Here is a 115,343-nt window from a genome sequence, read left to right on the forward strand (position 1 = left end):
TCGCCAAGGAGATGCCGGAGGCCGAGGAGGTCGCCGAGGTCGGCCGGGACGACGTGCTGGCGCTGCACGCGGCGGCGGTGCTGCCGCGCGGCTCCGTCCTGGTGGTCGTCGGCGACATCGAGCCGGACGCCGCCGTGCGGGCGGTCGAGGGCGCGCTCGGCGGGTGGACCGGCGAGGGCACCGCGGTGTCGCTGTCGCCGCTGCCCGAGGTGCGCGGCGGGGACGTCCTGCTGGTGCACCGGGCCGGTGCGGTCCAGTCGCAGATCCGGCTGGCCGGGCGCGGGCTGGTGCGCACCGACCCGCGGTACCCGGCGTTGCAGGTCGCGAACCTGGTGTTCGGCGGGTTCTTCTCCTCGCGACTGGTGGAGAACATCCGCGAGGACAAGGGCTACACCTACAGCGCGCGGTCGCACCCGGAGTTCACGCCGGAGGGCGCGGCGATCCTGGTCGACGCGGACACGGCGAGCGAGGTGACCGCGGCCGCGCTGCTGGAGACCCGCTACGAGCTGGGCCGGCTGGGCCTGGTGCCGCCGTCGGAGTCCGAGGTGGACACCGCTCGGCGGTACGCGATCGGGTCGCTGCTGACCGCGACCTCGTCGCAGGGCGGGCTGGCGTCGTTCCTGGTGAACCTCGCCGCGCTGGGCCTGGACATCGAGTGGTTCGCCGGGCACCCCGCGCGGTTGGCCGCGGTCACCGTGGAACAGGTCGCGGCGGCGGCGCTGGAGTTCTTCGCGCCGAGCGCGTTCACCGGGGTCCTGGTGGGTGACGCGGAGCTGCTCGCGCCGCAGCTGCGGTCGTTGGGCGGGGTCAGCCTGCCGTGAGCTTCGAGCTGGTGGAGCTGCCGGCGCTGTCACGGTTCACGGTGGACCGGCAGGAGCCGTTGCGCGGTGACGCGGAGCGGCTCCTGCAGATGTGGCCCAAGGCTCGGGTCATCACGGTCGACGCCCACGGGCGGACGCTGGTGGCCGATCGGGCGTCGCGCCTGGTCGACCGGCCCGCCACCGAGTTCGGCGACGAGCCGCCCGAGGGCGCGGTCCTGCTCGGCGAGCAGGACGGCGTCGCGTACTGGGCGGTGCTGCTCGCCGAGGCCGAAGCCGAGGGCGGCCCGGCCGCGCCGGCCGGGCGGGCCTGGTTCGGCGCGGATTTGACCGACGAGCCGCAGTGGCTGGACCTGCGGGCGTGCGGGGCGTTGTTGGACGACACCGGCGCGGGGCTGTTCACGTCGGCGGTGGCGTTGTTCAACTGGCACCGGACGGCGAAGTTCTGCGCGGTGTGCGGTGGCGGCAAGCAGGCTGTCAAGGCCGGGTGGGTGCGGGTGTGCTCGCAGTGCGGGCGCGAGGAGTACCCGCGCACCGATGCCGCGGTGATCTGCCTGGTGCACGACGGCGCCGACCAGGTGCTGCTCGCGCGCGGCGAGGGGTGGCCCGAGGGGCGGTACTCGGTGCTGGCCGGGTTCGTGGAGGCGGGCGAGTCGTTGGAGGCCTGCGTCGCTCGGGAGATCGCCGAGGAGGTGGGCGTCGCGGTGTCCGCCATCGGCTACCTGGGCAGCCAGCCGTGGCCGTTCCCCCGCTCGCTGATGGTCGGGTTCCAGGCGGTCGGGGATCCGGGCGAGCCGTTGCGGTTGGCCGACGGGGAGATCGCGCAGGCGAAGTGGGTCACGCGGGCCGAGGTGCGGCAGGCGCTGGCGGTGCCGGGCAGCGTGCCCGATCTGCTGCTCGCGCCGGGGGCGTCGATCGCGTACCGGATGATCCAGTCCTGGGCGGCGGTCGGCGACTAGCTGTTGCGGGTCATGACGTTGGTGACGGTGGTGTGTGGCGCGGGCCGGCCCTGGTGGGTCGGCCCGCGTCGTCCTTCCGGGGTCAGAGGAGTTCGGACCAGGGCGTGGCGGCGGCGATCTCGGCGTAGGTGTGCCAGGTGATCTCCGGCAGGGCCGCGTGCAGGCGGGGCAGGTCGATGTCGGTGTCGACCTCGGTGAAGTAGCGGAACATCGCCGCCAGGTCGGCCGAGTGGCGTTCCACGATGTCCATCGGCGTGCGGCGGTGGTCGATCCGCCGGCCGATCGCGGCGGTGAGGACCTGCGCCATCCGGTGCGGGGTGATGGCTTCGCCGGCCAGGTCCAGGCGGGTGCCGGTGAAGCGGGTCGGCTGTTCCAGCGCGAGTGCGGCCACCGCGGCGATGTCGCGCACGGCGACCACGTGCAGTTCGCGGTCGCTCGGCATGGGCATGCCGAGCATGCCGCGCCGCAGGCCGGAGAGGGTCCACTCGCCGAACTTGTCATCGATGAACGCGGCCGGGCCGAGGATCGTCCACCGGACGTCGCCGGCGGTCAGGTGGTCCTCGATGCGCTGCTTGCTGTCGAAGTGCGGGATGCCGGTGGAGCGGTCGGCGTTCGACGCCGAGGTGAACACGATGTGGTCCACCTCGTGGGCCGCGTCCAGCAGGGCGATGCCTTGGCGGACCTCGGTTTCGGTGTCGGTGCCGAACGGGGTGGTCACCGCGAACAGGGAGCGGACGCCGGTCAGGGCTTGTTTGAGGGAGGTCGGGTCGTCGAAGTCGCCGGGCGCGATCTCGGCTCCGGCGGCTCGGAGCTGGTGCGCGGCGGGGCTTTCCGGGTTGCGGGTGAGGGCGCGGACGGGGTGGCCGCGGTCGAGGAGGAGGCGGGCGAGCGCGCCGCCTTGGGCTCCGGTCGCGCCGGTCACCAGGATCAGTTCCATGGGCAAAGGTTGACACTGAAAATATTCCTGAGTCAAGCGAGTTGGTAGGGTGGCGGCCGTGAACCGGGACGAGCCGAGCGACGAGATGCTGGCGTGGCTCTACACGCAGCAGGGTGTGGACGCGGTGCGCGTCGCCATGAGCGGGCGGGTCGAGGCGTCGGCCGGGTGCTCGCTGCTGGAGCACGAGGCGCTCTACCGGATCGACATGGGCGGGCGGCTGCCGATGTCCGAGCTGTCCGAACTCCTCGCGGTGAGCCCGAGTGGGGTGACGCGCCTGGTGGAACGGCTCGTCCGGCGCGGCTGGGTGGAGCGGTCGCAGCCGCCGGACAACCGGCGGGTGGTCTACGCGGCGCTCACCGACGAGGGCCGGCACGTCCTCCACGACACCACCGCGCCCACCTACCGCGCCGCCGTTGCCGAGGAGTTCGCCGGGCCGTTGAACGACCGGGACGTCGCCGACCTCAAGCGGATCGGGCGGAAGTTGTTGGAGGCGCACGGGAAGTGGGACGCGCAGCGGTTCGCGACCTGATCAGCGGACATCGGGTAGATGCCGGCGGGTGTCGGGAGTGTCGGCGAGGGTGGTTCGGGTGGTGAACGGAGTGGGCCGATGACGTACGTTCGACGCCTGGTCGGACGGAGGAGTGGGCTGTGCAGCGCAGGCTGACCGTGCGGGACCTGCGAGCCGGCAACCGGGCGCGAGTGTTGCGCACGCTGTACTTCGACCAGCCGCGCAGCCGGCAGGAGTTGGCCGTCGCGACCGGGCTCAGCCAGGCGTCGGTGAGCACCGTCGTCGGCGAGTTGCTCGCCGAGGGGCTCGTGGTCGAGGCCGGGCAGGTCGAGTCCGACGGTGGACGGCCGCGCGTGCTGCTGCGGGTGAACCCCGGGTTCGCCGCGGTGGTCGGGGTGGACGTCGGCGAGACGCACGTGCTGGTCGAGGTGTTCGACCTGACGCTGGAGCGGCTGGCCGAGTCGAGGTCGCCGGTGCCGGCCGGCGGGTGTTCGCCCGACGAGGTCGCGCGGCTCGTGCTCGCCGGGCTGGACCGGTGCCTGGCCGCGTCCGGGGTGACCGACGTGCTCGGGGTCGGCGTCGGGGTGCCGGGGCTGGTCGAGGACGGGCTGGTCTACGCGCAGACCGTCGGCTGGCACGCGGCCCCGCTGGAACGGCTGCTGCGCGCCGGCACCGGGCTGCCGCTGTTCCTGGACAACGGGGCCAACACGCTCGGGCAGGCCGAGTCGTGGTTCGGGGCCGGGCGGGGCGTGCCGGACGTCGTGGTCGCGCTGATCGGCTCCGGGGTGGGTGCGAGCGTGATCCTGGGCGGAGTGCCGTACCGGGGCGCGTCGGGTGGTGCGGGGGAGTGGGGGCACACGACCGTCGCGCTCGACGGGCGGCCGTGCCGCTGCGGAGCCGCCGGGTGTCTGGAGGCGTATCTCGGTGCGGCCGGAATCGTGCAGCGGTACCGGGAACTCGACCCGTCCGTGCCGGACGACGAGGAGGCCGCGTTGCGTGCGCTGGTGGCGGACGATTCGACTGGCGCGGCGGCGATTCTGGCGGCGACCGCGCGGTTCGCCGGGTTGGGGATCGGCAACTTGATCAACCTGGTCAACCCGGCCGCGGTGGTGCTCGGCGGGTGGGCCGGGCTGGTGCTCGGCGAGCGGCTGCTCGGCCCGATCCGGCGGGAAGCGGCGCGGCACGCGTTGCACCGGCCGTTCGAGCAGGTGTCGATCGGGCTGTGCGAACTCGGCCCCGAGTCGGTCGCGCTCGGGGCCGCCACGCTGCCGGTGGCCGCGTTGCTGGAGTCCGGCGGGGTGCGCCGCCGGACCGGGTAGTGCCGCGTCGGGACTCCGGGTTGGTGTGGTCGCGAGCCGGGTAGCGCCGGATCGGGAGTGCGGGTGGGGTGACGACGTGTCGGTGTTACGGGTCGATGCGGTCGAGGGCTGCGCCGTCCCACGTGGTCTGGGTGCACGCGACGCCGCGGCCGTTCTTGGGCCGCAGCACGTCGTAGATGTGCATCCGGGGGATCTTGTCCGACACGCCCCAGCCGCTCGGCCAGGTGATCACCCAGTCCATGTCGAGGTCCACCAGCAGGCCGAGCATCCGGGCGATGGTCGGGTCGTCGAGCCGCTCGAACGCCTCGTCCAGCAGCACCAGCCGCAACGGCGAGAACTCGCCGCTGACCGCGTCGTAGAACGACGCCGCCGCCGCGAACAGCGTCACGTACGAGATGAGCCGCGTCTCGCCGGACGAGAGCTGCCGCAGCCGTCGCTCCCGGGGGTTGCCGTCCGGGCCGGTGTCGGCGACGGTCACGGTGAACTGGTGCCACGTCCGGTAGTCCAGCGCACGGGACAGGATCTCCGCGTAGCTGCCGGAGTGCGAGTCGCGTTCGGCCTCGATGCGCTCGGTGAACACGCGGCGCAGCAACGCGTCCTGCTCCGGGTCGCGGTCCGCGTACGGCAGGCGCACCAGCGCCAGCGCGTCGCGCGTCTCCTCCTCCAGCGCCGCCGACGGCTTCCACGCCAGCTTCACGTGCACGCCCTGGCTGGACCGCGCCCGCCCGAGCACCTCGTTCATCCGCTTGCACAGGTCCTCGGCGACGGCGATCTGGCCGCGCAGCCACTCGGCGAGGTCGCGGATCAGGTAGTCGGCGAAGATGTTCTGGTAGCGCTCGTCGAGGAACCCCCGCTGCTCGGCCAGCTTCGTGGTCACCTGGCGGGTGGCGACGGCGACCGGGCGCGCGCCGTCCTCGCCGGTCACGGTCACGGTCAGCAGGCCCTCGTGCTGCTCGGCGGCGATGTCGTGGCTGCCCGCGAGGGACGTCTGCAACGCCTGGAGCTTGGTGATCACGGTCGCCTCGCCCGCGCCGCGCCGGTCGGCCGCGGCCAGGGCGGCGCGCACCGACTCGACGTCCTCCGGCACGTCCGGCAGGGCCGCGACCAGCACACCGGGTGCCTGGACGGTGGCCTTGAACTGCTCGACCGCCCGCGTCCGCGCGTCCTGCGCCGAAGCCAACTGCTCGCCGGCGGCGTCGAGCTGGGCGGACAGCTTCGCGGCCTGCTCCCGGGCCGTGGCGACGCGTTCCCGGACGCCCTTGAGCTCGTCGCGCATCTCGCGCCGGGACCGTTCGGCGGCGGAGAGCTGGTCGGCGATCTCCCGCGCCTCGCCGCCGATCGCGTCGGTCAGCTCGGCCAACGTGCCCGCCTGGGTCGCGTAGTCCACGCACCGGGCCTCGGCGTCGGCCTCGGCGGCGACCCGGTCGGCCACGGCCGCGTGGTAGCGGTGGGCGGCGTCGGTGAGGTCGGTGACGGTCGACTGGCACTGGCGGCGCAGCACGTCGCCGAGCCGGTCGGCGGTGCGCTGGGCCTCGGCGGCGGCGCTCTGCGCCTGGCGCAGGCCCTCGGTGGTGGCGGGCAGGCCCGCGTCCCCGGCCTGCCGCACGACCTCGCCCTGCGCCGCTTCGCCGCGGGACTGGGCGGTGTCGAGTTCGGCGCGCAGCTCTTCGGCGCGTTTCGCGGCCCGGTCGGCGGATTCCTGCGCGGCTTGCAGCCGGCCGTGCTTGGCGACGAGCTCGCGGTCGGCGGGGAACCGGTCGAGGTGATTTTCCCACTGGTCGACCAGGCCGTGCGCGGCGGCCAGCTCGGTCTCGGCCTCGCCGAGTTCGGTGCGCAGGGCGGCGAGTTCGTCCTCCAGCTCGGCGATCCGCCGGCGACGGGCCGCCTCCCGCGCGCCCGCGCCGATGAACTCGGCCGCGTCCTTGCGCCACGCGCCGGTCAGCACGCCCGCACGCCATCCGCCGTCCGGCGTCACGGCGAACGTGCCTGGTTCGAGGGTGGATGAGGCTGGTGCTGTGGAGGGCGTGCGTTCGGCGAGGGACACCGATGCCAAAAGTGCGGCGACGACGTCGGTGGGGACCGGTGAGCCCGGGTCGACCGCGGGCGTCAGCACGGAGGCGAGGGACGGTCCGGTGACCGGCTCGGCGGCGACCGCGAGCACGTCGGAGGAGGAAGAGGAAGGAGAGGGAGTAGTCGTGCCGGATGCGGTGACCCACGCGTCGAGCAGGCCGGACGCCTCCAGGGCCGCTTCCAGACCGGCCCGGCGGGTGTCGTCCACGTCGGGTTGGAAGTCGACCAGGCGGTAGAACGGCGAGCCGGCCGCCGGTTCGCGGCCGGCGAGGGCGTAGCGGCCCCGTTCGGGCACGCGGGCCGTTCCGGAGCGCAACGCCGCGAGTTCCGCGTCCAGCGCGTCGATCGCCCCGCGCAGGTCGCCTCGCCGCACGGTCACGCCGTGCGCGGCCTCGCGGGCGACGGCGACCAGCGGGCCGACCCACTCGCGGGCGGCGGAGGTCAGCTTCCGCGCGGCCACCGGGTCGACCGACGCGGGCAGTTCCAGCGCGTTCTCCGGCCGGCCCGGCCCGGACTCCTGCCAGGACCGCACGTCGTCCAGCCAGGTCAGCGCGACCTCGGCGAGTTCCTGGGCCTCCTGGTTGCGCAGCGCGGAGGACTCGGTCGCCGCCTGCTGGGCGTCCCGCGCGGTCTGCCGCAGCGCGTCCACCTTGCGCTGCGCGGTCTCCAGCTCCTCGGCCTGCCGGTGCAGCGCCAACGCCAGCGCGCCGCGTTGCCGGGCCAGCGAGGCGATCTCGGTGGTGCGCGCGGCGGCCGGTTCCAGGTCGAGGTCGGACAGCGCGGGCGGCACCCGGCGGTCGATGGGCAGCGGTTCGGCTTCCGGGTCGGGCTTGGCGCGCACGGACTCGGTGCGCACCACCGCGTCGACCACGGCCACCCGCGGCACGTCCGGCGCGAGCGCCTCGGCCAACCCGGCCACCCGCAGGTGGTGGCGCAGCGGCTCGACCAGTTCCTCCGCCGTGCCCAGGTCGTCGGCGAGCCGGCGCAGCAGCCGCAGCACGCCGTCGACCGAGCCGTCCTCCTGCGAGCGCTGCTTGTTCGCCATGTCCAGCGCGGCGATCGCCGACGAGCGCTTCTCCGCGACCAGCTTCTCGCGGGTCTGGAGGTCTTGCAGGTCGCGGAACGCGGGCAGTTCCTTCAACGCGCCGATGGTCTCCTCGGCCTGCTGCTCACCGGCTTCCAACGAGGTCAGCGAGTGCTCGGCGGAGGCGCGCTCGGCCGCCGTCCCGGACAGCGCCGCGGCCAGCTTCGCCGACGAGCGCTCCAGCTTGCGCACCGCGTCCTCGGCCGCGCCGAGCCGGTCCGCCGACGAGCGCAGCCCACCGAACGCGTAGTCCCCGTAGGTCTTGAGGAACGTGCCGAGCGCCGCGTCCGCCGACGACAGCCGGACGATGTTCTCCCGGATCGACTCCAGGTCGTCGAACGAGGTCGCGAGCTGCTCGACCATCGCCTGGTCCAACGGCGGCAGCGCGTCGGACAGGATCTGTTCCAGTTGCCCTTCCAGCACCTTCAGCCCGACGTCCGGGTTGCGCAGGGTGCGCTGGAGGTGCAGGAGGTCGCCGTAGCGCGCGCCCGGCACGCCGTACACGGTCTCGGCGATCTTCGCCCGGAACGCGGCTTCCTCCAGCACGCAGTCCGCGCCGATCAGGTCGCGCAGCTGGGCCGGGCCGAGCGGGGTGCGCTCCGCGCCGATGAGCTGGAGGCCGTGCCCCACGCGCGCGGACGTGACGAACCGCCACGAGTCGGTGATCGCCTGGGACGTCTTGGACGCCTTCACGCCCAGCCCGCACGTCAGGTGCTCGTCACCGCGCACCAGCTCCACCCACGCGTACCCGATGCGGTTGGGGCCGCCGTCGTAGTCGTCCAGCATCAGCCGGCGCAGGCTGACCGTGTCGAAACCCTTCGACCCGACCTGGCGCAGGTCGCCGTCCAAGCACAGCGGCAGCAGCAGTTCCAGCGTGCGCGACTTGCCGGACCCATTGGTGCCCTGGAAGATCGCGCGGCCACCGGAGAAGTCGAACGTCTGCTCGGTGTACTGCCAGATGTTGACGATGCCGCCGCGGTGCAGCCGCCACCTGTTCACACGTTCTCCTCGTCCTGCGGGACACCCGCGCCCGGTCGGCCGTGGCGTGCGGGAACAGCGTCGCGCGCCCCGTCCTCCGGGGTATCGAAAAGCGACCAGCCCGGCACCTCAGGGGTGACCGGCGGTTGCTCCACTTCACGTTCCGGGTCGCCGTCCGGCTCCGGTATCCAGCGGTGCGCGGCGGCGTTGAGCTGCCAGCCGCCGTCGGTGGGCACGGCCAAGCCCATGCGCCGCAACAGTTCCAGCACTTCGTCGGCCAAACGTTCCCGGTCGTCGGTGAACTGCTTGGACCACGCCGCCGGGTAGTCCTCGACCAGCCGTCCGCACAGCTCGACCAGTGCGGCGCGGTCCACGGGGTGCCTGCCCGAGACGGGTTCGCCGGACAGCAGTTCGGGCAGGGCCAACAGCGCGATCCGCGCCACGGTGGACGTGCCGGGGAAGTACAGGTCGGTCAGGTAGTCCTCGGGGTCGGCCGTCAGCACGCCCTCCGCGCGGGACTCGGTGCGCAGCCCGAACGACGTCTCCAGCGAAGCCGACTCCCGGCGCTGGTTGCGCCGCAGCCACTCGGACTGCTCGGCGGGCAGGTCGGCGTGCAGCACCACGGGGTTCTCCACGAGCTTGCGCCGCACCGCGTGCTCCACACCGCGCGGGCCGGGCCGGTTCGCCAGCTCCACCAGCCGTCGCGGCGACGTCGCCTCGGCCACCGGGCCGGTCAGCAACTGCCCGAGCAGGTCGGTGTCCACGGTGATCAGCGCCTCGGTCTGCATGTCGACGGTGCCCTCGGTCTCGTGCAGCACCCCCAACGACACCAGGTGCCGCAGGGCCGCGGTCAACGCGCGCCGGTCGACCACGTCGTCCACGACCTCGATGCCCGCCTCCGCGGCGGCCGCGCGGATGTCGGAGACCAGCCGGGACAGCAGGGTCTGCCGCCCGATCCCGGTCAGCACGGCCATGGTCAGCGCCACGTACGCGTACCCGCGCGGCGACATGCCCAGCACGCCCCGCGAGTCGTCCGCGCCGGGACCGGCCTTGTAGAGGCGGGCGTAGCGGCGTTCCACCACCAGGCGGTAGCCGAGTTGGCGGGCGAACAGGTCCTGGAGCGCGAACCGGTGCCGGTACACCAGGGTCAGCAGCTCGCCGTCCGGCCCGTCGGCGCGCAGCAGCGGCCGGCGCAGCAGGGTGCGGGCGCAGCGCACGACGTTCGCGGCGTCGATGTCGGAGAGGTCGTCGAACATCAGTCGAGCACCAGCGTCGAGTCGTGCAGCGTCAACGTGCCCGCGTGCGAGTGGATCTGCGTGGAATGGCCGGCTTCGTGCGCGACGGTGACGCGCAGGCCGCGCACCGGGTCGGTCGCCGAGCCCGCGTCGGCGGCGGTGTCGCGTTGCGCCATCGCGAGCGTCAACAGCTCGCACAGCACGCCCAACGCCTCGCCGGACAGCGTCGTGGTGGACAGGCACGGCGCGGCGGCGGCGAGTTCGGCGACCGACGCGGCCCGCCGCTCGTCGGCGTCCCGCGCTTCGGCCAGCAGCGACTGCTCGGTCATCGGGTCGTCGAGGATGCGTGACGTCCGGCCGCGCGCGCCCCGGTCGCTGCGGCTGCGGACGCTCACCGACACCTCGTGCACCGGGCCGTCACGCCACGACGTGCGCTCGTTGTCGCTGTCGTGCTCCGGCGCGGGGGAGAGGTGGCGCGCCGAGTACAGCCCGAACGCCGCCGCGTACAGCTCGTGCGCCTGCGACCGGGTGCCGCCGTCGAACCACGCCGCGAGCTTGAGCAGCTCGGCGCGCCGGCCGGGCAGCAGGCCGCCGCCGGACGTGGCCCGCTTCACACTGGCCAGCAACGACCCGATCGCGCGGGCCGTCGCGTCGCGCAACGCCGTCACCTGGCTGGGGCGGCCGGTCCGGTCCACGAACCAGTCGGTCAGCTCCTGCCAGTCCTCCGCCGACCGCCCGCGCGCCCGTTCGACCCGGTCGCCGAGGTCGGCGCGGCCCAGCAGGCGCAGCAGCTCGGTGCGGGCGGCGTTGAGCCCCGCCAGCGCGTCGGCTATCGCGGGGGTGTGCCGCAGCACGTCCTCCACGACCATCTGGATGTACTCGACCAGCAGGTTGCGGAACCCGGAGATCTCCTCGGGCGCGAGGTGGTGGCGGGTCACCACCTGGCCCAGGTAGGCGTAGAAGTCGCGGACCGTCGCGGCCAGCTCGGCGTGCTGGAGGAACAGCGTCGTCACCTGCTCGGCGAGCACCTCGCGCGGGCGCTTCGCCTCGCTGAGCAGCGCCTCGGACAGCGACCGGCCCAGCTGCCCGAGGCCGCGCTCCACGGCGGGCAGCAGCTCGCGCGACACCTCGCGGGCACCCTCCGGGACGCGCAGCAGCTCGTCCACGTCCCGCTGCACCCGGACCGCCAGCTTCGAGACCTGGTAGCGGACGCTGCCGTGCTGGAACTCGGCGATGCTCGACGCCACCACCTCGCGCCGGCCCTGCACCAGGTTGCCCCACTCGACCAGCTGCCGCAGCCGGTTGATCACGTTCTCGATGCGCGACTCGCCCGGTTCCACCCGGCCCTCGCGCTCCGCGCCGGCCAGCGCGCCCGCGACCTCGCCCGCCGACAGGTCGGCCAGCAGGGTCGACGTGAACAGCCGCATGATCGCCAGGTAGGTGCGCTGGTGATCGCGCGCGTCCAGGTACGCGTAGAGCTTCAGGCGGGCCGGTTCCACGGGAGGCACCCTAGTGCGGGCTACCGACAGTCGCGGGATACCGTGCCTGTGTGAGCGTGGGACGCGCGGTCGGGTTGTTGCTGGGCGTGGCCGCCGACGCGGTGTTCGGTGACCCGAGGAAGTATCACCCGGTAGCGGGATTCGGGCGGGTTGCCGCGGCGGTGGAGCGCAAGGTCTACCGCGACCACCGGGCGGCGGGCGCCGTGCACACCGCGACCCTGGTCGGCGGGACCGTGCTGGCCGGGATGGCGGTGGAGCACGTCGGGCGCAAGCACCCGGTGTTCCAGGCGCTGACCACGGCCGCCGCGACGTGGGTCGTGCTCGGCGGGTCGTCGCTGGCCGACGAGGGCACCGCGATGGGCCGTGAACTCGACGGCGGGGACCTGGGCGCCGCGCGGCTGCGGCTGCCGAACCTGTGCGGCCGCGAACCGGCCCGGCTGGACACCATGGGCCTGGCCAAGGCGACCGTCGAGTCGGTGGCGGAGAACACCTCGGACGCGGTCGTCGCGCCGCTGTTCTGGGGCGCGGTCGCCGGCGTGCCGGGCCTGCTGGGCTACCGCGCGGCGAACACCCTGGACGCGATGGTCGGCCACCGCAACGCCCGCTACCAGCGGTTCGGCTGGGCTGCGGCCCGGCTCGACGACCTCGCCAACCTGGTGCCGGCCCGGCTCGCGGCACTGCTCACGGCGGCCGGCGCGCCGGTCGTGGGCGGCTCGTCCGGCGAGGCGTGGAAGACCTGGCGGCGCGACGCGGCGGCCCACCCCAGCCCGAACGCGGGACAGGTGGAGGCGGCGTTCGCGGGCGCGCTGGAGATCCGGCTGGGCGGGCGGACGGTGTACTCGCACGGCGCGGAGGACCGGCCGGTGCTCGGCCACGGCCGCCAGCCCGACGCGGGGCACGTGACCCGCGCGGTGGAGCTGTCCCGGGTGGTCGGCGCGTCGGCCGCGGTGATCACCTCGGTGTTGGCGCTGCTTCATCCTCGGCGAGCATCTCGGCGACCGACTTCCGCTTGACCTTCGGCCCGTCGGTCCGCTCTTCGGCCAGCGCGCCGCCGGGGCGGGCCTCGCGGACGGTGAAGTACAGCCAGCCGGCCAGCGCCATCGCGCCGAACGCGATCCACTGCAACGCGTAGGAGAAGAACGGGCCGGCGTCCAGCTTCGGCAGCGGCAGCGCCTCCTCGACGCCCGGCTGACCCTCGGTGAGCTGGAAGTAGCCGGGCCGGATGTCCAGTCCCGAAGCCCGGCCCACCACCGCCGAGTTGATCGCGTACACCTCGCGGTGGCCGTCGCGCTCGATCGCGTCGCGGTTGTCGTTCTCGCCGGTGCGCACCCACGCGACCAGCGTGACCGTGCCGTCCGGGAGGGGCTTGAGGGTCGGCACCTTCAGGCCGTTCACCGGGCGCACGTAACCCCGGTCGACCAGCACGGTCTGGCCGCTCTCCAGCGCGAACGGGGTCAGCACCTCGGAGGCGGCCTCGCCCTGGACGGTGCGCAGCCGTGCGACGGCCTGGCCCTCGGGCAGGTAGCGGCCCGTCATCGTGACCCGACGCCACTCGTTGTCGGCGTTGGGGCGGTCGAGGATCTGGGTGACCGGGACCGGGCCGGTGCGCACGGAGGTCGTGACGGCGTCGTTCTGCGCGTCGCGTTCGGAGTCGCGGGTGAACTGCCACGGGGCGAGCAGCGCGAAGCACGCGCCCGCGAACACCCAGACCGCCAGCGTCAACGCCAGCCAACCCGGCCGCAACAGGAAGCTCAACCGCACCCCACCACGGTAAGCCCTAGGCCGTTGTGATCTGCACCCGGTCGAACCGGGCGGTGAAACCGGGACCGGTCGGTGCCGCCGCCATCACCCCCACCAGGGCGCTGACCTCGGGCGGGAAATACGCCAGGCGCAGCATCGTGGTCGGCTCGGCGTCGTCCAGGCCGTAGCGGACGGTGACCGTGTCGCCTTCCCTGGTCGCCGAGATCGCGACCCTGGTCAGGTGCGCGACCGGGACCACCGACCAGTCCGAGAAGTCACGGGTGACGACCGTGCTGACCTGGAACTCGTCGTCGACCAGCTCGACGCCGGCCTTGATCCAGTTCCGCTCGTCCACGCGCAGCGCGATGCCGACCTGGTCGTACTGGGCGGCGTAGTCGGCGGCGAAGGTGGTGGAGATGGTGAAGTCGCCGGTCAGCGGGATGCCGAGGACGTGACCGGTGTCGCGGACGAACCCGTAGTGGGTGGTGCGCCAGAAGTCGGTCGAGGGGTCGGTGGTGATGCACAGACCTGCGTCGGCGGACCAGGAGGCCGGTTCGTTGAGCCATTGCCAGTCGTCGCGGTCGAACGCCTTGATCCCCATCGGCTCATCATGGCAGCGGCGGGGCTGGTGGGCGTGCGGTGGCCGGGCGGGGGTGTGGGGCTGGCTTTGGTGGGGGGTGGTTGGGCTGGGTGGGCTTGCGTCAGAGGGAGCGCGCGGCGGACAGGGTCTGGGAGGCGTAGCCCCGGCCGAACAGGACGGTGTGCACGAGGAGCGGGAACAGTTGGTGCAGCGGGAAGCGCTCGCGCCAGCCGTCGGAGAGCGGGGCGACCTCGTGGTAGGCGGCGAGGATCCGGTCGAGGTGGGGGCAGCCGAACAGGGCGAGCATCGCCAGGTCGGACTCGCGGTGGCCGCCGTGCGCTGCCGGGTCGATCAACCACGCCCGACCATCGGCTGCCCAGTGCACGTTGCCGTTCCACAGGTCGCCGTGCAGTCGGGCGGGAGGTTCGGTCGGGGCGTCGACGCGGACGTCCTCGATGATCCGAGCTTCGGACGTGGTGAGAACGCCGATGTCGACGGCCTGGCGGACGTAGTGCGCGATGCGGTGTTCGGCGAACCACTCCGGCCAACTGGGGTGCGGCTCGTTGGGCATGTGGGCCAGGCCGATGAACGCGTCGCGCGGACCGTCGGGCGGGGGCACGCCGAACGCCGGGGCACCGGTGGCGTGCAGCGCGGCCAGTTGACGGCCGAAGTCCTCGGCGGCTCGTGGGGTCGGGCTGCCCGGTTCGATCTGATCCAGGACCAGCCAGCGGTCGTCGTGGGCGCGGACTTGGGGGACTGGCGGGCCCTCGGGTTCGGCCAGCCAGGAGAGGGACGCGGCTTCGGCTTGGACGGCGTTCGGGTGATCGTGGCTCTTGACGACGACCAGGTCGCCGTCGTGCAGGTCGACCTCGAAGACCGCGCTGCCGATTTGGCGGGTTGAGGTGGCTGGGGTGCCGGTCAGCTCGGATGCTGCGGTGGCGGCTGCGGTGGGAGTGGTGGGTGGGTTGGGGTGGGTCATAGCTGGGTGCGTACCCAGGTGAGGAGGCCGGGGATGGAGGCTTCCACCTGGGAGATCACCAGGTCGAAGCCCTGTCGGTCGCCGTAGTACGGGTCGGGGACGTCGTTGCCGTCGGCGTCCGGGGCGAACGAGCGGAGCAGGCGGACCTTGGCCGGGTCGGTCAGCCGGGTGAGCGCGCGGGCGTGGCCGGTGTCCAGCGCGACCACGAGATCGGCGTCCAAGTGCTCGTCCGACACCTGCGCGGCGGTGTGCTCGGTGGGGTAGCCGTGGTCGGCGAGCGACTTGGCGGCCCGTGGGTCCGCGGGGTCTCCGACGTGCCACCCACCGGTGCCCGCGCTGGTCACGGTGACGAGGTCACCCAGGCCGGCCCGGGTCAGGTGGTCGCGGAATATGATCGCTGCCACGGGGGACCGACAGATGTTGCCAGTGCAGATGAAGGTCACGTTCAGAGCCACGGCGGGAGTCTGCCAGGTTGCGCGCTCCGGGTGAGGGCTCTGGACGCGGCGTCCGGCACGTCTGACCATCGAGACGGCCGGGTGTTGGGGGATCGATGTCAAGCGTGGTCGCTGTGGTGCTGCTGCTCGTCGCGGGCTTCGCGGCGTTCGCGGGCATCTCGTGGTGGCAGCGGTCGTCGCCGGAGACGCCCGCCTTCGCCCGGCACCGGCCGTCGGTGCCGAACGCGGAGCTGCTGGTCGACCGGAACGCCGGATTCTTCACCGACCGCGGATTCCTGTTCCGGAAACGCCATTTCTTCGTGGCCACGGGATGCCCGCCGGTGCGTATCGCGGACTATCCGTCACTCGACGTGCGCAGACGGGAACAGCCCGTGCGTATCGCGCGGGTGGGGCTGCGTTCGTGGTGGTGGTTCGAAGAGGGTTTCTACCGCGAATCGGCCGGTTACCGGGACGACGCCGTGCGCCAGTTGGTGCGTGATCAAGAGCGTCGTGAGCAGGCCAAACGGGATCGCGAGCGGTTGATGTCCGATGTGGACGCGAACCTGCGCAAGCGCGATCAGGGGTAACGTTCGGTTGATTCGCCACGACGTTGTTCGTGTAGTGGCACCTCGGGAAGAGGAAACATGAGCGACCCCCTACTACGTGACTTCGCGGCCGGTGACGCGCGGCCTCCTATGCGGTGGCATTGGATCCTTTGCATCGTGGTGGTGTTGCTCGCGGTGGCCGCGTCGGTGCTCTGAGTTGTTTTGCGTGGTGAATGTGTCAGTTGGCGGTGTGTGGTGGAGCGCGGGTTGGTGAAGCGCGGCCTGTGGGTGGGCGGGTTGTGAGAGGCGGGCGCGGGCGTCTCAGCAGGCTCTCAGGAGGGGCGCGCGACGATCTGTGGTGTGTCCACCACGACCATGCCGACCATCCCGGCGCTGGCCAACGCGCTGCCGAGGGTCGAGGACGAGATCCGGCAGTTGGCAACCTCATCGACGCTTCCGATCGTCAACTCGTTCTCCGGTCGGATAACCGCGGCGGGGGGCAAGCGCCTGCGGTCGGTGGTGCTGCTCGCCGGGTCGTTGGCGCTGGCCGGCGAGGTCTCGGAGAAGGCGGTCAAGGCGGCGGCGTGCGTGGAGCTGCTGCACGCCGGGTCGCTCGTGCACGACGACCTGATGGACAACGCGGTCGAGCGGCGTGGCGTGCGGACGGTGAACGCGGAGTGGGGGCCGGGGCCGGCGGTGCTGGTCGGCGACTTCATGCTGGCGCGGGCCAGCCAGGCCGCGCTGGAGTGGATCTCGCCGTTCGCGGCGGGCAAGCTCGCGGCGGCGGTGACGGACCTGGTCGAAGGACAGGTCCTGGAGGTCTTGGACCTGTACGACGTGCACCGGTCGCCGGACGCCGCGTTGCGGTCGATCGCGTTGAAGACCGGGGCGTTGTTCCGGGTGGGGTGCGTGCTGGCGGCGCACTGCGCGTCGGCCTCGGACGAGGTGACGATCCGGCTCTCGGAGTACGGCGCGCACTTCGGGCTGCTGTTCCAGATCCTGGACGACCTGCTGGACCTGACGTCGTCGGTCGAGAGGTTGGGGAAACCGGTCGGGAACGACATCCGGCAGGGCGTCTACACGTTCCCGCTGCTGCGCTCGTTGACGGAGGTGCAGCGGGAGATGCTCGCCGCCCGCGGCCGCGAGTTGGGGGACGACGAGTTGACCGGCCTGCTGACCGAGTTGCGGGGCGGGGGATTGGTGCCGGAGACGATCGCGTATTGCCGGAGTCTGGCTGAGCAGACGGTCCTGGCGTTGCCGGAGGTGCCGGAGTCGGAGGCATTGGAAATCCTGCGGCAGTTGCCGGCGGCGTATTTGGAGTGGGCGGTGTCGCAGATCGGCTGAGGGGGAGGCGGATCGGTATCGCGGCGCATCGTGCTGCTGGTTTCAACGCTTCAGGGCTTCGACGCTGCAACGCTGCAACGCTTCAGGGCGTGGAGCGTGGGGCGTTGAGAGCGGAGAGCGGCGAGCGGAGGGGAAGTGTCGGTGGGGCGTGGGATGATGGTGTTGGGGGCCGGAGGCCACGCTTGTCGCGATGGGCTAGGTGCGTGAGGAAAGAGAAGCGGCCAAGCTGAAAGCGACGCTCGCCGCTGGGCAGGCCGCCGGGGGAGGTGCCGGCGGGGGGATTGTGGTCGCTGGTGTGGCTTTGTGTGTTGTGGTGCACGGGGTGGTCGGTGCGCTGGTGGGGGTCGCTTAGACTTCCGGTGATGACCAGCCAGGATCGGGTGTTGTTGCGGCACCACGGGGATGTCGATGCGGCACCCGGGCTTGTCGATTTCGCCGTCAACGTTCGGATGGCCGCGCCTCCCGGGTGGTTGCGGGAGCGGTTGGCGGGGGTGTTGGGCCGGTTGGGGAGTTACCCGTCGGTGGCTGACGATCTTCGGGCGCGGTCCGTTGTCGCGGCTCGGCACGGGCGGGGCGTGGATGAGGTCTTGATCCTTTCCGGGGCGGCCGAGGGGTTTGCGTTGTTGCCCGCGTTGCGGCCTCGGTCGGCCGCTGTGGTGCATCCCTCGTTCACGGAGCCCGAGGTCGCTCTGGCGGACGCCGGGGTTCCGGTCCGGCGGGTGTTGTTGTCGGCTGACGACGGGTACCGGCTTCGGCCCGGGTTGGTGCCCGAGGACGCGGACCTGGTGGTTCTGGGGAATCCGACCAATCCGACGTCGGTGCTGCACCCGGCCGAGGTGGTGGCCTCGTTGAGCCGGCCCGGTCGGGTTCTGGTGGTCGACGAGGCGTTCGCGGACGCGGTTCCCGGCGAGGTCGAGTCGTTGGCTTCGGCGCGGGTGCCGGGGTTGTTGGTGTTGCGGAGCCTGACCAAGACGTGGGGGCTCGCGGGATTGCGGGCCGGGTATGCGTTGGGGCCTCCTGAGCTTTTGGCGCGGTTGGCGCTTCCTCGCCCGCAGTGGCCGGTGAGCAGCTTCGTGCTGGAGGCCGTTGCCGCCTGTTGTGGACCTGACGCCGTGGCGGAGGCCGAGGCGTCGGCGCTGGAGTGCCGGGAGCACACGGCGTCCGCTGTGCGTTCTTTGGGCGATCTTGTGGTGGTGCCGCCGTCCGCCCCGTTCCTGCTGCTTCGGGTCCCTGATGGGGAACGGGTGCGGCTTTCGTTACGGGACAAGGGGATCGCTGTTCGGCGCGGGGACACGTTCCCCGGGCTGACCGCCGATCACCTCCGGGTGGCCGTCCGGGCGCCCGACGAGTTCGCGTTGCTGGTGGACGCGCTGCGAGTGGTCTTGGAGGAGCGGTGACGTCGGTCGGGGACGTGGTGGCGGTGCTGGAGGCTGCCTATCCGCCTGCCACCGCCGAGTCGTGGGACGCCGTGGGCCTGGTGTGCGGTGATCGCGGCGAGGACGTGTCGCGGGTGTTGTTCTGCGTCGACCCCGATGCGTCCGTTGTGGACGAGGCGGAGTCGGTCGGTGCGCAGCTCGTGGTGGCGCACCACCCGTTGTTGTTGCGCGGTGTGCACGGGGTGCCGGCTGACGATCCCAAGGGTGCGTTGGTGCACCGGTTGATCCGCAGCGGTATCGCGTTGTACACGGCGCACACGAACGCCGATGTGGCGTCGCCCGGAGTGTCGGACGCGCTGGCGTCGGCCTTGGGGTTGACGGTGACCGGGCCGTTGAGCGCCGCTCCGGCTCAGGCGATGGACCTGCTGACGACCTACGTGCCCGTCGAGTCCGCTTCCGGTGTGCTGGCCGCTCTGCACGCCGCCGGGGCCGGGGCGATCGGGGACTACCGGGACGCGGCCTGGGTCGTGGACGGTGTGGGGCAGTTCCGGCCGGTGGCGGGGGCCGAGCCGGTGGTGGGGTCCGTGGGCTCGTTGTCGCGGGTCGCCGAGACGCGGGTCGAGGTCGTGCTGGACCGGGGGCTGCGGGCCTCGGTGGTGGCCGCTCTGCGGGCCGCCCACCCGTACGAGGAAGTGGCGTTCTCGCTGGTGGAGATCGCCGACGTGCCCTCGCGCGCGGGCACCGGGGCCGGGCGGGTGGGCGAGCTCGCCACCGCCGAGCCGTTGCGCGTCTTCGCGCAGCGCGTCGCCGACGCCCTGCCCGCGACGGCGTGGGGTGTGCGGGCGGCCGGCGACCCGGAACGGCCGGTGCGGCGCGTCGCGGTGTGCGGCGGTGCCGGGGACGGCTACCTCGACGCGGCCACGCGGGCCGGGGTCGACGCGTACGTGACCGCCGACCTGCGGCACCACCCGGCGGGCGAGCACCTCGCCCGGGGCGGCCCCGCGTTGGTGGACGTGGCGCACTGGGCCAGCGAATGGCCGTGGTGCGGGCAGGCGGCGGGCATCGTGCGGGACGCTGTCGGCGGTACGGTCGACGTCCTCGTCTCGACTCGCCGGACCGATCCGTGGACCGTTGGCGTGACGACCCGAACTGGAGGCCGCTGAAGTGAAAGCCGATCCCGCCGTGCAGCGCAGGCTGCTCGACCTGGCGCAGGTGGACGCCGAACTGTCGCGCGTCACCCACCGCCGCCGCACGCTGCCGGAGATCGCGGAGATCGCCGAGGCCGAGAAGACCGTGCGGGCCAAGACGGACGCGCTGACGACGATCGAGACGACGCTGGGCGACCTCAACCGGGACGTCAAGCGCCAGGAGACCGAGATCGACCAGGTCCGCGCCCGCGAGGACCGGGACCGCAAGCTCATGCAGTCCGGCTCGGTGGGCGCGAAGCAGCTCACCGACCTGGAGCACGAGATGGCCACGCTCCAGCGCCGCCAGTCCGCGCTGGAGGACGACCTGCTCGAACTGATGGAACGCCGGGAGGCCGTCGAGGCCGACGTCCAGCACGCGCGGGTCGCGCTGGACAAGGCGCAGGAGGCGCTGTCCGACGCCGCGCGCCGGCGGGACAGCGTGCTGGCCGACCTGGAGTCGACCGAGACCAAGCGCACGGCGGACCGCAAGCTCGCCGCCACCCAGTTCCCGGAGCCGCTGCTGGCCCTCTACGACCGGGTGCGCAAGCACAAGGGCATCGGGGCGGCGCTGTTGCGGTCACGGCGGTGCGGCGCGTGCCGGATCGAGCTGGACAGCAACGCGTTCTCCAAGGTGCGGGAGTCCGCCGCGGACGAGGTCGTGCAGTGCGAGGAGTGCGGCGCGATCATGGTGCGCACGGGGGAATCCGGGCTGTGAAGGTCGTCGTCGAGGCGGACGGCGGGTCGAGGGGCAACCCGGGACCCGCCGGGTACGGCGCGGTGGTGCGGGACGCGGCGACCGGCGAGGTGCTGGTCGAGCGGTCCGAGGGCATCGGGGTCGCCACCAACAACGTCGCCGAGTACCGGGGGCTGATCGCGGGCCTGCGGGCGGCGGCGGAGCTGGGTGCCTCGGCGGTGGTGGCGCGGATGGACTCCAAGCTCGTGGTGGAGCAGATGTCCGGGCGCTGGCAGGTCAAGCACCCGTCGATGCAGCCCCTGGCGCGGGAGGCCCGTGAGGTCGCGTCGGGGTTCGCGAGCGTGTCCTACGAGTGGATCCCGCGCGAGCGCAACAAGGCCGCTGATCTGCTGGCCAACGAGGCGATGGACGTCCAGGCGGGTCGTGGGGGCGGGCGCGCGCGGCGGGTGCCGGGGGTGGCTTCCGCGGTGTCGCCGCCCTCGTCGTGGACCGGGGCCGTGGGGGAGCCGACCCGGCTCTACCTGTTGCGGCACGGGCAGACCGAGTTGTCGGTGGCGCGGCGGTACTCCGGGCGGGGGAACCCGCCGTTGACCGACGTCGGGCGGCAGCAGGCGGAGGCGGCCGCGGCGCGGTTGGCGAAGCTCGACGGGGTGGCGGCGGTGGTGTCGTCACCGCTGGGGCGCGCGGTGGAGACGGCGGCGGCGGTCGGGCGTGGGCTCGGGGTCGACGTCGAGGTCCTGGACGGGCTGGTCGAGACGGACTTCGGCGGCTGGGAGGGGCTGACGTTCGCCGAGGCCGCCGAGCGGGACCCGGAGTTGCACGGGCGGTGGCTGGGCGATCCGTCGGTGGCCGCGCCGGGCGGCGAGAGCTTCGACGTGGTGCACCGGCGGGTGCGGCGGGCCCGGGACGAGGTGATCACCCGGTTCGGCGGGCGCGACGTCGTGGTGGTCAGCCACGTGACCCCGATCAAGTCGCTGCTGCGCATGGGGTTGGACGCGGGGCCGTCGTTGTTGTTCCGGCTGCACCTGGACCTGGCGTCGTTGTCGGTGGTCGAGTTCTACCCGGACGGCCACGCGTCGGTCCGGCTGGTCAACGACACCTCGCACCTGGGCTGACGGCCGGGGTCAGACCGCGGGGCGCAGTTGGGGGCGCTTGCGCCGGAACCGGGCTTCTTCCACGGCCAGGGTGAAGCGGTCCACGGCGGCGCGGATCGCTTCGGCGGCGGTGGGCGCGATCACCTCGCCGACGATGTCCGGGTCGAGCACGAATTCGCCGCGCAGCACCTGGTCGGCTCCCTTGCCGGTGAGCAGCGGATTCAACGCGTAGTCCATCGCGACCAGGAATCCCTGGCTGCCGCCGGTCGCCAACGGCAGGATGACCCGGCCGCGCAGCCCCTTCTTCGGCAGCAGGTCGAGCAGCGCTTTCACCAGTCCGCTGTAGGCCGCGCGGTAGACCGGGCTGGCCACCACGATGCCGTCCGCGCGCAGCACGGCGCTGACCGCGTCGGCGATCTCCTGGTCGTGCAGGTCCTCGGTGAGCAGCGACAACGTCGGCAGTTGGCGCACGTGCAAGGTCTGCACGTCGTACCCGGCGTCGCGCAGCAACTCGTCGACGCGCGCCACGACGATGCCGGCGCGGGACGCGGGAGAAGGACTGCCGGAAATAACCAGAATGGAGGACATGGCTCGCTGACACCTTCCCGAAAAGGCTCGGACTACGAGATAAAATCGGTCAGCGTCAACAGATTGCGGCGGCGGTGCGACCGTAGTCCACGTGCCGACGGCGGGTAAGTCCCCCGATTCCTGCCATGTTTTTCAGTAGAGCAGTTCGTTCCACATCACGACAAGGTTTCGGGCTCCTGGTTCCACAGCCTGGGACGCGTCCGGCTATGCTGGCGGCGCGGATGAGTCGGCAGGGCGGCCGCGTCGGCGGACTTCACGTCTGCCGCCGAGGAAAGTCCGGACTCCACAGGGCAGGGTGGTTGTCAACGGCAACCAGGGGCGACCCTCGGGACAGTGCCACAGAGAACAGACCGCCCCGGCGCGAGTCGGGGTAAGGGTGAAACGGTGGTGTAAGAGACCACCAGCGCCCCCGGTGACGGGGGCGGCTCGGTAAACCCCACCCGGAGCAAGGCCAAGAGGGCGCTTCGGCGCCTGCGCAGGCGATCGAGGGCGGCCCGCCCGATGCCTGCGGGTAGGCCGCACGAGCCTGTCGGCGACGGCAGGCCGAGATGGATGGCCGCCCACCGGGACCGCCGCGAGGCGCCCGGGGACAGAATCCGGCTTACATGCCGGCTCATCCGCGCCCCCGGTTCGGCACCCCGCACGGGGGTTGCCGCGCCGAGCACCCGTCGCGCGGCCGAACGTCGGGCCCGCCGGGGCCGACCGCCCTAGCCGGGAATCGGCCGAAAACGGGCGAAGGGCACACTGATCCGCCTATAGATCCCTTGGGCCCCAACGGTGTTACAGAAGTGACGCCGTTCGAGTGGTCATCGGTATCAGGCCGTACGCGGCCTCGTCCTCCAGCCGAACCGCGGGCCCTGCCCCGCGTTCACGAGGAGGAGGAAACCCATGTCAGCCACCAAGCGGGCCGCCACCTGGCTCGCCTTGACCGGACTGGTCGGCGCGGCGGCCGTCACCAGCACGGTCACCGCGTCGGCCGCGTCGGTCGAACTGCCGGTCTACGCGGTCCGCAGTGCCGGGCTCAGCCTGGAGCAGGCGACGGCGTTACAGCGGGCGTTCGGCCTGAAGAGCGTCGAACGCGACCAGGACGGCTCCGTGTCGTTCACCGACGAGGCCACCTACCTGAAGGTCCCGGGCCTGGACAAGGGCGCCGGCAGACCCGACGAGGACGGACTGCCCACCCACGAGACCCAGCTCGACGTCGAGGCGCTCAAGCAGTTGCGGGCCGTCCCGACCGACGTGGCCGTGAAGAAGGTCCAGGAAGCCCTGCGCGGGGCCGGGCTGCTGCCCGCCAACGCCGTGGCCTCCGCCACCAACACCACGTTCGACGTGGTCGGCACGGACGGCAGCGTCGTCGTGTCGGCCCCGCTGGACACCGCGGTGTCGTTCGCGTTCTCCCTCGACGGCATCCCGCTGGAGGGCGGCGGTGCCAAGGTCCGGGTCGCGCTCGACGGCCAGGGCGCGGTCTCCGGGCTCGTCTACAGCACGCGGGACCTGGTCAAGGTCGGCACCGTGAAGTCGCTCGACCTGACCGAGGCCCGCACGCGCTGCGCCAAGGTGTTCGCGGCGGACACCCAGATCACGGGCGTGTCCTACGCCTACGACGCTCCCGCGCTGTCGGAGAAGCCGACCAGGCTGGAGCCGAGCATCCGGTGCGCGGGCACCGACCCGAACGGCGCGACCGTGCAGCCGGTGACGCTGCCCGCCGCGGTGGACGGCAAGCTGCCCGAGCCCGGCCCGACCCAGCCGCCGCGCACCGAGACCGGTGGCGGCGTGTCCGCGCAGTGGATCCCCCGGATCGACGTCGGCAGCGAGGGCACCGGCCGGTGCGCCGGCCTGCCGTGGACCGCGAACGACGTCAACGGGTTCAACAACCAGTTCACCAGCCGGGGCATCCCGGTGCAGTACAGCTGGCTGGACCAGAACGCGTGGGAGCGCGACTTCAAGGACCCGGCCTTCGCCGGCGGCTGGGACCAGCTCTACGCCGACGACGTGGACCTGAGCTACTGGCACGGCCGCGGCTCGCCCACCGGCTTCTCCTTCGCCGGGTGCAGCAGCAACACCGACACGTTCCTGTCCAACCGGGACGCCCGCTGGGGCAACCGGGACCTGGAGTGGATCAGCCTGTTCACCGCCTCGATCCTGCAAACCAGCGCGGGCGGCCAGAACTGGGCGCAGCGCTGGGGCCGGGCGTTCAACGGCCTGCACCAGATCAACAGCTTCGAGACGGTGTCGTACCACCACGCCTCGCACGGTGCCCGGTACGGCAACTACCTGCTGCGCAACCGCCCGGCCCCGATGAAGGTCCGCGACGCGTGGGCGCAGGCGTCCATCGACACCCAGCCCCCGTGGGTGCGGTGGGCGACCATGGGTCCGATCGGCTACTCGTGGATCGCGAACTACAACGACTACTTCTGGAACAAGGGACCGGTCGGCCCGGACACCCTGCCGACGGTCGGCTTCTGGCGGATCTCCGGCTGGAGCTGACGCTCCGCTGACGGGTGGGGCCCTTCCGCCGCACTGGGGGTGGAAGGGCCCCTCCGCTGTCAGAAGCGCCAGCGGGTCTGGCTGTAGGGGTCCTTGCCGAACCCGAACGCGGTGACCGGCTCGACCCGGAACACCAGCGCGACGCCGTGCGGGTTGGCGAAACCGCCCTCGACCACGTCGAGGTGCCAGTCCGGCCCGTACTTGGCCTCCCACGCCGCGGCGAGCGCGGCCAGCGCGCCGGGGTCGGTGACCCGCTCCGCGGTGCCTTCCACGACCAGGTCGAGGCCGCCGTGCAGCGCGTTGTCGCCGGTGGTGACCACGACGTTCGGGTTCTCCGCGACGTTGCGGGCCTTGCGCTCGTCCTGCCCGGTGCACAGGTGCACGGCCTCGTCGTGCCAGACCGCGATCAGCGGCGTGACGTGCGGGCGGCCGTCCGGGCGGACGGTGGACAGCCAGTACACCTCGGCCTCGGCGAACTTCCGGCGGGCCTCGGTCCACGGGGTGGCGGGCGCGTCCGGGTCGCCGTAGCGGGGGTCGGTGTCGGTCGAAGTCACGAAACGTCCTCACATCAGCCACGTCGGGCGGGTCTGCCCGGCGGCATCCGGTGCACCGGGCGGAACGCCTCGCCGCCGTTGAAGCGCCGTTCCAGCTCCGCCACGTACGCCGCGACCGCCGGGTTCACGATGTCGGCGAGGCTGCGCACGCCCGCCACGGGCTCGTACGCGGCCAGGTAGGTCGCCGCCGCGCGAGCGCGCTCCAGCACGTCCTGGTCGAAGTTGACCGTCCGCTGCACCCGCCGCCCCGCGGGCGGCTCCGTGCCGGTAACCTGATCACTGCCCGAGACGGTCACGGAGACGGTGATTTCGTTCACTCCGGAGGCTGGTTCGGGCGCGGCTTCCGGTGGCTGGGCCATCTGCGAGCCTCCTCGGCGTCGTCACTCCGGGATGCGGTCCGTTCGGTGCAACGTCCCGGCCGAACGGGTCAACCGGGCGGCGGGCTGGACAAGGGGGAGTGCGGTCGTGCACACAGTGCGTGACCTCGAAGTTCGCAGTCGGGTGAACTGTCTCAGCAATCGGGAGAATCCAGTGTCGCCGGTTCTCCACCGGCTTCCCCCGACCCATGATGACCGTGGTCAGATTAGACGTAATCGAGGCTCAGGGGAACGGCCAGTGATCTACCCACCGCGAACCGACAGATACACCTCGTGACGAAGACGTGTTCTACTCGTTGGCGCACGAACCGGACGGGCACCCCTCGGCCCGCCCGGCGAAGTCCTGCGTACTCAGGAGTACTGCGATGACCGCCCACACCCTGGTAACACTCGCGCAGCAGACAGAACCCGCCCTGGGCACAGGCGGTGTGCGTCAGTGGATCCTCGACAACCTGGTACCCCTGCTGCTGCTGACCGTCGCGGTCCTGCTGCTGTGGTTGGGCGGCGGCAAGGGCGACAACGCCGGTGTCATGCGCCGACTGGGGGGCGTGATCATCGCGCTCGCCATCATCGGACTGGCGGTGACCACCAACGCCGGGGCGAACATCGGCCAGTGGATCGCCGGCCTGTTCACCGGCGGGTGACCCTTGCGGGTACGCACTGACGACGAGGTCTACCGGGTCGACGCCGTCTGGCTCGGCCCGCCCAAGGCCACCTTCCCGTGGCGTGCGCGCTACGTGGCGTGGGGCGTCGGAATCGTGGTGTTCCTGCTGGTCACAGCGTTGCAGCGGCAGATCGGCTTCGGTTTCGACTTCATCAACACCGGCTGGGGCTTCGTGTTCACGGTCGCCCTGACCCGCTACATCTGCACCCGCATCAGCCACGAGCGCCCGCTCTCGTCGGTGATGACGATGTGGGTGCGCGAGCTCAACTCCCCGCGTGAGACGACCTCGGGCACCGGCGGCGCGGCCAGCGCCGCCCGGATCCGGGTCAACCAGGACCGGCCTCGGAAGCGTCTGTCCGAGAAGGGGGCGAAACGCGCGGCGCGCGCCACCCGATCCCAGCACCGCAGGAAGACAGACCGCCGTAAGAAGGAGGTTCGCGGTGTTCGGACGCCGGCGTGACCACACCCGACGCTCCGCGGCGCAGCACGTGGCCCAGCACGCCGCTGCCGCGCGGGACGACCGGAAGGTCTACTCCAAGCGTGGCCGACGCCTGCCCGGTGAGCAGGCGGTGCCCAGCTACACCCCGTCGATCGCCGCGCGCAGCATCGACGGCCACCTGCTGCGCACCGGCCAGGAGGTGTACGCCTGGTACAAGCTCGCCCCGCAGCGCTGGTCGTTCCGCTCCGACTCGCAGCGCCAGGACCTGATCGCCGCGATCGCCGGCCAGTACGCCGAACTCCAGGGCCGGTGGATGCACCTGCGGGTGACGACCAGGCCCTACCCGATCCGGATGTGGGCCGAGGCGCACGTGCACAACGCGGTGCGCCGGCTGCCGGACACCCCCGGCACGCTGTCGTTCGACGACTACATGGTCGGCGAGCAGCAGCAGCTCATGGGCCGCTCGATGGCGGAGAAAGAGGTCTACCTGGGCATCCAGGTGCAGACCCGGAACATGATGGACCGCGCCGTGGAACGGGCCGCGCCCGTGCTGCGCAAGGTCTTCCCGGACGCGGTGGACGCGGAGCTGACCGCCATCGAGTCCGAGGTCGACCACCTCGACCAGGTGATCGGCTCGGCCGGGCTGGAAGGCCGGCCGGTGACGGCCGAGGAGATGTCCTGGCTGATGCACCGGTCGTGCTCGCTGGGCCTGCCCGCGCCGCGCAACCTGCCGGCCGTGCCCGGCGCCCCGTGGGAACCCGAGGACCTGGCGTCGTTCACCGACGCCGCGGACTTCCACCAGGAGCCGTACTCGCCGACCGTGACCGTGCGCGGCCGCACCGGCTCCAACGCCGGCATCAAGCGGCACGTCGCCGTGCTCACCGTCGGCCTCATGCACGGCCTCCAGATCCCCGAGGTCGACGACCCGTGGGTGCAGCGCTCCGACCGGCTGCCCGCCGCCGTCGAGTGGTCCGCCCGGATCTACGTGCGCCGGCCCGAGGAGGTCTCCGGCGAGCTGACCCGGCAGATGAACAAGGTCCGCTCCCAGGTGCGGCACTACACCGACGAGCACGAGCTGGAACCGCCGCAGTCGCTGGCCCGCCAGGCGTCCCGGGTGCTGGAGATCGACGACGAGATGACGTCGGGCTTCACCGCGCTGGGCACCCGGGTCCGGTCGTGGTGGCGGCTGGCCGTGTCCGGCCCGACCGAGCGCGAGGCGCTGCGGCTGGCCCAGGCCCTGCTCGACCTGTACAAGCCGAAGGTCGCCATCGAGCACCCCGAGGCCCAGTACGCCATCGCCCGCGAGTTCATCCCCGGCGAACCGCTGTCCTCGTCGGCCTACCTGCGACGCGGCTCGGTGCTGTGGGCGGCGTCGTCGGTGCCGACGGCGACCGCGGAGGTCGGCGACCGGCGCGGCATCCTGCTCGGCGAGACGGTGACCGCCACCCGGCGGCCCGTGGCGTGGGACCCGTGGATGGCGCAGGAGCTGCGCGACGCGTCCGGCCTGTCCGCGATGGTCGCGGGGCTGGGCGCGGGCAAGTCGTTCCTCGGCGGCGGCATCGTCTACAAGACGTTGCGCTCCGGCGCGCACTGGACGCTGCTCGACCCGTCCGGGCCGCTGGCCGCCCTGTGCGAGCTGCCCGAGCTCAAGCCCTACGCGCGGCCGATCAACCTGCTCAACGCCCAGCCCGGCATCCTCAACCCGTACCGGGTGGTCGCCGAGCCCCAGCTCGAGCACTTCCTGGACGAGGAGGACCCGGAACGGGCGTGGCGGCGCGAACGCGCGCTGGCCGCGGCGACCCGCCGCCGGCTCGTGCTCGACGTGCTCACCGGCCTGCTCCCGTTCGAGGTGGCCCGGCTCCCGCAGACCCGGATCGTGCTGCTGCGCGCGGTGCGGACGGTCGGCGGCCGCCCCGACGCCCACCCCGGCCAGGTCTTCGAGGCCCTGCGCCGCGACGCGTCCGAGCACCACGAGCACGCCGTCGTGGTCGCCGACTTCCTCGACGAGATGCGCGAGCGGATGTCGCTGCTCATCCCCGAGCAGGACGCCGACCCGTACAACGAGCAGCGCGACGACCGGCTCACCGTGCTCACCATGGCGGGCCTGAACCTGCCCAAGGACGGCGTCGGCCGCGAGCACTGGACCGACGCCGAGGCGCTCGGCGTGGAGATGCTCAACCTGGCCGCGTGGCTGACCCAGCGGTCGATCTACGAACGCCCCAAGGACCTCCGCAAGGGCGTGTGGATCGACGAGGCGTTCTTCCTGTCCGAGGTCCCCACCGGCCGGGTGCTGATGAACCGGTTCGCCCGCGACTCCCGCAAGTGGAACGTCCGGGTGCTGCTGTCCTCCCAGATCCCCGCCGACTTCCTCAAGATCCAGGGCTTCGTCACCCTGCTCGACTCGGTGTTCGTCGGCCGGCTGGACGACGACCAGGCCCAGGCCGACGCGCTGCGCCTGCTCAAGGTCCCGGTCGGCGCGGGCTACGAGCAGGTCGTGGCCTCGCTCGGCCGCCGCCCCGGCGGCGTCCGCAACAGCACCGAGCGCGACCGCGCGCCCCGCCAGTTCATCTTCGGCGACGGCGCGGGCGGCGTCGAGCGCATCCGCATCGACTTCTCCGGCCCGCACCTGGAGCACCTGCGCAACTCGCTGGACACCACCCCCGACGCGATGCGCGAGGGCCCGGACCAGAACGAGGTGGAGCTCTCCTCGCCGCCGCAGGACCCGTTCGCCTACGACGAGGGCCTGACCGACGAGTACGACGACGAGCTCGCGGCCGACCTCGAGGTCGGCCTGGCCGACCCGCAGCTGGTCGACTCGACCCACGGTGAGGGAGGAAACCGGCGTCCGGGCCGGGAAGGTGCGGCATGAGCACCCTCCTGCTGGCGGCGGTCGTGGCCGCCGCGCTCTACGCGCGGCGGCGGTTCAGACGTGATCCCGACCCCGACAGCGGGCCCGAGCGGCCCGCGAGCGGCGGGCGGTGGCGGGCGATGGCCGTCGTGGTCGCCATCGTCGGGCTCCAGGCGGTCGTCGGTGCCGCGCCCGCGTACGCCGCGCCGTGCGGTGAGTCGCCCATCCCGGAACGGCCCGGCTCCGGCATGGTCGGCGCGCTCGACCCGTCGATCGGCAACGGCGTCAAGGACTCCCCCTACCTGACCTACGGCTACGCGGGCATGGTGTGGCACACCTACCAGGAGAAGTGCCTGGTGCCCAACGCCTCCCCGGTGCTCGACACGTGGGCGGGCAACCAGCTGTTCAACGTCGGCAAGAACATCGTCGGCGCGACCAACGCCCTGCACTACACCGTCGTCGGCCAGGGGCTGCTCCAGCCGCTGGACAAGGCGGTGAAGGAGGGCGTGCAGAAGGTCTACGACAACGTCTACCTCCGCTGGTTCGGCCTGGTCGCGCTGGTGCTCGCGGTGCTGATGTTCCGGCAGATCTGGAACGGCGACCTGGCCGCGATCAGCAAGCGCGGCCTGTGGGCGCTGGCCGCGATGTGGCTGGCCACCTCGACCCTGGCGCTGCCCCAGTTCTACGACCTGCTGGACAACACGCTGGTCACCAAGACCTCCGAGATCCAAGCGGGGTTCATCGACGTCGAGGAGGGCAAGGACAGCCTCGACGTCCTGCCGTCCCGGCTGCACGACTCGGTGGTCTACCAGAGCTGGCTGCGCGGCGAGTTCGGCTCGCCCGACGCGCCCCAGGCCGCCGAGTTCGGCCCGAAGGCGCTGGCCGCCCAGGCGTGGACGGTGCAGGAGATCGGCGACCACAAGGACGGCGACCAGAACGCCCTCAACGCCAAGCGCACCGAGTACAAGAACATCTACAACCAGCTCGGCCCCGCGCAGGCGTCGTTCAGCGGCGAGGCCGGCGGCCGCACCGGCGCCGGGTTCCTGTCGCTGCTCCAGGCGGTCGCGTTCTCGCTGTTCCAGCTCTTCGCCAAGGCCGCGGTGCTGCTCGCCCAGCTCCTGCTGCGGGTGCTCACCCTGGCCGGCCCGCTGATCGGCCTGGTCGCGCTGCTGCACCACGACCTGCTGCGCAAGGTCGGCCGCGCGGTCGCCGTCACCGTGTTCAACGTGCTGGTCCTCGCGGTCCTCGCGGGCACCCACGCGCTGCTGCTGCAGGCGATCTTCAACGCCAACGGGCTCTCGCTGCTGACCCGGACGCTGCTCGGGCTGATGCTGACCCTGGTCTGCTTCATGATCGGCAAACCGCTGCGCCGGATGTGGCAGATGGTGGAGATGTCGGTCGGCTCGGCGAGCAACGCCCTGCCGATGCGCGGCGGGCTGCTGTCCCGGCTGCGCCGCAAGAAGGACACCGGGCCCTCGCCGCAGGAGGAGTTCTGGGACACCGTCCGGGACACCGACCCCGACGGCCCCGAGGTGCCGCAGCGCGGGCGCGGCCGGATCCGGCCCGAAGCGGCCAACCCGGTCGTGGCCACCGCGCACCGGCTCGACCGGACCGGCGGCCCGGTCCCGCTCGACGCGGGCGTGACCGGCTCCGGCCGCGCCGCGCTCCCGGCCGGCGGCCACGACAGCCCGGCCGCGCTGACGACCGGCCGGTCCCGGGTCGTGGACGCGCCGCCGGTCGCCGATCGCAACTGGGACCGCCTGGACGACGCCGTGCTGGTGCCGTCCCGGGTGCACAACGGGTTCTCCCGGATGTCCGACGGCCCGGTCGTGCCGGGTCCGCGGCGAGCGGAGACCGAGGTGGTGGCCGGTCGGCAGGTCCACGTGATCTACCGGCCCTCGCGCGGACTCGAAGTCAGGGACAGCTGATGCCGATCAGGACGAACCGGGGGCGCACGGCGGTCTACCGCCGGCTGTGGGGGTGGCCGTTGCGGTCGCCCCGGCACCTGGTCGCCACCGTCGTCGGACTCATCGCGCTGGTCGCCACGACCAGCATCGTCTTCGACCACACCGTGGGGTCGAAGTCCGGCGCCGCACCCGGTGCCACCACCACCTCCGGCAGACCCACGACGATCGGCGGCGGCAACCAGATCGGCGTGCTGCCGCCCGCCGGCACCACCACGGCGTTGCCGACCAAAGCACCCAGTCCCACCGCCGCCGCCTCGTCGGCGCCGGTGACGGCCGACGCGCAACTGGTCGCCGAGAGCTGGATCGACGCGTGGCTCAACCACCCGGCGGGCACCACCAACGCCAAGTGGCTGGGCGGGCTCAAGCCGTGGACGTCGGACGAACTGCTGCCCACGCTGCAGTCGGTCGACCCGGCCAACGTGCCCAAGGAGATCAAGAGCCCGGTCAAGGCCGTCCGGCCGACCACCGATTCGGTCGATTTCGAAGCCGACCTGGAAACCGGCAAGCTCGTGCTGACCGTGGCCAAGCTGCCCGAGGGCTGGCGCGTGCACAAGTACAGCAGGGTGGGTTGAGATGCTGAAGATCGCGCTGGTCGTCGCGGCGGTGGCCGCCGTGGTCGCGGTGACCGTGACCAACGGCGTCTCCACCGTGGTCAACAACACCACACCCGACGAGAGCGTCGGCATCCGCAACGTCGGCTGCAACGCGTCCATCGGCCCGTGGGAGGGCGGCGGCGCGGAGAAGGGCCGCAACGACGCGAGCCGGCTCAACGAGGAGCAGCGCGGCACCGTCGCCAAGATCATCTCCATCGGGCAGGAGCGCAAGCTCCCGCCGCTGGCGTGGCAGATCGCGATCCAGGCGGGCATGACCGAGTCCGGGCTGCGCAGCCTCGACTACGGCGACCGCGACTCGCTGGGCATCTTCCAGATGCGCCCGTCGATGGGCTGGGGCTCACCCGCCCAGGTCACCGACCCGGTGTACGCGATCAACAAGTTCTACGACGTGCTGGTCAACGTCCCCGACTGGGAGGACCGGCGGCCCGGCGAGTCGGCGCAGGCCGTGGAGCGCTCGGCGTTCCCCGACCGGTACCACAACTGGGAGGCGATGGCCGCGTTCCTCATCGGCGACCTCGGCGACGTGGTCGACCCGGCGGGCTGCGGCCAGGCCGTCGGCCAGTTCCTGCTCGCCTCCGGGGCCGCGGCCACCGCGATCGAGTTCACCAAGCAGCAGTTGGGCGAGCCGTACCTGTGGGGCGGCAACGGCCCCGACCAGTGGGACTGCTCGGGCATCCTGGTCAAGGCGTTCGCCGAGGCCGGGGTGAAGATCCCGCGCGTCGCGAACGACCAGTACGTGGCCGGTGGCGCGCACTTGCCCGTGCGCGAGGCCAAAGCAGGTGATTTGATCTTCTGGGCGACCAACCCGGCCAACCCGGTCACGGTGCACCACGTGGCCATGTACCTGGGCAACGACGAGTACATCCACGCCCCCCAGACCGGGGACGTGGTGAAGATCAGCAAGGTCAAGTGGGACTACCACGAGTTGATGCCGCTGGCCGTCCGGCCGGGCGTGTAGATCGTGTGAGGGAGGCACCACCGATGTTCACCCCCGACCCCATCCAGCGCCACGCCGGACCACCCGCGTCCAGCACCCCGCTGCGGGACTACCTGTCGTCCCTGCCGCCCGGCGTGGACGGCACGTACGCCGTGCTGCCGCGGTCGCTGGTCGAGGCGATGCCGCTGCCGTGGCAGCAGCAGATGACCCACCTGATGGCGGAGTTCCACCGCTCGTTCGCCCACCTGGGCTGGCCGGTCTACCGGGTCATCCCGTCCCGCCGGGAGCGCCTGGTCGACCTCGACGAGGAGCAGCTGGCCGAGGTCGGCGCGATCATGGAGATCGACGCGGACGGCGAGCTGGTCTACCGCGACCGCACCGGGACCCGGATCGAGGACCCGGAGAACCGGGTGGTCCTGGTGTCGGTGCTGGACCCGATCCCGGGCGACTACGCCAACGCCAACCAGAACACCCCGGCGCGCGGGTTCCCGGTGCCCCAGCAGCAGCACCCGCACTCCGGCCCCCTGCCGGTGCAGGCGCCGCACCAGCGCTGACCGGGACGGCGGCCCCCGTCGCCCGCGGGGCCGCCCCACCGTTCGGGTGATCTACGCGGGACGACGTGCGGTGACGGCGTTCCCGTCGCTCGGGTGGGCATGGAACCCCACCGCACCACCCGCCTGACGACCTGGCTCCGAACCCTGCGCCCGCGGGCCCTCCAGCCCTGCCGCACGACGGAGTCCTGCCTCGGCGCCCGGCTGTTCCGGCGTCCCGGAACGGGTGATAAGCGGGTTCGGCACTGCGCGTCGCGGGGATGAGGCGCACCCTGGTCGCCATGGCGCACTTCGAGGCTAGTCCGGGTGGCACGCCTGGTCCGACGCAGTCGCTCGCGGCGCTCGGCCAGTCGAAGGGGCTGCGGGTCACGTTCGGCGTGATCACCGTGCTGATCGGGCTGCTGGTGCTGATCTGGCCCGGCCTCACGATCCTCACCGCGGCCGTGCTCTTCGGCGTCCAACTGCTGATCACCGGCGTGTTCTGGCTGGTCAGCACGTTCACGACGGACGGCGCGGGCACCGGTCAACGGGTCCTGTTCGCGGTCGCCGGGCTGCTGTCGCTGCTCGCGGGCATCCTGTGCCTGCGCGCCCCGTTCCAGACCATCGCCGTCCTGGCGCTGCTGCTGGGCGCGATCTGGGTCGTCGGCGGCGTCGCCGAGATCTTCCACGGGTTCGGCACCAGCGGCTGGGCGGTGTTCTCCGGCGTGGTCACGGTCATCGCCGGCATCGTCGTCCTGGTCGCCCCGCTGTCCAGCATGGTCGCGCTCGCCTGGCTGTTCGGCATCACGCTGCTCGTGCTCGGCATCCTGAGCATCGCGGCCGCCGTGTCCGACGGCCGTGCCCCCGCGCCGAAGACGTCCGCGGATCACACCACCGGCCACGCCGCCCCCGCGTAGCACCACGCACGTCGGCCGGGCCTCCGCGCTGGAGGCCCGGCCGACGTGCGTGTCGACGTGCGGGTCTCAGCCCTCGCGCCACCCGCTCGTGATGGGCAGCCGGCGGTCACGGCCGAACGCCTTGAACGTGATCTTCGTGCCCGGCGGGTACTGCCGCCGCTTGTACTCGGCGCGGTCGACCATCCGCAGCACCTTGTCGACCAGCTCCGCCGCGAACCCCGCCGCGATCAGGTCGTGGTAGCCCTTGTCGCCCTCGACGTAGTCGTCCAGCACGGCGTCGAGCAGCTCGTAGTCCGGCAGCGAGTCCGCGTCGACCTGGCCCGGCCGCAGCTCCGCCGACGGCGGCTTGCTGATCGAGTTCTCCGGGATCGGCGGCAGCTCGCCCAACTTCTCCGCCTGCGCGTTGCGCCACCGCGCCAGGTCCCACACCAGCGTCTTCAACACGTCCTTGATCGGCGCGAACCCGCCCACCGCGTCGCCGTAGATCGTCGAGTAGCCGACCGCGAGCTCGGTCTTGTTGCCGGTCGCGAGCACCAGGTGGCCGTGCTGGTTGGACAGCCCCATCAGCGTCACGCCCCGGCAGCGCGCCTGCACGTTCTCCTCGGCCAGCCCGGTCAGCCCGAGCTGCCCGACGAACACCTGCACCATGTCCGCGATCGGCTGCACCTCGTAGTGCACACCGGTCCGCTGCACCAGGTCGTAGGCGTCGGACTTCGAGTGGTCCGACGAATAAACCGACGGCATCGACACGCCGTAGACCGAATCGGCACCCAGCGCGTCCACGGCCAACGCCGCCACCACCGCCGAGTCGATCCCGCCCGACAGCCCCAGCACCACCGACCGGAACCCGTTCTTGTGCGTGTAGTCGCGCAACCCGGTGACCAGCGCGTGCCACACCTCGGCCTCGTCGGACAGCGGCTCGGCCGCCGCCGGCACGGGCAGCGGCTCGTAGGCCGCCACCGGGTCCGCCGACACCGTCCGCCGCCGCACCGTGAACCCGTTGACGACACCCTCGGTCCGGGGCGCGCCACCGGGCAGGTCCAGGTCGAGAACGACCAGGTGCTCCACGAACTGCGGCGCCCGGGTCACCAGCTCACCCTCGGCGGTGACCACCATCGTGTCACCGTCGAACACGAGCTCGTCCTGCCCGCCGATCAGGTTCACGTACGCCAGCGGGGCCCGCGCCTCGACCGCCCGCCGCGCCACCAGCGGCAACCGCGCGTCGTCCTTCTCGCGCTCGTAGGGCGAGGCGTTCGGCGAGACCACCAGGTCCACCCCGGCCGCCCCGAGCGCGGCGATCGGCCCGCCGTCCTGCCACAGGTCCTCGCAGATCACCATGCCGACCTCGACCCCGTGCAGCCGCACGACGTCCAGCGCGTCACCCGGCGTGAAGTACCGCCGCTCGTCGAACACGCCGTAGTTCGGCAGGTGGTGCTTGTTCTGCCGCGCGACCACCTCGCCGCCGTGCAGCACGGCCGCTGCGTTGCGCTTGCCGTGCTCGTCGCGGTCCAGGTAGCCGACGAACACCGCGACCTCGCCGCAGCCCGCCGCGTCCAACCGCTTCGCCAACCCGGCCAGCGCCTCCCGGGACGCCTGCGCGAACGACTCCCGCAGCGCCAGGTCCTCCACCGGGTACCCGGTGAGCACCATCTCCGGGAAGACCACCAGGTGCGCGCCGGCCTCGGCGGCCTTGCGGGTCCAGTCCACGACGAGTTCGGCGTTGCCCGCCAGGTCGCCGACACAGGCGTTGACCTGGGCGAGAGCGAGTCGGAGCTGTGGCATGCAGGCATTCTCGCTCACGTGGGGCGGCCGTGGTGGACGATGTGGCCGGCGAGTCACACCTACGATCGAACCGTGCGCCGTTCCCTCACGCTGTTCCTCGTCCTGCCCGTGTTGGCGTCGTGCACGACCGTCGTGCCCGGCTCACCGACCCCGGGAACAGCGCTTGAACAGCGCGGACCCGCCGGGACCGTGCCCGCCGGCCTCGACCGGTTCTACGGCCAGCAACTCGGCTGGCAGGACTGCGCCGAGTACGCCACCACCGGAACCACCCGAACGCAGTACAAGAACAAGAAGGACATCGAGTGCGCGCGCCTGGAGGTGCCCCTCGACTACACCAAGCCCGACGGCCAGACCATCCGCATCGGCCTGCTCCGCCGGCAGGCCACCGGCGACCGCATCGGCTCGCTGGTCATCAACCCCGGCGGGCCCGGCGCGTCCGGCATGTCCGCCGCCGCGAGCCTGAGCGCCCAGGTCGGCAAGTCCGACCTCGGCACCCGCTTCGACCTCGTCGGCTTCGACCCGCGCGGCGTCGGCTCCAGCCAACCGCAGGTGCGCTGCCTCACCGACGCCGAACGCGACACCGACCGCCTCGACGTCGACATCGACACCTCGCCCGCCGGCATCGCCCAGACCGAGGCCGAGAACAAGACCTACGCCGAGAAGTGCGCCGCCACCACCGGCCCCGACCTGCTGGCCAACGTCGGCACCCGCGACGTCGTCCGCGACCTCGACGTGATGCGCTCCGCGCTCGGCGACGAGAAGCTCACCTACCTCGGCTACTCCTACGGCACGCACATCGGCGCGGGCTACGCGGCCGCGTTCCCGGCCAACGTCCGCGCGCTCGTCCTCGACGGCGCGGTCGACCCCACGCAGAACCAGGTGGAGTCGCTGATCGCCCAGGCCGCCGGGTTCCAGAAGGCGTTCGACGCGTTCTCCGCGTGGTGCGCGAAACGCCAGGACTGCGCGCTCGGCCGCGACGCCGCCGGCGCGAGCAAGGCGTTCCGCGAACTCACCCTGCCGCTCGCCCAGCGCCCGGTCGACGTCGGCCCGCGGAAGCTGTCCTACAACGACGCCATCACCGGCGCGATCCAGGCCATGTACTCCGAAGAGCTGTGGGGACCGCTCAACGCCGGCCTCACCGAGTTGAAGAACAACGACGGCGAAGTGCTGATGCAGCTCGCGGACGCGTACTACGACCGTGACAAGGACGGCAAGTACGCCACGATCACCGACGCGTTCACGGCCGTGAAGTGCGTCGACGAACCCCGCGTCACCGACCGCGCCGTGCTCGACGACGTCGCCCGCCGCTACAAGGCCGCCGCCCCGTTCCTGGACGACGGCAACCCGGCCGCCGGCGCACTCGACTCGTGCGCGTTCTGGCCGGTGCCGCCCACCGCCCAGGAGACCAAGCCGGTCACCGGCCTGCCCCCGACGCTGGTCATCTCCACCACCGGCGACCCGGCCACCCCGTACCAGGCGGGCGTCAACCTGGCGAAGGAACTCGGCGGCGGCCTGCTCACCTACGAGGGCAACCAGCACACCGTCTACCTCCAGGGCAACGAGTGCGTGGACCCCATCGGCGACGACTACCTGATCAACCTGACACTTCCCGCCGCCGGCAAGACCTGCTCCTGACGCCGCGCCTCCCACCGCCGTTCCAACGGCACTTCCGCTCAGACGTCGACCGAGGCCGACCAACTGGCGAGCAGCCTCAGCCGCTCCTCGGTCGGCGACCCCTCCCTCGCCGTGTACACCACCAGTTGCAGATCCGGATCGGCCGGGAACTTCAGCGCCTCGTAGTCCAGATCCAGGTCACCCACGACCGGGTGGTGCATCAACTTCGTGCCGTGCGTCTTCTCCAGCACTGCGTGCTGCGCCCACAACTTCCGGAACAGCTCGTCCTTCACCGACAACTCGCCGACCAGCGCCGCCAGCCGCGTGTCGTCGGGGTGCCGCCCCGCGTCCAACCGCAGCACCGCCACGGTGTCCGCCGCCACCGTCGGCCAATCCCGGTAGAACCGGCGGGCGTCCGGATCCAGGAACGCGTGCCGTGCGCTGTTCAACATGCCCGGCGCGGAATCATCGAACCCGTACAGCGCGCCCGCCAAAGCGTTCCACGCCACCATGTCCGTGCGACGGCCCATCACGAACGCGGGCACGTCGGTCAGTTGGTCGAGCAACCGCCGCAACCCCGGCCGCACCCGCTGCGGCACGGCCTTGCGCGCGGTGGTGGGCGCGGTCGTGGGCCGGACCAGGTTCCGCAGGTGGGCGCGTTCGGTGTCGTCCAGCCGCAACACGCGGGCGACCGCGTTCAGCACGGAGTCGGACACCGCCGGTGTCCGCCCCTGCTCCAGCCGCATGTAGTAGTCCACGCTCACGCCGGCCAGCAGCGCCAACTCCTCCCGGCGCAAGCCCGGCACACGGCGCCGCCCGCCGCCCGGCAGGCCCACGTCGTCCGGCCGGACGCGGGCCCGGCGGGTGCGCAGGAACTCGCCCAGGTCGTGGTTCACGCACTCCAGTATGGCCGCGCCGGCCCGCCGTAACCTGGCCCTGCCAGACCTAGGGAAAACCGGGGCCTCCGGTCGTGCGGCCGACCGCGACCACTCTTGGCCGCATGACCTACGACCTCACCAACCGCACCGCCGTTGTCACCGGAGCGGCGAGCGGCATCGGCGCCGAGATCGCCCTGCTCCTGGCCCGTTCGGGGGCTCGGGTAGCGCTGCTGTCCCGGCGCGCCGACCGCCTGGAGGACCTGGCGGACAAGATCAACGCCGCAGGCGGGCAAGCGCTTGCGGTAGCCGCGGACGTGACCCAGGACCTGACCGACGCGGTGGCTGCCGTCCACGACGCCTTCGGTCGGGTGGACGTGGTGGTGAACAACGCGGGCGTCATGCTCGCCAACCCCATCACCAACGGCCGGGCCGACGAGTGGGCGCGGATGATCGACACGAACATCGGCGGCGTGCTCAACGTGACCAGCGCGTTCACCGAGGATTTGATCGAGGCCGCGAAGACCGGTCCGGCCGACCTGGTGAACATCTCGTCGGTAGGCGCACACCTGACGTTCCCGAACTTCGCGGTGTACACGGCGACGAAAGCCGCAGTCACGCACCTGTCCGCGAACCTGCGCACCGAACTGGGCCCGAAAGACGTGCGGATCACCAACGTCGAGCCGGGCTTTACGGAGAGCGAACTGGCCGGCCACATCGACAACCCGGAGGTGCAACGGGACCTGGACACCTGGTTCGACGGAGTAGGCCGCCTGACCTCGGCGGAAGTGGCAGACGTAGTCGCCTACGCCACCAGCCGCCCCCAGCACGTGAACCTCCGCCAAATCATGGTCCTACCCACCCGCCAGGCATAACCCAACACTCCCTTTCCCGCCCGCCCATCCCTCCCAAGACCCGCGCCGAACGCCACCACAACGTCCGGCGCGGGACTCCCCACCCCTCCGCCACCCTCGCCACACCCCACCCACACCGGTGAGCACACGTCACACACCCAGGTGATCAGACCCAAAAAACGTACGGAAACACTGTTCCCGTTACTCGGTGAAGTAATGAGGCCGCACCTGAGACCCCGAACCTCCCACCACGACCCCCACCCACCCCACCCCTCGACCGCCACCCCAACCACAGCCCCAACCGCCACCCCCAACCAGCACCCCCCACCAGCACCCCTGACCGCCAGCCCTGACCGCCAGCCCCGACCGCGCCCTGGCCCGCGCCCCCCGTGCGTCGCCGCGCCCGCATCCGCGCAGCCCCGCGCCCTCGCGCCAGCCCGCGCGCTCGCGTCCACCCGCGCAGCGCTCCCGCCCGCGCTCCCGCCCGCGCTCCCGCCCGCGCTCCCGCTCGCGGAGCCCGCGTGACAACCGCGCCGCGCCGCCCGCGACAACCGCGTCCCGCGACGACCGCGCCCCGCGACGACCGCGCCCCGCGACGACCGCGCCCCGCGACGACCGCGCCGCGTGCCCTCGCGTGCCCCGCGTGACCAGCCGCGCGTCGCTCGACAGACGGTGTCCGGCCCTCCCCGTGGCGTGACCCGACCGGCGGCGGCAGGTGGCCTGTGCGGCCCTGGGTGATGTGATCCGGTCGGCAGGTGTGAAGTGACTCGCACACCTCGCACAACCAGCCCTCGCGGTGTCACGCTGGGCGGGTAACCGTGCAACAAGGCCCGGAGACCCGCGACGAAGCGGGCTTCGAGGGAGGACGGTCGACAATGACCTCTGCTGAGGTAACCGCGCCCTACGGCAGTGGGCCCAGTGCGCCCACCGCGCCGGCCAAGAAGGTGCGCATCCACCACCTGCGTGAGCTGAAGGAACGCGGCGAGCCGTGGCCCATGCTCACCGCCTACGACATGTACACCGCCGAGCTCTTCGACGAAGCGGGCATTCCCGTGCTGCTCGTCGGCGACTCCGCGTCGAACAACGTCTACGGCTACGACACGTCGCTGCCGGTCACCGTCGACGAGCTGATTCCGCTGGTTCGCGGCGTCACCCGATCGGTGAAGCGCTCCCTGGTCGTGGCCGACCTGCCGTTCGGCTCCTACCAGGTCTCCGTCGAGCAGGCCGTGGCCACCGCCGTGCGGTTCATGAAGGAAGGCCGCGCGCACGCCGTCAAGCTCGAAGGCGGCCGCCACTTCGCGCCGCACATCCAGGCGATCGTGCGGGCCGGCATTCCTGTGATGGCCCACATCGGGTTCACCCCGCAGAGTGAACATCAGCTCGGCGGTTACCGGGTGCAGGGGCGCAATGACGGGTTCGACTCGGTCGTGGCCGACGCGCGCGCCGTGCAGGAAGCCGGGGCGTTCGCGGTGGTCCTGGAGATGGTCACCGCCGAGGTGGCCAAGCAGATCACCCACGACCTGGACATCCCGACCGTCGGCATCGGCGCTGGTCCGGACACTGACGCGCAGGTCCTCGTGTGGCAGGACATGATCGGGTTGCGACGCGGCAAGGCGCCCAAGTTCGTGAAGCGGTACGCCGACATGGCCGACGTCATGCTCGGCGCGGCCCGCTCGTTCGCCGACGAGGTGCGCGGCCACCAGTTCCCCGGCCCGGAGCACACGTTCCACTGATCGGTCGACCCCCGGTTGGGGCTGTCGGGCCTGCTCGGCGGCCCCGGCGGGGTGATCATCGACCGGTCCTGGTCGGGCAGAGTAGGGGCATGTACCCCGAGATCGAGCCCTACGACCAGGGCCTGCTCGACGTCGGCGCCGGCAACCGCGTCTACTGGGAAGTGTGCGGCAACCCCTACGGCAAACCCGTGGTGTTCCTGCACGGCGGCCCCGGCGGCGGCAGTTCGCCCGCCCACCGCAGGTTGTTCGACCCGGCGGTCTACCGGATCGTGCTGCTCGACCAGCGCGGCTGCGGCCGGTCCACGCCGCACGCCGCCGGATCCGGCGCGGACCTGACCACCAACACCACCTGGCACCTCGTCGACGACCTGGAGAAGCTGCGCGAGCACCTGGGCGTCGACCGCTGGCAGGTGTTCGGCGGCTCGTGGGGTAGCACGCTCGCACTCGCATACGCCCAAACCCACCCGTCGAGGGTCACCGAACTCGTGCTGCGCGGCATCTTCACGCTCCGCCAACGCGAGCTGGACTGGTACTACGGCGGCGGTGCCGGGTTCGTGTTCCCCGAAGTGTGGGAACGGGTCACGGCGCTCGCCCCGGATGGCGACGTGATCAACACCTACGCCCAACTGCTCAACGACCCCGATCCGGCCGTGCACGAGCCGGCGGCGATCGCGTGGAGCGTGTGGGAGGGGTCCACGGTCACCTTGCGCGAACGTCCCGAGCTGGTCGCGGTGTTCGCCGAACCGCGCTACGCGCTGGCGTTCGCCCGCATCGAGAACCACTTCTTCGTCAACCGGGGCTGGCTCGACGAGGGTCAACTGCTGCGCGACGCCGGCAAGCTCGCCGGAATCCCGGGCGTCATCGTGCAGGGCCGCTACGACATGGCCACCCCCGCGACGTCCGCGTGGGAACTGCACCACGCGTGGCCGGGGTCGGAGCTGGTCATGGTGCCGGGCGCGGGACACGCGTACGACGAGCCGGGAATCCTGAAAGCACTGGTCCACGCCACCGACCGCTTCCGTTCCTGAGCATCACAGGCGTAGCGACGGCCCGAGCGGCGATCCGAACGACGATCCCGGCAGTCGGTTCAGGCGGCGGGCTCAAGCCCAGACGGCGGACGTGAGCGCCGGGGTGAGCGGTAAGCGTGAGCGGCGGCGGTTCAGATCGCGAAGGCCCGCGCCAGCTCGGATCGCGCGGCCACCAACGACGGTCCGTACCAGGTCAGGTAACGCCCGGAGACGTGCACCGGCCGCAAGTCCGGGAAGAACTGCGGCCCGTCGTCCGGAGTGAACAGGTACGGCTCGTCCGGCAGCACCACCAGCTCCGCGTCCAGCGACTGGATCTCGTCCCACGACGGCCGCGGGTACCGCTCGGCGTGGTCGGCGTACACGTTGACCACGCCGAGCCGCCGCAGCACGTCCCCGGCGAACGTGTCCCGACCGACCACCACCCAGGGCTTGCGCCACACCGGGACGACCGCGCGGAACCGAGCCGGCTCGACGTCGCGCCACACCCGTTCGGCCTCGACCAGCCAGTCGGGTTCGACGTCCCACGCCGTGCCCAACAGCCGTCGCAACGACTTGAGCGCCGCCGGAACGGTAGCCGGCGCCGCTGTCACCCACACCGGAATTCCGTTGGCGCGCAAGCGTTCCACGTCTTCGGGGCGGTTCTCCTCGCTGTTCGCGAGCACCAGGTCGGGCGCCAACGCCAGGACCCGGTCGACCTTCGGGTACTTCGACCCGCCGACCCGCGTCACGTCCAAGTCCGCAGGATGCGTGCAGTAGTCGGTGGCCCCCACCAGCACGCCGGGATCGACCGCTTCGGTGAGCGAGGGGACCAGGCTCACCACGCGTCGCGGGGCGTCCGGCAGCGGGACCGGCTCGCCGAGGTCGTCAACGGGCAGCATCAGGCGTCGACCCGGGCGAACGCGACCTTCCGGCGTTCCGGATCGGCGACCGTCAACCGGGCCCGGATCCTTTCGCCTTCAGGCAGATCGGCTCCCACGCACCGGCCCATCACGGGCGGCTGCGCGACGAACACGTCGGCTCCGTTCCCGTCGGCCCGCAGCACCACGGCGTCGAAGACCTGCCCGACCCGGTCGGCCAGGACCCACGCCTCGACCTGGTCCAAACAGGCCCGGTCCACTCTGCCCGCCACCGCGTCCGAGCCGCCCATCACCCCGGGCAGCAACGGCAGCGCCCGCCGCAACCACTGCGGAACGTCCTGGCCCGCGGTCACCGCGAGGCACACCTCGGTCGCGAACCGGTCCACCAGCCGGCGCAACGGCGCGGTGACGTGCGTGTACGGGGCGGCGACGCCGGCGTGCGTGGTGACCGGCGGGATCTCGCCGTCGAACGCGGTGTAACCCGCGCCCCGCAACAACCTCGTCGCGTCCACGAAGAGCGCCAGCGACTCCGGCCGCGCCGGGTCCAACCCGGCCAGCAGCCGCGCCGGCGTGACGCCGTCCGGCCACGGCACGCCCAACGCGCTGGCCGACCGCCGGAGCGCGTCGACCGCCGTGTCGTCCGCGTCGGGCAACGTCCGCAGCACCCCGACCTTCGCGTCCAGCATGATCTTGGCCGCGGACATCCCGGTCAGCAGCGAGATCTCGGCGTTCCAGGCGTCCACGTCGACGCGCGGGCGGACGACCAGCTTCCAGTCGCCGTCCCCGTTGGGCACGATCTCCTGCTCCGGCAACCGCAACTCGACCGCGCCGCGCTCCGTGGCCCGCTCCCGGCGCAACCGCCCGAAGTCGGCCAACGCCTCGATCGACGGGTGCGGCGTGCCGGCGTCGAAAGCCGCCTGCACGCTGTCGTAGTCGAACTGGGCCGTCGACCGCACCATGGCCCGCCGGACCCGCACGTCAACCGGCTCGCCGCCGGCGCCGCACTCGAACGTCCACAGCACAGCGGGCCGGGTCTGCGACGGGAGGAGACTCGCCGCGCCTTCGGACAGGACGGTCGGGTGCAGCGGAACGTTGCCGTCCGGCAGGTAGAGGGTCTGCCCGCGCCGCCGGACCTCGGCGTCCAGCGCGCCGTCCGGCACGACGAACACCCCGAGGTCCGCGATCGCGTAGTGCACCCGAAACCCGCGCCCGACCCGTTCCACGAGTACGGCCTGGTCGAGGTCTTTCGCGCCCGGCGGATCGATGGTCACCAACGGCAACGCCGTGGCGTCCTCCCGCTGCCCGACCGCGACATCACGCCCGACCGCCTGCTCGGCCTCGGCCAGCACCGCGGCCGGAAACTCCGAGGGCAACCCGAACTCGGCCCGAATACCGCTGAAGTCCAGGTCCGCCCGCCCGGTACGGATCACCATCGAGGCCACGTGTGCACCTTAACCCGCCCAAGCACCCGAACCCGGCCTATTTCCCCTTCCACTTCCGGTCGGCCTCGTCCTCGGACTCGGTCCGCTCACGCGCGAGCTCCAACGCCCGCCGAGCCGTCGCCTCGTCCGGGTAAGGCCCCATCCGGTCCCCGCCACGACAGCCGACACCCTTCTCGGCCGTCTGGTGGGTCAGGCAGTAGTACCAGGCATTCGGATCACCCATATGTCCAGGCTGACATGCGCGGCTCCGCATGTCATGTCCGGCCACCCACAAGATCCAGCGCAACGGACCGGTGCCAGCCGCAGGCGGCCGTCGAGCATGCGGCGGCGGTGTACGGCGGCGGCGTCGCACGCGACGGTGGCGGTGGCGGCGGCATGCGGCGACGGCTGCGGCGGTGGCGTGCGGCATGCGGTGGCGTGCGGCGGCGCGTGGCGGCGCGTGACGGCGCGTGACGGGCGGGTGCCCGGCTGCCGGGCGGGCCGCTGCGCGCGCGGCAGCCGGCCGGAGCCGGTGGGGGCGGCCGGCCGCTGCGTGTGGCGGGCGGCTGGGTCCGGTTGGGGCGGCAGCCTGGCGCGAAGTCGGCGCGGGCGGTCGGGCCGGGGGTGGCCGTCGGGAGCGCGGCGGTGGTGGGGCCGTGGGCGTTCGCCTGCGTCGGGCGGGTGTCGCGTTCGGCGGCGTGCTCGGCGGCGTGTTCGGGCGCGCGTTCCGTCTACGGGCTGGGGTGGCTGCGTGTGTCGTGCGGCGGGGGTGGGTCTGGAGTGTCTTCGGGGTGGGGGAGTGGTGGGCGGAGTGGGGATGGAGTGGTGGGTGGCTCGCGGGGTTCGATATCTCACCGAGTATCGGGAACAGTGTTTCCGTACGTTTTTTGGGATTGATCACCCGGTCCGGGGACGTGTGGCGGTGAGATCGGGGGACGAGGTCTTGGCCGGCAGCAGGAGGGCCAGGGCGGCTCCCGCCGCGCAGATGACGGCTGTGATCAGGAAGATCTCGTGGTACTCCGTCAGCAGCGCCTCGGTCAGCGCCCGCTGGTACTGCTCCGCCTGGCGTGTGAACTCCGCCGGCTCCACGCCGAACGGCAGCGGGGTGTTCAGGTTCGCCGTCAGCTCGCGGAAGCGGTGCAGGCCCCAGGCCGACAGGGCCGCCACGCCCACCAGCATCCCGGTCATCCTCGCCACCACGACGGCCGCCGACGCGACACCGTGCTGGGTCGCCGGCACCACGCGCAGGACCGCCGCCGACACCGGCGCGATCACCAGGCCCAGCCCGAACCCCGCCACCACCAGGTCGCGGTCGAGGGTGGACGACGGCACGTCGGCCGGCCACCGCGAGATCAGCACGTACGCCACCCCGGCCAGCGCCATCCCGACCACCGCCACCCACCGGTCGCCGACGCGGCTCGCCAGCCACCCGCCGAGCAGCGCCCCGACCGGCAGCGCGATCAGGAACCTCGCCAACAACGCCACGGCCGCCGCCGAATCCAGCCGCAGCACCGTCTGCGCGAACAGCTCGACGTCCACCAACGTCACCATCAACGCCGCCCCGGCCGCCAGCGACACGCCCAACGACGCCAGGAACGGCCGCATCACCACCCCGGTCGGGTCGAGCAGCCGCACCGGCGACCGCTTCTCCCACCAGACGAACCCGCCGAACACGGCCACCGCGCCGCCGAGCGCGGGCCAGCCCCACGGCGGCAGGACGGCGTGCTCGGGATCCGGGTTGTACAGGCCCACCACGAGCAACCCCAGCGACAACGCCAGCAGCGCGCCGCCGACGACGTCGATCCGCACCGGCCGACCCGAGCCGCCGGGCACCGTGCGCTGCACCACCAGCATCGCCACCGCCGCCAGCGGCAGGTTCACCCAGAACACCCACCGCCAGCTCTGCGGCTCCAGCGACTCGAACACCGACCACGCGTTGAACAGCGACGCCACCCCGACGCCGTACAGCGTCCCGAGCACGCTGCCCAACTCCTGCGCCGCGCCGACCACGCCCAGCGCCCCGGCCCGCCGCCGCTCGTCCCACAGGTCGCCGACCAGCGCCATCGTCACGGGCAGCAGCGCGCCACCGGCCAGCCCCTGCACGACCCGGCCCGCGACCAGCAGCGGCAGGTCGCCCGCCAGGGCGGTGACCGCCGAGCCGACGGCGAACCCGGCCAGGCACAGGTGCAGCACGGTCCGCCGGCCGAACCGGTCGGACAGCTGGCCCAGCAGCGGCATCCCGGCCACGTAGCCCAGCAGGTAACCGGTCACCACCGGGGTCGCGCGCTCCAGGTGGTTCACCGGGATGCCCAGGTCCCGCACCATGTCGACCAGGACGCCGACCACCACGTACGCGTCCAGCGCGCCGAGCAGGACGGCGAGCGCCCCCGCGCCGATCGCCAGCCGCCGGGAGCTCATGTCGGCGGGGCGACGGTGAACGTCTTGTTCAGGTCGGTCAGCGCCATGGTCACCTTCGCGCCGCCGGACAGCTCGAACACGGCGTCGGCCAGCTTGTCGTCCTTGAGCGTGAACGTCGCCTTGACGTCGCCGCCGATCCCGGGCACCAGGCCCGCCACGACGTCCTTGGGCACGGTCGCCTCGACCACGTGCCCGCCGTTCTCGGCGCTGACCGTCTTCGCGTCCTTCGCGCTGGCCAGCACCTTCGCCACGCCCTTGTCCGGGTCGAGGATGGCGGTCGGGTCGTAGACCTGGCCGGCCAGCGCGGCGGGCAGCTTGCTGAACCCGCCGGTCGGCCCCTTGAAGTAGAGGTCGCGCCCGACCAGCACGTACTCCACCTCCAGGAGCTGGCCGAACTGCTCGACCTTGGCCCGGCCCTTCGACTCGCCCTTCGCGTTCAGATCACCTTCGGCGTCCTTCACTGTCACGTCGGGCAGCTCGCCGTCGACCTTGATGGTGAAGTGCGTGCTGCTCACCGAGCGCATGGCGGCGGCCGACCTGCCCACCAGGTCGGACCCGGCGGGCAGGTCGCCGGACGACGACGAGCAGCCGGCCAGCAGCAGGGCGAGCGCGCCAACCAGGACGCGACGACGGGACATGCGCAGATCGTAGATCCACCTACCTGAGAACACTCTCAAATCGACCGGCACCGTCACCTGACCTGCGGGTTGTCCGCGAGCCACCCCTGTCCGCGGCGCGTTCCCGCGAGTCGGCAACGCGGCGGTCGCCGGCTTTACCTAGGCTTCGTGCCATGAACCGCCAGCAGGAGTTCGTGCTCCGCACCCTCGAGGAACGGGACATCCGGTTCGTCCGGCTCTGGTTCACCGACGTGCTGGGCTTCCTGAAGTCCGTCGCGGTGGCGCCCGCCGAGCTCGAAGGGGCCTTCAGCGAGGGCATCGGCTTCGACGGCTCGGCCATCGAGGGCTTCGCGCGGGTCTACGAGTCGGACATGGTGGCCAAGCCCGACCCGTCCACGTTCCAGGTGCTGCCGTGGCAGACGCCGGACAAGGCGAACTACTCGGCGCGGATGTTCTGCGACATCGCGATGCCGGACGGCTCGCCGTCGTGGGCCGACCCGAGGCACGTCCTGCGCCGCACCCTGGCCAAGGCCAGCGAGGCCGGTTTCACCTGCTACGTGCACCCGGAGATGGAGTTCTTCCTGCTGAAGAACCTCCCGGACGACGGCAGCGAGCCGATCCCCGCGGACAACGGCGGCTTCTTCGACCAGACCAGCCACGAGACGGCCACGCACTTCCGCCGGCACGCCATCGAGGCGCTGGAGGCGATGGGCATCTCGGTGGAGTTCAGCCACCACGAGGGCGCGCCCGGCCAGCAGGAGATCGACCTGCGCTACGCCGACGCGCTGACCATGGCGGACAACGTCATGACGTTCCGGTACGTGGTGCGCGAGGTCGCGATCACGCAGGGCGTCAGGGCGAGCTTCATGCCCAAGCCGTTCTCCGACCAGCCCGGCTCGGGCATGCACACGCACGTCAGCCTGTTCGAGGGCGACCGCAACGCGTTCTACGACGCCGAGGACCCCTACCAGCTCTCGGAGACCGGTAAGGCGTTCGTCGCGGGCCTTCTCAGGCACGCCCGTGAGATCTCCGGTGTCACGAACCAGTGGGTGAACTCGTACAAGCGGCTCATCGTCGGCGGTGAAGCGCCCACGGCCGTGTGCTGGGGTCACGCGAACCGCTCCGCGCTGGTGCGCGTCCCGATGTACTCGCCGGGCAAGTCGTCGTCCCGACGGGTGGAGATCCGTTCGCTGGACTCCGCGTGCAACCCGTACCTCGCGTACGCGGTGATCCTCGCCGCGGGCCTCAAGGGCGTGGAGAAGGGCTACGAGCTCCCGCCGCCGGCCGAGGACGACGTGTGGTCGTTGACCGACCGCGAACGCCGTGCCGCCGGGTACGCCAACCTGCCGCAGAACCTGGGTGAGGCGTTGGTCGAGATGGAGAACTCCGAACTGCTGCCCGAAGCGCTGGGCGAGCACGTCTACGACTTCTTCCTCCGCAACAAGCGCACGGAGTGGGACGCCTACCGGCGCAGCGTCACGCCTTACGAGCTCCGCACACTGCTGCCGGTCCTGTGAAGGGAAAACCCGTGCGGGTGTTCCACACCGGGCATTCGGAGAAGCTAGGTTTGCAGACCGTGACCGAGGTGCCCGCGAGTTCGGAAGCCCGTCCCACCCTGATCGCGTGCACGGTGGCCACCGCCGCCGAACTGCCCGCGGTGAAGGTGCTGTCCGGGTCGTTCCTGGCCAACCACCCCGAGGCGCGGTTCGTCGCGCTCGTCGTGGACGCCCTGCCGGAGCACTCCGGCCCCGGCCTGGTGACGCCCGCCGACCTCGGGGTGCGCCCCGAGGAGCTGGCCGAACTGGCGACCGGCTGCACCGCGCGGCAGCTGTGCGGCTTGTTGCGCCCGCGGCTGCTGGAGCAGTTGCTCGGCCAGGGCATCCCGGTGCTCTACCTCGACCCGTGGGTGCAGGTCCTGGCCCCGGTGTCGGACCGGGTACTCGACGCCGTGCAGCGCGGCCCGTTGGTGCTGCTGCCGCGCGCGCTGCGCCCGCTGCCCGACGACGGTCTGCGGCCCACCCCGACCGAACTGCTGGAGACCGGCGTGTTCGACCCCGGTTTCCTGGTGGTCGCGCCCGGCGCGGAGCCGTTCCTGCGCTCTCTTGAAGAGCAGCTGCGGCGCACACCGGACGCCACGAAGGCCGTGCTCGACATGGCTCCTGCGTTGGTCAGCCTGGACGTGCTGCGGGACGCCACGATCGGCTTGTCGGCGTGGAACGCGAGTCAACGCGACCTGCACCGCCTGGACGACGGCACGGTGACCGTTCTCGGCGAACCGCTGCGCACGGTCCACTTCGAGGGTTTCGACCCCGGCCGCCCGTGGCTGCTGTCGGCGGCGTTCGCCGACCGCCCCCGGGTGCTGCTGTCCGAACACCCCGACCTCGCCGAGCTGTGCACCGCCTACCGGGGTGAGCTGGTGCGGCGCGGCTACACGCCGGTGCCGGTGCGCTACGGCTTCGGCCAGCTCCCCGACGGCACGCCCATCCCGGACGAGCTGCGCGTCGACTACCGGGACGCCGCGCGCGGCAACCCCGGCTCGGTGTTCGACCCCGCTCACTTCGTGCACGAGAAGCCAGCCGAAGGCCAGGTCAACGGGGCCAAGGTGGATCTGCCGCACCCGCCCGCCGCGTTCGGCCCGGACGGTGGCGCCGGCTTCTTGGCGTGGGCCTGCTCGCCCGCGCCCGACCTGCCCGGCAGCACCCGCTGGGCGGCCGCGCTGTGGCGCGGTGACCAGGCGTTGCGCACCCAGTTCCCGGAGCCGTTCGGCGCGAACGCCGCGGCCTTCCGCGACTGGTGCGCGGGTCCGGGCGTGGCCACCGGCCGGCTGCCGGTGCCCGCCGTGCCCAGCTCCCGCGCCGAGACGCCGGTCCTGCTCGACCAGCTCGGCGTGTCCGTGCTCGGCTCCGGCCCGGTCGCCGACCTGGTCCAGGCCGCCGCCCGCGCCTCCGGTCTGCCCACGTCGACCACCATCGGCTACCCGGTCGTGGTGCGGGTCGGCCGTGCCGTGCCCGTGCCCCACGGTCGGTTCGTGGTCGACTACCGCTTGGACGAGGGTCCCGCGCCGGACGCGAACGAGCTGTGGGTGCCGTCCGAGGCGACCCGCGCCGCCGTAGAGCGCACCGGCGGGCCCGCGGTCCGGGTCCTGCCGCTGCCCGTGCCCGAACAGGACGCCTACGAGCCGGACGACCACGAAGGAGTGATCTTCGGGGCGCTCGCCGACCACGCCGTCGACCGCGAGGGCAACGTCATCGGCGCGGTGTCCGCGTTCCTCAGCGCGTTCACCGACCGCCCGGACGTCACCCTCCGGATCGCCGTGACCGGCGCGGACGCCCACCCGGAGGCCGCCGAACGGCTCCGCCTGGCCACCGCCACCGACCCGCGCATCGAACTGGTCGCCGAACTCGGCCCGGTCGACTGCCTGATCTCGCTGCACCGCGGCCGGGGCGACCGGATCACCGCCGCGCTCGCCGCGCACGCCGCGCGAGGCGTCCCGATCCTCACCCCAGACCAGGGGCCTGTCGCCGAACTGTTCGACAAGCAGTCCGTTGTCTACGTCCCGTGCCGGCAAGGCGCCGAACCGGACGCACAGGCCGCCGTGAAACTGCTGCGCGCGCTCGCCGACGACCTGCCCGCAGCGCGCGCTATCGGCGCGAAGGGCCGTGAACGCCTGGAAAGCCGCACGGTCGCCCGAATCGGCGACATCATGCGTGAACGCGTCGAACACGCCTATCGCGCGTGGCGCGCGCGCCGTGTCGCCGCGAACCCGAGTCCCGCCGTGGACCCGATGAAGGCGCTGCACTCGGCGAAGCACGCGCTGCTGCGCCAGCCCGACGTCGGTGTGGCCAGCCGCACGCCCATGGCACCGCAGCTGCGCAAGATGGTGCTGCGCGTCCTGGACCACCACGACAACCACATGCGCGATGTACTCGCGTCCCTTGTGGACGGTGTCGAGCGCACGGTGTCCGAACTCGTGCGCCGGCAGGACGATCTGTCGACCGGCATCGGCCTCGGCGAACTGGAGATGCTGCGGTCGGAGATCGAGCAACACCTGGAAACCCAGGGACAGCTCTCCGATCAGCTCCTCGGCCTGGACGACGGCGTCGTGCGGGTGCGCGCCGACATGGCGGGACAAGGCAGGCGGCTGCGCGAGATCGAAGACGCCGTCGTCGCGGAAGCGGGCAAACGCGCCAAGTCCAGTGACGCGCTCGCGCAGCGCATCGACAAGCTCGCCGTCGCGTTGGAGCGGACGCTCGACCGCATCGACAACCTGGAGTCCAAGGTCGTCGACGTGCTGCGGGAACGGGACACCCGGCTCGACTACGGGATGCGTGCCGCGAACCAGGCGCAGCAGACCGCGGACGCGTTGCGGCGCGTAGTGGTGCGTGAGCACGAACGGCACAGCGAGAACGTGCCCGACGTGCGCAGCTCTCTCGTGCTGACCGAGGTGGGCTTGTTGCGACTGCCGTCCGACGACGCGTTCATGCTGCCGATGCTGTCCAGCAACGGCGTGTGGGAGCCGGACCTGTCGGAGCTCATGGACTCCGTGATCGAACCCGATGGGATCTTCCTCGACGTCGGCGCGTACGTGGGCTACCAGACCGTGCGCATGCTGAGCCGGTTCGGTACAGCGGGTGCCGTGGTCGCCGTGGAGCCGTGTACGTCCGCGCGGGACCTGCTCCGCCACAACGTCGAGGTCAACCTGCCTGAACGCATCGCGGACCGGCTCGTCGTCGTGGACGCCGCCGCGTGGGAGAGCGTCGGCGAACTCGCCACGCAGCCCGCGCTCACCGGTGGCGTGTCCGTGGCACCGCTGCCGGCCGACGCGCCGGAGGGGACGCCGAAGGTGCGCGCGGCCCGGCTCGACAAGGAGCTGGAAGCCGTACCCGCGTTGCACGGGATGAAGCTCTCCGTGGTGCGCGTCGACGCACCGGGTCGTGGGCACCGCGCATTGGCCGGACTAGTGCGCCTGCTGCGCCGGGATCGTCCGCACGTGTTCCTGGAGTTCTCCGCGACCGCGACGGAGGGATTCGGCGACGATCCGGTCACGGTCTTGAAGGAGTTCCGGATCTGGGGCTACGACCTGGTGCCGGTCGCGACCCGCGCGTCGGCGTCGCCGGAGCAGATCGTGGCCGCGATGGAGGGGATGCGGACCATCTCGCTGTGGCTGCGCCCCCGCCCGATCCAGGCTCCGGCACCCGGCCCGCAGGTCGCCGTGCCGCTCCGGCAGCCCGCTGACCAGGCGATTTGACTTCTGATCAGGTCATGAGTAACTTTTGCCGAGTCGCCAGGCAGGACCTCGGAACGAGCGGTTGACACCGCGAATCGGGCCGGGTAGAGTACTGCGGCGTCACTCCAAGAAGCGAATAAGCAGTCTAAGCGGCTGCCTCGGTTCCACTGGAGAAACAAAGAACTGAATGCGAAGCGAGTTTGACGCGGAGCCGAGAAGCCGAAACCGGCCGATTTGACACCGCGAAAACGAACGAGCTAAGCTTCCAGCAACACAAACGGAAACACCAGCCCCGGAATGAGCTGCGGTAGAACGCGGGTCAGGATGGTGAGCGCGTGTTCTTTGAGAACTCAACAGCGTGCCGAATAGCCAGTAAATTTATGAACCTCGTCAAGAGGTTTCCTTTGAGATTGACTGGACAACTGACATTAGTGGGCCGTTTGCGGTCTGCGAGTCAGTGTTGTCCGAGCGATCAAACACAATCCTTATTGGAGAGTTTGATCCTGGCTCAGGACGAACGCTGGCGGCGTGCTTAACACATGCAAGTCGAGCGGTAAGGCCCTTCGGGGTACACGAGCGGCGAACGGGTGAGTAACACGTGGGTAACCTGCCCTGTACTCCGGGATAAGCCTGGGAAACTAGGTCTAATACCGGATACGACCCCATGGGGCATCTTGTGGGGTGGAAAGTTCCGGCGGTATGGGATGGACCCGCGGCCTATCAGCTTGTTGGTGGGGTGATGGCCTACCAAGGCGACGACGGGTAGCCGGCCTGAGAGGGTGACCGGCCACACTGGGACTGAGACACGGCCCAGACTCCTACGGGAGGCAGCAGTGGGGAATATTGCACAATGGGCGAAAGCCTGATGCAGCGACGCCGCGTGAGGGATGACGGCCTTCGGGTTGTAAACCTCTTTCAGCAGGGACGAAGCGTGAGTGACGGTACCTGCAGAAGAAGCACCGGCTAACTACGTGCCAGCAGCCGCGGTAATACGTAGGGTGCGAGCGTTGTCCGGAATTATTGGGCGTAAAGAGCTCGTAGGCGGTTTGTTGCGTCGGCCGTGAAAACTTCACGCTTAACGTGGAGCCTGCGGTCGATACGGGCAGACTTGAGTTCGGCAGGGGAGACTGGAATTCCTGGTGTAGCGGTGAAATGCGCAGATATCAGGAGGAACACCGGTGGCGAAGGCGGGTCTCTGGGCCGATACTGACGCTGAGGAGCGAAAGCGTGGGGAGCGAACAGGATTAGATACCCTGGTAGTCCACGCCGTAAACGGTGGGTGCTAGGTGTGGGGGGCTTCCACGTCCTCCGTGCCGCAGCTAACGCATTAAGCACCCCGCCTGGGGAGTACGGCCGCAAGGCTAAAACTCAAAGGAATTGACGGGGGCCCGCACAAGCGGCGGAGCATGTGGATTAATTCGATGCAACGCGAAGAACCTTACCTGGGCTTGACATGCACCGGAAACCTGCAGAGATGTAGGCCTCTTCGGACTGGTGTACAGGTGGTGCATGGCTGTCGTCAGCTCGTGTCGTGAGATGTTGGGTTAAGTCCCGCAACGAGCGCAACCCTCGTTCCATGTTGCCAGCGCGTTATGGCGGGGACTCATGGGAGACTGCCGGGGTCAACTCGGAGGAAGGTGGGGATGACGTCAAGTCATCATGCCCCTTATGTCCAGGGCTTCACACATGCTACAATGGCCGGTACAGAGGGCTGCTAAGCCGTGAGGTGGAGCGAATCCCACAAAGCCGGTCTCAGTTCGGATCGGGGTCTGCAACTCGACCCCGTGAAGTCGGAGTCGCTAGTAATCGCAGATCAGCAACGCTGCGGTGAATACGTTCCCGGGCCTTGTACACACCGCCCGTCACGTCACGAAAGTCGGTAACACCCGAAGCCCGTGGCCCAACCCGTAAGGGGGGGAGCGGTCGAAGGTGGGACTGGCGATTGGGACGAAGTCGTAACAAGGTAGCCGTACCGGAAGGTGCGGCTGGATCACCTCCTTTCTAAGGAGCATTCTGCGGAGCCCGTTTCGGTGGGTTCCGGAGGGCCTCGCCTGCGGCGGATGATCGCAGGGTGGTTGCTCATATGATGTGGATGCTGGCTAGTGCAGAGCTTCGGGTTGTCGATGGAGTCAGTACTGTCCCTCCGGGGGCGTGGAAGGGTCTGTCGAGGGTCAAGGGTTTCTGTTCGGTACGCTGTTGGGTCCTGAGGGAACACGTGTTTCGTGTTTTCTTCGGCGAGAAACGACAGGACGGTCTCCGTCCGCGTACCGCCCGGTGTTGAGTCGGGTTGGCGTGGGCTGTGTGGGATGGTGTCTGGTTGTTCTTTGAGAACTGCACAGTGGATGCGAGCATCTTTGTGGCAAGTTATTAAGGGCATACGGTGGATGCCTTGGCACCAGGAGCCGATGAAGGACGTAGGAGACTGCGATAAGCCTTGGGGAGTTGTCAACCGAGCTGAGATCCAAGGATTTCCGAATGGGGAAACCCGGCCCCAGTCATGTGGGGTCACCCGCGCCTGAACACATAGGGCGTGTGGAGGGAACGCGGGGAAGTGAAACATCTCAGTACCCGCAGGAAGAGAAAACAACCGTGATTCCGTGAGTAGTGGCGAGCGAAAGCGGAAGAGGCTAAACCGTATTCGTGTGATACCCGGCAGGGGTTGCGTGTGCGGGGTCGTGGGACCTACTGGCCAGTTCTGCCGGACTGGCAAAGAGTGAGAAAACACTGTGGTTAGCGGAACGCGTCTGGAAAGCGTGGCCGTAGAGGGTGAGAGTCCCGTACGCGAAAACCCGGTGTCTCTTTGTAGTGTTCCCAAGTAGCAGCGTACTCGTGAAATTCGCTGTGAATCTGGCGGGACCACCCGCTAAGCCTGAATACTCCCTGGTGACCGATAGCGGACTAGTACCGTGAGGGAAAGGTGAAAAGTACCCCGGGAGGGGAGTGAAATAGTACCTGAAACCGTGTGCCTACAATCCGTCGGAGCCTTTAGGGGTGACGGCGTGCCTTTTGAAGAATGAGCCTGCGAGTTAGTGCTGCGTGGCGAGGTTAACCCGTGTGGGGTAGCCGTAGCGAAAGCGAGTCCGAATAGGGCGTTTGAGTCGCGTGGTCTAGACCCGAAGCGGAGTGATCTAGCCATGGCCAGGGTGAAGCGTGGGTAAGACTGCGTGGAGGCCCGAACCCACCAGGGTTGAAAACCTGGGGGATGAGCTGTGGTTAGGGGTGAAAGGCCAATCAAACTCCGTGATAGCTGGTTCTCCCCGAAATGCATTTAGGTGCAGCGTCGTGTGTTTCGTGCCGGAGGTAGAGCACTGGATGGTCTAGGGGGCCCACAAGCTTACCGAAATCAACCAAACTCCGAATGCCGGTACGTGAGAGCGCGGCAGTGAGACTGCGGGGGATAAGCTTCGTAGTCGAGAGGGAAACAGCCCAGAACGCCGGCTAAGGCCCCTAAGTGTGTGCTAAGTGGGAAAGGATGTGGGGTCGCTCAGACAACCAGGAGGTTGGCTTAGAAGCAGCCACCCTTTAAAGAGTGCGTAATAGCTCACTGGTCAAGTGGTCCTGCGCCGACAATGTAGCGGGGCTTAAGCACACCGCCGAAGCCGTGTCATTCAGATTATGTCTGGATGGGTAGGGGAGCGTCGTTCAGCCATCGAAGCGCCGGAGTGATCCAGGTGTGGAGGCTGGACGAGTGAGAATGCAGGCATGAGTAGCGAAAGCAGAGTGAGAAACTCTGCCGCCGGATGACCAAGGGTTCCTGGGCCAGGCTAATCCGCCCAGGGTAAGTCGGGACCTAAGGCGAGGCCGACAGGCGTAGTCGATGGACAACGGGTTGATATTCCCGTACCCGTGTGAACGCGCCCATGGCGAACCTTGTGATACTAACCGCCCGAAGCCCGCTCTGATTCTTCGGATGAGGGGCGATGTGGAGCGCGGGACCTGAACTTGTAGTAGTCAAGCGATGGGGTGACGCAGGAGGGTAGCTCCGCCAGTGAGTGGTAGTACTGGTGTAAGCGTGTAGGCCGTCTGGTAGGCAAATCCGCCAGGCATGAAGGCTGAGACGTGATGCATAGCCGATTGAGGCGAAGTAGGGTGATCCCATGCTGTCGAGAAAAGCCTCTAGTGAGTGTTCACGCGGCCCGTACCCCAAACCGACACAGGTGGTCAGGTAGAGAATACCGAGGCGATCGGGCGAACTGTGGTTAAGGAACTCGGCAAAATGCCCCCGTAACTTCGGGAGAAGGGGGGCCGAGGGATTTGAAGCCCCTTGCGGGCTAGGATTTTTCGGCCGCAGAGACCAGCGAGAAGCGACTGTTTACTAAAAACACAGGTCCGTGCGAAGTCGCAAGACGATGTATACGGACTGACGCCTGCCCGGTGCTGGAACGTTAAGGGGACCGGTTAGCTCTTCGGGGCGAGGCTGAGAACTTAAGCGCCAGTAAACGGCGGTGGTAACTATAACCATCCTAAGGTAGCGAAATTCCTTGTCGGGTAAGTTCCGACCTGCACGAATGGCGTAACGACTTCTCGACTGTCTCAACCACAGGCCCGGCGAAATTGCACTACGAGTAAAGATGCTCGTTACGCGCGGCAGGACGGAAAGACCCCGGGACCTTTACTATAGCTTGGTATTGGTGTTCGGTTCGGCTTGTGTAGGATAGGTGGGAGACTGTGAAGCGGCCACGCCAGTGGTTGTGGAGTCGTCGTTGAAATACCACTCTGGTCGTACTGGATGTCTAACCTCGGTCCGTGATCCGGATCAGGGACAGTGCCTGGTGGGTAGTTTAACTGGGGCGGTTGCCTCCCAAAGGGTAACGGAGGCGCTCAAAGGTTCCCTCAGCCTGGTTGGCAATCAGGTGTCGAGTGCAAGTGCACAAGGGGGCTTGACTGTGAGACCGACAGGTCGAGCAGGGACGAAAGTCGGAACTAGTGATCCGGCCATGGCTTGTGGAAGCGTGGTCGCTCAACGGATAAAAGGTACCCCGGGGATAACAGGCTGATCTTGCCCAAGAGTCCATATCGACGGCATGGTTTGGCACCTCGATGTCGGCTCGTCGCATCCTGGGGCTGGAGTAGGTCCCAAGGGTTGGGCTGTTCGCCCATTAAAGCGGTACGCGAGCTGGGTTTAGAACGTCGTGAGACAGTTCGGTCCCTATCCGCCGCGCGCGTAGGATACTTGCGGAAGGCTGTCCCTAGTACGAGAGGACCGGGACGGACGGACCTCTGGTGTGCCAGTTGTCCTGCCAAGGGCATTGCTGGTTGGCTACGTTCGGAAGGGATAACCGCTGAAAGCATCTAAGCGGGAAGCCTGTTCCTAGATGAGGTATCCCACCCTTCGTGGGGTAAGGCCCCCAAGAGACCATTGGGTTGATAGGCCGGAGATGGAAGGCCGGTAACGGCTGGAGTTGACCGGTACTAATAGGCCGAGGACTTGCTCACAAACATGCTACGCATCCACTGTGCGGTTCTGAAAGAACCGAACCGGACCACCACGGTCCCGGACCCCGTGCAGGGGTTTGGGGTGGGGGTGCCTACGGGTTGGTAATTTCATAGTGTTTCGGTGGTCATAGCGGTGGGGGAACACCCGGTCCCATTCCGAACCCGGTAGTTAAGCCTTCCAGCGCCGATGGTACTGCACTCGTGAGGGTGTGGGAGAGTAGGACGCCGCCGAACATTCTTTCGCCTTCAGGGGCACCCGTGACGGGTGCCCCTGAAGGCTTTTTCGCGTTGTTGTGCGGTCTGCCCGGCACGCTCACTCGGCGCGCTCCGGGTGGTGGCTGAGCAGGTCTCCCGGCTGGCAGCCCAGGACGTCGCACAGTGCGGTGAGCGTGCTGAACCGGATGGCTCGCGCTCGACCGTTCTTGAGGATCGACAGGTTGACGACCGTCACGCCGACGCGTTCGGACAGCTCGGTCAACGTCATGCCGCGCTCGGCCAGCAGGCGGTCGAGATGAACCTGGACGCTCACACCGTTCCCTCTAGTTCTTCGCGCATCGTCGCGCCGGTTCGCAGGATACGGGCGATGGTCAGCAGCCCGAGCCCGGTGAACACCGCCCACCACGGGAAGTCCCACCCGCCGATGAACGACAGCGGCTGGTGCGGGGCCAGGACGTTGAGCGCCACCGACTCGGCGAGCGTCGCCAGGGGCAGCGAGATCAACAGGAACAGGCCGTAGCCGCGGACCTCTTCGGCGACCGGGAACGTGTGCGGGCCCATCCGCCTGGCGCTCACCAGCAGCTTCAGCAACAGCAGCAACGCCGCGACGTACACGAACGACGTGGGCGCGGTGATCAGGAATTTCAGTGCTCGTTGCATGGTGGTCGGCTGGTCGAAGCACACGTCACGCCACAGGTCACGCACGCACACGGGTTGCCGGCCGCGCACGAACTCAAGGCCAAGCGTGAACACTCCGCCGACCAGCGCGGTGACCCCCAGCACCGAGGCCAACGACACCACCGAGAACAACGGCTCTAACGGACTCCTCCGAACCGACATGATCCACCCCATATCGTTTATCGATGCTATCGAGAAACGATACCCTCTACCACCTCGCGCGTCACGGGTCGGTTGCGGACGGCGGAGGAGAAGACCAGGGACGTCGTGGTGTCGCCGTACCGCTGGGCCTGCTCGACGAACTGCTCCAGCTCCGCCGTCGACCGGCACACCACGCGCAACAGCCAGCAGTCATCACCCGTCACGTGGTCGGCGTCGAGGACCTGGGCCAGGGTCACGATCCGCTCCCGGAACCGGGGCGTGTCGAGGCTGCGGACCCGCACCCGGACGATCGCCTCGATCGGCAGGCCGACCAGCCTCGGTGACACCACCGCCGCGTACCCGGTGATCACGCCGGCCTGTTCCAGCCGTCGCACGCGCTCGGTGGTGGCGGGCGCGGACAGCGCGACCCGCTTCGCGAGGTCGGTGAACGTCATCCGGCCGTCCCGCTGGAGCAGGTCGAGCAGCTTCCAATCCAGATCGTCCAGTTCCACCGTGGAATCGTAGGCACATCGGCCCGCGCGCCTGGAGTTCTCCCTGTCCGACAGAAGGGCTCGGCGGCGAGGATTCCTCCCATGACGAACACGCTGCGCTTCCCGCCCGCCGACCCTGCCGTCGCCGCCGCGCACTTCTCCGCCGAGCTGGCGTTCGAGGCCGACCCGGACGACGTCGTCCGCGACCTCCGCGCCGGTGACGTCGAGGGCTTCCGGTTGGTCGAGACGCGCAGTGCGGAGGCGTTCGCGCGGGCGCACCTGCCTGGCGCGGTCAACCTGCCGCACTGGGAAATGGACGACACGTCCACCGCGGGCTGGGACCGCGACCTCGTCTACATCTGCTACTGCGAGAGCTTCGAGTGCAACGCGGCCACCAAGGGGGCGGCGAAGCTGGCGGCGCTCGGGTTCCGGGTGAAGCGGCTGTCCGGTGGGATCCGGGCGTGGCAGGCCGCGGGCCACCCGACCGAGGGGGCGACCGAGAACCTGGACGGGATCGCCTGCGCCTGCTGATCTACCCTCGGTCGGGTGACACGTCTGCTCGTGCTCCAGCTCGACGACCAAGACCCAGCCGCCCGCCTCGGCGACTGGCTGACCGGTGCCGGGGCGGTGCTCGACGTGGTCAAGACCTACGAGCAGCCGCTGCCCGGCTCGCTCGCCGACCACCGGGGCCTGGTGGTCCTGGGCGGTGCGATGGGCGCGCTGGACGACCTCGACCACCCATGGCTCGCCGACGTGCGCAAACTCCTGTCGCACGCGGTCGCCAAGCGGGTGCCGACGTTGGCGGTGTGCCTGGGTGCGCAGTTGCTGGCCGCCGCGACCGGCGGGCAGGTGCGGCGCGGTCCGCACGGGCCCGAGGTGGGCGTGATGCTGGTGGCCAAGCGGGACGTCGCGGGTCGGGACCCGTTGTTCGCCGATCTGCCGTGGACGCCGGACGTGCTCCAGTTCCACCAGGACGAGATCGCGCTGCTGCCGCCGACCGCCGAGCTGCTCGCGTCCTCCCCGAAGTACCCGAACCAGGCGTTCCGGGTCGGCGACGTCGTCTACGGGGTGCAGTTCCACATCGAGACGACGCCGGAGATGGTGGCGCGTTGGGCACAGGGCGCGCCGGAGCTCGTCGCCACCGTGCCGCCGGCCAGGCTCGACCCGGAGCGGATCGAGCGCGGTCACGAGGACATCCGTGAGGTGTGGCAGCCGTTCGCCGAGCGGTTCGTCCGGTTGGCGGCGGGCGAGGTCTCGGTGCCGCGGAACCTCCCGCTGGTGTGACGAACCTCCGTCCAGGTGAGTGTTCATCGGCTGGCCAGGTAGCGTTCACCCACGACTGTGTCGTTCCAGCCGGAGGAACATCAGCGTGGATGCCTCGCTCCTCGTCATCATCGTGGTCGCCACGGCGTTGGCGTTCGACTTCACCAACGGCTTCCACGACACCGCGAACTCGATGGCGACATCCATCGCGACGGGCGCGCTGAAACCCCGGACCGCGGTCGCGTTCTCCGCCGTGCTGAACCTGGTGGGCGCGCTGCTGTCGGTGGAGGTGGCCAAGACCATCTCCGGCGGGATCGTGGACGACGCCCGCATCACGCCCGCGGTGGTGTTCGGCGGCCTGGTCGGGGCGATCGTGTGGAACCTCGTCACCTGGTACGTGGGGCTGCCGTCGAGTTCGTCGCACGCCCTGTTCGGCGGGCTGATCGGGGCCACCTGGATCGCGTCGGGCGCGGACGCCGTGCACTTCGCGAAGGTGGTCGACAAGGTGGTGGTGCCCTCGATCGCCGCCCCGCTGGTCGCCGGGATCGTGGCGCTGCTGGCCACCGTGCTGACCTACCGGCTCACCCGCAAGGCCCGCGAGTCGGTGTCGCACAGGGGCTTCAAGGCCGGGCAGATCGCCTCGGCGGCGTTGATGTCGCTGGCCCACGGCACGAACGACGCGCAGAAGACGATGGGCATCATCACGCTCACGCTGATCACCGCCGGGACGCTCGCGCCCGGCTCCGCGCCGCCCATGTGGGTGATCCTGAGCGCGGCGGTCGCCATCGCGCTGGGCACCTACCTGGGTGGTTGGCGGATCACCCGGACCCTCGGCAAGGGCCTGACCACGATCGAGGCCCCGCAGGGCTTCGCGGCGCAGACCAGCGCGGCGACCGTGATCATGGCGTCCTCGCACCTGGGGTTCGCGCTGTCCACGACGCACGTCGCCTCCGGCGGGATCATGGGCTCCGGCCTGGGGCGGCAGCGCGACGGGGTGCGGTGGGGCGTGGCCGGGCGGATGGCGGTGGCGTGGCTGCTCACGCTGCCCGCCGCCGGGATCGTCGGCGCGATCGCGGGCAAGGTGGCCTCGACCGGGACGGTCGGCGTGGTCGCCGTGGCGGTCGTGGCCGTGGTGGTGTCGCTGGTGATCTGGCTGCTCTCGCGGCGTGAGCCGGTGCGGCCCGAGCACGTGGTGGACGAGATCGCGGCGCAGGCCGAGACGCACAAGGTGGCGGTGTGAAGGTCGACTGGACGGCGTTGGGCACCGTGTTCGGGGTGAGCCTGGGCGTGGTGCTGGGCCTGGTGGTGTTGTTCTCGACCGGGCTGCGGGCGCTGTCCGCCCGGGAGGACGCACGGGAGCGCGGCGGGTCGGTCGCGTTGCCGACGGTCGCCGCGAGCGCGTGCCTGGTGGCCTGTGTGACCGTGGTGCTGTTCGGCATCTACTTGATCGTGGCGCACTGACCGTTCCCGGCTCGGTGCGCGGTACTACCGTGTCTTCCGATGACCGATCCAGCGCGCACCCCGACGTCCCCCGCTCGGTTCGGCCTGACCGAGACCCGCAGCGGCGAGTTGCTGCGCGCGGCCGGGTGGTGGGACGGCCGACGCCCCTCCGACGGCAACGAGCCGATCCTGTGGTCGCTGTCCCGCAGCCCCGACCCGGACCTGGCGCTGCTCGGCGTCGACCGGGTGCGCGAAGCGCTCGGTGACCGCTGGGCCGCGCTGGACGAGGCGTTGCGCACGAACGACGTGCTGCGCGGCCGGCTGCTCGCCGTGCTCGGGTCGTCCACGGCGCTGTCGGACTTCCTGGCCGCCAACCCGGACCGCTGGACGCTGCTGGCCGACGCGGAACCGGTCTCGGCGGAGTCGTTCGCGCCCGCGCTGGTCGCCGCCGTCGACGGGCTGACCGGCGCGGACGCCGTGCGGGCGTTGAAGATCGAGTACCGGGCGCTGTTGTGCCGGATCGCCGCCGAGGACCTGGCGCACGTCGCCGAACCCGACCTGCGGTACGTGAGCTACGACGACGTGGCCGGGTTGCTGTCCGACCTGGCGGTCGCGGCGCTGCGGGCCGCGCTGGACGTCGCCTACCGGGAGGTGCCGCGCGCCGACGAGTGCACGCTGGCCGTGATCGCGATGGGCAAGTGCGGCGCGCGCGAGCTGAACTACGTCAGCGACGTCGACGTGGTGTTCGTCGGCGAGGGCGACACCGGGGTGGCCACCCGGCTGGCCAGCACGATGATGCAGGTCGCCGGGCAGGCGTGCTTCGAGGTCGACGCGGCGCTGCGGCCCGAGGGCAAGGCGGGCGCGCTGGTCCGGACGTTGGACGGGCACGCGTCCTACTACCGGCGGTGGGCGCGGACCTGGGAGTTCCAGGCGCTGCTCAAGGCACGTCCGGTGGCCGGCGACGCGGAGCTGGGGCAGCGCTACCTCGACGTCGTCGGGCCGATGGTGTGGACGGCGGCCGAGCGCGAGGACTTCGTGCCCGACGTGCAGGCGATGCGCCGCCGCGTCGAGGACAACGTGCCGGTCGGGTTGGCCGACCGGGAGCTGAAGCTGGGGCGCGGCGGGCTGCGGGACGTCGAGTTCGCGGTGCAGTTGCTGCAACTCGTGCACGGGCGTGGTGACGAGGAGCTGCGCATCCCCACCACCACGGCGGCGCTCGCGGCGTTGGGGCGCGGCGGGTACGTGGGACGCACGGACGCCGCGGACTTCGGCCGCGCCTATAGGTTCCTGCGCACGTTGGAACACCGCTTGCAGTTGCAGAAGCTGCTGCGCACGCACCTGTTCCCGGCCGACGACGACGCGGCGTGCCTGCGCTGGCTGGCGCGCGCGTCCGGGTTGCAGGCCGAGGGCGGGCTGTCCGAGGCGCAGGTGCTGCTCGCCGAGTTCCGCAAGCGGGCCAACCAGGTGCGGCGGCTGCACGAGAAGCTGTTCTACCGGCCGCTGCTGCAGGCCGTGGCGAACGTGCCGACCGAGGCGCTGCGGCTGACCACCACCGAGGCGGAGAACCGGCTCGCCGCGCTCGGCTACGCCGCGCCGGACGGGGCGTTGAAGCACATCGAGGCGCTGACCAGGGGCGTGTCGCGGCGGGCCCGGATCCAGTCGGCGCTGCTGCCGGTGCTGCTGGACCTGCTCGCCGAGACGCCCGACCCGGACGGCGGGCTGCTGGCCTACCGGCGGGTGTCCGAGGCGCTCGCCGAAACCCCCTGGTACCTGCGGCTGCTGCGGGACGAGGGCACGGTCGTGGACCGGCTCGCCGCGCTGCTCGGCACGTCCCGGCTGGTGCCGGACCTGCTGGTGCGCGCGCCCGAGGTGCTGCGGCTGCTCGCCGACACCGACGGGCTGGTCGGCCGCGACCCGATGACCATCGGCAACCCGCTGCGCAGCACCGTGTCCCGCTACAACGACCTGGACCGCGCGGTCACCGCCGCCCGGTCGCTGCGCCGCCAGGAACTCCTGCGGATCGCGTCCGGGGACCTGCTCGGGCTGGTCACGCTGCGCACGGTGTGCGTGTCGCTGTCCGAGGTGTGGGTGGCGGTGTTGCAGGCCGCGCTGGACGCGGTCGTGCGGACGACCGGCGAGCGGCAGGCGTCCATCGCGGTCATCGGCATGGGCCGGATCGGCGGGCGTGAGCTCGGGTACGGGTCGGACGCGGACGTGGTGTTCGTGTGCGAGGCCGCTCCCGGGGTGACCGACTCCGACGCCGTCCGGTACGCGAGCGCCGTCGTGGAGAAGGTGCGCCGGCTGCTCAGCGCGCCCAGCCAGGACCCGGCGTTGCAGGTCGACGCCGACCTGCGGCCCGAAGGCCGGCAGGGGCCGCTGGTGCGCACGCTGGAGTCCTACCGGGCGTACTACGCGCAGTGGGCCGAGCTGTGGGAGGCGCAGGCGCTGCTGCGGGCCCGGTTCATCGCCGGGGACGCCGACCTCGGCGCGCGGTTCATGGACCTGGTCGAACCCGTGCGGTACCCGGCGGCCGGGCTGGACGCGGCGTCCGTGCGCGAGATCCGGCGGATCAAGGCGCGGGTCGAGGCCGAACGGCTGCCGCGCGGCGCGGACCCGTCCCTGCACACCAAGCTCGGCCGCGGCGGGCTGGCCGACGTGGAGTGGACCGTGCAGCTCCTGCAGTTGCAGCACGCCCACGAGGTGCCGGCGTTGCGGACCCCGTCGACCGTGCGCGGGCTGCGCGCGGCGGCCGAAGCGGGGCTGATGACACGTGACGACATGGTCGCGTTGAAGGAGTCGTGGATCACCGCGACCCGGGCGCGCAACGCGATCGTGCTGGTCCGGGGCAAACCCGGCGACCAGTTGCCGACCACCGGGCGCGACCTGGCGGCCGTGGCCGGCGTGATGGGGCACTCGCGCGACCCCGGCGAGTTCCTCGACGCCTACCGGCGCACCACCCGGCGGGCGCGGGCCGTGATCGAGCGCGTCTTCTACGGCTCGTGAACACTGGAGTGCGTGAAGGCGATTGCACAGGACGAGTTCGGCGACGTCGAGGTACTCGAGCTGAGGGAACTACCCGATCCGCCGATCAGCTTCGACCAGGTGCTGGTGGAGGTCCGGGCCGCCGGGGTCAACCCGGTCGACCGGCTGGTGCGCATGGGCTACGTGAAGGACTCGCTGCCCCACCACTTCCCGCTGATCCCCGGCTGGGACGTGGCGGGCGTGGTCCGCGCGGTCGGGCCCGCCGTCGAGGGCTTCCGGCCCGGTGACGAGGTGTTCGGCTACCAGCGCAAGGACCACGTGCAGCACGGCACGTACGCCGAGCTGGTCGCGGCCACCGAGAGAGGGCTGGCGCACAAACCCGCGAACCTGTCGTTCGCGGAAGCCGGCGGCCTGGCGCTGACCGGGTTGACCGCGTTGCAGGCGCTGCGCAAGGTGCACGTGTCGCAGGGTGACACGGTGCTCGTGCACGCCGCCGCCGGCGGCGTCGGGCACCTCGCGGTGCAGGTCGCGCGGATCCTCGGGGCGTCCCGGGTGATCGGCACGGCGTCGCCGCGCAACCACGAGTTCCTGCGTTCGCTGGGTGCCGACCCCGTCGCGTACGGGGACGCGCTGGTGGACAACGTGGCTGATCTGGTCGGCGGGGACGGGTTGGTGGATGTGGCGTTCGACTGCGTCGGCGGAGCCGCGCTCAACGACTCGCCCGCGCTGGTGCGCGACCCGTCGCGGATCGTGTCGATCGTGGACACCAACGTGCTGCGGCTGGGTGGGCGCTACGCGTACGCGAAGCCCGTGCGGGCCGACCTGGACTGGTTGGCCAGCCACGCGGCGTCCGGTGAGCTGAAGGTCGTGGTGCAGCAGACGTTCCCGCTGGCCGAGGCCGCGGAGGCGCACCGGCTGCTGGAAGGCAGGCACGTGCGCGGGAAGATCGTGCTGACGGTGTGACGACGGAGGCCTCCCGGCGGACCCGGGAGGCCTCCGCACGGTCACTCCTCGTCTTCGTCCACCGTCGGGACCGACGTGAACAGCTCCACGATCCACTCCTCGACCAGGGTGTCGTCGGAGTCCTCGTCCGGCACCAGCCGGTTGGACACCTTGATGCCCAGGCCGAGCACGTCGGCGGCGGCGATCGCCTCGATCGCCTCGGCGGCGGAGTCGAAGATGTTGGTGGACAGCACCTGCGCGGTGGTTGCGACGTCATCAGACACGGCGCGACCCTAACCGCCCACCACGATGGTGGCGTGGCCGGGTTCGGTGCCGGGACCCGTTGGCGCCGCCCGGGGTTGTTGACTGTCGGTGGTCGCTGTGCCGAGACTGGCGGGGCCCACGGGGACCGGCACGTTCGCACGCGCGCGCCCGGTGGACCGGCACGTTCGCACGCGCGCCCGGACGAAGGACGTCATGGACGAGACCCGCCAACGGAAGAAGAACCCGGCTCTGACCGTGGGCCTGGTCGTGCTCGGCGTGCTGGTGCTGCTGGGCGCGGTGCAGGCCGTGACGGTCGGGTCCGTGGGGATCGGCGCGCTCAGCGTGACGTTGCGGGCCGACGCGCCCACCACCGCGCCGGGGACAAGCGCGGACGGGGTCGTCGGCACCACGTCGTCGTCGGAGGCTCCGGTGGTCACCGCGGAGACGAAAGTGGCCGTCGGCTCGTGGAAACAGGCCCGCGGGCTGCTGACCATCGAGATCACGCGGGTGGAGAACACCGGCGGGCAGTTGCGGCTGCACGTCACCCTGGTCAACGCGAGCACCGCGAAGATGGACCTGCCGTTGGCGTCGATCTCCGCCGTGGACGACGGGAAGCGGAGCTACAGCGCGTCGTTGGCCACCAGCAAGTGGCCGGTGACCGTGGCGAAGAACGCGAGCACCTCCGGGTACGTGGAGCTGGATCCGAGGGTGTCGGGCGCGTCCAGGACGGTGGCGGTGACGTTCGGCGGGATCGTCGGGCAACTGGCCCCCACCGGCGGCTCGGTGACCGTGGCCGACATCCCGGTGCCCAGGTAGCACCCGGTCATCCCGGCCGGCAGATCGAATACCGCCGAGTGCGGTTCCGGCGGTCGGCGAGCGCCCGCCGGGGAACGCGCCCGGATCGGCGAATACCCGGCGCCCCACGCGTTCCGCCGGGTCAGTTGATGGCTTTTCCGCCGATCAACCCGCAGATCGCGCCGAAACCCGCGGTGGCCAGCGTCGAGCAGGTGGAGATGGAGTTCTTCACCACCTCCGTGGGATCGTGGACGAAGATGGCCATTCCGTTCATGGCGAGCAGCAGTGCGACTTCCAGCAGCAACACCGAGATGAAGATCATTTTGAAATGGGTGGTCACGGTCGCCGTGGTCACCGGGAACGGGTCCGCCTGGCGGGTGTCGGCGACACCGCCGCCCGGTTGGGCCTCCGACGCCCGGGAGCTGTCACTTGGCATCCTTCACCTCGCCCACGTCGACCGAGGTCGGACCACTCGTGCCACGCCCGGGCAGCTGGGCCAGGACCGCTCTGGCCAGCCGCTGCGCCTCGTCCTCGCTGAGCCCGGCGACCAGGGCCCGTTCCACCACCCGCTGCCGGAAGTTCTCGTCCATGTCGACGCTCAGGTAGTCGTCGTTGAAGCGGATGACCACCGAGTTCTTCGACGGCCTCCGGAAGATGAGTGAAAGCACCCGCCGGACGCTTCCGAAAAGCAGTCCGGACGAACTGATCGCGGCCGCCAGCGCGGTCACGGTAAAAGGGTCTATGTCCAACGCCGCTCGCGCCTCTCCGGTGTCCGCGTCCGCTGGTCGAGCTCTCTCGCCGTGACCGCGAACCCTGTCCCGACTGGGATCGCACGCGGGCCGGAAAACGTTTCACCCGGCGTTTTCGCGCAAAACTGCGGATTGGTCGCGCCGGAATCGGCGAAGCGGCGACACCCGGTCGGAAACGGCGAAAGGCCGGGTGACTGGAGTGTCACCCGGCCTTCGGTCCCGCTCAGAACGGCCGGCCCAGGTCCGGCCGCCGGCACGGGGCTCCGATTGGTGAAATTGCTGGTCGGAGCCCCGCGTCGGTCACACGTCGTAGTAGAGCGCGAACTCGTACGGGTTCGGGCGCAGGCGGAGGGGGTTGATCTCCTCCTCGCGCTTGTACGAGATCCACGTGTCGATGACGTCCGGGGTGAAGACGCCGCCCTCCAGCAGGAACTCGTGGTCCGCCTCCAGGTTGTCCAGGACGGCGTCGAGGGTCGCGGGGACCTGCTTGACGTTCAGGGCCTCCTCGGGCGGGAGCTCGTAGAGGTCCTTGTCGATCGGGGCCGGGGGCTCGATCTTGTTCTTCACGCCGTCCAGGCCCGCCATCACCATCGCCGAGAAGGCCAGGTACGGGTTGCCCGACGAGTCGGGGCAGCGGAACTCGATGCGCTTGGCCTTCGGGTTGTTGCCGGTGATCGGGATGCGCACGCACGCCGACCGGTTGCGCTGGCTGTAGACCAGGCTGACCGGGGCCTCGTAGCCCGGCACCAGGCGGTGGTAGGAGTTCACCGTCGGGTTGGTGAACGCCAGCAGCGACGGCGCGTGGTGCAGGATGCCGCCGATGTAGTGGCGCGCGGTGTCGGACAGGCCCGCGTAGCCGGACTCGTCGTGGAACAGCGGCACGCCGTCCTTCCACAGCGACTGGTGGGCGTGCATGCCCGAGCCGTTGTCGCCGAACAGCGGCTTCGGCATGAAGGTGACGGTCTTGCCCGCCTGCCACGCGGTGTTCTTGATGATGTATTTGAACAGCATCAGGTCGTCCGCCGCGTGCAGCAGCGTGTTGAACTTGTAGTTGATCTCGGCCTGGCCGCCGGTGCCGACCTCGTGGTGGGCGCGCTCGACGGTGAAGCCGTTGGCCTCCATGTTGAGCGACATCTTGTCGCGCAGGTCGGCGTAGTGGTCGTTGGGCGTGACCGGGAAGTAGCCGCCCTTGTACTTCACCTTGTAGCCGCGGTTGCCGCCCTCTTCCTCACGGCCGGAGTTCCACCAGCCGGAGATCGAGTCGATCTCGTGGAAGGAGGCGTTCGCGGTTGTGTCGAAGCGGATCGAGTCGAAGATGTAGAACTCCGCCTCCGCGCCGAAGTACGCGGTGTCCGCGATGCCCGACTCGGCGATGTACTGCTCGGCCTTGCGCGCGATGTTGCGCGGGTCACGGCTGTACGCCTCGCGGGTGAACGGGTCGTGCACGAAGAAGTTGATGATCAGCGTCTTCTCGATCCGGAAGAGGTCGAGGCGCGCGGTGTACAGGTCGGGCAGCAGCAGCATGTCCGACTCGTGGATCGACTGGAAGCCGCGCACGGACGAGCCGTCGAACGCGAGGCCCTCGGCGATGGCGTCCGCGTCGAACGCCGAGGCCGGGAGCGTGAAGTGCTGCATCACACCGGGCAGGTCGCTGAACCGGACGTCGATGAACTTCACGCCCTCGTCGGAGATGAACTTCAGGACCTCGTCGGGATTCTTGAACACCCTCGTAGACTCCTTCACTGCGGTGGGGGCGCGGTTCTACGCCGCTGGTCTCGTGCGGCCTGCCATCTACGGGCGACGCTATGGCGGCGGTGTTGCCCAGCAGTCACCCTGATGTTTCGCCAGTGTTAACGGGCCCCCTGGGGTGGGCAACCCGACCTGCCGATCCTCACCCGCTGAGCACGGCCTTACTCTGGTGGGGTGAGCAAGTGGACCGGTTCGTGGCTGTCTGGACCCCGCTCGGCACTGGAGCCGGGCGCCGACTCGGGCGACGGCACCGCCCAGCGGTGGAAGGGCGAGCGCCTCGGCCTGCCGAGGTCCGGGCCGGGCGCGGTGGCCGGGACGGGGCGCCGCGCGCTGGCGATCCTGGTCGACTTCGCCCTGTCGATGGGCGTGGCGGGCGTGTTCACCTACCCCGACCTGCCGCGCAACTGGAGCCTGCTCGCCTGGTTCGCCATCACCGTGGTCGCGGTCGGGTTCTTCGGCTTCACCCCCGGTCACGCCCTGTTCGGGCTGCGGGTGGCGCGGCTGGACGGCGCGGGGATGGTCGGCGTGCCGCGAGCGGTGCTGCGCACCGTGCTGATCTTCCCGATCATCCCGGCCGTGGTGTGGGACGCGGACGGCCGCTGCCTGCACGACAAGGCCGCCGGCACCGTGGTCATCCGCGTCCGCTGAACGCCGGTCGTCGAACGCGACCTCCGCGTCGGGTGTGGCGTCTGCGTCCTCCGCGCCGGGGTTAGCGCCTGCGTTGTCTGAGGTGTCTGCGCCGGCTGTGGCGGGTGGGGACCGCCGGCCGCCGGCCCCCGGTATCCATTGTCCCAGGGGGGACCGACAATTCCGGGGGGGATGGCTGAGAGCCCTCGTGGAAAAGCCGAGAGCCCTCCGCGCGGAGGGCTCTCGTCGGACGGCCGGTTGGCGGGTTGTGGCTGGTCAGCGGCGGCGCATGGCGCGTTGGACGTTGCGCATCTTCGCGCCCTGGGGCAGCGGGCCCTTGGGGAGTGCCGCGCCCCGGCTGGCCAGGGCGGCCAGGCGGTTCTCCAGCGTGTCGACCTGGGCGGTCGAGATGTTGCGCGGCAGCTTCATCAGGTGGCCCTGGAGCTTGCGCAGCTGGACCTGACCTTCCTCGGTGCCCACGATGACGTCGTAGATCGGGGTTTCGCCGATCACCCGGGCCACCCGCTTCTTCTCCTGCGCGAGCAGGCCCTTCACCCGGTGGGGAGCGCCTTCCGCGACCAGGACCACGCCGGGGCGGCCGATGACGCGGTGCACCATGTCACCGCTCGTCGTGCCGGCCACCGCCTGGGTCACGCGCCAGCGTCCGCGCAGGTTGTCCAGCGCCCAGCCGGCCGCGCCGGGCTGGCCGTCCGCCTTCGCGTAGACGTTGCGCTGCACCCGCCGCCCGAAGACGATCACCGCCAGCAGTGCGCCCACGGCGATGCCCAGCGGCAGCAGGACCCACTGCATGTCCCAGACGAGTCCCAGCAGGAACGCCGCCGCCGTCGCGCCCAACAGGCACAACAGCATCAGGGGCACCAGCGCCTTGTCCTCGCGGCGCTGCACCTTGAACGCCTCGAAGATCTGTCCGCGCCGCGCCTTCGAAGCCGCGCGCCGCGCCTTCGCCGCTTCCTTGGCGGCGGCCTTGTCCTGCTTTCCAGCCATACCCACCAGGATACGGCGCGCCGTGTCGCCCCATCACAGCCGTGCCCGTGTGCAATGCGAGGATGCAGCCCATGGAGCCGCTGCTGGAGGGACTCGACCCGGAACAGCGCGCCGCGGTGGAGGCACCGCGCGGCCCGGTCTGCGTGCTCGCGGGGGCGGGCACCGGCAAGACCCGGACCATCACCCACCGGATCGCCTACCTGGTGCAGCGCGGTCACGTCGCCGCCGGTCAGGTGCTCGCCGTCACGTTCACCGCGCGCGCCGCGGGGGAGATGCGGACCCGGCTGCGGGCGCTGGGCGTGCAGGGCGCGCAGGCGCGGACGTTCCACGCGGCGTCGCTGCGGCAGCTCCGCTACTTCTGGCCGCGCGTGGTCGGCGGGCCGCAGTGGGACCTGATCGACCGGAACAAGCTGCGGTTCGTCGCGCAGGCCGCCAACCGGGCCGGGCTGTCCACCGAGTCCGACTCGCTGCGCGACCTCGCGGGCGAGATCGAGTGGTCCAAGGCGTCACTGGTCGCGCCCGACGACTACCCGGCCGCCGCGGCGCGGACCCAGCGCGACACGCCCGCGCCCGCCGAGCAGGTCGTGAAGGTCTACCAGACCTACGAGCAGCTCAAGAACGAGGCGCAGCTGCTCGACTTCGACGACCTCCTGCTGCACACCGCCGCCGCGCTGGAGGAGCACAGCGAGGTCGGCGAGGAGTTCCGCGACCGCTACCGGTGCTTCGTGGTCGATGAGTACCAGGACGTCACGCCGTTGCAGCAACGCGTGCTGGACGCGTGGCTGGGCCCCCGCGACGACCTGACCGTCGTCGGCGACGCCAACCAGACCATCTACTCCTTCGCCGGTGCCTCGCCGCGCCCGCTGCTGGACTTCGCGCGCCGCTTCCCCGAGGCCGCCGTGGTCCGGCTGGAACGCGACTACCGGTCGACGCCGCAGGTCGTCGGCCTGGCCAACGAGGTCATCAAGTGGGCGCGCGGCCGCCCGGCCGGGTCCCGGCTGAAGCTGATCGGGCAGCGGCCGGAGGGACCGGCGCCCCGGTTCACCGAGTTCGACGACGAGCCCGCCGAGGCCGCGGCCGTCGCGCAGCGGGTCCGGGCGCTGCTGGACGACGGCGTGCCGGCCAGCGAGGTGGCCATCCTCTACCGGGTCAACGCGCAGTCCGAGGTCTTCGAGCAGGCGCTGGCCGAACTCGGCATCCCCTACCAGGTGCGCGGCGGCGAGCGGTTCTTCCAGCGGCCCGAGGTGCGCCAGGCGATGATCACGCTGCGCACCGCCGCCGCGCAGGACCCGCCCGGCGAGCTGCCGAAGGTCGTGCGCGAGGTGCTCAGCGGCGTCGGGCTCACCGACGAGCCGCCCGCCGGCGGCGCGGCCCGGGAGAAGTGGGAGTCGCTGCTCGCCCTGGTCGAACTCGCCGAGGAGCTGGCGACCGCCGTCGAAGGCGCGGACCTGGCCAAGTTCGTCACCGAGTTGGACGTGCGCGCCGAGGCGCAGCACCCGCCGACCGTCGAGGGCGTCACGCTCGCCTCGCTGCACGCCGCGAAGGGCCTGGAGTGGGACGCGGTGTTCCTGGTCGGCCTGGTCGAGGGCACCGTGCCGATCGTGCACGCGGACAACGACGAAGCGGCGATCGAGGAGGAGCGCCGGCTGCTGTATGTGGGGGTGACCCGCGCCCGTGAGCACCTGTGGTTGTCGTGGGCGCTCGCCCGTGCCGTCGGGGGCCGCCGCTACCGCCGGCGCAGCCGGTTCCTCCACGGGCTGGTCCCCGAGGACCACCCCGCGTCGCGCACCGCCGCCAAGCGCGAACCGCTCCAGCGCCGCCCCAAGCCGCTGTGCCGGATCTGCGGCTCGGCGCTGACCGACGCGCGGTCGGTCAAGCTCAGCCGCTGCGAGAGCTGCCCGTCGGACCTGGACGAGGAGCTGCTGGCCAAGCTGCGCGCGTGGCGCGCGGGCCGGGCCAAGGAGCTCAAGGTCCCCGCCTACGTGGTGTTCACCGACTCGACCCTGGTCGCGATCGCGGAGCAGCGCCCCGAGGACGTCCCGGGCCTGGTCGCGATCGCCGGCATCGGCGCGGCCAAGCTGGATCGCTACGGGGCCGACGTCCTCGCCCTTGTCCAGGGCAAACGCTGAAACATCACACGATCGACAGGTATTTGGAAAAAGCGGTTGCATCGGCCTGGGACCGAGTCATAACCTGCTGAGGCCGGGCGCGAAGCGCCCGCTGGGGATTTCGACAGAGCGTTGCTCCGAGACTAGCTGCCCGAGGAGGTGACCGGTGTGAAGACTCAAAACGGCTTCCCGATGCCGAGTCGCCTCTTGGCGACGGGCTTCACCGTGTCCGGCACCGCTCACGTTGCGGGGCAGAAGTCTGCCCGCGATCGGTACGCCTCGCAGTGGGGCGCCGAGCGAGTTCAGCTGATCAAGGTGCCGGCCGCCTACGAGCCCACCGTTGTCCCGACTCAGAACGTTGCGCCGTCCGCGCACGAGCGAGGTACCTGACCACCCGTCAGGCACACCTGAGGCTCACCAAGGCCGCGGACCCGTAACCGGATCCGCGGCCTTTGTGTTGTGTTCGACCCGTTTTAGCAGGACAAACCCCATCGCAAGACCTGTGACAGGAGTCCACTGATGTTGACCGCGACCGTCCCGATAGCCGGGACGTTGTCCACCGAGCCGGACCTGGCAGGAGCCGGGGTCGCCACCCTGATCGACACCGCGCCCGACGCCGGCTTGGAACTTCCTTGCCGCACCAACAACCCTGACCTGTGGTTCGCCGACGCGCCGGCGGAGCTGGAGCAGGCCAAGCGGTTCTGCGCCGGGTGCCCGGTGATCGCCGAGTGCCTGGCGGGCGCGCTCGCCCGGCACGAGCCCTGGGGGGTCTGGGGCGGCGAGATCTTCGAGCGGGGAGCCGTCATCGCGCGCAAGCGTCCCCGTGGGCGTCCGCGCAAGGACGCCGCACCCGCTGTTCCCGCGGCACCCGCCGCACCCGTTGTTCCCGCGGCACCTGCCGCGTCTGTTGTGCCCGCGGCACCTGCCGCGACCGTTGTCCGGGGGGCTACCGACCAGGAGGCCGCCGCGTGACCACGTACCGAACCACCAGCGATCAGACCGTCGTCATCGACCTTGACCCGCGAGGTAACCCCATGTTGCTCGAAGAAAATCTGGCCAGATCCCGAATGCATGAAGCAGAGGTATTTGCCCAACGGCATCGAACGGCCCGCCGCCTCGTCGTCGCCCGCCGGTGGCAGCGACTGGCCGGTTGGGCCCAGCGCAGGGCGCAGCTGACGGCCCGCGCGGTCTGACCGCCGGCCCGCCTGAGGGCCGCCGCGATCCGATGCCGTGACACCCGGCCCGCCCTCCCCTCGGTTCGAGGGGAGGGCGGGCCCCGTCATGGGTACGGTCTGGTGCGTGGCCGCTCACACTCACGACGGAATCGACTGGACATCGCGCCTGGCCTCGCTGCGGCGGGCCGCCGAACTCGACGCCGACGCCATCCGCGTCATCGCACGCAGGCTCGTGCGCACCCTGCCGGACAACCCGACCGTGGTCGACGTGGGCTGCGGCGGAGGCGGCATGGCCGTCGCCCTCGTCGAATCCCTCACCGCCCGCGGCGGCGGCACCGTTGTCCTGGTCGACGCCGTGCCGGAGGTCCTCGACGCCGCGGCGACCGCCGCCCGCTCCGCCGCGACCTACGAGAACGACACCCCCACGACGACCGTCCGCGTCCGACCCGTGCTCGCCGACCTGGCCGCCGAACGCCCGGCCGACATCGCCGGCCCCGCCCACCTGGTGTGGGCCTCCCGGGTCGTGCACCACCTGCCCGACCAGCGCCAGGCCGTCGCCGACCTGGCCGACGCCCTGGCCCCCGGCGGGTGGCTGGCCCTCGGCGAGGGCGGCCTGGAAAGCCGGTGCCTGCCGTGGGACCTCGGCATTGGCGAACCCGGCCTCCAGGACCGGCTCGCCCACGCCCGTGCCGAGTGGTTCGTGCGGATGCGCGAGTCCATGCCCGACTCGGTGCGCCTGCCCGCGGGCTGGAACACCGTGCTCACCGACGTCGGCCTGGTCGACGTGACCGCGTTCAGCTACCTGGTCGACCACCCCGCGCCCGCCAAGCCCGCCGTCCGCGAGTGGGCCGTCCGCCAGGTCGAGTGGCTGGCCGAAGTCGGAGCCGACCGCCTGCACGCCGCCGACCGCCACGCCCTCACCCGGCTGCTGGACCCGGACGACGCCGCTTACCTCGGCCGGCGTGACGACGTGTTCCTGCTGTCGGCCGGGACGGTCCACCTCGGGCGCAAGCCGTGAACCCGACCTGCGCGAGATGCGGCCGAACCCGCGAATCGGTGACCGACACCGCACAACTGCTCGCCTGGGCCCGCGAACGCGAAGACGGTGTCGACCGCTGGCTGTGCCACGACTGCGCCAGAACCCACGTCCGCGACATCGAGGGCAAGCTACCCGCCGAGTACTGGTAGCCGGTGGCTGGTAACCGGTCGTTCGGATTGCGCCGGATTGCGCCGGGTTGGCCCGGTGGGCAGCGTGGGCCGGCGGCTGGGGCACGGTTCGTGAGGAGGCTCCTTTCTGCTGGTGGGAGAGGGTTAGGTGAAGGCTGCTCGGCGGAAGTGGGCCAGTTTTCGGAGGGCGGTTCGGGGGACGGCCGCGCCGCGTTGGCTGCCCGCGTCGAGTTCGGCCAGCAGGGCGTCGGGGGTGTAGCCGGAGCGGATGGCCGAGGTCAGGACGGCGTGTCGGCGATGGGGGTGGGATTCCTGGCGGGCGGCGTCGAGGACCGCTCGCAGGGGTGGGGCCAGGGGGAGGCCGTCCTTCCGGACCGGTGTGGGCAGGCGGGTGGTGCGTTCCAGCAGCAGTTCGCCCCGGCCCGTCTTGCGGCAGGAGGCGGGTTGCAGGATGTGGATCGACGGCGGTAGCGGGAGGTGGGGGAAGCCCTGTTCACGCAGGGCGTCCACGCCGGTCAGCACGGCCTCCGGGCCCACGTAGGCCAGCGCCGCCCGCACCTGCTGCGCCCTGGTCGGCGGTGCGGCGGCCAGCAGCAGCACCCCGGGCAGGATGCGTTGCCACGGGCCGCCGGGACGGCAGCGGAGGTCGATCACGTAGCGGGGGACGCCTGCGGCTTTCAGGTCTGCGGTCTTGATCACATCGGTCTTGACCAAGCCGGTCGTGGTCACGTCGGTCTTGATCACGCTGGTGGTGGTTGCGGCGGTCTTGGTCGCGTCGGTCATGTCTTCGATCTTGGGCCGAACGGAGCAGGAGCGCGAGGACCGGTCGCGAATCTGTGGATGGGGAAATCGGGGTGTGGACAACTCCCGACCGGGGCGGCCGGAGGGCCGGGGGGCCGGTCGGGAGTGCCAGGGGCGGTGGAGCGGGAGGTCGGTGGAAAGCGGGGGTTCAGTCGGCGAAGCCAGGTTGCCAGCGGGCGACGATGGCGTGGGTGGGGACGTTCGCGTCCAGTTGGCACAGGATGCCCGTCGCGCCCAGCGTCACCCGGTGGATCAGCAGGTACTGGGGCGGCAGGTTGAGCGACCGGCCGGTCTGCGAGTCGGGGCTGCGCAGGTCGCCCACCCGCTCCGCCTGCTTCTGCAGCCACTTGCGGGTGAAGTGAAACGTCTCCGCGCGCAGCGGCTCCACGAACGGCCCCAGGTAGTTGAGGACGTCCTGCTCGGCCAGTTCGGTCCCCGGCCGGATGAAGTGCTCCGACCGGAGCAGTTCCAGCAGGTCGCGGGACCGGCCGTCGAGCGCCAGCCTGGTCATCAGGCCCAACGTCGGCGGCAGGCCGTCGGGCAGCCTGGCCACCGCGCCGAAGTCGAGCACCCGCAGCCGGCCGTCCGCGCCGAGCATGAAGTTGCCCGGGTGGGGGTCGGCGTGCAGCAGGCCGGACCGGCTCGGTGCGGAGAAGTGGAACTCCGCCAGCAGCCGGCCCGCCAGGTCGCGCTCCTCGCGTTCCCCCGAACGGATGACGTGGGACAGCGGGGTGCCGTCCGTCCACTCGGTGACCATCACCTTCGGCGAACTGGCTACCACGCGCGGCACCAGGACGTGCTCGTCGCCGTCGAACGCCTTGGCGAACACCCGCTGGTTGCCCGCCTCGGTCCGGTAGTCCAACTCCTCCAAATACCGGTCGCGCAGCTCTTCCAGCAGCGGTTTCACCTCCGCGCCGGGCATGATCGCCTGGAGCACCCGGCTGAACCGCAGCAACTGCTTCAGGTCGGCCTGCAGCGCCTCGTCCGCGCCGGGGTACTGCACCTTGACCGCGACGTCGCGGCCGTCGTGCCACACCGCGCGGTGCACCTGCCCGATCGACGCCGACGCCGCCGGGTCGTCGTCGAACTCCGCGAAGCGCTTCACCCAGCCCGACCCGAGCTGCTCGGCCAGCACCCGGTGCGTGGTGCGCGCGGGCATCGGCGGGGCCGCTGTCTGGAGCTTGGTCAACGCCTCGCGGTACGGCTCGGCCAGCTCGTCGGGCACTGCGGCCTCGAACACGCTCAGGGCCTGCCCGAACTTCATGGCACCGCCCTTGAGCTGGCCCAGCACCGCGAAGACCTGTTCCGCGGTCTTCGCCGACACCTCGGCGTTGACCTCCTCGGAACTGCGGCCGGCCAGCCGCTTCCCCCACCCGCCCACCACCCGGCCGGCCACCCCGATGGGCAGGCTGGCCAGCTTGGCGGTGCGCTGCACGGCCTTGCGCGGGATCTCACTCACCCGAAGATTCTCCCCCCGCCCGTGAAACACGGTCGCAGTGGTTTACGCCTCCTCGAACCTACACAGCCCATGCTGAGGACCGACTCACACGAGTGAGCGGCACTCACAGCGCGGGTGCACCGGGGCCAGCCGGTGCTCGACCAGACCCGCGAACGCGTTCACCTCCAGCACCGCGTCCCACGCCGGCGGCCGGGTCCGCGCGCCCGACCCGTGGTCCACGGCGAGCAGCACCTGCCCCGCGGCCAGCCCGGCGGTCGTCACCACGGTCGGCAGGTCGGCGTGCCGCGGCTGGTCGACCAGCTGCACGGCCAGTTCCGACCAGCCCCGGTCCAGGTCGGCCCGGTGCAGGTCGTAGCACCGCAGGCAACTGCTCCGGCCGGGCACCACCAGCGGCCCGACCACGCCCAGGCCCTCGGCCGCCCGCACGGCCAGGTGCGGCGTGCCGTCGAGCAGCAGCGCCCGCACCAGCTCCGGCGGCGGCACCTCGGCGTCGGCGAGCACGACCAGGTCGGGCGCCTTCACCCGGACCTCGGTGCGCACGTCCGGCGCCGCGCGGCGCAGCGCGTCCTCGACGGCCTCCGCCCGGGTCCGGCCGACGTCACCGTCGAGGTAACCCGATCCGGTGTCTTCCGGGTTCACCCGGCCGCGCGCGACCACCCGGACGTGGCCCACCCCGGCCGACGCCAGGTGCCCGGCGACCGCCGGCGCGAGCCGCCCGTCGCCGTGCACGACGACCGAGCGGGCGGCCCGCGCGGCGACCAGCCCGGGTGCGGGGCGGCCGGTGCGCAGGGCCCACTCGGTGGTCTCGGTGACGAGCCGGCCGTGCGGTCGCGGGACGGTCTCCTCGACCAGCCCGAGGTCGGCCAGGGCGTGCACCAGGCGGGCGAAGTCCTCGTCCTGGTAGTCCCGCCCGGCGAGCTGTCGCAGCAGCTCAGGGAGGGTGTGGCGGCCGGTCAGGGCGAACAGCGCGGCGGCCGTCTCCGGCGGCACGTCCTCGATCAGGACCGAGTGCCGGGGGTCGAGGCCGATCTGGATCGCGTCGGGCCGGCGGCGCAGCACGGGCAGGCCGGGGAGGACGCGGGGGCGGTGGAACGTGGTCACGGTCGGCAGAGTGCACGGAAGGGCACTGCGGCGGGTGCGACCGCGCGCGGTTCCCGGCGAGTCGTGCGCTGGAGACCTGGTCGGGTGGCCGGGAGCGGGCCCGGCCACCCGCCGGCTCAGACCTTCGCCTTGCCGAGGATCCGGGTCACCGTGGTCCCGCAGACCGGGCACTTGCCCTTGGCCATCCTGCGGTTGTTGCTCTCGTGCACCTCGCCCGTGAAGTCGCGCTTCTCACGGCACTTGACGCAGTAGCCGTTGTAGGTCTCGGCCACGGCTTCCTCCTTGCTTCGAGAGTGAGGGGCGATCTGCACCACACTCGGGGGCTGCGCTGCACGCTACCTCCGTGGGCGGACAACCGCTGCACGCGACGTGCCGCGTGTCCAGCCGTCGTTCGGGGGAATCTGTTCGGCCGATGCCGCGCACACCGCCGCTTGGCCGCCGCGAATTGTCGGTGCGGGGCCTTACCGTGAACGCCATGCCCGAACCGCAGGTGGAGGTACGGCGCAGCGCTCGGCGCCGTCGCATGGTGAGCGCGTACCGCGAGGGGGACACCGTCGTCGTCCTGCTGCCGGCGCGCATGAGCAAGAGCGAGGAGAAGCACTGGGTGGCCGAGATGCTCAGCCGCCTGCAACGCAGCGAGACCCGCAGGCGCTCGCCCACCCGCACGTCCGACGCCGCCCTGCTGGCCCGCTGCGAGGAGCTGGCCGACCGGCACCTGGACGGCGTGCGGCCCAGCAGCGTCCGCTGGGTGCCGCCGATGCGCACGAGGTGGGCGTCCTGCACGCCCAGCGAGGGCACCATCCGGATCAGCGAACGGCTCCGCGACGTGCCCGCGTGGGTGCTTGACTACGTCCTGGTGCACGAACTGGCGCACCTGAGCGTGCCCGGCCACGGGAAGGACTTCTGGGAGCTCGTGCACCGCTACCCGAGGTCCGAACGGGCCATCGGCTACCTGGAGGGCCTGTCCGCCGCCGCGGGCCTGGGCATCACCGAAGAGGACTGACCCGGCCCGTGCCGGCCCGCACGAGGGGCCGGCGACCGGGTCGGTGTCGGGTCGGTCCGGGTCGGCGTGCTACTCGGAGCCGTCCGGCTTCTCGCCCGGCTTCTCGTCCCGCAGCGTCCGCTCCAGCTCCGCCATCGGGTCTTCCAACGCCTTGCGGGTCTGCCCGAACCGCTCCGCGAACTCCATCGGGTCGTCCAGGTCCTCGGCGCTGGGCACCAGGTCCGGGTGCTCCCAGACGCTGTCGCGCTGCTCGGTCCCGTACTGGTCGCCCAGCAGCTTCCACAGCGCCGCCGCCGACCGGTGCCGGCGCGGCCGCAGCTCCAGCCCGACCAGCGTCGCGAACGTCTGCTCGGCCGGCCCGCCGGACGCCCGCCGCCTGCGCAGCGTCTCCCGCAGCGCCTCCGCGCCCGGCAGCCGCTCGCCCACGGCCTCCGCGACCACGACGTCCACCCAGCCCTCGACCAGCGCCAGCAGCGTCTCCAGGCGGGTCAGCGCGGCCTTCTGCTCGGGCGTGGTCTGCGGCTCCAGCATCCCGGACTTCATGGCCTCCTCGATCGAGGCCGGGTTCGTCGGGTCGACCTGGCCCGCGAGCTGCTCCAGCGCCGAGGTGTCGACCGTGATGCCCTGCGCGAACGCCTCCACCGTGTCCAGCAGGCGCTGCCGCAGCCACGGCACGTGGCTGAACAGCCGCTGGTGGGCCGCCTCGCGTGCGGCCAGGAACACCAGCACCTCGCCGGCGGGCAGCTCCAGGCCCTCGGTGAACTTCTCGATGTTCGCGGGCAGCAGCGCCGCGGTGCCCTCGGGCCCCAGCGGCAGGCCGACGTCGGTCGAGGTCAGCACCTCGGCGCCGAGCTGCGCGAGCGCGCCGCCCAGCTGCGAGCCGAACGCCATGCCGCCCATCTGGCCGAGCATGGACAGCAGCGGACCGGCCGCCTCCTTGGCCTCGGCGGGCATCGCCTCCACCCACGCGCCGGACACCCGCCGCGCCACCGGGTCGCACAGCCGCTGCCACGTCGGCAGCGTGCGCTCCACCCAGTCGCGCGCGGTCCAGCCCTGGGACCTGGTGCTGCCGGCGGGCAGCGCGGTCGCCGGGTCGAGCCACATCTCCGCGAGGTGCACCGCGTCGGCCACGGCCTTGTCCTGGTCCGGGGTGAACCCGAGCCCGCCGCCCTGGCCGGCGAGCTGCTGCAACGCGATCTGCTTCGCCAGGTCGTAGTTGACCGGCCCGGTGGAGGTGCCCGTGTTGCTGAACATCGCGCCGAGCTGGCTCAGCATCGCGCCGAGCTGGTTGAAGTCGAACGGGTTGCCCGGCTCCTCGGGCTTGCGGCCGCGGTCGTCGGGGTCCTGCGGGCCGAACCCGAAGGGCACGTCACTCATACCCCCACGGTACGCGGGCCGTGGGTGGCGCGCGGGACCGGTTCGCCGAGGGCGTGAGGGGGTGGTCGTACCCTGTCGGGCGTGAGCGAAGGCACCGACACCGTCGTGGAGCAGCCGACGAACCGCCCGGTCCGACCCCGTGGCGGTCTGACCAGGCGCACGTGGACGCTGGTCATCAGCCTGGTGGTGGTCCTGGCGCTCGGCCTGCTCGGCGGGTTCGCCAGGGTGCCTTACGTCGCGTTGGGCCCCGGTCCGACGTACAACACGCTGGGGCAGGTCAACGGCACCGACGTGGTGCACGTCGAGGGCCAGGAGACGTTTCCGACCAACGGTTCGCTCACCATGACCACGGTCTCGCTCACCGATGACGTGTCGCTGTTCGGCGCGCTCGGGCTGTGGGTCAGCGGGCGGTACGCGCTGGCCCCGCGCGAGGAGTTCTTCCGACCCGGCGAGTCCGAGCAGCAGGTCCGCGACCAGAACGTGAAGGCGTTCCAGGACTCGCAGACCAGCGCCGAGGTCGCCGCGCTGCGGTACCTCTCCTACCCGATGAAGGTCGTCGCCGGCGACATCACCCGCGGCAGCGCGGCGGACAACGTGCTCCAGCCCGACGACCGCCTGCTGGCCGTCAACGGCAAGGAGCTGGCGAGCTACGAGGACGTCCGCGGCGCGCTGGAGAACACCAAGCCCGGCGACCGGGTCGAGATCACCTTCCAGCGCGAGTCGGCGCGGCAGACCGCGACGATCACCCTGGGCAAGTCGGAGGACCGGGCGAGCGGGTTCCTCGGCATCCGGCCGGTGGACCGCGCCGACGTGCCGTTCGACATCAAGATCAGCCTCAGCGACGTGGGCGGCCCGTCGGCCGGCCTGCTGTTCGCGCTGTCCATCGTGGACAAGCTGACGCCCGGCGAGCTCAACGGCGGCCAGTCCGTCGCGGGCACCGGCGAGATCGACGACCAGGGCCAGGTCGGCCGGATCGGCGGCATCAACTTCAAGATGGTCGCCGCGCGCGAGGGCGGCGCGACGACCTTCCTGGTGCCGGCCGGCAACTGCGACGAGGCCAAGCAGCACGCGCCCGAGGGGTTGCGGCTGGTCAAGGTCGAGAAGCTGACCGACGCGGTCGACTCCCTCAAGGCGATCAACGCGGGCCAGGACGCGCCGCACTGCTGACGGCACGCACTGCCGACCGCACGCACCGCTGACGGCACGCACCGCTGACGCGCCGTTACGGCCGCAGGGTCTCCAGCAGCGCGTCGGTCAGGTTCGGGGCCAGCTCGGGGTGCTCCACGACCTCGTCGGGGGCCTCCGAGCCGCCGCGCAACCGCAGCACGCACGCCACCGACCCGTCCCGCAGCACGGCCGCCACCAGGCGCGCCTCCCGGCGCTGCGGGTGCGCGGCGGCGAACTGGCGGGCCGCCTCGTCGTCCAGGTCCTCCGACAGCGAGTCCTCGGCCTCCGGCGGCAGCACGACGATCTCCTGGGCCAGCGCGCAGCCGCGCACGACGTCCGGCCACACGATCCCGGCCAGCGCCTTGTCCAGCTCCGAGTCCGGCAGCTCGTCCTGCGCGATCGGGGTCAGCGGCGACGCCGCCGGATCGAGCTGACCGGCCAGCTCCGGCTGCTGCGCGAGCAGGTCGGCGGTCGGTACCAGGGCGAACAGCTGGGGCGCCTGGTTCCAGCCGGCGGCGGACACGAACTCCTCGACCTCGCGGGCCACGGCGGGCAGCACCACGGGCGGCTTCTCACTCGCTGACACGCCCGCCATGGTCGCATCCACCCGAATCGGGCGACCGGACGGGGAACCCTCGGCGGCCTCCGTACAGTTGGACAGAACGTACGAAAGCCATTACCGCGATCCAGGAGCGTGCCCAGTGGCCACTCGGCCCCCGGTCGGACTGCCCAGGCTGTCCCGTCGAAGCCGGATTCTGCTCATCGTCGGTGCGGTGGTCCTGGTCGGCCTGATCACCGGCTCCAGGTTGCTCGGCACCTACGTCAACTGGCTGTGGTTCGGCGAGGTCGGCTTCCGCAGCGTCTACGGCATCGAGCTGGCGACCCGGTTCGGGTTGTTCTTCGCCGTGGGCCTGCTGGTGGGCGGTCTCGTCGCGCTCAACCTGATCCTCGCCTACCGCAGCCGGCCGGTGTTCGTGCCGGTGTCCGGCCCGGACGACCCGGTGGCCCGGTACCGCTCCGTGGTGACCCGCCGGATGAAGCTGTTCGCGATCGGCCTGCCGGTGATCGTCGGCGTGATCGCGGGTGGCTCGGCGCAGGGCGACTGGCAGAAGATCCAGCTGTTCTTCAACGCCACGATGTTCAACGAGACCGACGCCGAGTTCGGCCACGACATCGGCTTCTACGCCTTCCAGCTGCCGTTCTACACCTGGCTGCTGTCCTGGCTGTTCATCGCCACGGCGGTGTCGTTCGTCGGCGCGGTGGTGGCGCACTACCTGTTCGGCGGCATCCGGCTGGCCGGCCGCGGCGGGCAGCTCTCCGGGCCCGCGCGCACCCACCTGTCCATCGTCGCGGGTGTGTTCGTGCTGCTCAAGGCGGTGGCGTACTTCTTCGACCGGTACCAACTGCTGTTCTCCGACCGGAACGAGAAGTTCACCGGCGCGACCTACACCGACCTCAACGCGGTGCTGCCGGCCAAGCTGATCCTGCTCTGCATCGCGGTGTTCTGCGCGATCGCGTTCTTCACCGGCGCGGTGCTGCGCAACCTGCAGCTGCCCGCCATCGCGACCGTCCTGCTGGTGCTGTCGAGCATCCTGGTCGGCGCGGCCTGGCCCGCGGTGCTGGAGCAGTTCTCGGTCCGGCCCAACGCCATCGAGAAGGAAGCCGACTCGATCGGCCGCAACATAGCGGCGACCAAGGAGGCGTTCGGGCTCACCGACGACAAGGTCGAGACGAAACCGTACGAGGGCAAGCAGAACGTCTCGCTGGACGAGCTGAAGAACGACCAGGCGACGCTGGGCAACATCCGGCTGCTCGACCCGGCCGTGATCTCCAAGACGTTCACCCAGTTCCAGCAGCTGCGGCCGTTCTACGCGTTCCCGGAGAAGCTCGACGTCGACCGGTACAAAGTGGACAGCCAGCTGCAGGACTACATCGTCGCGGTCCGCGAGCTCAACACCGCCGGCATCCCGCAGGGCCAGCGCGACTGGATCAACCAGCACCTGATCTACACCCACGGCAACGGCATGGTGTTCGCCGAGGCCAGCAAGATCAACTCGCCGGCCGACCAGGGCGGCAACGGCGGCTACCCGGTGTTCGAGGTGGCCGAGGTCGACCAGGAGGGCAAGGTCAAGCCCGGCCCGTTCGGCGTCCAGCAGCCCCGCACGTACTTCGGCGAGCTGGGCAGCGACGCGGACTACGCGATCGTCGGCGGCCGCGACGGCGGCTCGCCGGGCGAGTATGACACCGACCGGTCGCAGTACACCTACGACGGCAAGGGCGGCGTCCGGATCGGCGGGCTGTTCAACAAGCTGGTCTTCGCCGCGGCCTACGGCGAGCGGAACATCCTGTTCAACTCGGCCATCGGCGAGGACTCGCGGATCATCTTCAACCGGCACCCGCGCGAGCGGGTCGAGAAGGTCGCCCCGTGGCTGACCGTCGACGGCGACCCGTACCCCGCCGTGGTCGACGGCAAGATCACCTGGATCGTCGACGGCTACACGACGCTGGAGAACTACCCGTACGCGCGCCGCACGTCCCTGGCGTCGGCCACGAACGACTCGCTGCCCGGCGTCGCGCAGCAGCCGAACAAGGACGTCAGCTACATCCGCAACTCCGTCAAGGCCACTGTGGACGCCTACGACGGCTCGGTGACCCTGTACGCGATGGACGAGAAAGACCCGGTCCTGCGGGCGTGGATGGGTGTCTTCCCGGGCACGGTGAAGGCGAACAGCGACATGTCGCAGTCGCTGCGTGAGCACCTGCGCTACCCGGAGGACCTGTTCAAGGTCCAGCGCGAGACGCTGGCGCGCTACCACGTCGACCAGCCGCGCGACTTCTACTCCGGTGTCTCGTTCTGGGGCGTGCCGTCCGACCCGACCATCGACAACGTGACGACGGCCGAGCAGCAGCAGCAGAACAGCCAGCAGCCGCGCGACCAGCAGCCGCCGTTCTACGTGCTGGCGGGCGACCCGACCGGCGACCCGAACAAGGTCAGCTTCCAGCTCACCAGCGCGCTGGTGAGGCAGAACCGGGAGTTCATGGCCTCGTACGTGAGCGTGCGCTCCGACCCGGACAACTACGGGAAGATCAGCGTCCTCACGCTCAACAACGAGGCCAAGGGCCCACAGCAGATCCAGACCCAGTTCCTCACCTCGGGCGAGGTCAGCAGCGAGCTCAACCTGCTGACCCAGCGGCAGACCAAGGTCGTCTACGGCAACCTGCTGACCCTCCCGGTCGGCGGTGGGCTGCTCTACGTGGAACCCATCTACATCGAACGGGCCAGTCAGAACACCCAGTTCCCGCAGCTGTACAAGGTGCTGGTCAGCTTCGGCGACAAGGTGGGCTACGCCCCGACGCTGAAGGAGGCGCTGGAGAAGGTGCTCAGCGGCTCGTCGGCGCAACTGCCCGACCAGAACGGCGAGACGCCGGGCGGCACGACCACGCCGCCCACCAGCACCACGCCGCCGGGCAGCAGCAACGGGCAGACCACGGAGCTCCAGCAGGCCGTGAAGGACATCCAGAGCGCGCTCGCGGCCATCAAGGCGGCGCAGGGCAGCGGTGACTTCGCGGCCCTGGGCAACGCGTACAAGGCGCTGGACGAGGCCACGAAGAAGTTCGAGACCGCGTCCGCGGCGGCACCGCAGACCTCGCAGTCGTCGGTGGCCCCGTCGCCCACGCCGACCGGCTGACCAGGCGCGCAGTCGTGAATCGGGTGGCCTCGGACACGTCCGGGCCACCCGATTTGCCTATCCGGGCAACCTCCGCGTAGAGTTCGTATTACCGACGCGGGGTGGAGCAGCTCGGTAGCTCGCTGGGCTCATAACCCAGAGGTCGCAGGTTCAAATCCTGTCCCCGCTACAAAGTAGGAGAGCCCTGCCTGTGGAGATCACAGGCGGGGCTTTTCCGCATTGCATTGGGGGCGCGGCCCCCAAACCCCGCGCAGGGCGGGCTTCGCCCCCCTGCACCCCCCGGCGGCTTCGTCGGGTGGGGATGGTGTGGGCGGCCTCTTGCGGGGTGTGTGGGCTTGGTGTGTTGTGGAGGGCTTGGGGCTGTTGTTTCTTGGGTTGGGGGACCCCGGTGTGTGGGGGGTTGGGGGGCGTGTAGAGTTGGTCTTGGCGACGCGGGGTGGAGCAGCTCGGTAGCTCGCTGGGCTCATAACCCAGAGGTCGCAGGTTCAAATCCTGTCCCCGCTACAAAATGGGAAAGCCTCGTCTGTGGAGATCACGGGCGGGGCTTTTTCGTGTTTGGGGGGCGCTTGGGGGGAGTGTTTTGAGGTGGGTGGGGGGCGATTTGGAGTTGGGGGGTGGGGGGTGTAGGGTTGGTCTTAGCGACGCGGGGTGGAGCAGCTCGGTAGCTCGCTGGGCTCATAACCCAGAGGTCGCAGGTTCAAATCCTGTCCCCGCTACAGAGGCGAAGGCCCCTCTCTTCAGGTGAAGAGAGGGGCCTCTGCTTTGTGCCGCTCAGGTCATGTTCTCCGCCCAGTACTGGGCGCAGACCAGGGAGCAGACCCGGCCCTCGCCGGAGACCGTGCGGTGCCGGCGGATCTGCTTGCCGCACACCATGCACTCGTCCTTGCCCGCTTGTTCGGGGAGCGAGCCGCTGGCCCACGCCCTGGCGCTCTTGACGACCTTGGCGTCCATCCACTTGATGCCCACCGCACACCTCCAGAGAAGCCGCCTACGTGGAGTGATGATCCCAGCACTGGTCGTATCCGCCAGACCAGAGGGGGCATATCACCGTGTTGTGCTAAGCGACGGGGCGTGGAACAAGAGCAACAGAGCGGCCAGTCACCCCCGGTGGCCGTTCGGGTGAACGCAAAAGTGCGGTTTCCGTTGCGGGGCAATGCGTTTCCAGGTGAGGTGGACACTCGCGGTCAAGCGGCCGAAAGCGTGGCGTTGATCAGCTTCCGGTCACGGAACGAAGCTTCTCGTTGCTCCGCATGGCCCAGCCGCGCTAGGCCGTGATCAGCCACAGTGGACAGAACGGCTGACCATTGTGGACAGCCGCACCCGGAAGTGGCACCGTTGGTGTCGTGTCGGACCTGAACGCGACTGCCGCCGCCCTGCTCGGGCTGCTGCACGACGGACCCAAGACCGGTGGCCAGCTCGTGGCTGAGGCCGGGGAACGCTTCGGTGCGTTCTTCAGCGTCACCCGCAGCCAGGTCTACCGCGAGCTGCCCGCGTTGGCTGACGCGGGTCTGCTGCGCCTCGGAAAGCAGGGCCCACGCTCCAGCCAGCAGTACGTCCTGACGGCCGCCGGCAAGAAGGCCTTCAAGAACTGGCTGCTGTCCGAGCCGGGCCCCGATCACCTGCGCAGCCCGTTGATCCTCCGGTTGGTGCACGCCGGCTCGTTGACCGCCAAGCAGCGCCAGACGCTGGTGGACGCGGCACGGGCCAGTTACGGCGCCGACCAGGAGGCCGCCAAGACCGCGGTGAAGACCGCGGAGGACGCCTACGCCAAGGCGGTCGCCGAGTTCGCGCTGGCGCACGCCAAGGCGGTGCTCAAGCTGCTGGACGCCATCCCCACGGCCTGAGGAAGCGCCGACCGGTCGCACTCCGCGACCGGTCCTGGCGTAATCTTCTGCCGTGAACCCGGACGTCGAAGCAGACATCAAGGACCTCTCCGCCACGCTCGCGAGCATCGAGGCGGTGATGGACCTCGCTTCGCTGCGCGCCCAGGTCGCGGAGCTGGAGGAGGCCGCCGCCCGGCCGGACCTGTGGGACGACCAGGAGCAGGCCCAGCGGGTCACCAGCCAGCTCTCGCACAAGCAGGGCGAGCTGCGCCGCGTCGTCGCGCTGCGCGACCGCCTCGACGACCTCTCGGTGCTCTACGAGCTGGCCGAGGACGAGGGTGACGAGGGCAGCCTCGCCGAGGCCGACACCGAGCACCGCAAGCTGCGCGACGAGATCTCCTCGCTGGAGGTCCGCACGCTGCTGTCCGGCGAGTACGACGAGCGCAACGCGCTGGTCACCATCCGCGCCGAGGCCGGCGGCATCGACGCGGCGGACTTCGCCGAGATGCTGCTGCGGATGTACTCGCGCTGGGCCGAACGCCACGGCTACCCCGTGGACGTCTTCGACACCTCTTACGCCGAAGAGGCGGGCATCAAGTCCGCGACGTTCCGCATCACCGCCCCCTACGCGTACGGCACGCTGAGCGTCGAGCAGGGCACGCACCGGCTGGTGCGCATCTCGCCGTTCGACAACCAGGGCCGCCGGCAGACGTCGTTCGCGGGCGTCGAGGTGGTGCCGGTGGTCGAGCAGACCGACCACGTCGACATCGACGAGAAGGACCTGCGGGTCGACGTCTACCGCTCGTCGGGTCCCGGCGGCCAGGGCGTCAACACGACCGACTCGGCGGTGCGGCTGACCCACATCCCGACCGGCATCGTGGTCTCCTGCCAGAACGAGCGCTCCCAGCTGCAGAACAAGGCCACCGCGATGGCGGTCCTGCAGGCGAAGCTGCTGGAGCGCCAGCGGCAGGAGGAGCAGGCCAGGATGGACGCCCTCAAGGACTCCGGGTCCAGCTGGGGCAACCAGATGCGCTCCTACGTGCTGCACCCGTACCAGATGGTCAAGGACCTGCGCACCGAGCACGAGGTGGGCAACCCGTCGGCGGTGCTCGACGGCGAGATCGACGACTTCCTGGAAGCCGGCATCCGGTGGCGCAAGCAGCAGGGCTAGTTCCTCGTGATCGGTCAAGCCTTCGCTTCGACGGGTTTCGCCGGGCGAGACGAAGGCTTTACCGAGGCCACGGGTAGACTCCCCCGTCGTGATTCGACTCGAACACGTGTCCAAGGTCTACAAGACCTCCACGCGCCCCGCGCTCGACAATGTCTCGGTCGAGATGGACAAGGGTGAGTTCGTGTTCCTGATCGGACCCTCGGGGTCCGGCAAATCCACGTTCCTGCGGCTCCTGCTCCGGGAGGAAGTCCCGAGCAAGGGCCGCGTGTACGTGTCGAACTTCGACGTGGCCAAGATGTCCCGGCGCCGGGTCCCCCGCCTGCGCCAGTCCATCGGCTGCGTGTTCCAGGACTTCCGCCTGCTCACGAACAAGACGGTGGCCGAGAACGTCGCGTTCGCGCTGGAGGTCATCGGCAAGCCGCGCAACACCATCGTCAAGGTGGTGCCCGAGGTGCTGCAGCTCGTGGGCCTCGACGGCAAGGCCGACCGGATGCCGCACGAGCTCTCCGGCGGCGAGCAGCAGCGGGTGGCGATCGCCCGCGCGTTCGTCAACCGGCCGCTGGTGCTGCTGGCCGACGAGCCGACCGGAAACCTGGACCCCGACACCAGCCAGGACATCATGCTGCTGCTGGAGCGGATCAACCGCACCGGCACGACCGTGCTGATGGCCACCCACGACCACAACATCGTCGACTCGATGCGCCGCCGGGTGGTCGAACTCGACCACGGCCGGATCATCCGCGACGACGCGCGGGGCGTCTACGGCGTGGGCCGCTAAGACACCCCCCTCATCCCCCGACCCTGAGGAACGTTCCCCCCGATGCGTACCAGCTTCGTGTTCAGCGAGGTCGTCACCGGCCTGCGCCGGAACGTCACGATGACCATCGCGATGATCCTCACGACCGCGATCTCGCTCGGCCTGCTCGGCGGTGCCCTGCTCATCGTCCGCATGGTCGACAAGATGCAGGACAACTACCAGAGCAAGCTGGAAGTCTCGGTCCTGCTGACCAACGACGTCAGCGCGAACGACAAGGACTGCGCGCAGCAGCCGTGCGCGAGCCTGCGCAGCGACCTGGAGGCCACCTCCGGGGTCGACTCGGTGGTCTACGAGAACCGCGAGAAGGGCTACGAGCGGTTCCGGCAGATCTTCGAGGCGCAGCCGGAGCTGGTGAAGCTGGCCCGCCCGGAGGCCATCCCGGCCACGTTCCGGGTCAAGCTGGAGGACCCGGCGCGGGCGAGCGTGATCGTGCAGGCGTTCACCGGCAAGGCGGGCGTGAAGGCGGTCAACGACCAGGGCGAGTTCCTCAGCCGGCTGCTGGACGTGTTCAACGGGCTGCGCAACATCGTGCTGGGGCTCGCGCTGGTGCAGGCGTTGGCGGCGCTGCTGCTGATCTCGAACACGATCCAGGTCTCGGCGTTCACCCGGCGCACCGAGGTCGGCATCATGCGCCTGGTGGGCGCGACGCGGTGGTACACGCAGCTGCCGTTCCTCATCGAGGCGGTGGTGGCCGGCGTCATCGGCGCGATCGTCGGCGTGGGCGGGTTGGCGTTGATGGTGTGGGGTGCGTCCCGGGTCTCCGGTGACCTGTTCAGTTCCCAGATCCTGCCACCGATGGGGCTGCTGGACGTGGTGATCATCTCGCCGGTGCTGCTGGGCGTGGCGGTCTTCATCTCGGCGTTGACCGGGTACGTGACACTGCGCCTCTACGTCCGGCTGTAACGGAAAACGGCTGGCGGGTTCACGTAAGGTTTTCGGCATGGTCAAGGAGCGCGGTCAGAAGGTGATCGCGTCGAACCGCAAGGCTCGGCACGACTACACCATCCTCGACACCTTCGAAGCGGGTGTCGTCCTCGTCGGCACGGAGGTCAAGAGCCTGCGCATGGGCCGGGCGTCCCTGGTGGACGCCTTCGGCCAGGTCGACGACGGCGAGGTGTGGCTGCACGCCCTGCACATCCCGGAGTACGTGGCGGGCACGTGGACCAACCACGAGGTCCGGCGCAAGCGCAAGCTGCTGCTGCACCGCAAGGAGATCGAGCGGCTGATCGGCAAGACCAAGGAGAGCGGTCTGTCGCTGATCCCGCTGCAGATGTACTTCAAGGACGGTTACGTCAAGGTCGAGCTGGCGCTGGCCCGCGGCAAGAAGGCCTACGACAAGCGGCAGGACATCGCCAAGCGGGACGCCCAGCGCGACATCCAGAAGGCGTACGGCCGTGCGCTGAAGGGTCGTCGCTGAGGTAGGGCGTGGCCGAAGTGGAGCGGGCCGTGCGGGCCCCTGGTGTGGCCCGCACGGGGCCGGGTGCCGCGGGTCAGCCCAGGTTGAGGAAGGCGAGCACGGCGCGGACGCGGCGGTGCTCGGAGTTGCTGGGCTCCAGGCCGAGCTTGGCGAAGATGTTGCCGACGTGCTTCTCCACCGCGCCGTCGGAGACGACCAGGGACTTGGCGATGGCGGCGTTGGACAGGCCCTGCGCCATCAGGCCGAGCACCTCGCGCTCGCGCTGGGTCAGCGAGTCGACCGGGTTGCGCTTGCTGCGGACCATCAGCTGGGTGATGACCTCGTGGTCGATGCTGGTGCCGCCCTCGGCCACCCGGCGCACCGCCGCCACGAACTCCGAGACGTCCGCCACGCGTTCCTTGAGCAGGTAGCCGACCCCGCTCGCACCGCCCGCGAGCAGCTCCACGGCGTAGCGCTCCTCCACGTACTGGGACAGGACCAGGACCGGGAGGTTCGGCACCCGGCGGCGGGCCTCGATGGCGGCCCGCAGGCCCTCGTCGGTGAAGCTCGGCGGCATCCGGACGTCCACGATCGCCAGGTCCGGGCGGTGCTCCTCGACGGCGGCCAGCAGGGCCTCGCCGTCCTCCACGGCCGCCACCGTGTCGATGCCCTCGTCCGCGAGCAGGCGCTCCACACCCACTCTGAGCAGCACCGAGTCCTCGGCGATCACCACGCGCACGGCAGCTCCGTCCGGATCACGGTCGGTCCCCCGACGGGACTGACCACCACGACCACGCCGTCAATGGTCGCAGCCCGGTCCGCCAAGCCCGCGAGCCCTCCTCCCGGACGGATCTGCGCGCCGCCGTGACCGTTGTCGGTGATCTCCACGACCACGGAGTTCTCGGTGCGGCTGACGTCGACCGCGGCCCGCGTCGCGCCGGCGTGCTTGGCGATGTTGGTCAGCGCCTCGGCCACGGTGAAGTAGGCGGCGCTCTCCACGGCTGTGGGCGGGCGCGGCTCGACGTCCACCGTCACGTCGACCGGGATGGGGCACTTGGCGGCCAGCGACGACAGGGCCGGGTCCAGGCCGCGGTCGCCCAGCACGCTCGGGTAGATGCCCCGGGCCAGGTCGCGCAGCTCGGAGATGGCCAGCTTGGCGTCGGCGTGCGCCTCGGCGATCAGCGCGGCGGCGGCCTCGGGGTCGGACTCCATCTTGCCGCGGGCGCGGCCCAGGCCCATCGCGACGGCCACCAGGCGCTGCTGCGCGCCGTCGTGCAGGTCGCGCTCGATGCGCCGGCGCTCGGCCTCGGCGGCTTCCACGCCGCGGGCGCGGCTGGCCGACAGGCGGTCGGTCTCGGCTTCCAGGAAGCTCGTGCGCGACGGCCCCAGCAGGCCCTGCGCGAGTGCCGCGTGCCCCCGGCCGGTGGCCTTGACCAGCGGCAGGACCAGCAGGCCGAGCAGGATGCCCAGGACGGTGACCGGGAGGGCCTTGGCGAAGGAGTCGACCAGCCACACCGAGTTGCCCAGCGAGACCTCGAAGTTGCGCGGCAGCCACTGCCAGAACAGCGGGAAGAACGTCAGCGACAGCACGGCCGGCCACAGCGCCACCACCATGGCGAACTCGACCAGGCCCAGCGGGAGCATGATCAGCCAGTAGGCGAAGTCCCGCCAGGTGGCCGGGTCGGTCATCATCGCCCTGGCCCGGACGAACAGGTTGCCCTCCGGGATCGGCCGGTAGGGCCGGCGGACGTCGACGTCGAGCATCACCCGCAGCCAGGACCGCTCCAGGCTCGCCGCGCCGCGCGCCAGGACCAGTGTCAGCGCCAGCAGCGGGAAGCCGACCCAGATCACCATGGTGCCCAGGCTGACCGCGAGCAGCGGCACCAGCAGGCAGAACCAGAAGAGTCCGGTGGCCAGGTTCAGCAGGAAGTACCCGCTGGTCCGTGCGATGTCCGGGTTGGCCCGCGCAGTCATGTTCCCCACCTTCACGCCCGATGTACCGGATCAGCATCACCCCTCGGGGGGTGCCGGAACCATCAGGTCGACCGGCGTCCGGGAGGTGGGGCCAGCCCTACCCGAGCTTATTGGGAATGAGGACCGGGCCCGGACACGTTATGCTGGGTGGACGCAGGACCCGACCAGGGGGTGAACGGTTTCGACTTTGTGCGTTGATTCAAGGGAAGCGTGCCGGTGCAGGCGAGAGACCACCGCAAGCGTCATCGCAAACCAATAAGCGCCGAGTCTAACGACCAGGCCGCTTACTCCCTCGCTGCCTAAGCAGCCAGGAGAGTGAGCTGTCAGCCCGGAGGAGCCTCCGCTCCGGATGCTGGCATCAGCAAGGAGGCTCACCTCCGTTCCCGGTCACGGGGAACGGCAGGGACACCCACAGTGACTGGGCCTGTCACAGCGACTTGTCAGCGTGATCGCCGGGGCCGAGCAGAGACGTAGCTGACTGCGCACGGAGAAGCCTTGATGAGCCGGCAGAGGACCCGGGTTCGATTCCCGGCACCTCCACAGTGACAGCGGGCGCTCACCGATCGGGTGAGCGCCCGTCGTCGTTCCCAGCGGTCTTCACGCGGGAACTGGCGCGTCCGGACTCGCCCAGGCGTCAGGCGACCGCCGCTCGTAGCCGCTGCCGACGATCGCGGGGATGTGCTGAGCGGCTTCGGTGCGTCCGGTGGTCAGGAAGCCGGCGACGGCGGCCGACCCGTTGAGGGCGTCCTGGCGTGAAGAGTTGTTCTTGGCGTTCAGCGCCGCGCCGGTGGAGCGGCCATCGGGTCCTCGGGCCACCGGTGCTTCGGGTAGCGGCCGCGCAGTTCGGAGCGCACCTTCGGGTAGCCGGTCCGCCAGAACGACGCCAGGTCGCCCGTCACGGCCGTCGGGCGGCCCGCGGGCGTCAGCAGGTGCAGCACGACCGGGACCCGGCCGTCGGCGACCCTCGGGGTGTCGGTCCAGCCGAACACCTCCTGCACCTTCACCGCCAGGACCGGGTCGTGCCCCGAGTAGTCCACCCGGATCCGGGAACCGGACGGGACCTGGATCCGGTCCGGCGCGAGGTCGTCGAACCGCCCCGCCGCGGGCCACGGGAGCAACCGGCGGGTCACCTGCTCGCCGCTGATCCTGGCCAGGTCGGCGCGCCTGCGGGCAGTGCCCAGGTCGACCACGGCGAGCAGCGCCTCGTCGTCGGGCTCCGGCCACGGGTCGCCGAGCACGCGGTGCAGGAACGCCATCCGCTCCCGGGTGCGCAGGCCGTCCTGGTCCCAGCGCAGCAGGCCCACGCCCTCCGCCCGCAGACCGGCCAGCAGCGCCGCCCGGGTCGCCTCCGGGGTGCGCAACGGCTTGGCGGACAACGTGATCGCGCCCAGCTTGAGCTTGCGCTCGGCGACCACGTCACCGTCCCAGCCGATGTCGTCCTCCTCGACCAGCAGGGCCGGCGCGGCCTGCCGGGCCAGCTCCTCCGAGGCGCGGGCGGCCAGCCGGATGCGGCCGTGCGCGCGCCCCGGCTCCCGATCCGCCACGGCCACCGCCAGCCACTCCGCGTCGGACAGCGAACCGGGCGGCAGCTCGGCGGCGGTACCGCCGGCCATCAGGTAGAGCGGGGAGCCGGGGGACCGCCGGCGGGCCAGCCGCTCGGGGTGGGCGAGCGCGACGACGAGCGCCTGCGCGTCGGGGGAGGGGCGCTCCCGGCCGTCCACCAGCTTGGCCAGCCGGCTCACCTCCCGCGGATCGGCCTGGCCCGCCTTGAGCTCCACGCCCTCCGCTGCGCGGTCGTTGTCGAGCAGCACGACCACCTCGGCGGCGGTCCTCGGGCCGACCAGCTTCGCGCCGTCCAGCAGGGCGCGGGCCAGCCTCGGGTGCAGCCCCAGGTCGGCCATCCGCCGGCCCCGGTCGGTGATCCCCCGGTCGAGCGCCCCCAGCGCCCTCAACGTGGTGTGGGCGACGTCGAGCGCGCCCTTGGGCGGGGCGTCCCACCAGTCGAGGCCCTCGCCCGACGGGGTGCCCCAGCAGGCCAGCTCCAGCGCCAGCCGGGTGAGATCGGCGGTGCGGATCTCGGGGTCCGGGTAGCGCGGGAGCGTGCTGTGCTCGTGCTCGGGCCAGCAGCGGTAGACGTGGCCGGGCGCCTCCCGACCGGCCCGCCCGGCGCGCTGGTCGGCCACCGCGGCGCTGACCCGGACGGTGGCCAGGCCCGCCAGCCCGCGCCGGTGGTCCACCCGGGGCACCCGGGACAGCCCCGAGTCGACCACCGCCCGCACCCCCGGCACGGTCAGGCTGGACTCGGCGATCGAGGTCGCCAGCACGACCCGGCGGCGCGGGCCCGGCCGCAGCGCCGCGTCCTGGGTCGCCGAGGCCAGGCGGCCGTGCAGCTCGATCACGTCCACGTCGGTGAGCATCGCGGCGCAGCGCCGGATCTCCGCCACGCCCGGCAGGAACACCAGCACGTCACCGTCCACTTCGGACAGCGCTCGGCGGGTGGCCCTGACCACCTGGGCTTCGACGCGCTCCCTGCGCAGCGGCGGCAGGTACGTGGTGCCCACCGGGTGGGTGCGCGCCTCGACGCGGATGACCGGCGCGTCCCCGAGCAGCGCCGCCAGGCGGTCGGCGGCCACGGTCGCGGAGGTCGCCAGCAGGCGCAGGTCCGGGCGGAGCACCGCGCGGGCGTCCAGGAGCAGGGCCAGCAGCAGGTCGGCGTCGAGGTGCCGCTCGTGGCACTCGTCCAGCAGGACCGTGCCCACGCCGGTCAGCTCGGGGTCGTGTTGCAGCCTGCGGACCAGCAGACCCGAGGTGACCACCTCGATCCGGGTGTCCTTCGACGTCCGGCGGTCGCCGCGCACCGCGTAGCCCACCGTCCGGCCGACCGGTTCGCCGAGCAGGCTCGCCATCCGCCCGGCGGCGGCGCGGGCCGCGATCCGCCGGGGCTCGGCGACCACCACGCGACCCTCCAGCGCGAGCGGCACGAGGGTCGTCTTGCCGGTCCCGGGCGGGGCGACCAGGACCGTCGAGCCGTGCGCGGACAGCGTGCGGACCAGCTCGTCCAAGACCCCGGTGATCGGCAGCTCCACGGAGGCCAGTGTGCCAATGTGGGGCCATGGGGAAATGGGGAGTCCTCGGCGCGGCGGTGGTGGCCGCCCGGACGGCGTGGACGGTGCGGACGTGGCAGCAGGTGCGAGGGCTGCCGGAGGTGGGCGTCGACGGCGGCACGGTGACCGTCGTCGTGCCCGCGCGCAATGAGGCGGCGAACATCGACCGCTGCCTGGACGGGCTGCGCGAACAGGACTACCAGGGGCTGCGGATCGTCGTCGTGGACGACGCGTCCGACGACGGCACCGCCGACCTCGTGCGGCGGCACGCCGCCGAAGACCCGAGGGTCGAGCTGGTGCTCAGCGACGGGCCGCCGTCCGGGTGGGCGGGCAAGGTGCACGCGCTGTACCTGGGCGTGGAGCGGACCGAGTCGGACTGGCTGGTCTTCGTCGACGCCGACACCGAGGCCGCGCCCGACCTGGTCCGGCGGATGCTGGCGGCGGCCGTCCGGGACGACGTCGACCTGGTGTCCACCGCCGGGCGCTCGACCACCGCGAACGCCGGGTGGTGGCTGCTGCTGCCGCCCACCAACATGCTGCTGTTCGAAGGCACGTCCATCGACGGCTCGCGCGGGCGGGCGCTCGCCGTCGGGCACTGCATCCTGGTCAGCCGCACGGCCTACGACCAGTCGGGCGGCTGGCGGGCGATCGCCGGCTCGCGCGCGGACGACGTGGGCTTCGCCACCCTGATCCGCGACTCGGGCGGGCGGACGCGGTACGTGGACGGGTCGGACTCGCTGGCCACGGGCGGGATGGCGACGTACGGCGAGACGTACCGGTCGGTGCGCAAGAGCGTGGTCGCGGGCATCTCCGAGTTCACCGGCGGGCCGGTGTCGACGTCCCTCGTGCTGGGCGCGTCGGGCGTGGCGCAGGTCCTGTACGGGCTGGTCCCGGTCGTCACGGCGGCACGCGGCTCGAAGCGCGGACTGGCGGCGTGGCTGGCGCACTCGGTGGCGAACTGGGTGTACCTGCGGCGCTCGCGGCAGCCCGTCGCGGCGGCCGTGCTGGGGCCGCTGGCATCGGTGGCGTTCGGCGTGCTGATGCTCGACGCGGCGTGGCGGGCGCTGCGCGGCGAGGCGACCTGGAAGGGCCGGGACGTGCGAGGCTGACCAGGTGGTTGATCCGCTGCGCGACCCCGACGACCCCGAGCTGCTCGACCCCTACCGGGCCCGCGAGCTGGCCACCCTGGTGGAGGCGGCGCGGCTGGCCTCCGGCGCGGTCCGCTACGGCAAGGTCGGGCGGGTCGGCTGTGCCCAGGTCGTGGTCAACCGGGACAACCCGCTGCCGCTGGGCAACCACGCGTGCGCGGTCTACGGGTCCTCCGCCGAGGTCGCGGGCACGCTGATGCGGCTGGAGCAAACGTTTGCCGACGTCGGGCGGGCGGAGGCCGTGGTCTACGCCTCGCCGACGACGGTCGCCGAGATCGAGGGCATCGCCGACGACGCCGGCTGGTACGCCGTGGAGGAGTCGCTGGCGATCGTGCACCGCGGGTCGGTGTCCTCAGATGGGGTGCACCGCGGGTCGGTGTCCTCCGGTGGGGTGCACCGCGGGCCGGTGTCCTCGGATGGGGTGCACCGCGGAGCGGGTGCGCCGAGTGGTGGGCCGGGCGTGCGTGTGGCGGTGGATGCGGACCTGCCCGGCCTGGCCGCGTTGCTCGCCGACGACCTGGGCGCGGAGCCGCGTCGGCTGGCCCGGCACCTGGGGCAGCGGATGGACGACGCGCGGTGCGTGTTCGTGGTGGTGGACGACGGGGAGCGGCTCGCCGGGTTCGCGTCCGGGTTCGCCGAACGAGGGGTCGGGCTGGTCGAGCACGTGGTGGTGCGGCCCGCGCGGCGGCGGCGTGGCGTCGGGACGGCGCTGGTGCACGGCGTGGCGGCCGCCGTGCGTGACCTGGGCGCGTTGCTGGTCGCCGCGCACGTCGCCGAAGGAGGCGCGGGGGAGCGGTTCGCGGAGGCGTGCGGGTTCGAAACCGGGTATCCCGTAACGGCCTATGCACGCAGAGTTGACGAGCTCTTGGATTGAGTTTTCGAGGACCGTTCGGCATATCCTTAGCACAGCTAACAGAGAGCGGAGGGCACTGTGCTGGGGAACGACGTGCGGTCCGGACCCCGGCTGCCCGGCGAGGTGTGGGTGCTGGTCGTGGCCAGCTTCATCATCGCCATCGGCTTCGGCATCGTCGCGCCGGTGCTGCCCGCCTACGCCAAGAGCTTCGACGTCGGCACCTTCGCCGTCTCCGCCATCGTCAGCGCGTTCGCCCTGGTCAGGCTGCTGTTCGCGCCCGTCAGCGGACGGCTGGTCAGCCGGTTCGGGGAGACCCGGACCTACGTCGTCGGCATCCTCATCGTGGCCCTGGGCACCGCCGCGTGCGGGTTCGCCACCGCCTACTGGCAGCTGCTGGTCTTCCGCTCGTTCGCGGGCGTCGGCTCCACCATGTTCACGGTCGCCGCGGTCGGCCTGCTCATCCGGATCACGCCCGCGCCGATGCGCGGCCGGGCCTCCGGGCTGTGGGCGACCGGCTTCCTGCTGGGCAACATCGCCGGTCCGATCATCGGCGCGGCCCTCGCCGAGATCTCCATCCGCGTGCCGTTCGTCACCTACGCCGCCGCCCTGGTGCTCGCCGCGGCCGTCGTCTGGTGGTTCCTGCGCCGCTCGACGCTGGCCGCGCTGGACCCCAACGTCGAGCAGACCACGCTCTCGGTCGGCCAGGCCCTCGGGTCACCCGCCTACCGCGCGGCGCTGGCGTCCGGGTTCGCGAACGGCTGGGCCGTGTTCGGCGTCCGGATCTCGCTGGTGCCGCTGTTCGTGGTGGAGGCGCTGAACGGCAGCCCCGCGCTGGCCGGCATCTCGCTGTCGGTGTTCGCGCTCGGCAACGCGGCGGTGCTGATGATCTCCGGCAAGCTGTCGGACACCATCGGCCGCAAGCCGATGGCGATGTCCGGGCTGGCCGTGTCGGCGGTCGGCACGATCTGGCTCGGGTTCACCACCGGCGTGCCGTGGTTCATGGCCGCGTCGCTGGTCGCCGGCATCGGCGCGGGCCTGCTCAACCCGCCGCAGAACGCCGTGGTGGCCGACGTCATCGGGACCAAGGCCAAGGGCGGCCCGGTGCTCGCGGCGTTCCAGATGGTCGCCGACTGCGGCGCCATCATCGGGCCGCTGCTGGCCGGCGTGCTGGTCGACCACGTGTCCTACGGCGCGGCCTTCACACTTACGGGCGTAATCATGATCATCGCCCTGGTGGTCTGGGCGTTCGCGCCGGAGACCCTGCCGCGCGAGCCGTCGGCGCACGTCGCGGAGGTCGTCGCGAACGAGTCCGGGCGCCTGGACGAAGGCCCCGAGGTGCCCACCGGCGAGCGGCTCGCGGGCCGGCCGCGTCAACCGGATGCGTGAGCACTCAGGTTCCGCTCAGCATCTCTCGGTAGCCTGCGGCGGCAGGTGAGGCGAAGGGATCGACGACGTGGGTGGCGCTGAGCGCAACGCTCGGAAGAAGAAGCAGGAGCAGCAGGCCGCGAAGGCGGTGGCCGCGGCACGGGGCGCCAAGGGCGACCAGACCAAGGTGATCATCGGCGTCGTGGTCGTCGTCGTGCTCGCGCTGGTTGTGGTCGGCGGCGTCATCTGGTCCAAGTCCGGTTCCTCCGGCGACACGCTCACCCCGCCGGACAACCTCGCCGGCGTGTCCGCGCCGATCAAGCGCGAGGGCGGCGTCGTGGTGGTCGGTCAGGACACCGCGAAGGCCACCATCGACATCTACGAGGACTTCCTCTGCCCGGCCTGCGGCCAGTTCAAGAAGATCTACGGCGCGCAGATCAAGGACGAGATCGAGAAGGGCACGCTGCGGGTCCGCTACCACGCGCTGCCGTTCCTGATCCGGATGTCCGCCCCCGAGGGGTACTCCCGCGACGCGGCCAACGCCGCGCTGTGCGCCGCCGACCAGGACAAGTTCTGGCAGTACCACGAGTCGCTGTTCGCCAAGCAGCCCGACGAGGGCGGCCCCGGCTACACCAAGCAGCAGCTCGTGCAGCTCGGCAACGACCTGGGCATCTCCGACCCGTCGTTCAAGACCTGCGTCGACAACGACACGCACGTCGCCGACGCGCAGTCCGAATTGGACAAGGCGCGCGCCACGTCGTACTTCAAGGGCACGCCCACCGTCGCCAAGGACGACCAGCCGGTCGACTTCGGCGACAACGACTGGCTGACCAACCTGGTCAAGTAGGTCCCCTAGGACAAACCGGCGACCGGCGGTTGGCCCTCGTCCCAACGGGCCAACCGTCGTGCTTTCCCGGTCTCCGTGCGCGGCACGGTCCCGTCCGGCGCGACCACGACCTTGCAGGTCAGGCCGAGCCGTTCGCGCAACGCGCCGGTCAGGTCGTCCGCGAGCCTCCCGTCCGACGAGCCCTCGACCACCACCCACAGCTCCGGGCGTGCGCGGCGGTCCTCCACGATCAGGTAGTGCGGGCCCACCCGAGGGTCGGCCAGGACCACGCTCTCGATCTCGGTGGGGAACACGTTGACGCCGCGCACGACGAGCATGTCGTCCCGGCGTCCCAGGACCTTGCTCATCCGGCGCAGCGTGCGCGGGCTGCCCTCGACGGGGCCTGCCAGCGTCGCCACGTCGCCGGAGCGGTAGCGCAGCAACGGCATCCCGGTCTTGGTGAGCGTGGTGAAGACCAGCTCGCCCGGCGTGCCGTCGGGGACGGCGTTGCCCTGCTCGTCGATCGCCTCGACCAGGAAGTGGTCCTCGGCGACGTTCAACATCCCTTGTGAATCAAGGGATTCACACGCCACCCCGGGGCCGATGATCTCGGACAGCCCGTAGATGTCCAGTGCCGTCAACCCGAGCAACGACCGGAGCTGCTCCCGCATTCCGTCGGTCCACGGCTCGGCCCCGAACACCCCGACCCGGAACGACGGCTCAACCCCGTTGTGCCGCAACGCTTCACCGAGGTGCACGGCGTAGGAAGGCGTGCAGCACAGGACGTCGGGGCGCAGGTCGGCGATCAACCGAACCTGCCGCTCGGTCATCCCACCCGACAACGGGATGACAGTCGCCCCGAGCCGCATCCCACCGTGATGCACCCCGAGCCCACCCGTGAACAGCCCATACCCGTACGCGTTGTGGATCCGACTGCGCGAGGTCGCACCGGCCCCGCCCAGCGCCCGAGCCATGACCGACGCCCAGACGTCGACGTCGTGGGCGGTGTAGGAGATCAACGTGGGCCGCCCACCGGTGCCGGACGAGCCGTGGATGCAGACGATCCGATCGTCAACCTGAAACCCGTCCGGGTAATTCTCCCAGAGGTCCTGCTTGGTCACGAACGGCAACCGACCCAACACGTCCAACGAAACATCGGCCGCGTCCCCAACCCCCACCCCCCGCAACCGCCCGGCCTGCACCCCACCAGCCGCCAACAACCGCCCCACCAACCCCCGCAACCGCCGCTCCTGCACCCCACGGCGAACCGAGGGCCGCACACCCTCGGCATCCGGCTCGACCAACCCCAAGACACCCATGCACCCCGGTCTAGCAGCCCGAACGCCCCACCGGTACCCCCGATTTCCATCCGCCGGGGCTGATGTTGTACGGTATTGCCACACGAGAACGGCGGCCCCGGCCGCCGGGAAACGTGGAAGCACGGGGCTGTGGCGCAGCTGGTAGCGCATCACACTGGCAGTGTGAGGGTCAGGGGTTCGAGTCCCCTCAGCTCCACAAGTTGACATAGGCCGAGAATCGCCCGCTGACCTGCGGTAATGCAGGTGGCGGGCGATCTTGTTTTTCGTCTGCTTCGGACTGGACCTGCAGGTCTGGAGCAGATTTGGAGCAAGTGGTCGCTCCGCACGAAATGTTATCAGCTATGTGCTCCAGGTCTCGTAACCCTCCTGGGTGGATCCGCCAAGAACTTCCGGTCGCTGTAGCCGCCGTCGATGTTCGCGCTGGTGCAATGACCCCAGGATTGGTGCGGTGCGGTCATCAGTGGAAGTCTGCTGCCCGAACCCACGGCTGGCCTGTCGCTGCTACGCCATCCTGTGCCAGATGCCGTCCCGGCCGCCTGGTTGAGCGACCGAGCCGCACCTCCTCCGGAGGCGGTTGCTCGTGCTGTTCATGGGGAAGGCGGTGGTCGCCGCGCACCACGACGCTGCTGAGCCTCGGCGGCGGCGCGCGTTCGACAGTCGACATCCACCACGTACACCGATCTTGCCAGCGGCACAGCAGGTGAAGTGTGATCTTGTCTGGCGGGGCGTCCGCGGTGGTGGATCTCTCCGACAACTCGCTAGTGAATCCGCAGCCGATGTGATTCAAGCGCATCGATCAGTCGTCGTCCTCGGTGTCCTGCTTGTCGGGGTCGCCTTAGGGTAGGAAGGGCGGAACGGATCGCTTCGCCAGCGTCTCCCAGTTGTACGACAGGAACCGTGAGTTCCCCTCGTAGACGCGTTGGTGCCCCTTGTGCGGTGACCGCCAGGTACTGCGCAACTCGGTGATGTCCGGAGCGTTGACGACGAGGGCGAACTCGTCGGAGGCGGTGTCGTGCGTGTTCTGGGGGCGCAGCGCGTCCAGCCTCACGGTGAGGGTCGTCGACCCGCCGCTGCGGTACGAGACCTTGAACGCCGGAGTGGCCGGGTGGTACGCGGATGACGCCAAGCCGCTGGTCAGGTAGCTGTACAGCGCCATCGACGATGTGCCTCAGCGGACGGGCAGATCGGGCAGTAGAGATGCGAGTTGAAGTAGTCGGTGAGTTCAGGCGGTGGAAGCATCCGCTTCGAGGAGTTCGGTGAATACCTCGCTGGGTTTTCTCCAGTCGTGGATCTTACGGGGTCGGTCGTTGATCTCGGCGGCGATGGCGGCGAGGTAGCGGGGATCGGAGGGGATGTCGACGCCCTTGGGCAGGAACTCGCGCACGATGCGGTTGAGGTTCTCGTTGCTGCCGCGTTCCCACGGTGAGTGCGGGTGGGCGAAGAAGACCGGCAGCCCGGTGGCGGTCACCTGTTTGTGCAGGGCCATCTCGGAGCCGCAGTCCCAGGTCAGGGAACGTTTGACCGACGACGGAAGGTCGCCGACGGCGGCGATGATCGCGTCGGTGACGGTCAGGGAGTCGCGTCCGCGCAGCGGGACCAGGACCAGGAAGCGGCTGGTGCGCTCGACCAGCGTCGCCACCGCACTCTTGCCCGCCTTGCCGATGACGAGGTCGCCTTCCCAGTGGCCGGGTACGGCCCGGTCGTCGGCCTCGGCGGGGCGTTCGTCGAGGTAGCGGGGCTCGCGGATGCGCGGCGCGGGCGCCGGACGCGGTCCACGGCGGGCCGTGCGGCCGGTCCGCAGCGCCATCAACTCCCGGTTCAGCGTGGCGACAGGTTGGGCGTAGACCCACTGGTAGATGGCCTCGTGACTCACCCGGCCAGCGTCCTCGCCCGGTTCCTGGCGCGCCAACCACCCCGCGATCGACGCCGGTGACCAGCCCACCCGCAACAATCCCGCCACCCGCGCCCTCAGGGCAGGGACGCGGTCCACCGCCAGCGACTTCGGTCGCGACCGGGCCGCGCTCGCCGCCTGTTCGGCCATCACAGCCCGATACCCGTCCCGACCGCCGTGCCGGATCACCTCACGCGAGACCACCGAGGCGTTACGGCCGATCCGAACCGCGATCTCCTTGTACTCCAACGACTCGGCCACGCCACGGGAGATCTCCTCCCGATCGGCCAAGGACAACATCCGACGCACGGCGGGCAATCCTTCCCCACCGAACACCAAGATCACATGCTACGACCGCCTGAACCTGCCGTCGCGTTCCACGGGGTCGACGGCCGTGATATTGCCCTTGATTCGGGCCTGCACCCGCACGTTCTCGAGGAACGCGTCGCTGCTGTTGCGGATGCGCAGGTGGGCACCCCGTCCAGCATAGCCGCGAGATGATCATGAACGGCCGGTCAGGATCGCCGCACCTCGTCCCGCCAGGACTCGATCTCCGCGAGGTACTTCTCCGGCGTGTGCTGGTCGGGAAGTGCGAACCGGTCGATCTACGTGCCCCAGGTGGCGACCTGGAACCCGATATGCGTCCCCCATGGGGCCGACGCTGCACCAAGCCTTTCACGGTGCGCCCGAAGGTAGTCCTCCAGCACCGCGTCTATCCGTGATGGCGTCGAACCGCGTGGCCGACGACCGTGACGTCGAGCTCGGCGGTGACCGTGGTTTGTCGGCTGCGGTCGAGGAGTGCGCGGATCTCCGCGCTACACCGCCGTGCCGGACTCCTGAGGCACTCTCGGCGGCTTGGTGATCCTGGCCGAGGAGGAACACTTCGAGCGGATCGTGCGCAGCGCCTTGACCGGAGCCCGCCACTGCTCTTCGCACCCGCTGTGCGCGGGCGGCTTCCTCAGGCCCTTGCCGATTTCCTGCGTGGCGCTGCTTGCCGCGTCTGCCTCTCAGTCTCGGAGACGACTTGCGAGCGAGGCAACCGCTTTCTCGTCCGGAGCTTTCTCGTGCCGATCGGCAATGACCCGTCCATCGTGGTGTCCCCGAAGGAGTAGACGGGTTCGAGCAGAGTGGAGTTCGAGACGGCAGCCGTCGAGGCGGTTGCGTGCTCGGACCCGCCCAGATCAAGGGTCTGGCGGAGCAGTTGGCCAAGGGCGCAGTCGGGAGTACGTCCTGCACGCGATCCGGATGCGTACTGCGGGCCCTATCGGCTACCGCTTGTTGAACGCCGTAGACATCGTGGGCATACCTGCTGGCGAGGTTGCGATGTACTTGCGCGGCCTTGTAACCGCCTGCACACGTCAGCGAAATCGTCAGAGGTGTAGCCGGTGTGGAGTGGGCCTTCGCCCCCCGGCGTACCGGTCCGGGCAACTGGGCAGGGACTGGTCCATTGTCGGACACGCGACGACGGAGTTGCTGGAGATGACCTACTCCGCTGCTGCCTACAAGCCGTTGACTACGGCCTTCCGCGCAGCGGCGGAGCGCGCGGAGTGGAGGTGGACATCGTGGTGGAGACGATCCAAGGCACCGGCGGTCTGCTGAGCGGCTCCGAACGGGCCCGGGTTTTCTCGAGAACTGGCTGGTTTCGCGGCTGTGCGACTCTGGCACTGACCGCTGGACCAGCGGGAGAAACGAGGTGCCCGGCAACACTCGAAGATTCTGATAGCGGATCGGCAGGTGCTCTTCCTCGGCAGCGCGAACCTGACCGCTTCCGGAGCGTGTCACAACCTCAAAGCGGGCGTTCTGTTCCGCAGCCGTACCCGCCCGCTGCGCTGAGCATGTCAGGGAACTGCACCGACGAGGTGCACTTCGGCCGCTGAAGTGACCGTTTCGTCCGACCTCGGACTCCAGGATGAGCGATCGATGAGATGCCACTCCTCCTGAACCTTCTTACATCAACCAGTGTGAAGCCGCATTCGTTGTCGTTTGACATGGCGAGCGACTGGACGTCGGGAGATTGCATATGAGGAATTTTTGTCGAAGCATTCGTTACGACACCCAGCTGAAACATGCTTCACCTGCATGGCGCAATACGTAAATGATCCTTGATCCGATTGGATGGACTTTCGCCATCTGGCTTTCGGGTGATCGTGACGGTGGTGATCAGTGGAAACTCGGCAAGCGCAAATTTGCGGACCTTTGTGCTGTGTGACTGCCAGCGGTTACCCGTCCGAGCTGGAATATCTCCGCTGGGTGGCAATCCGCTATGGTGGCCTCGACGGGAATCGGCGGGTGTGCGAGAGGTGGAAGGAATGTCAGTAAAGTGGAGTTGGGCTCGGATTGTAGTAGGCGGGGAAGCGAGCGCAACAGTAACTCGATTTAGCGGCTACTTCGACACGCAACAAGAGGTGCTAGAGGATCTTCAAGCGCATTTTGATGCTGGGGCGGAGGGGTCTACCGAGCTGCTGGCCGCTGCGAAATTACGCGAGGCTGGGTGGTCGGATGATCTGTTGATCGTAGCTTTTCGTAATGTGGCGGCGTGGATCGCGTATGCGGTTCCAGAAGAAGTGTCCTCTGAACAGGTGGCTTGGACTCTGGCGATAGAGAAGAACAAAGAGATACATGAAAAGTTAGTTTCCGGCAGCGATAGTTGGGTGACCCAGGGGTCTGGCTGCATGTCAGTAGTGCTGACTGTTCTTTCAGTTGCAAGCGCCTTGGTCGCCGCTTGGTCTTCGAGCGGATGGGGGGCTTGACGAATCAAACTTTCGGCACGTTGTAGGGGGTTGGCCGCGGTACTGCGAGCGCGGATCGCGTTTCACAGACGGGGCGGGATCGCGCGATCGGCGATAAGCGCCAACGCCGTTCATGCCACAACCTGTGAAGCAAACCTGGAGCAGGCGGTGGAAGTGGGCGACGTTGAACGGCTTCGAGCGGTGATGACGCACCGGTGACGTGCGGGTTCTGCGTTGCCCTGGTCAGGGCAACGACCGGACCGTGCTGGCAGAGTGAGGGTTAGCTTGTTGGCTGCGCCTCATCGCAGTTGGCCTGCACTGGCGGATGCTGGCGGAGTCGTTGATGTGGTGCGGTTCGGATTTCTTGTGATTACGGCGCGCGGATCTTCTGGCGGGCCCGGCATGGTAAGGGTGCTGATCGGTGCACCCCGATCTGGACGGAGGTGGTGGGATTGGGGTCTCTGATCTATCGATCTATTCGGTTCGGTAGACCTCGTGCCGGTACTTTCGCCCGCCTGCCTTCCCGACGAGGTGACGACGGTGGCGCGGCACGAGCGGGGTGAGCGGTTGGCCGCGGCGGTGCCAGGCCTCGGCGGGAGTGGCGAGCGCGACCAGCGCCCCACCCCGGGCTCGCGGCCGCAGTTCCCGGCCGCTGGCGGTGCCGCCCAATCTCGACGTCGTCGCCATGGGCGACATCGGCGTCGAGGACCGGGTCGTGCTGTCCGCCCACGCGGAGCAGACCGCTGATCGCAGCTGACTGATCTGGGTCACGTCCGTGTCATCGAGTGCGCTGGATGCCGCGCTCGCCGCGTTGATCATCCGGACCACGAGGGCTGTGCCGTCCGATCGGTGACCGCCACCTCGCCGTCCGGCCGGACCTTGGGCTGACGTTTCGCAAGGCCCTGCTCAAACTGGGCCACGTCATCCCGGCCGGAGTCGGTGGAGGTGGGCTCTGGCAGGGTTGGGGGCGTGCGTTCGGTGAACGGGCTCGATTCCGCTGCCTTGCGGCCCTTGTGGCGGGCTGTGCACGAGCGGTTGTCGTCGGGGCGGCAGGTCAGCCGGGTGCGGGTGGGGCCCCTCGATGACGAGCAGCGGTCGGCTGTGGCCGACCTGTTGGGGGGCGAGCGCCTGCCGGGTGAGTACGTGGTGGTGTCGGTGGCCGGGCTCGACGAGCTGCTGCGGGAGTCCGTGGGGGCGGGCGTGCGGGACGTGGTCGCGGCGCTGCTGGGACCGCTGGACGACCGGGCCGCGCGGCGGGCGCTCGCCGATGCGGCGCGGGCCGAGCTGTGGGAGTGGCTGGTCCGGCACCCCGTGGTGACCGCTCAACCGGCGTTGCGGGAGTGGGTGGACGCCGTTCGACGGGCCGGGCTCGTCGGTGGTTCGGTCGAGCGCACCCGGGACGAGCTCGACCGGGTCCTGCGGGTCGTCGCCGCGTTGCCTGCGCCGGGTGTGCCGCTGCCGGTGCTGGCGGAGGCGGTCCTCGGCGATCCGCACGCGCTGGACGAGGGAACGCGGTGCGCCGGGCTGGTGCTGCGGGCGCTGGCGGCGCTCTACGGTCTCGACCTGCCGGGAGACGCGCAGGAGCGGCGGGCGCTGTGGGGGCGCGCTGGGGTGGTCGAGGACGAGGTGTCCTCGGTCGTCCTGGCCGCCGGCCTGCGGTTGGGTGGTGTCGGGGGCGCGGTGCTGCGCGTGTGCGCCGATGCGGGGCACGTCGCGGCCCTGACGTTGGCGCAGGTCCGGGCGACCTCGTTCGTCGGGACGCCCCAGGACGTGTGGGTGTTCGAGAACCCGAGCGTGCTCACGGTGGCGGTGGCCCGCTTCGGGGCTTCGTGCCCGCCGGTGGTGTGCACGTCGGGCTGGCCCAACAGCGCGGTGATCGTGCTCCTGCGCGGGCTGGCCACGGCCGGGGCGACCCTGCACTACCACGGGGACTTCGACGGCGAGGGTGTGCGGATCGCCGCGCACGTGATGGCGCGCACTGGCGCCGCGCCGTGGCGCATGGCCACCGACGACTACCTGCTTGCGCTGGGCGTCGCACGCGTCGGCACATCGGTCGGGCGGGTCACCGAGGCGCCGTGGGACGGTGGGCTGGCGGACGCGATGCGCGAGCACGGGCTGGCGGTCCCGGAGGAACGGGTCACCGCGCGGTTGTTGGACGAACTCGATGATTGCGGACGGGATGTCGGTGGTCTGCCGTAGCGTGCTCGACCGGCGGGGAGGAGGGTGCTCTTGGAGGCCATGCGCGTGCCGCCGGAGATGTTCCGGTTCACCACCGGCGAACGGGCCGAGTTGTACGTGGTGATCCTCCACGCGTTCGGTGAGGCCAACGAGCGGTTGGAGACCGCTCTCGGGCTCGATGACGTGCGGGCGAGGCTCCGCTCGGTGGGGTGGCTCGACCCGCTGGACGACAAGGACCTGACCGAGGCACTGGGGAGCCTGCGCGGTTGGCGGCTGCTCGACGTCACCCAGAACCACGCCGAGAACTACCGGACCGCCGACGAGTACGAGCGGCGCAACCTCCAGTACTCGTTGACCAAGCGCGGTGAAGCCGCCCTGGCCGGCGTGGTGCACGCGATGGGCGTGCTGGCCTCGACGGGCGCGCTCCAGACGGCGGTGCTCGACGCGATCGCGGACCGGCTCGGGGAGCTGGTCGCGCAGCTGGGCGATCCCGGTGTGCCGGATCGCCGGATCTTCAGCACGCTGGTCGAGCTGGAGGGGCACCTGGAGGCGTTGCGCGGCAACACCAAGCAGTTCAACGGCGAGCTGCAGCGCCTGTTGCGGGCGGAGGGCGCCGATCAGGAGACGTTCCGCGAGGTCAAGTCGGCGACCGTGGCCTACCTCCAGGAGTTCACCACGAACCTGGAGCAGCGGGCGCACGCGATCGCCAACCGGGTCGGGTTGGTCGAGGACCGGGGAGTGGCTCTCCTGCACCACCGTGCGCTGGTGGGCGCCGAACTCCCGCCCACCTCGGGCGGTGATCCGGCGGTGGCGTGGTTGGAGCTGCGCCGCGCCCGGTGGGAGGGGTTGCGCGCGTGGTTCCTGCCGGTGGACGGCGGCACGCCCAGGGTCCAGCAGCTGTTCGTGGTCGCCAGGCGCGCGATCATCGCGTTGTTGCAGGTGCTCGACCGGATCACCGAGTCCAGGCGCAGGTCGACCAGTGCGGCGGCCGACTTCCGCGAGCTGGCGCGCTGGTTCGCGGTCGCGCCGGCGGAGGAGGACCTGCACCTGCTGTGGTCGACCGCCTTCGGGCTCGGCTCGGCCCGGCACGCGCACCTCGCGCACCCCGACCCGGAGCTCGTGGCGTCGTCGGCCCGGTGGGTCGACGCGCCACCGGTGGAGGTGTCGGCGTTGCTGCGCAGCGCGGGGCGGACCGAGCGGTTCAGCCGCACCGGGCGGGTGCGCGACGTGGCCGCGGTCAAGGCGGCGCGCGCCGAGTCGGCCCGTGCGGAGCGGGCCGCGCTGAAGGCCGCGTGGGACCGGTTGGACACCGGCGGCGGCACGCGGTTGTCGCAGTTCGGGCGGTTGGACCACGAGGTGCTCGAACGGCTGCTCGACCTTCTCGGGCGGGCCTTGGCCGCGGCACCGGACCGGCACGGCGTCCACCGGGCCACCACGGGTGACGGGCGGGTGGAGATCCTGTTGCGGCCGCCGGGAGCGCACCGCGAGCAGGCGGTGCTCAGGACGCCGCGCGGCGTGTTCACCGGCCCGGACTACGACGTCGAGGTCCGCACGCACGGTGGCCGCGCGGCACGTCGGCCGCGGAGCGCCGCCGACGGGACGGCGACCGGATGAGCAACCTGGCGAACCAGCTGGTGATCGCGGAGCGCGAGGAGGTCGCGCGGGCGATCCGACTGCTGCTGGCGACACCGCTGATCGGCGCCAAGACCGCGCCGGAAGCCTTCGACCTCGTGCGCAGGCGGCGCGAACCCGTCGAGAAGTGGTTCGACTACTACTGCGGGTGGTCGCTGGTCGTCGAACCCCGCCTGGGGTACGCGCGGTTGGCCAAGGTCCGGGTCGCCACCGACCCCACCCGCCCGGCGCGACGGCACCGCACGGGGCGCGCGCCGTTCGACCGCCGCCGGTACACCCTGCTGTGCGTGGCGGCCGCCGAGCTGCTGGGTGTGCCGGTGACCACGGTCGGCTTGCTGGCGGACCGCGTCGTCCAGGCGTCGGCCGCGGACCCGGTGCTGCCGCCGTTCGACACGTCCAGCCGCGCCGAGCGGATGGCGTTCGTCGACGCGCTGCGACTGCTGGAGTCCTTCGGCGCGGTCGAGGTGGTGGACGGCGCCACCGAGTCGTTCGTGGACTCCGCCGACGCGAAAGTCCTCTACCGGGTGGACGTGACGCTGCTCATGCGCCTGTTGGCGGCCCCGGTCGGCGCGTCGCAGGTCGCGGTCGCCCCCGAGCGGTCCTACACCGACGAGGTGCCGTCGCGCTTCACCGAACTGCTGACCCGGCTGTCCCGCGAGCGGCGTTACGGCGATGCCGACGAGCCGGTGTCCGAGGTCCAGCGCAACCTGTGGCTGCGGCACTCGGTGTTCCGCAAGCTGGTCGACGACCCGGTCGTGCACCGCGACGACCTGACCCCCGCGGAACTGGCCTACCTGTCGTCGCCGACCGGTGGGCAGCTCTTGCGCCGGGCCGCCGACCAGGCGGGGTTGCTGGTGGAGGAACGTGCCGAGGGCGTCATGTTGATCGACCCGGACGGCGTGGCCACGGACAGCCGGTTCCCCGACGACTCCGGCAACGCCAAGGTCGCCGCCCTGCTGCTCCTCGACCTGATCACGTCCGCGCCCGGACCGGTCGCCGTCGAGCAGCTGCGCACCGAGGCCGACGCACTGCTGGGCCGCTTCCCCAAGTGGGCCAAGGGCTACCGCGGCGAGGACGGGGCCACGCGGCTGGTCGCCGACGCGCTGGACGTGCTCAGGGCGTTCGGCCTCGTCCGGCTCGACAGCGGTGTCGTGCGCGCCCAGCCCGCCGCCACCCGCTACGCGGTGACCCGAACGAGCGCCGACGACGTCGAGGACGAGTCATGACGGTGACCGAGCTGCCACGCACGGAAAGCGGTGCCCCGCCGGAGACGGTGGCCAGGTGGGTTCCCGAACGTGCCGGGATCCTGAACGTGTGGCGCTACTACGACGAGGTCTTCCGGTTCCACAAAGGACGGTTGTTGCTGCGCGGCCCCAACGGCACCGGCAAGTCGAAGGCGCTGGAACTGCTCCTGCCGTTCCTGTTCGACGCCAACCTGCGCGCCAACCGGCTCTCCACGTTCGGCACGTCCGAGCGCACCATGCACTGGAACCTGATGGGGGAAGGGGCGACGGGCACCACGAGAGTCGGGTACGTGTGGCTGGAGTTCCGCTTCCCCGGTGCGGACGGCACGCCGGACAAGTGGTTCTCGTGCGGCGCGCGGCTGGCCGCGACCAAGCACACCACCACGGTGCACCCGGACTACTTCACCACTGGGCAGCGCATCGGCGTGCCGGGTGGCCTCACCCTCACCGACCCGAACAGCGCGCCCCTCACCACCAAGGCACTGGAAGCCGCGCTCGGCGACCGGGGCACGCTCCACCAGAACGCGGCCGACTTCCGGGCGGCCGTGCGCTCGACCCTGTTCCCGGGTCTGAGCGAGCAGCGCTACGACGCGCTCATCACGGCCCTGCTCCAACTCCGCACGCCGAAGCTCTCCCAGCGGCTCGACCCCGGGCTGCTGTCCACGTTGCTGTCCAAGGCGCTGCCACCGCTGGGCGAGGCGGAGATCAGCGACCTCGCGGAGGGCTTCGAGCGCTTGGACCGGCAGCGCGAACAGCTCAAACGCCTCGACGCGGAGGTGCAGGCCGCACAACACCTCAGAACCAGGCAACGCGCCTACGCGCAGCGCGTGCTGCGCGCTGCGGCGGCGAAGCTGATCTCCGCCACCACGGAGCTGGGCAACCTCGCGGACGCCGCGAAACTCTCGGAAGACGAGCACCGCCGCGCCGAGCTGCGCAAACAAGAGGCCGAAGAACGCGGCGAGCTGCTGGAGCAGCGCATCGTCGAGACGGAAGGGCGCATCCAGGGCCTGACCGGCAGCGAGGCGTACCGGAAGGGTGAACAGCTCGACCGGCTGCGGACCCGCGTGCGCGAGGCTCGTGCGACCGCCGGGAAGAGGCGGGCCGACGCGGACCAGCACCGCCAGGTCGCCCGAACCGACGCGGAAGCGGCCGACACCGCTGCCCGGCACGCGCAGGCACGAGCCGTGACCGCGGGAGCGCTGGCCGACGGCGCCTCGACCGCTGCCGCCCGTGTCGGCCTCGCCTCGGTGCACGCCGAGATCGCCCGCGTCCTCGCCGACCCCTCGCGGTCCCGGGCCCTGCTGCGTGCCGCGGTCCAGGCACGTGCCGAGCAGGTCGAGGCCGTGCGCGCCGCGCTCAACGAGCACGAGGTCGCGGTCAACAGCAGGCGGGACGCGGAACGGGCGCTCGAACAGGCACGGGAAGCCCTGGCGGAGGCCATCGAACGGCGGGCCGAACTCGCCGAACGGCGCGAGGCCGCGCTCGCGGAGCTTCGGGCCGCCGTGCTGACGTGGGTGGCGGACTGCCGTGAGCTGACCTTCGCCGACCCCGAGGCACTGGCGGACCTCGCGGCGTCGGAGACCGCAGTGCTGACCGAGGTCGACTCGGCCGCGAGCCGCGTGCTGGGCGCCATCACCAGGGAAGAGACCCTGGTCGGGACAGCGCTGGAGAACGCCGAGCGCGATCGGGACGCCCTGCGCGACGAGGTCCGGCGGTTGCTGACCGAGGAGGACCTGCCGCCCCAGCCACCGCACACGCGCACCGCGGACCGCATCACCATGACAGGCGCGCCGTTGTGGCGCCTGGTCCGCTTCGCCGACGCGGTGCCCGACGACGTCCGCGCGTCGGTGGAAGCCGCGCTCCAGGCGTCCGGGCTCCTGGACGCCTGGGTCGGTCATGACGGCGCAGTCGTCGGGCACGACACGTTCGCCGCGCCCGGTGCCGTGCCGCCGGCGCCGGGCCGCTCACTCGCCGACGTCCTCGTCCCCGAGGTCGACGCGCCCGTGGCCGCCGACGTCGTCGCCCGCCTGCTCGGTGGCGTGGCCTACGGGGAAGTTCTGCCCGGAGCCCACCCGGTCGCCATCGGAGCCGACGGTGGGTGGCGCACGGGCAACCTGCACGGCACTTGGCGCAAGGACGAGGCCGCGCACATCGGCGCGCTCGCCAGGCAACGGGCCCGGCAACGCCGGTTGACCGGACTGCGTGAGCGGATCGCCGCGTCGGAAGAGCTGATCGAGACGCACACCGCCGCCTTGCGGTCGCTGGCCGAACGCAGGTCCGACGTCGAAGCCGACCGGCGGGACCGGCCCGACCACGCCGACGCGAACGCCGCGCTGGAGGCCCTGACCCAGGCGGGTTCAGCGGTCTCCAGCGCCGACGGCGTGGTCCGGCGTTCGCTGGACGGCCTGGCGAAGAGCGAGCAGCGCGTGGACCGTGCCCTGCGCGCGCTGACCACGACGGCAGCCGAACACGGCCTGCCCACCGAGCGGAACGCGCTCACCGCCGTCGTGGCCGCCGTGGACGCCTTCCGGACCGCGTCCGACGCCTGGATCGACGAGCACGCCGTTCTGCTCACGGCACGTCGTGAAGCGGACCGGACCGCTGAGCAGGCCCGGCGGTCCCGGCTCGCCGCCGAACAGCGCGAGGACGAGGCGGCCGAAGCCGAAGCCGTGGCGCGCGGGCTCGACAGCGAGCTGGACGCCGTGGAGGGCACCATCGGCGTCGGCTACCGGCAGGTGCTGGACGAACTCGCCGGGCTGCGCGAGCAGCTGGGTTCGGTGAGGCGCGATGCGCGTGCCAACCAGAGCGAGATCGGCACCCTTGCCGTGCGCCTGGGAGAACTCACCACCCAGCGGGCCACCGATGCGCGTGACCGCGACCGGGCCACCGAGGCGCGCGACCAGGCCGCAGTGCGGTTCCGGCACCTGTCGGACGGCAGCCTGCCCGCCGACAGCGGTCTGGACGACCTGCCCGCGTTCAGACAGGTGCTGACGGCGTCGAGCGGTGTTCGGGCGGCGCTGGACGCGGCGCGGTCGGTCGCGGCCGCGTGGCCGTCGCTGCCCCACTCGCCGAAGAACCTCGGCGACGCCGCACACCGGTTGGCGGAGGAGGTGCACGCCTCCCGTGAGGTGCTGGGCGGTCGGGCCGACCTCGAACTCGACTCCGACGAGGACGTCCAGGTCTTCTCCGCGATGGTGGACGGGGTGCGGGTCGGCGCTTCGGTGCTGCACGACCTGCTGCGCTCCGACGCGGAACGCAGCAGGGAGGACATCACCGCGCAAGAGCGCGAGCTGTTCGACCGGACCCTCACCGGGGACACG

98 protein-coding genes, 4 tRNA genes, 3 rRNA genes and 2 other RNA genes (2 of these 107 cut by a window edge) are annotated in these 115,343 nt (G+C 70.8%); 67 read left to right on the forward strand and 40 right to left on the reverse strand.

Translation table 11 applies throughout. The annotated features are described in order from the left end of the window. Nucleotides 1-821 carry the 3' portion of a M16 family metallopeptidase gene (locus BN6_RS04665; RefSeq protein WP_015098390.1) on the forward strand. It extends 568 nt beyond the left edge of the window, so only the last 821 of its 1,389 coding nucleotides appear in the window; the start codon falls outside the window, past its left edge; the stop codon is at nucleotides 819-821. Next, nucleotides 818-1,777 carry an NAD(+) diphosphatase gene (gene nudC, locus BN6_RS04670; protein ID WP_015098391.1) on the forward strand — a complete coding sequence of 320 codons (960 nt, stop codon included), beginning with the start codon at nucleotides 818-820 and terminating at the stop codon, nucleotides 1,775-1,777. Before BN6_RS04665 ends, nudC begins: the two co-directional genes overlap by 4 nt. Nucleotides 1,778-1,859: 82 nt before the next feature. On the opposite strand, the gene BN6_RS04675 is transcribed toward nudC, so the two are convergent. Then, nucleotides 1,860-2,714, reverse strand: a complete 855-nt coding sequence (locus tag BN6_RS04675) for an NmrA/HSCARG family protein (protein WP_015098392.1) — start codon at nucleotides 2,712-2,714, stop codon at nucleotides 1,860-1,862. A gap of 58 nt (nucleotides 2,715-2,772) precedes the next feature. On the opposite strand from BN6_RS04675, the gene BN6_RS04680 reads away from it, so the two are divergent. Further along, complete coding sequence (locus tag BN6_RS04680; protein WP_015098393.1) at nucleotides 2,773-3,243, forward strand: MarR family winged helix-turn-helix transcriptional regulator; 471 nt, start codon at nucleotides 2,773-2,775, stop codon at nucleotides 3,241-3,243. A 119-nt stretch (nucleotides 3,244-3,362) separates the two neighbouring features. Continuing rightward, nucleotides 3,363-4,541 (forward strand): ROK family transcriptional regulator, encoded by a 1,179-nt coding sequence (locus BN6_RS04685; protein ID WP_015098394.1) that lies wholly within the window; start codon nucleotides 3,363-3,365, stop codon nucleotides 4,539-4,541. Between the two features lie 85 nt (nucleotides 4,542-4,626). Here BN6_RS04685 and BN6_RS04690 read toward each other — a convergent pair whose 3' ends face one another. From BN6_RS04690 to BN6_RS04700, 3 genes are read right to left on the reverse strand one after another with little or no spacing between them, the layout of a single operon-like run. Continuing rightward, nucleotides 4,627-8,694, reverse strand: a complete 4,068-nt coding sequence (locus BN6_RS04690; protein ID WP_015098395.1) for a TIGR02680 family protein — start codon at nucleotides 8,692-8,694, stop codon at nucleotides 4,627-4,629. Beyond that, a complete protein-coding gene (locus BN6_RS04695; protein WP_015098396.1) occupies nucleotides 8,691-9,929 on the reverse strand; it encodes a TIGR02678 family protein in 1,239 nt (412 codons plus the stop codon). Before BN6_RS04695 ends, BN6_RS04690 begins: the two co-directional genes overlap by 4 nt. After that, nucleotides 9,929-11,407, reverse strand: a complete 1,479-nt coding sequence (locus BN6_RS04700; RefSeq protein ID WP_015098397.1) for a DUF2397 domain-containing protein — start codon at nucleotides 11,405-11,407, stop codon at nucleotides 9,929-9,931. Before BN6_RS04700 ends, BN6_RS04695 begins: the two co-directional genes overlap by 1 nt. 50 nt (nucleotides 11,408-11,457) lie before the next feature. On the opposite strand from BN6_RS04700, the gene BN6_RS04705 reads away from it, so the two are divergent. Next, nucleotides 11,458-12,420: a cobalamin biosynthesis protein gene (locus tag BN6_RS04705; protein ID WP_015098398.1), complete on the forward strand. Its 963-nt coding sequence runs from the start codon at nucleotides 11,458-11,460 to the stop codon at nucleotides 12,418-12,420. Here BN6_RS04705 and BN6_RS04710 read toward each other — a convergent pair. The 4 genes from BN6_RS04710 to BN6_RS04725 form a co-directional block, all read right to left on the reverse strand. Then, on the reverse strand, nucleotides 12,359-13,168 hold the full coding sequence (locus BN6_RS04710) for an SURF1 family cytochrome oxidase biogenesis protein (RefSeq protein ID WP_041311944.1): 810 nt from the start codon (nucleotides 13,166-13,168) through the stop codon (nucleotides 12,359-12,361). The two genes, BN6_RS04705 and BN6_RS04710, sit on opposite strands and share 62 nt — an antisense overlap. Before the next feature lie 16 nt (nucleotides 13,169-13,184). Continuing rightward, nucleotides 13,185-13,748 (reverse strand): DUF1349 domain-containing protein, encoded by a 564-nt coding sequence (locus BN6_RS04715; protein WP_015098400.1) that lies wholly within the window; start codon nucleotides 13,746-13,748, stop codon nucleotides 13,185-13,187. 100 nt (nucleotides 13,749-13,848) lie between these two features. Beyond that, nucleotides 13,849-14,706 (reverse strand): fructosamine kinase family protein, encoded by an 858-nt coding sequence (locus BN6_RS04720; RefSeq protein WP_015098401.1) that lies wholly within the window; start codon nucleotides 14,704-14,706, stop codon nucleotides 13,849-13,851. Continuing rightward, entirely contained in the window at nucleotides 14,703-15,230 is a 528-nt protein-coding gene (locus tag BN6_RS04725) for a low molecular weight protein-tyrosine-phosphatase (RefSeq protein ID WP_015098402.1), read from the reverse strand. Before BN6_RS04725 ends, BN6_RS04720 begins: the two co-directional genes overlap by 4 nt. Nucleotides 15,231-15,274: 44 nt before the next feature. Between BN6_RS04725 and BN6_RS04730 the strand changes: the two genes are divergently transcribed. The 6 genes from BN6_RS04730 to BN6_RS04755 all read left to right on the forward strand — a co-directional run bounded on the left by BN6_RS04730 (nucleotide 15,275) and on the right by BN6_RS04755 (nucleotide 21,401). Continuing rightward, complete coding sequence (locus tag BN6_RS04730; protein ID WP_041311947.1) at nucleotides 15,275-15,727, forward strand: hypothetical protein; 453 nt, start codon at nucleotides 15,275-15,277, stop codon at nucleotides 15,725-15,727. A gap of 318 nt (nucleotides 15,728-16,045) precedes the next feature. Further along, nucleotides 16,046-17,029: a polyprenyl synthetase family protein gene (locus tag BN6_RS04735; protein WP_015098404.1), complete on the forward strand. Its 984-nt coding sequence runs from the start codon at nucleotides 16,046-16,048 to the stop codon at nucleotides 17,027-17,029. 362 nt (nucleotides 17,030-17,391) lie between these two features. Continuing rightward, the gene (cobC, locus tag BN6_RS04740) at nucleotides 17,392-18,426 is read left to right on the forward strand and encodes an Rv2231c family pyridoxal phosphate-dependent protein CobC (RefSeq protein WP_041316039.1); all 1,035 of its coding nucleotides are present in this window, start codon (nucleotides 17,392-17,394) and stop codon (nucleotides 18,424-18,426) included. Next, a complete protein-coding gene (locus BN6_RS04745) occupies nucleotides 18,423-19,568 on the forward strand; it encodes a Nif3-like dinuclear metal center hexameric protein (protein ID WP_015098406.1) in 1,146 nt (381 codons plus the stop codon). Before cobC ends, BN6_RS04745 begins: the two co-directional genes overlap by 4 nt. Nucleotide 19,569: 1 nt before the next feature. After that, nucleotides 19,570-20,307, forward strand: coding sequence for a zinc ribbon domain-containing protein (locus tag BN6_RS04750; RefSeq protein ID WP_015098407.1), 738 nt, complete (start codon nucleotides 19,570-19,572; stop codon nucleotides 20,305-20,307). After that, complete coding sequence (locus tag BN6_RS04755) at nucleotides 20,304-21,401, forward strand: bifunctional RNase H/acid phosphatase (RefSeq protein ID WP_041311950.1); 1,098 nt, start codon at nucleotides 20,304-20,306, stop codon at nucleotides 21,399-21,401. Before BN6_RS04750 ends, BN6_RS04755 begins: the two co-directional genes overlap by 4 nt. A 9-nt stretch (nucleotides 21,402-21,410) precedes the next feature. Here BN6_RS04755 and BN6_RS04760 read toward each other — a convergent pair whose 3' ends face one another. Further along, complete coding sequence (locus tag BN6_RS04760) at nucleotides 21,411-21,968, reverse strand: NAD(P)H-dependent oxidoreductase (RefSeq protein ID WP_015098409.1); 558 nt, start codon at nucleotides 21,966-21,968, stop codon at nucleotides 21,411-21,413. A gap of 222 nt (nucleotides 21,969-22,190) precedes the next feature. On the opposite strand from BN6_RS04760, the gene rnpB reads away from it, so the two are divergent. Further along, an RNA gene (gene rnpB / locus BN6_RS42840) (RNase P RNA component class A) lies at nucleotides 22,191-22,588 on the forward strand. Nucleotides 22,589-22,856: 268 nt separating this feature from the next. Further along, complete coding sequence (locus BN6_RS04765) at nucleotides 22,857-24,455, forward strand: DUF6345 domain-containing protein (protein WP_015098410.1); 1,599 nt, start codon at nucleotides 22,857-22,859, stop codon at nucleotides 24,453-24,455. 59 nt (nucleotides 24,456-24,514) lie between these two features. Here BN6_RS04765 and BN6_RS04770 read toward each other — a convergent pair whose 3' ends face one another. Together BN6_RS04770 and BN6_RS04775 are read right to left on the reverse strand one after the other, a co-directional pair. Further along, nucleotides 24,515-25,009 carry a pyridoxamine 5'-phosphate oxidase family protein gene (locus BN6_RS04770; protein WP_015098411.1) on the reverse strand — a complete coding sequence of 165 codons (495 nt, stop codon included), beginning with the start codon at nucleotides 25,007-25,009 and terminating at the stop codon, nucleotides 24,515-24,517. Nucleotides 25,010-25,023: 14 nt separating this feature from the next. Next, nucleotides 25,024-25,368 (reverse strand): hypothetical protein, encoded by a 345-nt coding sequence (locus BN6_RS04775; protein WP_015098412.1) that lies wholly within the window; start codon nucleotides 25,366-25,368, stop codon nucleotides 25,024-25,026. A 383-nt stretch (nucleotides 25,369-25,751) separates the two neighbouring features. On the opposite strand from BN6_RS04775, the gene BN6_RS04780 reads away from it, so the two are divergent. From BN6_RS04780 to BN6_RS04815, 8 genes are all read left to right on the forward strand, one after another. Further along, nucleotides 25,752-26,030 (forward strand): hypothetical protein, encoded by a 279-nt coding sequence (locus tag BN6_RS04780; RefSeq protein ID WP_015098413.1) that lies wholly within the window; start codon nucleotides 25,752-25,754, stop codon nucleotides 26,028-26,030. 3 nt (nucleotides 26,031-26,033) lie between these two features. Then, nucleotides 26,034-26,510 carry a hypothetical protein gene (locus BN6_RS04785; RefSeq protein WP_015098414.1) on the forward strand — a complete coding sequence of 159 codons (477 nt, stop codon included), beginning with the start codon at nucleotides 26,034-26,036 and terminating at the stop codon, nucleotides 26,508-26,510. 28 nt (nucleotides 26,511-26,538) lie between these two features. Beyond that, on the forward strand, nucleotides 26,539-29,358 hold the full coding sequence (locus tag BN6_RS04790; RefSeq protein WP_051075932.1) for an ATP-binding protein: 2,820 nt from the start codon (nucleotides 26,539-26,541) through the stop codon (nucleotides 29,356-29,358). Beyond that, nucleotides 29,355-31,265 (forward strand): hypothetical protein, encoded by a 1,911-nt coding sequence (locus tag BN6_RS04795; protein ID WP_015098416.1) that lies wholly within the window; start codon nucleotides 29,355-29,357, stop codon nucleotides 31,263-31,265. Before BN6_RS04790 ends, BN6_RS04795 begins: the two co-directional genes overlap by 4 nt. Next, entirely contained in the window at nucleotides 31,265-31,876 is a 612-nt protein-coding gene (locus tag BN6_RS44770; RefSeq protein WP_015098417.1) for a hypothetical protein, read from the forward strand. Before BN6_RS04795 ends, BN6_RS44770 begins: the two co-directional genes overlap by 1 nt. A 1-nt stretch (nucleotide 31,877) precedes the next feature. Next, entirely contained in the window at nucleotides 31,878-32,876 is a 999-nt protein-coding gene (locus BN6_RS04805; RefSeq protein WP_015098418.1) for a C40 family peptidase, read from the forward strand. Between the two features lie 23 nt (nucleotides 32,877-32,899). Further along, the gene (locus BN6_RS04810) at nucleotides 32,900-33,409 is read left to right on the forward strand and encodes a hypothetical protein (protein ID WP_015098419.1); all 510 of its coding nucleotides are present in this window, start codon (nucleotides 32,900-32,902) and stop codon (nucleotides 33,407-33,409) included. Nucleotides 33,410-33,687: 278 nt separating this feature from the next. After that, nucleotides 33,688-34,302: an HdeD family acid-resistance protein gene (locus tag BN6_RS04815; RefSeq protein WP_158509342.1), complete on the forward strand. Its 615-nt coding sequence runs from the start codon at nucleotides 33,688-33,690 to the stop codon at nucleotides 34,300-34,302. 66 nt (nucleotides 34,303-34,368) lie between these two features. Here BN6_RS04815 and BN6_RS04820 read toward each other — a convergent pair whose 3' ends face one another. Then, nucleotides 34,369-36,084, reverse strand: coding sequence for an NAD+ synthase (locus tag BN6_RS04820; protein WP_015098421.1), 1,716 nt, complete (start codon nucleotides 36,082-36,084; stop codon nucleotides 34,369-34,371). Nucleotides 36,085-36,156: 72 nt separating this feature from the next. Here BN6_RS04820 and BN6_RS04825 point away from each other — a divergent pair, with 72 nt between their 5' ends. Continuing rightward, on the forward strand, nucleotides 36,157-37,719 hold the full coding sequence (locus BN6_RS04825; protein ID WP_015098422.1) for an alpha/beta hydrolase: 1,563 nt from the start codon (nucleotides 36,157-36,159) through the stop codon (nucleotides 37,717-37,719). 38 nt (nucleotides 37,720-37,757) lie between these two features. On the opposite strand, the gene BN6_RS04830 is transcribed toward BN6_RS04825, so the two are convergent. Further along, nucleotides 37,758-38,594, reverse strand: a complete 837-nt coding sequence (locus BN6_RS04830; RefSeq protein ID WP_015098423.1) for a helix-turn-helix transcriptional regulator — start codon at nucleotides 38,592-38,594, stop codon at nucleotides 37,758-37,760. A 104-nt stretch (nucleotides 38,595-38,698) separates the two neighbouring features. On the opposite strand from BN6_RS04830, the gene BN6_RS04835 reads away from it, so the two are divergent. The 3 genes from BN6_RS04835 (at nucleotide 38,699) to pip (ending at nucleotide 42,188) form a co-directional block, all read left to right on the forward strand. Beyond that, the gene (locus tag BN6_RS04835) at nucleotides 38,699-39,448 is read left to right on the forward strand and encodes an SDR family oxidoreductase (RefSeq protein WP_041311953.1); all 750 of its coding nucleotides are present in this window, start codon (nucleotides 38,699-38,701) and stop codon (nucleotides 39,446-39,448) included. Nucleotides 39,449-40,302: 854 nt separating this feature from the next. After that, nucleotides 40,303-41,160 (forward strand): 3-methyl-2-oxobutanoate hydroxymethyltransferase, encoded by an 858-nt coding sequence (gene panB / locus BN6_RS04840; RefSeq protein WP_015098425.1) that lies wholly within the window; start codon nucleotides 40,303-40,305, stop codon nucleotides 41,158-41,160. A gap of 89 nt (nucleotides 41,161-41,249) precedes the next feature. Next, entirely contained in the window at nucleotides 41,250-42,188 is a 939-nt protein-coding gene (gene pip / locus BN6_RS04845) for a prolyl aminopeptidase (protein ID WP_015098426.1), read from the forward strand. 131 nt (nucleotides 42,189-42,319) lie between these two features. On the opposite strand, the gene BN6_RS04850 is transcribed toward pip, so the two are convergent. The 5 genes from BN6_RS04850 to BN6_RS04870 form a co-directional block, all read right to left on the reverse strand. Further along, nucleotides 42,320-43,066, reverse strand: a complete 747-nt coding sequence (locus tag BN6_RS04850; RefSeq protein ID WP_015098427.1) for a helical backbone metal receptor — start codon at nucleotides 43,064-43,066, stop codon at nucleotides 42,320-42,322. Then, entirely contained in the window at nucleotides 43,066-44,478 is a 1,413-nt protein-coding gene (locus BN6_RS04855; protein WP_084672869.1) for an RNB domain-containing ribonuclease, read from the reverse strand. The genes BN6_RS04850 and BN6_RS04855 overlap by 1 nt, the downstream gene beginning before the upstream one ends. A gap of 46 nt (nucleotides 44,479-44,524) precedes the next feature. Beyond that, on the reverse strand, nucleotides 44,525-44,710 hold the full coding sequence (locus BN6_RS04860) for a hypothetical protein (RefSeq protein WP_041311956.1): 186 nt from the start codon (nucleotides 44,708-44,710) through the stop codon (nucleotides 44,525-44,527). Nucleotides 44,711-45,363: 653 nt separating this feature from the next. Further along, a complete protein-coding gene (locus tag BN6_RS04865; RefSeq protein ID WP_015098430.1) occupies nucleotides 45,364-46,884 on the reverse strand; it encodes an MFS transporter in 1,521 nt (506 codons plus the stop codon). Continuing rightward, entirely contained in the window at nucleotides 46,881-47,522 is a 642-nt protein-coding gene (locus tag BN6_RS04870) for an LppX_LprAFG lipoprotein (RefSeq protein WP_041311960.1), read from the reverse strand. The genes BN6_RS04865 and BN6_RS04870 overlap by 4 nt, the downstream gene beginning before the upstream one ends. A 152-nt stretch (nucleotides 47,523-47,674) precedes the next feature. On the opposite strand from BN6_RS04870, the gene BN6_RS04875 reads away from it, so the two are divergent. From BN6_RS04875 to rrf, 5 genes are all read left to right on the forward strand, one after another. Further along, on the forward strand, nucleotides 47,675-49,018 hold the full coding sequence (locus BN6_RS04875) for a glutamine synthetase family protein (RefSeq protein ID WP_015098432.1): 1,344 nt from the start codon (nucleotides 47,675-47,677) through the stop codon (nucleotides 49,016-49,018). Between the two features lie 59 nt (nucleotides 49,019-49,077). Further along, nucleotides 49,078-52,749: an FkbM family methyltransferase gene (locus BN6_RS04880; protein WP_148302730.1), complete on the forward strand. Its 3,672-nt coding sequence runs from the start codon at nucleotides 49,078-49,080 to the stop codon at nucleotides 52,747-52,749. A 464-nt stretch (nucleotides 52,750-53,213) separates the two neighbouring features. Then, nucleotides 53,214-54,729: ribosomal RNA gene (locus BN6_RS04885) — 16S ribosomal RNA — on the forward strand. A 356-nt stretch (nucleotides 54,730-55,085) separates the two neighbouring features. Continuing rightward, nucleotides 55,086-58,164 (forward strand): 23S ribosomal RNA (locus BN6_RS04890). Between the two features lie 117 nt (nucleotides 58,165-58,281). Next, a 5S ribosomal RNA gene (gene rrf / locus BN6_RS04895) occupies nucleotides 58,282-58,398 on the forward strand. Together the 16S, 23S and 5S rRNA genes form the textbook arrangement of a ribosomal RNA operon. Nucleotides 58,399-58,477: 79 nt before the next feature. On the opposite strand, the gene BN6_RS04900 is transcribed toward rrf, so the two are convergent. From BN6_RS04900 to BN6_RS04910, 3 genes are all read right to left on the reverse strand, one after another. Continuing rightward, complete coding sequence (locus BN6_RS04900) at nucleotides 58,478-58,693, reverse strand: helix-turn-helix domain-containing protein (protein WP_015098434.1); 216 nt, start codon at nucleotides 58,691-58,693, stop codon at nucleotides 58,478-58,480. After that, the gene (locus BN6_RS04905) at nucleotides 58,690-59,181 is read right to left on the reverse strand and encodes a DUF2975 domain-containing protein (protein WP_231905364.1); all 492 of its coding nucleotides are present in this window, start codon (nucleotides 59,179-59,181) and stop codon (nucleotides 58,690-58,692) included. Before BN6_RS04905 ends, BN6_RS04900 begins: the two co-directional genes overlap by 4 nt. Before the next feature lie 65 nt (nucleotides 59,182-59,246). Then, nucleotides 59,247-59,711, reverse strand: coding sequence for an Lrp/AsnC family transcriptional regulator (locus tag BN6_RS04910; RefSeq protein WP_015098436.1), 465 nt, complete (start codon nucleotides 59,709-59,711; stop codon nucleotides 59,247-59,249). An 81-nt stretch (nucleotides 59,712-59,792) separates the two neighbouring features. On the opposite strand from BN6_RS04910, the gene BN6_RS04915 reads away from it, so the two are divergent. The 6 genes from BN6_RS04915 to BN6_RS04940 all read left to right on the forward strand — a co-directional run bounded on the left by BN6_RS04915 (nucleotide 59,793) and on the right by BN6_RS04940 (nucleotide 66,338). Beyond that, nucleotides 59,793-60,221: a rhodanese-like domain-containing protein gene (locus BN6_RS04915; RefSeq protein ID WP_015098437.1), complete on the forward strand. Its 429-nt coding sequence runs from the start codon at nucleotides 59,793-59,795 to the stop codon at nucleotides 60,219-60,221. A gap of 15 nt (nucleotides 60,222-60,236) precedes the next feature. Next, entirely contained in the window at nucleotides 60,237-60,974 is a 738-nt protein-coding gene (locus BN6_RS04920; protein ID WP_041311966.1) for a type 1 glutamine amidotransferase, read from the forward strand. A gap of 85 nt (nucleotides 60,975-61,059) precedes the next feature. After that, entirely contained in the window at nucleotides 61,060-62,193 is a 1,134-nt protein-coding gene (locus BN6_RS04925) for an inorganic phosphate transporter (protein ID WP_015098439.1), read from the forward strand. After that, a complete protein-coding gene (locus BN6_RS04930) occupies nucleotides 62,190-62,414 on the forward strand; it encodes a hypothetical protein (protein WP_015098440.1) in 225 nt (74 codons plus the stop codon). The genes BN6_RS04925 and BN6_RS04930 overlap by 4 nt, the downstream gene beginning before the upstream one ends. Nucleotides 62,415-62,453: 39 nt before the next feature. Beyond that, nucleotides 62,454-65,396, forward strand: a complete 2,943-nt coding sequence (locus BN6_RS04935; protein ID WP_015098441.1) for a bifunctional [glutamine synthetase] adenylyltransferase/[glutamine synthetase]-adenylyl-L-tyrosine phosphorylase — start codon at nucleotides 62,454-62,456, stop codon at nucleotides 65,394-65,396. A gap of 12 nt (nucleotides 65,397-65,408) precedes the next feature. Next, complete coding sequence (locus BN6_RS04940; protein WP_015098442.1) at nucleotides 65,409-66,338, forward strand: NADP-dependent oxidoreductase; 930 nt, start codon at nucleotides 65,409-65,411, stop codon at nucleotides 66,336-66,338. A gap of 41 nt (nucleotides 66,339-66,379) precedes the next feature. Here BN6_RS04940 and BN6_RS04945 read toward each other — a convergent pair whose 3' ends face one another. Beyond that, nucleotides 66,380-66,601, reverse strand: a complete 222-nt coding sequence (locus BN6_RS04945; protein ID WP_015098443.1) for a hypothetical protein — start codon at nucleotides 66,599-66,601, stop codon at nucleotides 66,380-66,382. A gap of 193 nt (nucleotides 66,602-66,794) precedes the next feature. Here BN6_RS04945 and BN6_RS04950 point away from each other — a divergent pair, with 193 nt between their 5' ends. Next, nucleotides 66,795-67,397, forward strand: a complete 603-nt coding sequence (locus BN6_RS04950) for a hypothetical protein (RefSeq protein WP_041311968.1) — start codon at nucleotides 66,795-66,797, stop codon at nucleotides 67,395-67,397. A gap of 121 nt (nucleotides 67,398-67,518) precedes the next feature. On the opposite strand, the gene BN6_RS04955 is transcribed toward BN6_RS04950, so the two are convergent. The 3 genes from BN6_RS04955 to glnA form a co-directional block, all read right to left on the reverse strand. Continuing rightward, entirely contained in the window at nucleotides 67,519-67,731 is a 213-nt protein-coding gene (locus BN6_RS04955) for a hypothetical protein (RefSeq protein ID WP_148302731.1), read from the reverse strand. Between the two features lie 70 nt (nucleotides 67,732-67,801). Then, the gene (locus BN6_RS04960; RefSeq protein ID WP_041311971.1) at nucleotides 67,802-68,104 is read right to left on the reverse strand and encodes a hypothetical protein; all 303 of its coding nucleotides are present in this window, start codon (nucleotides 68,102-68,104) and stop codon (nucleotides 67,802-67,804) included. 321 nt (nucleotides 68,105-68,425) lie between these two features. After that, nucleotides 68,426-69,850 carry a type I glutamate--ammonia ligase gene (gene glnA / locus BN6_RS04965; RefSeq protein ID WP_015098447.1) on the reverse strand — a complete coding sequence of 475 codons (1,425 nt, stop codon included), beginning with the start codon at nucleotides 69,848-69,850 and terminating at the stop codon, nucleotides 68,426-68,428. 198 nt (nucleotides 69,851-70,048) lie between these two features. On the opposite strand from glnA, the gene BN6_RS04970 reads away from it, so the two are divergent. Continuing rightward, the gene (locus tag BN6_RS04970) at nucleotides 70,049-70,522 is read left to right on the forward strand and encodes an RDD family protein (protein WP_015098448.1); all 474 of its coding nucleotides are present in this window, start codon (nucleotides 70,049-70,051) and stop codon (nucleotides 70,520-70,522) included. A 255-nt stretch (nucleotides 70,523-70,777) separates the two neighbouring features. On the opposite strand, the gene BN6_RS04975 is transcribed toward BN6_RS04970, so the two are convergent. Next, nucleotides 70,778-71,506: a DUF4191 domain-containing protein gene (locus tag BN6_RS04975; RefSeq protein WP_015098449.1), complete on the reverse strand. Its 729-nt coding sequence runs from the start codon at nucleotides 71,504-71,506 to the stop codon at nucleotides 70,778-70,780. 71 nt (nucleotides 71,507-71,577) lie between these two features. Here BN6_RS04975 and BN6_RS04980 point away from each other — a divergent pair, with 71 nt between their 5' ends. From BN6_RS04980 to BN6_RS49465, 5 genes are all read left to right on the forward strand, one after another. Further along, the gene (locus tag BN6_RS04980) at nucleotides 71,578-73,635 is read left to right on the forward strand and encodes an ATP-dependent DNA helicase UvrD2 (RefSeq protein WP_015098450.1); all 2,058 of its coding nucleotides are present in this window, start codon (nucleotides 71,578-71,580) and stop codon (nucleotides 73,633-73,635) included. Nucleotides 73,636-74,133: 498 nt separating this feature from the next. Then, nucleotides 74,134-74,586: a WhiB family transcriptional regulator gene (locus BN6_RS04990; RefSeq protein WP_015098452.1), complete on the forward strand. Its 453-nt coding sequence runs from the start codon at nucleotides 74,134-74,136 to the stop codon at nucleotides 74,584-74,586. Continuing rightward, nucleotides 74,583-74,807 (forward strand): hypothetical protein, encoded by a 225-nt coding sequence (locus BN6_RS45295; RefSeq protein ID WP_148302732.1) that lies wholly within the window; start codon nucleotides 74,583-74,585, stop codon nucleotides 74,805-74,807. Before BN6_RS04990 ends, BN6_RS45295 begins: the two co-directional genes overlap by 4 nt. Before the next feature lie 88 nt (nucleotides 74,808-74,895). Continuing rightward, nucleotides 74,896-75,807: a methyltransferase gene (locus tag BN6_RS04995; RefSeq protein WP_015098453.1), complete on the forward strand. Its 912-nt coding sequence runs from the start codon at nucleotides 74,896-74,898 to the stop codon at nucleotides 75,805-75,807. Between the two features lie 38 nt (nucleotides 75,808-75,845). After that, nucleotides 75,846-75,977 carry a hypothetical protein gene (locus tag BN6_RS49465; protein WP_085983480.1) on the forward strand — a complete coding sequence of 44 codons (132 nt, stop codon included), beginning with the start codon at nucleotides 75,846-75,848 and terminating at the stop codon, nucleotides 75,975-75,977. Between the two features lie 123 nt (nucleotides 75,978-76,100). On the opposite strand, the gene BN6_RS05000 is transcribed toward BN6_RS49465, so the two are convergent. From BN6_RS05000 to BN6_RS47370, 4 genes are all read right to left on the reverse strand, one after another. Next, nucleotides 76,101-76,739, reverse strand: coding sequence for a hypothetical protein (locus tag BN6_RS05000; protein WP_231905001.1), 639 nt, complete (start codon nucleotides 76,737-76,739; stop codon nucleotides 76,101-76,103). A gap of 166 nt (nucleotides 76,740-76,905) precedes the next feature. Then, nucleotides 76,906-78,216 (reverse strand): ABC1 kinase family protein, encoded by a 1,311-nt coding sequence (locus tag BN6_RS05005; protein WP_015098456.1) that lies wholly within the window; start codon nucleotides 78,214-78,216, stop codon nucleotides 76,906-76,908. 84 nt (nucleotides 78,217-78,300) lie between these two features. Beyond that, nucleotides 78,301-79,317: a ThiF family adenylyltransferase gene (locus BN6_RS05010; RefSeq protein WP_158509343.1), complete on the reverse strand. Its 1,017-nt coding sequence runs from the start codon at nucleotides 79,315-79,317 to the stop codon at nucleotides 78,301-78,303. A 116-nt stretch (nucleotides 79,318-79,433) separates the two neighbouring features. Next, entirely contained in the window at nucleotides 79,434-79,589 is a 156-nt protein-coding gene (locus tag BN6_RS47370; protein ID WP_015098458.1) for a DUF5679 domain-containing protein, read from the reverse strand. A gap of 203 nt (nucleotides 79,590-79,792) precedes the next feature. On the opposite strand from BN6_RS47370, the gene BN6_RS05015 reads away from it, so the two are divergent. Next, a complete protein-coding gene (locus BN6_RS05015) occupies nucleotides 79,793-80,320 on the forward strand; it encodes a M48 metallopeptidase family protein (RefSeq protein ID WP_041311978.1) in 528 nt (175 codons plus the stop codon). Between the two features lie 69 nt (nucleotides 80,321-80,389). Here the strand turns inward: BN6_RS05015 and BN6_RS05020 are convergent, their stop codons facing one another. Further along, on the reverse strand, nucleotides 80,390-81,697 hold the full coding sequence (locus BN6_RS05020; protein WP_015098460.1) for a zinc-dependent metalloprotease: 1,308 nt from the start codon (nucleotides 81,695-81,697) through the stop codon (nucleotides 80,390-80,392). Nucleotides 81,698-81,778: 81 nt separating this feature from the next. On the opposite strand from BN6_RS05020, the gene BN6_RS05025 reads away from it, so the two are divergent. Next, nucleotides 81,779-82,864 (forward strand): YlbL family protein, encoded by a 1,086-nt coding sequence (locus BN6_RS05025; protein WP_015098461.1) that lies wholly within the window; start codon nucleotides 81,779-81,781, stop codon nucleotides 82,862-82,864. 55 nt (nucleotides 82,865-82,919) lie between these two features. On the opposite strand, the gene BN6_RS05030 is transcribed toward BN6_RS05025, so the two are convergent. Next, complete coding sequence (locus BN6_RS05030; RefSeq protein WP_015098462.1) at nucleotides 82,920-83,459, reverse strand: PPA1309 family protein; 540 nt, start codon at nucleotides 83,457-83,459, stop codon at nucleotides 82,920-82,922. A gap of 106 nt (nucleotides 83,460-83,565) precedes the next feature. On the opposite strand from BN6_RS05030, the gene BN6_RS05035 reads away from it, so the two are divergent. From BN6_RS05035 to BN6_RS05050, 4 genes are all read left to right on the forward strand, one after another. Then, nucleotides 83,566-86,553, forward strand: coding sequence for a UPF0182 family protein (locus BN6_RS05035; RefSeq protein ID WP_015098463.1), 2,988 nt, complete (start codon nucleotides 83,566-83,568; stop codon nucleotides 86,551-86,553). 95 nt (nucleotides 86,554-86,648) lie between these two features. Beyond that, a tRNA-Met gene (locus tag BN6_RS05040) sits at nucleotides 86,649-86,722 on the forward strand. 261 nt (nucleotides 86,723-86,983) lie between these two features. Beyond that, nucleotides 86,984-87,057: transfer RNA gene (locus tag BN6_RS05045), tRNA-Met, on the forward strand. Nucleotides 87,058-87,195: 138 nt separating this feature from the next. Continuing rightward, nucleotides 87,196-87,269: transfer RNA gene (locus BN6_RS05050), tRNA-Met, on the forward strand. A gap of 55 nt (nucleotides 87,270-87,324) precedes the next feature. Here the strand turns inward: BN6_RS05050 and BN6_RS05055 are convergent. Next, entirely contained in the window at nucleotides 87,325-87,519 is a 195-nt protein-coding gene (locus BN6_RS05055; protein ID WP_015098464.1) for a hypothetical protein, read from the reverse strand. Between the two features lie 377 nt (nucleotides 87,520-87,896). Between BN6_RS05055 and BN6_RS05060 the strand changes: the two genes are divergently transcribed. The 5 genes from BN6_RS05060 (at nucleotide 87,897) to smpB (ending at nucleotide 91,781) form a co-directional block, all read left to right on the forward strand. Further along, nucleotides 87,897-88,397 carry a PadR family transcriptional regulator gene (locus BN6_RS05060; protein ID WP_041311981.1) on the forward strand — a complete coding sequence of 167 codons (501 nt, stop codon included), beginning with the start codon at nucleotides 87,897-87,899 and terminating at the stop codon, nucleotides 88,395-88,397. A gap of 52 nt (nucleotides 88,398-88,449) precedes the next feature. Beyond that, a complete protein-coding gene (gene prfB / locus BN6_RS05065) occupies nucleotides 88,450-89,547 on the forward strand; it encodes a peptide chain release factor 2 (protein ID WP_015098466.1) in 1,098 nt (365 codons plus the stop codon). Nucleotides 89,548-89,635: 88 nt separating this feature from the next. Beyond that, nucleotides 89,636-90,325 (forward strand): cell division ATP-binding protein FtsE, encoded by a 690-nt coding sequence (gene ftsE, locus BN6_RS05070; RefSeq protein WP_015098467.1) that lies wholly within the window; start codon nucleotides 89,636-89,638, stop codon nucleotides 90,323-90,325. Nucleotides 90,326-90,367: 42 nt separating this feature from the next. After that, the gene (ftsX, locus tag BN6_RS05075) at nucleotides 90,368-91,267 is read left to right on the forward strand and encodes a permease-like cell division protein FtsX (protein ID WP_015098468.1); all 900 of its coding nucleotides are present in this window, start codon (nucleotides 90,368-90,370) and stop codon (nucleotides 91,265-91,267) included. 37 nt (nucleotides 91,268-91,304) lie between these two features. After that, a complete protein-coding gene (gene smpB, locus BN6_RS05080; RefSeq protein WP_015098469.1) occupies nucleotides 91,305-91,781 on the forward strand; it encodes an SsrA-binding protein SmpB in 477 nt (158 codons plus the stop codon). A gap of 73 nt (nucleotides 91,782-91,854) precedes the next feature. On the opposite strand, the gene BN6_RS05085 is transcribed toward smpB, so the two are convergent. Together BN6_RS05085 and BN6_RS05090 are read right to left on the reverse strand one after the other, a co-directional pair. Beyond that, nucleotides 91,855-92,499, reverse strand: coding sequence for a response regulator transcription factor (locus BN6_RS05085; RefSeq protein WP_015098470.1), 645 nt, complete (start codon nucleotides 92,497-92,499; stop codon nucleotides 91,855-91,857). After that, a complete protein-coding gene (locus BN6_RS05090; RefSeq protein ID WP_015098471.1) occupies nucleotides 92,487-93,734 on the reverse strand; it encodes a sensor histidine kinase in 1,248 nt (415 codons plus the stop codon). Before BN6_RS05090 ends, BN6_RS05085 begins: the two co-directional genes overlap by 13 nt. Before the next feature lie 167 nt (nucleotides 93,735-93,901). On the opposite strand from BN6_RS05090, the gene ssrA reads away from it, so the two are divergent. Then, nucleotides 93,902-94,277: a transfer-messenger RNA gene (gene ssrA, locus BN6_RS42890) on the forward strand. Nucleotides 94,278-94,331: 54 nt separating this feature from the next. Here the strand turns inward: ssrA and BN6_RS05095 are convergent. Both BN6_RS05095 and hrpB read right to left on the reverse strand, forming a co-directional pair. After that, nucleotides 94,332-94,550, reverse strand: coding sequence for a hypothetical protein (locus BN6_RS05095; RefSeq protein ID WP_015098472.1), 219 nt, complete (start codon nucleotides 94,548-94,550; stop codon nucleotides 94,332-94,334). Then, the gene (gene hrpB / locus BN6_RS05100; RefSeq protein WP_041311984.1) at nucleotides 94,508-96,829 is read right to left on the reverse strand and encodes an ATP-dependent helicase HrpB; all 2,322 of its coding nucleotides are present in this window, start codon (nucleotides 96,827-96,829) and stop codon (nucleotides 94,508-94,510) included. Before hrpB ends, BN6_RS05095 begins: the two co-directional genes overlap by 43 nt. 17 nt (nucleotides 96,830-96,846) lie before the next feature. On the opposite strand from hrpB, the gene BN6_RS05105 reads away from it, so the two are divergent. From BN6_RS05105 to BN6_RS05120, 4 genes are all read left to right on the forward strand, one after another. Next, complete coding sequence (locus BN6_RS05105; RefSeq protein ID WP_015098474.1) at nucleotides 96,847-97,947, forward strand: glycosyltransferase; 1,101 nt, start codon at nucleotides 96,847-96,849, stop codon at nucleotides 97,945-97,947. A gap of 4 nt (nucleotides 97,948-97,951) precedes the next feature. Then, a complete protein-coding gene (locus BN6_RS05110) occupies nucleotides 97,952-98,860 on the forward strand; it encodes a GNAT family N-acetyltransferase (protein WP_015098475.1) in 909 nt (302 codons plus the stop codon). Between the two features lie 57 nt (nucleotides 98,861-98,917). Next, nucleotides 98,918-100,225 carry an MFS transporter gene (locus tag BN6_RS05115; protein ID WP_015098476.1) on the forward strand — a complete coding sequence of 436 codons (1,308 nt, stop codon included), beginning with the start codon at nucleotides 98,918-98,920 and terminating at the stop codon, nucleotides 100,223-100,225. A 67-nt stretch (nucleotides 100,226-100,292) separates the two neighbouring features. Beyond that, nucleotides 100,293-101,051 (forward strand): DsbA family protein, encoded by a 759-nt coding sequence (locus BN6_RS05120; RefSeq protein ID WP_015098477.1) that lies wholly within the window; start codon nucleotides 100,293-100,295, stop codon nucleotides 101,049-101,051. 5 nt (nucleotides 101,052-101,056) lie between these two features. Here the strand turns inward: BN6_RS05120 and BN6_RS05125 are convergent, their stop codons facing one another. After that, complete coding sequence (locus BN6_RS05125) at nucleotides 101,057-102,151, reverse strand: phenylacetate--CoA ligase family protein (protein ID WP_158509344.1); 1,095 nt, start codon at nucleotides 102,149-102,151, stop codon at nucleotides 101,057-101,059. A 321-nt stretch (nucleotides 102,152-102,472) separates the two neighbouring features. On the opposite strand from BN6_RS05125, the gene BN6_RS05130 reads away from it, so the two are divergent. Next, nucleotides 102,473-102,545, forward strand: a tRNA-Ala gene (locus BN6_RS05130). A 639-nt stretch (nucleotides 102,546-103,184) separates the two neighbouring features. Here the strand turns inward: BN6_RS05130 and BN6_RS05135 are convergent. Then, nucleotides 103,185-103,505, reverse strand: a complete 321-nt coding sequence (locus tag BN6_RS05135; protein ID WP_015098479.1) for a hypothetical protein — start codon at nucleotides 103,503-103,505, stop codon at nucleotides 103,185-103,187. 66 nt (nucleotides 103,506-103,571) lie between these two features. Then, nucleotides 103,572-104,540: an IS30 family transposase gene (locus tag BN6_RS42895; RefSeq protein WP_041311990.1), complete on the reverse strand. Its 969-nt coding sequence runs from the start codon at nucleotides 104,538-104,540 to the stop codon at nucleotides 103,572-103,574. A gap of 1,371 nt (nucleotides 104,541-105,911) precedes the next feature. Here BN6_RS42895 and BN6_RS50110 point away from each other — a divergent pair. From BN6_RS50110 to BN6_RS05165, 7 genes are all read left to right on the forward strand, one after another. After that, nucleotides 105,912-106,073, forward strand: a complete 162-nt coding sequence (locus BN6_RS50110) for a phospholipase D-like domain-containing protein (RefSeq protein ID WP_148303233.1) — start codon at nucleotides 105,912-105,914, stop codon at nucleotides 106,071-106,073. Between the two features lie 476 nt (nucleotides 106,074-106,549). Next, on the forward strand, nucleotides 106,550-106,990 hold the full coding sequence (locus tag BN6_RS45305) for a hypothetical protein (protein ID WP_148302735.1): 441 nt from the start codon (nucleotides 106,550-106,552) through the stop codon (nucleotides 106,988-106,990). A gap of 538 nt (nucleotides 106,991-107,528) precedes the next feature. After that, nucleotides 107,529-107,726 carry a hypothetical protein gene (locus BN6_RS45310; protein ID WP_148302736.1) on the forward strand — a complete coding sequence of 66 codons (198 nt, stop codon included), beginning with the start codon at nucleotides 107,529-107,531 and terminating at the stop codon, nucleotides 107,724-107,726. A gap of 212 nt (nucleotides 107,727-107,938) precedes the next feature. Further along, the gene (locus BN6_RS05150; RefSeq protein WP_041311992.1) at nucleotides 107,939-109,168 is read left to right on the forward strand and encodes a TIGR02679 family protein; all 1,230 of its coding nucleotides are present in this window, start codon (nucleotides 107,939-107,941) and stop codon (nucleotides 109,166-109,168) included. A 39-nt stretch (nucleotides 109,169-109,207) separates the two neighbouring features. After that, nucleotides 109,208-110,761: a TIGR02677 family protein gene (locus BN6_RS05155; RefSeq protein WP_456238783.1), complete on the forward strand. Its 1,554-nt coding sequence runs from the start codon at nucleotides 109,208-109,210 to the stop codon at nucleotides 110,759-110,761. Next, a complete protein-coding gene (locus BN6_RS05160) occupies nucleotides 110,758-112,005 on the forward strand; it encodes a TIGR02678 family protein (RefSeq protein WP_015098487.1) in 1,248 nt (415 codons plus the stop codon). The genes BN6_RS05155 and BN6_RS05160 overlap by 4 nt, the downstream gene beginning before the upstream one ends. Beyond that, nucleotides 112,002-115,343: the 5' portion of a TIGR02680 family protein gene (locus BN6_RS05165; protein ID WP_015098488.1), read on the forward strand. Its footprint extends 735 nt past the window's final position; only the first 3,342 of its 4,077 coding nucleotides appear in the window; the start codon lies at nucleotides 112,002-112,004; its stop codon lies off the right edge, out of view. Before BN6_RS05160 ends, BN6_RS05165 begins: the two co-directional genes overlap by 4 nt.

Origin of the sequence: Saccharothrix espanaensis DSM 44229 (assembly GCF_000328705.1) — a bacterium.
GTDB lineage: Bacteria > Actinomycetota > Actinomycetes > Mycobacteriales > Pseudonocardiaceae > Actinosynnema > Actinosynnema espanaense.

Excerpts from the sequence above, each read along its gene's own strand:
- pip (WP_015098426.1), top strand. The coding sequence starts at position 41,250 with ATGTACCCCGAGATCGAGCCCTACGACCAGGGCCTGCTCGACGTCGGC.
- BN6_RS45305 (WP_148302735.1), top strand. The coding sequence starts at position 106,550 with ATGTCAGTAAAGTGGAGTTGGGCTCGGATTGTAGTAGGCGGGGAAGCG.
- BN6_RS05135 (WP_015098479.1), bottom strand. The coding sequence starts at position 103,505 with ATGGCGCTGTACAGCTACCTGACCAGCGGCTTGGCGTCATCCGCGTAC.
- BN6_RS04675 (WP_015098392.1), bottom strand. The coding sequence starts at position 2,714 with ATGGAACTGATCCTGGTGACCGGCGCGACCGGAGCCCAAGGCGGCGCG.
- BN6_RS04765 (WP_015098410.1), top strand. The coding sequence starts at position 22,857 with ATGTCAGCCACCAAGCGGGCCGCCACCTGGCTCGCCTTGACCGGACTG.
- BN6_RS42895 (WP_041311990.1), bottom strand. The coding sequence starts at position 104,540 with ATGTTGTCCTTGGCCGATCGGGAGGAGATCTCCCGTGGCGTGGCCGAG.
- BN6_RS04695 (WP_015098396.1), bottom strand. The coding sequence starts at position 9,929 with ATGTTCGACGACCTCTCCGACATCGACGCCGCGAACGTCGTGCGCTGC.
- BN6_RS04720 (WP_015098401.1), bottom strand. The coding sequence starts at position 14,706 with ATGACCCACCCCAACCCACCCACCACTCCCACCGCAGCCGCCACCGCA.
- BN6_RS05160 (WP_015098487.1), top strand. The coding sequence starts at position 110,758 with ATGAGCAACCTGGCGAACCAGCTGGTGATCGCGGAGCGCGAGGAGGTC.
- smpB (WP_015098469.1), top strand. The coding sequence starts at position 91,305 with ATGGTCAAGGAGCGCGGTCAGAAGGTGATCGCGTCGAACCGCAAGGCT.
- ftsX (WP_015098468.1), top strand. The coding sequence starts at position 90,368 with ATGCGTACCAGCTTCGTGTTCAGCGAGGTCGTCACCGGCCTGCGCCGG.
- BN6_RS04980 (WP_015098450.1), top strand. The coding sequence starts at position 71,578 with ATGGAGCCGCTGCTGGAGGGACTCGACCCGGAACAGCGCGCCGCGGTG.
- BN6_RS05105 (WP_015098474.1), top strand. The coding sequence starts at position 96,847 with ATGGGGAAATGGGGAGTCCTCGGCGCGGCGGTGGTGGCCGCCCGGACG.
- BN6_RS04810 (WP_015098419.1), top strand. The coding sequence starts at position 32,900 with ATGTTCACCCCCGACCCCATCCAGCGCCACGCCGGACCACCCGCGTCC.
- BN6_RS04760 (WP_015098409.1), bottom strand. The coding sequence starts at position 21,968 with ATGTCCTCCATTCTGGTTATTTCCGGCAGTCCTTCTCCCGCGTCCCGC.
- BN6_RS04865 (WP_015098430.1), bottom strand. The coding sequence starts at position 46,884 with ATGAGCTCCCGGCGGCTGGCGATCGGCGCGGGGGCGCTCGCCGTCCTG.
- panB (WP_015098425.1), top strand. The coding sequence starts at position 40,303 with ATGACCTCTGCTGAGGTAACCGCGCCCTACGGCAGTGGGCCCAGTGCG.
- BN6_RS04855 (WP_084672869.1), bottom strand. The coding sequence starts at position 44,478 with ATGGTGATCCGTACCGGGCGGGCGGACCTGGACTTCAGCGGTATTCGG.
- BN6_RS04795 (WP_015098416.1), top strand. The coding sequence starts at position 29,355 with ATGAGCACCCTCCTGCTGGCGGCGGTCGTGGCCGCCGCGCTCTACGCG.
- BN6_RS04835 (WP_041311953.1), top strand. The coding sequence starts at position 38,699 with ATGACCTACGACCTCACCAACCGCACCGCCGTTGTCACCGGAGCGGCG.
- BN6_RS05020 (WP_015098460.1), bottom strand. The coding sequence starts at position 81,697 with ATGAGTGACGTGCCCTTCGGGTTCGGCCCGCAGGACCCCGACGACCGC.
- BN6_RS04780 (WP_015098413.1), top strand. The coding sequence starts at position 25,752 with ATGACCGCCCACACCCTGGTAACACTCGCGCAGCAGACAGAACCCGCC.
- BN6_RS05000 (WP_231905001.1), bottom strand. The coding sequence starts at position 76,739 with ATGACCGACGCGACCAAGACCGCCGCAACCACCACCAGCGTGATCAAG.
- BN6_RS04935 (WP_015098441.1), top strand. The coding sequence starts at position 62,454 with ATGACCGATCCAGCGCGCACCCCGACGTCCCCCGCTCGGTTCGGCCTG.
- BN6_RS04775 (WP_015098412.1), bottom strand. The coding sequence starts at position 25,368 with ATGGCCCAGCCACCGGAAGCCGCGCCCGAACCAGCCTCCGGAGTGAAC.
- BN6_RS04975 (WP_015098449.1), bottom strand. The coding sequence starts at position 71,506 with ATGGCTGGAAAGCAGGACAAGGCCGCCGCCAAGGAAGCGGCGAAGGCG.
- BN6_RS44770 (WP_015098417.1), top strand. The coding sequence starts at position 31,265 with ATGCCGATCAGGACGAACCGGGGGCGCACGGCGGTCTACCGCCGGCTG.
- BN6_RS05015 (WP_041311978.1), top strand. The coding sequence starts at position 79,793 with ATGCCCGAACCGCAGGTGGAGGTACGGCGCAGCGCTCGGCGCCGTCGC.
- BN6_RS04715 (WP_015098400.1), bottom strand. The coding sequence starts at position 13,748 with ATGGGGATCAAGGCGTTCGACCGCGACGACTGGCAATGGCTCAACGAA.
- cobC (WP_041316039.1), top strand. The coding sequence starts at position 17,392 with ATGACCAGCCAGGATCGGGTGTTGTTGCGGCACCACGGGGATGTCGAT.
- BN6_RS05030 (WP_015098462.1), bottom strand. The coding sequence starts at position 83,459 with ATGGCGGGCGTGTCAGCGAGTGAGAAGCCGCCCGTGGTGCTGCCCGCC.
- BN6_RS04875 (WP_015098432.1), top strand. The coding sequence starts at position 47,675 with ATGAACCGCCAGCAGGAGTTCGTGCTCCGCACCCTCGAGGAACGGGAC.
- BN6_RS05155 (WP_456238783.1), top strand. The coding sequence starts at position 109,208 with ATGCGCGTGCCGCCGGAGATGTTCCGGTTCACCACCGGCGAACGGGCC.
- BN6_RS05090 (WP_015098471.1), bottom strand. The coding sequence starts at position 93,734 with ATGACTGCGCGGGCCAACCCGGACATCGCACGGACCAGCGGGTACTTC.
- BN6_RS04805 (WP_015098418.1), top strand. The coding sequence starts at position 31,878 with ATGCTGAAGATCGCGCTGGTCGTCGCGGCGGTGGCCGCCGTGGTCGCG.
- BN6_RS04995 (WP_015098453.1), top strand. The coding sequence starts at position 74,896 with ATGGGTACGGTCTGGTGCGTGGCCGCTCACACTCACGACGGAATCGAC.
- BN6_RS04950 (WP_041311968.1), top strand. The coding sequence starts at position 66,795 with ATGGACGAGACCCGCCAACGGAAGAAGAACCCGGCTCTGACCGTGGGC.
- BN6_RS04860 (WP_041311956.1), bottom strand. The coding sequence starts at position 44,710 with ATGGGTGATCCGAATGCCTGGTACTACTGCCTGACCCACCAGACGGCC.
- BN6_RS04990 (WP_015098452.1), top strand. The coding sequence starts at position 74,134 with ATGTTGACCGCGACCGTCCCGATAGCCGGGACGTTGTCCACCGAGCCG.
- BN6_RS04850 (WP_015098427.1), bottom strand. The coding sequence starts at position 43,066 with ATGCTGCCCGTTGACGACCTCGGCGAGCCGGTCCCGCTGCCGGACGCC.
- BN6_RS04815 (WP_158509342.1), top strand. The coding sequence starts at position 33,688 with ATGGCGCACTTCGAGGCTAGTCCGGGTGGCACGCCTGGTCCGACGCAG.
- BN6_RS04915 (WP_015098437.1), top strand. The coding sequence starts at position 59,793 with ATGACGAACACGCTGCGCTTCCCGCCCGCCGACCCTGCCGTCGCCGCC.
- BN6_RS04725 (WP_015098402.1), bottom strand. The coding sequence starts at position 15,230 with ATGGTCAGACGTGCCGGACGCCGCGTCCAGAGCCCTCACCCGGAGCGC.
- BN6_RS04870 (WP_041311960.1), bottom strand. The coding sequence starts at position 47,522 with ATGTCCCGTCGTCGCGTCCTGGTTGGCGCGCTCGCCCTGCTGCTGGCC.
- BN6_RS04820 (WP_015098421.1), bottom strand. The coding sequence starts at position 36,084 with ATGCCACAGCTCCGACTCGCTCTCGCCCAGGTCAACGCCTGTGTCGGC.